At 34.7% G+C, this 115343-nt stretch carries 101 protein-coding genes, 3 tRNA genes, 1 other RNA gene and 2 pseudogenes (1 of these 107 running past the window's edge); 57 read left to right on the forward strand and 50 right to left on the reverse strand.

All coding sequences use genetic code 11. The annotated features are described in order from the left end of the window. Positions 1-403, reverse strand: a pseudogene (locus J3U14_RS01390) (IS4 family transposase); the annotation flags it as partial. A 72-nt stretch (positions 404-475) separates the two neighbouring features. Between J3U14_RS01390 and vgrG the strand changes: the two are divergent. The 6 genes from vgrG to J3U14_RS01420 all read left to right on the forward strand — a co-directional run bounded on the left by vgrG (position 476) and on the right by J3U14_RS01420 (position 7612). Then, positions 476-1888: a type VI secretion system Vgr family protein gene (vgrG, locus tag J3U14_RS01395; RefSeq protein WP_267351007.1), complete on the forward strand. Its 1413-nt coding sequence runs from the start codon at positions 476-478 to the stop codon at positions 1886-1888. A 7-nt stretch (positions 1889-1895) separates the two neighbouring features. After that, entirely contained in the window at positions 1896-2429 is a 534-nt protein-coding gene (locus J3U14_RS01400) for a DUF2345 domain-containing protein (RefSeq protein WP_267351006.1), read from the forward strand. Between the two features lie 215 nt (positions 2430-2644). Then, positions 2645-4054 carry a hypothetical protein gene (locus J3U14_RS01405; protein ID WP_267351004.1) on the forward strand — a complete coding sequence of 470 codons (1410 nt, stop codon included), beginning with the start codon at positions 2645-2647 and terminating at the stop codon, positions 4052-4054. A 3-nt stretch (positions 4055-4057) separates the two neighbouring features. Continuing rightward, complete coding sequence (locus J3U14_RS01410) at positions 4058-5314, forward strand: type VI immunity family protein (RefSeq protein WP_110443437.1); 1257 nt, start codon at positions 4058-4060, stop codon at positions 5312-5314. Positions 5315-5343: 29 nt separating this feature from the next. Beyond that, the gene (locus J3U14_RS01415) at positions 5344-6504 is read left to right on the forward strand and encodes a hypothetical protein (protein ID WP_110443438.1); all 1161 of its coding nucleotides are present in this window, start codon (positions 5344-5346) and stop codon (positions 6502-6504) included. 19 nt (positions 6505-6523) lie between these two features. Beyond that, entirely contained in the window at positions 6524-7612 is a 1089-nt protein-coding gene (locus J3U14_RS01420) for a hypothetical protein (protein WP_110443439.1), read from the forward strand. 58 nt (positions 7613-7670) lie between these two features. On the opposite strand, the gene J3U14_RS01425 is transcribed toward J3U14_RS01420, so the two are convergent. The 20 genes and pseudogenes from J3U14_RS01425 to J3U14_RS01520 form a co-directional block, all read right to left on the reverse strand. Then, positions 7671-8357 (reverse strand): hypothetical protein, encoded by a 687-nt coding sequence (locus J3U14_RS01425; protein WP_267351001.1) that lies wholly within the window; start codon positions 8355-8357, stop codon positions 7671-7673. A 112-nt stretch (positions 8358-8469) separates the two neighbouring features. Continuing rightward, positions 8470-9735: a Y-family DNA polymerase gene (locus J3U14_RS01430; protein ID WP_110443441.1), complete on the reverse strand. Its 1266-nt coding sequence runs from the start codon at positions 9733-9735 to the stop codon at positions 8470-8472. Next, positions 9732-10181 (reverse strand): LexA family protein, encoded by a 450-nt coding sequence (locus J3U14_RS01435; RefSeq protein WP_219997432.1) that lies wholly within the window; start codon positions 10179-10181, stop codon positions 9732-9734. The genes J3U14_RS01430 and J3U14_RS01435 overlap by 4 nt, the downstream gene beginning before the upstream one ends. Before the next feature lie 202 nt (positions 10182-10383). Beyond that, positions 10384-10560 carry a hypothetical protein gene (locus J3U14_RS01440; RefSeq protein ID WP_172397957.1) on the reverse strand — a complete coding sequence of 59 codons (177 nt, stop codon included), beginning with the start codon at positions 10558-10560 and terminating at the stop codon, positions 10384-10386. A 144-nt stretch (positions 10561-10704) separates the two neighbouring features. Beyond that, entirely contained in the window at positions 10705-11997 is a 1293-nt protein-coding gene (locus J3U14_RS01445) for a tyrosine-type recombinase/integrase (protein WP_267350993.1), read from the reverse strand. A gap of 256 nt (positions 11998-12253) precedes the next feature. Further along, positions 12254-12329, reverse strand: a tRNA-Gly gene (locus J3U14_RS01450). A gap of 19 nt (positions 12330-12348) precedes the next feature. Further along, a tRNA-Leu gene (locus J3U14_RS01455) sits at positions 12349-12436 on the reverse strand. 223 nt (positions 12437-12659) lie between these two features. After that, on the reverse strand, positions 12660-13214 hold the full coding sequence (gene pgsA, locus J3U14_RS01460; protein WP_267350991.1) for a CDP-diacylglycerol--glycerol-3-phosphate 3-phosphatidyltransferase: 555 nt from the start codon (positions 13212-13214) through the stop codon (positions 12660-12662). 106 nt (positions 13215-13320) lie between these two features. Then, the gene (uvrC, locus tag J3U14_RS01465; protein WP_267350989.1) at positions 13321-15156 is read right to left on the reverse strand and encodes an excinuclease ABC subunit UvrC; all 1836 of its coding nucleotides are present in this window, start codon (positions 15154-15156) and stop codon (positions 13321-13323) included. Position 15157: 1 nt separating this feature from the next. Next, positions 15158-15835: an arginine ABC transporter permease ArtM gene (gene artM, locus J3U14_RS01470; RefSeq protein ID WP_267350988.1), complete on the reverse strand. Its 678-nt coding sequence runs from the start codon at positions 15833-15835 to the stop codon at positions 15158-15160. A 9-nt stretch (positions 15836-15844) separates the two neighbouring features. Further along, positions 15845-16576 (reverse strand): arginine ABC transporter permease ArtQ, encoded by a 732-nt coding sequence (gene artQ / locus J3U14_RS01475; RefSeq protein ID WP_411589893.1) that lies wholly within the window; start codon positions 16574-16576, stop codon positions 15845-15847. A 131-nt stretch (positions 16577-16707) separates the two neighbouring features. Then, positions 16708-17442, reverse strand: coding sequence for a transporter substrate-binding domain-containing protein (locus J3U14_RS01480; RefSeq protein ID WP_267350984.1), 735 nt, complete (start codon positions 17440-17442; stop codon positions 16708-16710). Positions 17443-17465: 23 nt separating this feature from the next. Beyond that, positions 17466-18194 (reverse strand): arginine ABC transporter ATP-binding protein ArtP, encoded by a 729-nt coding sequence (gene artP / locus J3U14_RS01485; RefSeq protein WP_267350982.1) that lies wholly within the window; start codon positions 18192-18194, stop codon positions 17466-17468. Between the two features lie 172 nt (positions 18195-18366). Beyond that, positions 18367-19002 (reverse strand): annotated as a pseudogene (locus tag J3U14_RS01490) (SanA/YdcF family protein); the annotation flags it as partial. A gap of 1 nt (position 19003) precedes the next feature. After that, a complete protein-coding gene (locus tag J3U14_RS01495) occupies positions 19004-19693 on the reverse strand; it encodes a CidB/LrgB family autolysis modulator (protein ID WP_267350978.1) in 690 nt (229 codons plus the stop codon). After that, positions 19690-20145, reverse strand: a complete 456-nt coding sequence (locus J3U14_RS01500; RefSeq protein ID WP_267350977.1) for a CidA/LrgA family protein — start codon at positions 20143-20145, stop codon at positions 19690-19692. Before J3U14_RS01500 ends, J3U14_RS01495 begins: the two co-directional genes overlap by 4 nt. Positions 20146-20225: 80 nt before the next feature. After that, positions 20226-21659 (reverse strand): exodeoxyribonuclease I, encoded by a 1434-nt coding sequence (gene sbcB / locus J3U14_RS01505; RefSeq protein ID WP_267350976.1) that lies wholly within the window; start codon positions 21657-21659, stop codon positions 20226-20228. A 282-nt stretch (positions 21660-21941) separates the two neighbouring features. Then, positions 21942-22997 carry an alpha/beta fold hydrolase gene (locus J3U14_RS01510; protein ID WP_267350975.1) on the reverse strand — a complete coding sequence of 352 codons (1056 nt, stop codon included), beginning with the start codon at positions 22995-22997 and terminating at the stop codon, positions 21942-21944. 278 nt (positions 22998-23275) lie between these two features. Further along, complete coding sequence (gene ubiT, locus J3U14_RS01515; protein WP_267350973.1) at positions 23276-23788, reverse strand: ubiquinone anaerobic biosynthesis accessory factor UbiT; 513 nt, start codon at positions 23786-23788, stop codon at positions 23276-23278. Further along, positions 23789-25417 (reverse strand): Na+/H+ antiporter, encoded by a 1629-nt coding sequence (locus J3U14_RS01520; RefSeq protein WP_065557733.1) that lies wholly within the window; start codon positions 25415-25417, stop codon positions 23789-23791. A gap of 159 nt (positions 25418-25576) precedes the next feature. Here J3U14_RS01520 and recO point away from each other — a divergent pair, with 159 nt between their 5' ends. Next, positions 25577-26269, forward strand: coding sequence for a DNA repair protein RecO (recO, locus tag J3U14_RS01525; protein WP_267350971.1), 693 nt, complete (start codon positions 25577-25579; stop codon positions 26267-26269). Positions 26270-26292: 23 nt separating this feature from the next. Here the strand turns inward: recO and J3U14_RS01530 are convergent, their stop codons facing one another. After that, on the reverse strand, positions 26293-26748 hold the full coding sequence (locus J3U14_RS01530) for a YaiI/YqxD family protein (protein WP_267350969.1): 456 nt from the start codon (positions 26746-26748) through the stop codon (positions 26293-26295). Positions 26749-26992: 244 nt separating this feature from the next. Between J3U14_RS01530 and thrS the strand changes: the two genes are divergently transcribed. The 10 genes from thrS to J3U14_RS01580 all read left to right on the forward strand — a co-directional run bounded on the left by thrS (position 26993) and on the right by J3U14_RS01580 (position 37420). Further along, positions 26993-28918: a threonine--tRNA ligase gene (gene thrS / locus J3U14_RS01535; RefSeq protein ID WP_267350967.1), complete on the forward strand. Its 1926-nt coding sequence runs from the start codon at positions 26993-26995 to the stop codon at positions 28916-28918. A gap of 27 nt (positions 28919-28945) precedes the next feature. Further along, a complete protein-coding gene (gene infC / locus J3U14_RS01540) occupies positions 28946-29485 on the forward strand; it encodes a translation initiation factor IF-3 (protein WP_065557737.1) in 540 nt (179 codons plus the stop codon). Positions 29486-29570: 85 nt separating this feature from the next. Then, complete coding sequence (gene rpmI / locus J3U14_RS01545) at positions 29571-29768, forward strand: 50S ribosomal protein L35 (RefSeq protein ID WP_065557738.1); 198 nt, start codon at positions 29571-29573, stop codon at positions 29766-29768. A gap of 32 nt (positions 29769-29800) precedes the next feature. After that, positions 29801-30154 carry a 50S ribosomal protein L20 gene (gene rplT / locus J3U14_RS01550; RefSeq protein ID WP_024496189.1) on the forward strand — a complete coding sequence of 118 codons (354 nt, stop codon included), beginning with the start codon at positions 29801-29803 and terminating at the stop codon, positions 30152-30154. 216 nt (positions 30155-30370) lie between these two features. Further along, positions 30371-31354 carry a phenylalanine--tRNA ligase subunit alpha gene (gene pheS, locus J3U14_RS01555; RefSeq protein ID WP_267350965.1) on the forward strand — a complete coding sequence of 328 codons (984 nt, stop codon included), beginning with the start codon at positions 30371-30373 and terminating at the stop codon, positions 31352-31354. Between the two features lie 16 nt (positions 31355-31370). Further along, positions 31371-33758, forward strand: a complete 2388-nt coding sequence (gene pheT, locus J3U14_RS01560) for a phenylalanine--tRNA ligase subunit beta (protein WP_267350963.1) — start codon at positions 31371-31373, stop codon at positions 33756-33758. Positions 33759-33763: 5 nt separating this feature from the next. Beyond that, a complete protein-coding gene (locus J3U14_RS01565; RefSeq protein WP_065557741.1) occupies positions 33764-34057 on the forward strand; it encodes an integration host factor subunit alpha in 294 nt (97 codons plus the stop codon). A gap of 140 nt (positions 34058-34197) precedes the next feature. Continuing rightward, an RNA gene (ffs, locus tag J3U14_RS01570) (signal recognition particle sRNA small type) lies at positions 34198-34293 on the forward strand. A gap of 180 nt (positions 34294-34473) precedes the next feature. Beyond that, positions 34474-35343 (forward strand): protease HtpX, encoded by an 870-nt coding sequence (gene htpX, locus J3U14_RS01575; RefSeq protein WP_267350961.1) that lies wholly within the window; start codon positions 34474-34476, stop codon positions 35341-35343. Positions 35344-35482: 139 nt separating this feature from the next. Continuing rightward, on the forward strand, positions 35483-37420 hold the full coding sequence (locus J3U14_RS01580; protein ID WP_267351015.1) for a peptidase U32 family protein: 1938 nt from the start codon (positions 35483-35485) through the stop codon (positions 37418-37420). 290 nt (positions 37421-37710) lie between these two features. Here the strand turns inward: J3U14_RS01580 and J3U14_RS01585 are convergent, their stop codons facing one another. Further along, entirely contained in the window at positions 37711-38109 is a 399-nt protein-coding gene (locus J3U14_RS01585; RefSeq protein WP_267350959.1) for a phage/plasmid replication domain-containing protein, read from the reverse strand. A gap of 190 nt (positions 38110-38299) precedes the next feature. Here J3U14_RS01585 and J3U14_RS01590 point away from each other — a divergent pair, with 190 nt between their 5' ends. The 3 genes from J3U14_RS01590 to J3U14_RS01600 all read left to right on the forward strand — a co-directional run bounded on the left by J3U14_RS01590 (position 38300) and on the right by J3U14_RS01600 (position 40959). Continuing rightward, on the forward strand, positions 38300-38518 hold the full coding sequence (locus J3U14_RS01590) for a hypothetical protein (RefSeq protein WP_267350958.1): 219 nt from the start codon (positions 38300-38302) through the stop codon (positions 38516-38518). Between the two features lie 605 nt (positions 38519-39123). Then, positions 39124-39837, forward strand: coding sequence for a helix-turn-helix domain-containing protein (locus tag J3U14_RS01595; RefSeq protein WP_267350956.1), 714 nt, complete (start codon positions 39124-39126; stop codon positions 39835-39837). Positions 39838-39900: 63 nt separating this feature from the next. Further along, the gene (locus tag J3U14_RS01600; protein WP_267350954.1) at positions 39901-40959 is read left to right on the forward strand and encodes a YdgH/BhsA/McbA-like domain containing protein; all 1059 of its coding nucleotides are present in this window, start codon (positions 39901-39903) and stop codon (positions 40957-40959) included. 46 nt (positions 40960-41005) lie between these two features. Here J3U14_RS01600 and hrpA read toward each other — a convergent pair whose 3' ends face one another. Next, positions 41006-44887, reverse strand: a complete 3882-nt coding sequence (gene hrpA / locus J3U14_RS01605; RefSeq protein ID WP_416380141.1) for an ATP-dependent RNA helicase HrpA — start codon at positions 44885-44887, stop codon at positions 41006-41008. 73 nt (positions 44888-44960) lie between these two features. Between hrpA and J3U14_RS01610 the strand changes: the two genes are divergently transcribed. The 4 genes from J3U14_RS01610 to J3U14_RS01625 all read left to right on the forward strand — a co-directional run bounded on the left by J3U14_RS01610 (position 44961) and on the right by J3U14_RS01625 (position 50849). Beyond that, complete coding sequence (locus tag J3U14_RS01610) at positions 44961-45380, forward strand: META domain-containing protein (RefSeq protein ID WP_065557749.1); 420 nt, start codon at positions 44961-44963, stop codon at positions 45378-45380. 334 nt (positions 45381-45714) lie between these two features. After that, on the forward strand, positions 45715-47127 hold the full coding sequence (gene pykF, locus J3U14_RS01615; protein WP_267350949.1) for a pyruvate kinase PykF: 1413 nt from the start codon (positions 45715-45717) through the stop codon (positions 47125-47127). 125 nt (positions 47128-47252) lie between these two features. Then, positions 47253-49313 carry a polyphosphate kinase 1 gene (gene ppk1 / locus J3U14_RS01620; protein WP_267350947.1) on the forward strand — a complete coding sequence of 687 codons (2061 nt, stop codon included), beginning with the start codon at positions 47253-47255 and terminating at the stop codon, positions 49311-49313. 66 nt (positions 49314-49379) lie between these two features. Further along, on the forward strand, positions 49380-50849 hold the full coding sequence (locus J3U14_RS01625; protein WP_411598954.1) for an exopolyphosphatase: 1470 nt from the start codon (positions 49380-49382) through the stop codon (positions 50847-50849). An 80-nt stretch (positions 50850-50929) separates the two neighbouring features. Here the strand turns inward: J3U14_RS01625 and J3U14_RS01630 are convergent, their stop codons facing one another. The 3 genes from J3U14_RS01630 to J3U14_RS01640 all read right to left on the reverse strand — a co-directional run bounded on the left by J3U14_RS01630 (position 50930) and on the right by J3U14_RS01640 (position 56228). Further along, entirely contained in the window at positions 50930-52393 is a 1464-nt protein-coding gene (locus J3U14_RS01630) for a DASS family sodium-coupled anion symporter (protein WP_267350943.1), read from the reverse strand. A gap of 81 nt (positions 52394-52474) precedes the next feature. Beyond that, a complete protein-coding gene (locus J3U14_RS01635) occupies positions 52475-53440 on the reverse strand; it encodes an FAD:protein FMN transferase (RefSeq protein WP_267350941.1) in 966 nt (321 codons plus the stop codon). 16 nt (positions 53441-53456) lie between these two features. After that, complete coding sequence (locus J3U14_RS01640) at positions 53457-56228, reverse strand: flavocytochrome c (protein WP_267350939.1); 2772 nt, start codon at positions 56226-56228, stop codon at positions 53457-53459. A gap of 504 nt (positions 56229-56732) precedes the next feature. Between J3U14_RS01640 and J3U14_RS01645 the strand changes: the two genes are divergently transcribed. Further along, a complete protein-coding gene (locus tag J3U14_RS01645; RefSeq protein WP_267350938.1) occupies positions 56733-57785 on the forward strand; it encodes a hypothetical protein in 1053 nt (350 codons plus the stop codon). Positions 57786-57864: 79 nt separating this feature from the next. Here the strand turns inward: J3U14_RS01645 and J3U14_RS11680 are convergent, their stop codons facing one another. Then, complete coding sequence (locus J3U14_RS11680; RefSeq protein ID WP_416380140.1) at positions 57865-58218, reverse strand: YbaN family protein; 354 nt, start codon at positions 58216-58218, stop codon at positions 57865-57867. Positions 58219-58496: 278 nt separating this feature from the next. Here J3U14_RS11680 and J3U14_RS01650 point away from each other — a divergent pair, with 278 nt between their 5' ends. Both J3U14_RS01650 and J3U14_RS01655 read left to right on the forward strand, forming a co-directional pair. After that, positions 58497-60086, forward strand: coding sequence for an ATP-dependent nuclease (locus J3U14_RS01650; RefSeq protein WP_267350937.1), 1590 nt, complete (start codon positions 58497-58499; stop codon positions 60084-60086). A gap of 1 nt (position 60087) precedes the next feature. Continuing rightward, complete coding sequence (locus J3U14_RS01655; protein ID WP_267350936.1) at positions 60088-60951, forward strand: HNH endonuclease; 864 nt, start codon at positions 60088-60090, stop codon at positions 60949-60951. A gap of 64 nt (positions 60952-61015) precedes the next feature. Here J3U14_RS01655 and J3U14_RS01660 read toward each other — a convergent pair. Together J3U14_RS01660 and dnaQ are read right to left on the reverse strand one after the other, a co-directional pair. Beyond that, a tRNA-Asp gene (locus J3U14_RS01660) sits at positions 61016-61092 on the reverse strand. A gap of 112 nt (positions 61093-61204) precedes the next feature. Then, positions 61205-61945 carry a DNA polymerase III subunit epsilon gene (gene dnaQ, locus J3U14_RS01665; protein ID WP_267350934.1) on the reverse strand — a complete coding sequence of 247 codons (741 nt, stop codon included), beginning with the start codon at positions 61943-61945 and terminating at the stop codon, positions 61205-61207. Positions 61946-62126: 181 nt separating this feature from the next. Here dnaQ and rnhA point away from each other — a divergent pair, with 181 nt between their 5' ends. From rnhA to J3U14_RS01680, 3 genes are all read left to right on the forward strand, one after another. Then, a complete protein-coding gene (rnhA, locus tag J3U14_RS01670) occupies positions 62127-62600 on the forward strand; it encodes a ribonuclease HI (RefSeq protein ID WP_267350932.1) in 474 nt (157 codons plus the stop codon). An 80-nt stretch (positions 62601-62680) separates the two neighbouring features. Next, on the forward strand, positions 62681-63409 hold the full coding sequence (gloB, locus tag J3U14_RS01675; RefSeq protein ID WP_267350930.1) for a hydroxyacylglutathione hydrolase: 729 nt from the start codon (positions 62681-62683) through the stop codon (positions 63407-63409). 42 nt (positions 63410-63451) lie between these two features. Beyond that, positions 63452-64708 (forward strand): transglycosylase SLT domain-containing protein, encoded by a 1257-nt coding sequence (locus J3U14_RS01680; RefSeq protein WP_267350928.1) that lies wholly within the window; start codon positions 63452-63454, stop codon positions 64706-64708. Here the strand turns inward: J3U14_RS01680 and J3U14_RS01685 are convergent. From J3U14_RS01685 to rlmC, 4 genes are all read right to left on the reverse strand, one after another. Then, on the reverse strand, positions 64686-65468 hold the full coding sequence (locus tag J3U14_RS01685) for an endonuclease/exonuclease/phosphatase family protein (protein ID WP_267350926.1): 783 nt from the start codon (positions 65466-65468) through the stop codon (positions 64686-64688). The genes J3U14_RS01680 and J3U14_RS01685 overlap by 23 nt on opposite strands. Before the next feature lie 5 nt (positions 65469-65473). Then, positions 65474-67033: a glutamate--cysteine ligase gene (gene gshA, locus J3U14_RS01690; RefSeq protein ID WP_267350924.1), complete on the reverse strand. Its 1560-nt coding sequence runs from the start codon at positions 67031-67033 to the stop codon at positions 65474-65476. A gap of 265 nt (positions 67034-67298) precedes the next feature. Further along, positions 67299-67823: a HugZ family protein gene (locus J3U14_RS01695; protein ID WP_267350922.1), complete on the reverse strand. Its 525-nt coding sequence runs from the start codon at positions 67821-67823 to the stop codon at positions 67299-67301. A gap of 211 nt (positions 67824-68034) precedes the next feature. Beyond that, on the reverse strand, positions 68035-69183 hold the full coding sequence (gene rlmC / locus J3U14_RS01700) for a 23S rRNA (uracil(747)-C(5))-methyltransferase RlmC (protein ID WP_267350920.1): 1149 nt from the start codon (positions 69181-69183) through the stop codon (positions 68035-68037). A gap of 218 nt (positions 69184-69401) precedes the next feature. Here rlmC and map point away from each other — a divergent pair, with 218 nt between their 5' ends. Then, positions 69402-70190 carry a type I methionyl aminopeptidase gene (map, locus tag J3U14_RS01705; RefSeq protein ID WP_267350918.1) on the forward strand — a complete coding sequence of 263 codons (789 nt, stop codon included), beginning with the start codon at positions 69402-69404 and terminating at the stop codon, positions 70188-70190. Between the two features lie 58 nt (positions 70191-70248). Here the strand turns inward: map and J3U14_RS01710 are convergent, their stop codons facing one another. Continuing rightward, positions 70249-71118, reverse strand: coding sequence for a thioredoxin family protein (locus tag J3U14_RS01710; protein ID WP_267350917.1), 870 nt, complete (start codon positions 71116-71118; stop codon positions 70249-70251). A gap of 27 nt (positions 71119-71145) precedes the next feature. Then, positions 71146-71916 (reverse strand): SDR family oxidoreductase, encoded by a 771-nt coding sequence (locus tag J3U14_RS01715; RefSeq protein ID WP_324101151.1) that lies wholly within the window; start codon positions 71914-71916, stop codon positions 71146-71148. 99 nt (positions 71917-72015) lie between these two features. Between J3U14_RS01715 and J3U14_RS01720 the strand changes: the two genes are divergently transcribed. Next, complete coding sequence (locus J3U14_RS01720; protein ID WP_267350916.1) at positions 72016-72708, forward strand: 5'-methylthioadenosine/adenosylhomocysteine nucleosidase; 693 nt, start codon at positions 72016-72018, stop codon at positions 72706-72708. A gap of 79 nt (positions 72709-72787) precedes the next feature. On the opposite strand, the gene rnd is transcribed toward J3U14_RS01720, so the two are convergent. Both rnd and J3U14_RS01730 read right to left on the reverse strand, forming a co-directional pair. Next, positions 72788-73870, reverse strand: coding sequence for a ribonuclease D (gene rnd / locus J3U14_RS01725; RefSeq protein ID WP_267350915.1), 1083 nt, complete (start codon positions 73868-73870; stop codon positions 72788-72790). Positions 73871-73880: 10 nt separating this feature from the next. After that, on the reverse strand, positions 73881-75023 hold the full coding sequence (locus J3U14_RS01730; RefSeq protein WP_267350913.1) for a metallophosphoesterase: 1143 nt from the start codon (positions 75021-75023) through the stop codon (positions 73881-73883). An 80-nt stretch (positions 75024-75103) separates the two neighbouring features. On the opposite strand from J3U14_RS01730, the gene cmoA reads away from it, so the two are divergent. Both cmoA and cmoB read left to right on the forward strand, forming a co-directional pair. Beyond that, on the forward strand, positions 75104-75835 hold the full coding sequence (gene cmoA / locus J3U14_RS01735; protein ID WP_267350911.1) for a carboxy-S-adenosyl-L-methionine synthase CmoA: 732 nt from the start codon (positions 75104-75106) through the stop codon (positions 75833-75835). Positions 75836-75901: 66 nt separating this feature from the next. Further along, the gene (cmoB, locus tag J3U14_RS01740) at positions 75902-76870 is read left to right on the forward strand and encodes a tRNA 5-methoxyuridine(34)/uridine 5-oxyacetic acid(34) synthase CmoB (protein ID WP_267350909.1); all 969 of its coding nucleotides are present in this window, start codon (positions 75902-75904) and stop codon (positions 76868-76870) included. Positions 76871-77041: 171 nt separating this feature from the next. Here the strand turns inward: cmoB and J3U14_RS01745 are convergent, their stop codons facing one another. Next, entirely contained in the window at positions 77042-78025 is a 984-nt protein-coding gene (locus tag J3U14_RS01745) for an AEC family transporter (RefSeq protein WP_267350908.1), read from the reverse strand. Positions 78026-79024: 999 nt separating this feature from the next. Between J3U14_RS01745 and J3U14_RS01750 the strand changes: the two genes are divergently transcribed. The 3 genes from J3U14_RS01750 (at position 79025) to J3U14_RS01760 (ending at position 82274) form a co-directional block, all read left to right on the forward strand. Further along, a complete protein-coding gene (locus tag J3U14_RS01750) occupies positions 79025-79471 on the forward strand; it encodes a LexA family protein (RefSeq protein WP_267350906.1) in 447 nt (148 codons plus the stop codon). Then, on the forward strand, positions 79468-80733 hold the full coding sequence (locus tag J3U14_RS01755) for a Y-family DNA polymerase (RefSeq protein ID WP_267350904.1): 1266 nt from the start codon (positions 79468-79470) through the stop codon (positions 80731-80733). The genes J3U14_RS01750 and J3U14_RS01755 overlap by 4 nt, the downstream gene beginning before the upstream one ends. A 719-nt stretch (positions 80734-81452) precedes the next feature. After that, on the forward strand, positions 81453-82274 hold the full coding sequence (locus tag J3U14_RS01760) for a helix-turn-helix transcriptional regulator (RefSeq protein ID WP_267350902.1): 822 nt from the start codon (positions 81453-81455) through the stop codon (positions 82272-82274). Positions 82275-83025: 751 nt separating this feature from the next. Here the strand turns inward: J3U14_RS01760 and J3U14_RS01765 are convergent. The 3 genes from J3U14_RS01765 to J3U14_RS01775 are packed head-to-tail and all read right to left on the reverse strand — an operon-like array spanning position 83026 to position 88047. Next, positions 83026-84159, reverse strand: a complete 1134-nt coding sequence (locus tag J3U14_RS01765; protein ID WP_267350900.1) for an ABC transporter permease — start codon at positions 84157-84159, stop codon at positions 83026-83028. 2 nt (positions 84160-84161) lie between these two features. After that, positions 84162-86960 carry a ribosome-associated ATPase/putative transporter RbbA gene (gene rbbA, locus J3U14_RS01770; protein ID WP_267350898.1) on the reverse strand — a complete coding sequence of 933 codons (2799 nt, stop codon included), beginning with the start codon at positions 86958-86960 and terminating at the stop codon, positions 84162-84164. Positions 86961-86973: 13 nt separating this feature from the next. Continuing rightward, positions 86974-88047, reverse strand: a complete 1074-nt coding sequence (locus J3U14_RS01775; protein ID WP_267350896.1) for an HlyD family secretion protein — start codon at positions 88045-88047, stop codon at positions 86974-86976. 348 nt (positions 88048-88395) lie between these two features. On the opposite strand from J3U14_RS01775, the gene argE reads away from it, so the two are divergent. After that, entirely contained in the window at positions 88396-89553 is a 1158-nt protein-coding gene (gene argE / locus J3U14_RS01780) for an acetylornithine deacetylase (RefSeq protein WP_267350894.1), read from the forward strand. 37 nt (positions 89554-89590) lie between these two features. Here argE and rnz read toward each other — a convergent pair whose 3' ends face one another. Next, positions 89591-90508, reverse strand: a complete 918-nt coding sequence (gene rnz, locus J3U14_RS01785) for a ribonuclease Z (protein ID WP_267350893.1) — start codon at positions 90506-90508, stop codon at positions 89591-89593. Between the two features lie 5 nt (positions 90509-90513). Then, positions 90514-90741: a YccJ family protein gene (locus J3U14_RS01790; protein WP_220217224.1), complete on the reverse strand. Its 228-nt coding sequence runs from the start codon at positions 90739-90741 to the stop codon at positions 90514-90516. Positions 90742-90816: 75 nt separating this feature from the next. Here J3U14_RS01790 and yaaA point away from each other — a divergent pair, with 75 nt between their 5' ends. Both yaaA and J3U14_RS01800 read left to right on the forward strand, forming a co-directional pair. Continuing rightward, a complete protein-coding gene (yaaA, locus tag J3U14_RS01795; protein WP_267350891.1) occupies positions 90817-91590 on the forward strand; it encodes a peroxide stress protein YaaA in 774 nt (257 codons plus the stop codon). Positions 91591-91604: 14 nt separating this feature from the next. Further along, positions 91605-92564 carry an AEC family transporter gene (locus J3U14_RS01800; protein ID WP_267350889.1) on the forward strand — a complete coding sequence of 320 codons (960 nt, stop codon included), beginning with the start codon at positions 91605-91607 and terminating at the stop codon, positions 92562-92564. Between the two features lie 11 nt (positions 92565-92575). Here J3U14_RS01800 and J3U14_RS01805 read toward each other — a convergent pair whose 3' ends face one another. After that, positions 92576-93433, reverse strand: a complete 858-nt coding sequence (locus J3U14_RS01805) for a carboxylate/amino acid/amine transporter (protein ID WP_267350887.1) — start codon at positions 93431-93433, stop codon at positions 92576-92578. Between the two features lie 489 nt (positions 93434-93922). Between J3U14_RS01805 and J3U14_RS01810 the strand changes: the two genes are divergently transcribed. The 5 genes from J3U14_RS01810 (at position 93923) to J3U14_RS01830 (ending at position 97528) form a co-directional block, all read left to right on the forward strand. Further along, on the forward strand, positions 93923-94261 hold the full coding sequence (locus J3U14_RS01810; RefSeq protein ID WP_267350886.1) for a hypothetical protein: 339 nt from the start codon (positions 93923-93925) through the stop codon (positions 94259-94261). A gap of 329 nt (positions 94262-94590) precedes the next feature. Next, on the forward strand, positions 94591-95274 hold the full coding sequence (locus J3U14_RS01815; RefSeq protein ID WP_267350884.1) for a toxin-antitoxin system YwqK family antitoxin: 684 nt from the start codon (positions 94591-94593) through the stop codon (positions 95272-95274). Positions 95275-95479: 205 nt separating this feature from the next. Further along, positions 95480-95632: a hypothetical protein gene (locus tag J3U14_RS01820; RefSeq protein ID WP_267350882.1), complete on the forward strand. Its 153-nt coding sequence runs from the start codon at positions 95480-95482 to the stop codon at positions 95630-95632. 336 nt (positions 95633-95968) lie between these two features. Further along, on the forward strand, positions 95969-96199 hold the full coding sequence (locus tag J3U14_RS01825; protein WP_267350881.1) for a hypothetical protein: 231 nt from the start codon (positions 95969-95971) through the stop codon (positions 96197-96199). Between the two features lie 705 nt (positions 96200-96904). Beyond that, positions 96905-97528: a hypothetical protein gene (locus J3U14_RS01830; RefSeq protein WP_267350880.1), complete on the forward strand. Its 624-nt coding sequence runs from the start codon at positions 96905-96907 to the stop codon at positions 97526-97528. A 357-nt stretch (positions 97529-97885) separates the two neighbouring features. Here the strand turns inward: J3U14_RS01830 and J3U14_RS01835 are convergent, their stop codons facing one another. Then, complete coding sequence (locus tag J3U14_RS01835; RefSeq protein ID WP_267350879.1) at positions 97886-98740, reverse strand: hypothetical protein; 855 nt, start codon at positions 98738-98740, stop codon at positions 97886-97888. 41 nt (positions 98741-98781) lie between these two features. Beyond that, on the reverse strand, positions 98782-99474 hold the full coding sequence (locus J3U14_RS01840) for a hypothetical protein (RefSeq protein ID WP_267350878.1): 693 nt from the start codon (positions 99472-99474) through the stop codon (positions 98782-98784). Between the two features lie 331 nt (positions 99475-99805). Between J3U14_RS01840 and J3U14_RS01845 the strand changes: the two genes are divergently transcribed. The 5 genes from J3U14_RS01845 to J3U14_RS01865 all read left to right on the forward strand — a co-directional run bounded on the left by J3U14_RS01845 (position 99806) and on the right by J3U14_RS01865 (position 103767). Continuing rightward, complete coding sequence (locus tag J3U14_RS01845) at positions 99806-99970, forward strand: hypothetical protein (protein ID WP_267350877.1); 165 nt, start codon at positions 99806-99808, stop codon at positions 99968-99970. Between the two features lie 331 nt (positions 99971-100301). Next, positions 100302-100715, forward strand: a complete 414-nt coding sequence (locus J3U14_RS01850) for a hypothetical protein (protein ID WP_267369549.1) — start codon at positions 100302-100304, stop codon at positions 100713-100715. A gap of 52 nt (positions 100716-100767) precedes the next feature. Then, entirely contained in the window at positions 100768-101175 is a 408-nt protein-coding gene (locus tag J3U14_RS01855; protein WP_267350875.1) for a hypothetical protein, read from the forward strand. Between the two features lie 161 nt (positions 101176-101336). Then, positions 101337-102056, forward strand: a complete 720-nt coding sequence (locus tag J3U14_RS01860) for a hypothetical protein (protein ID WP_267350874.1) — start codon at positions 101337-101339, stop codon at positions 102054-102056. 118 nt (positions 102057-102174) lie between these two features. Further along, positions 102175-103767 carry an ABC-F family ATPase gene (locus J3U14_RS01865; protein WP_267350873.1) on the forward strand — a complete coding sequence of 531 codons (1593 nt, stop codon included), beginning with the start codon at positions 102175-102177 and terminating at the stop codon, positions 103765-103767. A gap of 85 nt (positions 103768-103852) precedes the next feature. Here the strand turns inward: J3U14_RS01865 and J3U14_RS01870 are convergent, their stop codons facing one another. Both J3U14_RS01870 and J3U14_RS01875 read right to left on the reverse strand, forming a co-directional pair. Continuing rightward, a complete protein-coding gene (locus J3U14_RS01870) occupies positions 103853-104191 on the reverse strand; it encodes a YggL family protein (RefSeq protein WP_267351012.1) in 339 nt (112 codons plus the stop codon). A gap of 14 nt (positions 104192-104205) precedes the next feature. After that, the gene (locus tag J3U14_RS01875) at positions 104206-105528 is read right to left on the reverse strand and encodes a DEAD/DEAH box helicase (protein ID WP_267350872.1); all 1323 of its coding nucleotides are present in this window, start codon (positions 105526-105528) and stop codon (positions 104206-104208) included. A gap of 296 nt (positions 105529-105824) precedes the next feature. On the opposite strand from J3U14_RS01875, the gene nikA reads away from it, so the two are divergent. The 7 genes from nikA (at position 105825) to J3U14_RS01910 (ending at position 113052) form a co-directional block, all read left to right on the forward strand. Further along, positions 105825-107390, forward strand: a complete 1566-nt coding sequence (gene nikA / locus J3U14_RS01880) for a nickel ABC transporter substrate-binding protein (RefSeq protein ID WP_267350871.1) — start codon at positions 105825-105827, stop codon at positions 107388-107390. A 24-nt stretch (positions 107391-107414) separates the two neighbouring features. Further along, positions 107415-108359, forward strand: a complete 945-nt coding sequence (gene opp1B / locus J3U14_RS01885) for a nickel/cobalt ABC transporter permease (protein ID WP_267350870.1) — start codon at positions 107415-107417, stop codon at positions 108357-108359. Beyond that, complete coding sequence (gene opp1C / locus J3U14_RS01890; RefSeq protein WP_267350869.1) at positions 108356-109189, forward strand: nickel/cobalt ABC transporter permease; 834 nt, start codon at positions 108356-108358, stop codon at positions 109187-109189. Before opp1B ends, opp1C begins: the two co-directional genes overlap by 4 nt. Further along, positions 109182-110048: an ABC transporter ATP-binding protein gene (locus J3U14_RS01895; RefSeq protein WP_267350868.1), complete on the forward strand. Its 867-nt coding sequence runs from the start codon at positions 109182-109184 to the stop codon at positions 110046-110048. The genes opp1C and J3U14_RS01895 overlap by 8 nt, the downstream gene beginning before the upstream one ends. Beyond that, positions 110049-110828, forward strand: coding sequence for an ABC transporter ATP-binding protein (locus tag J3U14_RS01900; protein ID WP_267350867.1), 780 nt, complete (start codon positions 110049-110051; stop codon positions 110826-110828). A gap of 3 nt (positions 110829-110831) precedes the next feature. Then, positions 110832-112157, forward strand: coding sequence for an MATE family efflux transporter (locus tag J3U14_RS01905; protein WP_220217251.1), 1326 nt, complete (start codon positions 110832-110834; stop codon positions 112155-112157). A gap of 151 nt (positions 112158-112308) precedes the next feature. Further along, complete coding sequence (locus J3U14_RS01910) at positions 112309-113052, forward strand: SDR family NAD(P)-dependent oxidoreductase (RefSeq protein ID WP_267350866.1); 744 nt, start codon at positions 112309-112311, stop codon at positions 113050-113052. A gap of 67 nt (positions 113053-113119) precedes the next feature. On the opposite strand, the gene J3U14_RS01915 is transcribed toward J3U14_RS01910, so the two are convergent. Continuing rightward, a protein-coding gene (locus J3U14_RS01915) for a TonB-dependent hemoglobin/transferrin/lactoferrin family receptor (protein ID WP_267350865.1) crosses the window boundary here: on the reverse strand, positions 113120-115343 show its 3' portion. 116 nt of this gene lie beyond the right edge of the window; the window shows 2224 of its 2340 coding nt (coding positions 117-2340); the start codon falls outside the window, past its right edge; its stop codon occupies positions 113120-113122.

Consider the following 115343-nt stretch of genomic DNA (forward strand, 5'->3'; position numbering starts at 1 on the left):
AACATTGCTCTGAAAGCGGGAACGCTTTCTCATAAAGAGTAACAGAACGACCGTGTAGTGCGACTGAAGCTCGCAATACCATAAGTCGTTTTTGCTCACGAATATCAGACCAGTCAACAAGTACAATGGGCATCGTATTGCCCGAACAGATAAAGCTAGCATGCCAACGGTATACAGCGAGTCGCTCTTTGTGGAGGTGACGATTACCTAACAATCGGTCGATTCGTTTGATGTTATGTTTTGTTCTCGCTTTGGTTGGCAGGTTACGGCCAAGTTCGGTAAGAGTGAGAGTTTTACAGTCAAGTAATGCGTGGCAAGCCAACGTTAAGCTGTTGAGTCGTTTTAAGTGTAATTCGGGGCAGAATTGGTAAAGAGAGTCGTGTAAAATATCGAGTTCGCACATCTTGTTGTCTGATTATTGATTTTTCGCGAAACCATTTGATCATATGACAAGATGTGTATCCACCTTAACTTAATGATTTTTACCAAAATCATTAGGGGATTCATCAGTGCGGGGCATATTGCTTTAAAACCTCCAAGTGGTATGGTTGATAGCAGACAACACAGTGTCTGGGATATACAGTTTAGCAGTACGACTCAGCCCAAAGAGGTCATTACCCAGGATTATAACTACCGCACTGCCGAAGCAGACCAGTATTCGCTTCTTAATGCATTACCCAAAGATATCACAATCCGAGGCACAGACTATCGTTACGGCGAACACTATAAAAGTAAAGGTGATGACCTAACCATCGAAAGCGGTCAGTGGTATGCGAAAATTCGTCACGAGGCACACCTCACTCAAAAACTGATTATTCAGGGGGAATGTAACGACTTTAACTTAATGCCGGGTCAGCGGATTATTATCGATGGTAGTGCCATTGATGGTATTCACGAGGGGATTATTATTCTCTCAACGCAGAGTCACGGTGACCGCAGTGAGTCTTATCGATGTCACTTTACCGCCATCCCGTATGATGTGCTCAAGCCGTATCGACCACAACCGTTACCGTGGCCGCAAGTGGCGGGAGCACTGCCTGCGAGAGTCACTAGTCCGGATAACGATACCTATGGGTATATTGATACGATGGGGCGTTACCGCGTTAAGTTTGACTTTGACCTAAAAACGTGGAAAAACGGTGAAGAAAGCTTATGGGTACGATTAGCTAAACCCTATTCAGGTGATACCTATGGTTTTCACTTCCCATTAATCGACGGTACGGGCGTTGCCATCGCGTTCACTGAAGGTAATCCAGATAGGCCGTACATTGCTCACGCGCTGCATGACTCAACTCATCCTGACCACGTTGCGACTGCTAATAAACACCGCAATGTCATTCGAACGCCTGCTAATAACAAACTGCGGATGGATGATAAGCGCGGTCAAGAGCACATTAAACTGGCCACCGAATACGGTAAAACCCAGCTTAACCTGGGTCACTTAGTTAACCAGAATAAAGAACAGCGTGGTGAAGGGTTTGAACTGGGCTCGGATGAGTGGGGGGCTATAGCAGCTAATAAAGGGCTATACTTAACTGCGCAAACAGAGCCATTAGCCCAAGGCAAACAGCTTGATATGCAAGGCGCTATCACGCAACTGGAAAATGCATTGTCGATTGCCAAAGCGTTACATAACGCTGCACAAACCGCGCAAGCGCATCCCTCTGACATTGATAATCAGCAACAACTGCAAGCTGCGTTAACGCAGCTCAAACAAGCCGGCATTTTAGCGTATGCGCCGGAAGGGGTTGCTTTAACCAGTGATAAAAACGTTCAGTTATCCTCAGCGAGTAGTATTACGACGACCTCACAGAGCCACACCGATATTAGTGCACTACAAAACATTACCTTAGCGGCGGAAGAGGCAATCAGTTTATTTTGCCCATAAAACAGGGATGAAACTGTTTGCTAATCAAGGTAAAGTAGAGATACAAGCCCAAAATGATGAACTGGATATGGCCGCTAAGCAAGATATTAAGGTTGATAGTGTGGATGGTTCGATAACTATCACCGCATCGAAAGACATTACTTTAATCTGCGGTGGTTCGTATATCAAAATCAGTGGAGACGGGATTGAACTTGGTACATCAGGTAATGTTTCGGTTAAAAGCGCTGCACTGCAAAAAATGGGGGTGGCGACATTAAATGCTCCTGTTATTAATTTACCGAATGTGAATGGCTGTAGTGAATTTTTTATTCTCACCAACCATGAAACAGGTGAACCATTAGCCTTTCATCCTTACGATATTGAAGTGAATGGACAAGTTATCACTGGCGTCACCGATGCCAAAGGGCATACGCAACGTATTTTCACCGATGAGCCGCAAACCATTACTGGAACACCGCAAGATAACAGTCCTAAAAATACCTTTTTAGCGCGTCATATTGCCAGTGGTAAACGTGTACAACTTGATTTTAACGAATCTTAGAAAATAGGGAATTAATGATGGGTAAAGGGTCTGGTAAACCAATTGCAACACCTTCTTCGATTGGTAGTAGGTCAGCTTCGACACGTTACGATTCATCTGGTACAGTATTACCTGTAGTGAATCCGCTAGATATTGTCTACTTATGCCATAAAATGGAAGCTGCAAAAAAATCTCCATATATGGCGAAAAATGGTACTCCACGATATCAGAGGTAAGTGACTAAATGGATTAGGCAAGAAGCCGAGTTGGCAGGTTATAAGTGGCCATATTGCGGCGAAGTTGGCTATAATATGACAAGAACTCCGCCAATACCATTAACTAGCAAAAATGAACCACATCGTCCTAGTAACTTCCCATTATCACAATTTCGCGTGGTTTTCCGTGAGTACCGTGAAATAAATACATATGGCGATCCTGAAGGTAGTTATCTCTTTGATTTCAGCGGGGCGGATACTATTGATCCGATGGTCAGTAAAACTGAGCTGGAGAATACCTTAGCATTAAAGCGTAGTGGTGATAATGATATCGTTGAAGACTACCGTACTATTAATCCTAAAGTGGCAAAAGATAGATTTCCGAATGGGAGAGGGATGATTCGTATTCCTGATATTATCAAGAAAAAAGATCATAGGTTATTAGGCGAAGAAGGCTACAGTCCTAATAATATTGATACGGTGATTGAGGTTAAATTTCCAGGTGATACATTATCTCGTTATCAGCAAGAAGATTACTTGATAATTGCAAGTAATAATAGAAATAAGTTTCGCTTAATGACCTTAGAGCAGTGTGAATATCGTCGTCGGGGTAAAAAAGAAGAAGAGGAAATGCTAACGAAGGCCAAAGCCGATCCTATTTTTCAGGTGGTTGGTGAAACAGCATTAACAAACCCTCAACAGGTATTGTCCATTGAACAACAGATACAAATGGAATACGATGCATTTTCTAAGCATGTGATTAAATGGATTAAACAGCAAGAGGTTGAATATAGTCGTCCACAAATATTTGCACAAGATAATACCAACAGAGAAGCGCTAGAGCAAGGTTGGAAGCGTTATGAGCAACACCACGAACAAGTTGTTAATGCGCCGTTAGCCGCAGTGGGGGTTGCTATTATTGGAGCCATGACGGCAGGTATGTCATTCATGGCGTCAAGTGCCGAATCGCTTGCTGCCGCGACAGTGACTCGGTCGGGAGCTAAGGTAATAGAGCTTTTTCCTATTATTAGAACCACTGTTATTGCTGGAGGGGTGGCCGCTAACGCTGAACGATTAGCTGCGAAGGAAAAATCGACTAATAGTTATATTTTAGAAAATAACAATCAACTGACCTACTATGCTGATTTTGATAAACAAGAACATCTGAAATACCAAGATGATCGTTTAATTGAAATTGATTATCGCTATCAAAAAAATATTGGGCAGATAAAACCTATAATGGATATTGAGGACGATTCAATGCAAGCAAGGCAAAATAGAGATAAATATCGCCTTGATGAGCGAGGGAGAAAAATACATTATTATCCCGCTAGGCAGCAGTTCTATTACTATTTCATACCAGGTGATGAACCGAGCGATGACGAGGGTTCTAATATCGGTGAATGCGTTGTACCTAAAATAACAGGATAAGCTATGACTGAAAAATTACAGCAGTTTTTAGATGAGTATTATAAAAACTATAATAAGTTTACCTATGGACACTATCTCGATCCAGATAATCAAGATGCCTTAAAAACGGGGTTGGTTGGTTGTTTTTATCTTAATCAAGCCTACCGTCCAAAAAAACGGCAAGCTATTGGACGAGTATTAGCAGTCTATGATAAATATTGGGGCGATAAATTATATTCTGGCTATTTCGATGGTGAACCAAATAATTTATGTCTTTATCATCAAACATCATTAGATGAAAAAATTGATCGTATTGCTCAGATGGGAGCAGATAATCTCTGTTTTTACTGGAGTAGTGTTGAAAATTTAGAGTTCGTACCTGAATATTTGATAATGGGATATTCGAGAGCTGAGTGGCATGAAGAATTACATAGAGGAGTTGGGTTTCTACAATTCTATTTACCTGTCAACGAGCTTGAACGTTTTGGTGTTGAAAAATTAGTGGAATTGGTTCAACAAATCAGTGATATTTTACAACCGATGCATGGCTTTTTTGGATTAGGCATTCAGCATAGCCATGAATACTATGATTACCAATATTTAGAATATGAATTAGCACATAAGTTTCTGGGGCTGGATATCTCCAATGTTGAGAGCGATTTGAATTTTCGAGAAGGTTTTAAATGTATTAACTGGTTGACAGTACTCAGTGATGAGTTGGTTAATAACAAACTGGGTGGTCTTAGCCAATTAAAACAGAACAATCATGATGAAGGAATCACCTTTTATCCTTATTCGGGTGGGGTTGTGGTACGTGCTGGTGAAGTACCTGAGCTGGGCGATGTAGCAACAAACCCTTATCCACAACATTATGTGAATGTGAATGCGTTATTAAAAGCAGCTCGTGCCCCTGAAATTGGTTCATTAGGCTTTGGTTCTATTAATGGTGAGATCCGTTTTAATAATCGTACCTCAAAAGAATGGCAAAGTCGTTTTGATGATGTTATGGCAACCGATATTCCTGTAGTAAATAAAGAAATATTAGATAGCATCAATCAAGTTGATTCAGCAGTGCGTATAAGTCTCAAAACCGGCGATTTATGCCGTCATAGTGGGCTGTATTCAACCACCATTAATGGCAGAATTGAATATCGTGAGTTAGTCAGTGGCTATAAAGTAGAGCCTTTTATTGATAGTGAAACTCAGCAAGAGTATACCGATGTGACATGGCAATTGCTGCGACGTGATGATGGTGGTGACGTATTTATAAAAAATGACTAAAGGTTACCACATAAAACAAGGAGACAGACGTGTGGCCTAAACCCGAAATACCACCTTTACCGAAGCCAAAACCACTTAAACTATGGAATTGGCTTTCGCTGATTGTCTTGATTTATGCTGGTGTGTTATTCATGACAGTCTTCATGTTGCCGGAGTCGCTCCAGACACAAACGACGATGATAGGTTTTTTCCTTATTCAACTAGTGATTACATTAGCAATCATTGGAATATGCTTTGGTATCAGGTTGATGGTGTATGGCTATGCTGAAGAAAAACAAAAACGCTGGGCACAACAAGAGAAAGCATTTCACCAGCACTGGCAAGATTGGTCGATGCAATCGCTGGTGGTACTCAAATCATTTCTGATGACACCGAGTCAGTTTAGTGTTGATGCACTAATTGATGAAGAGAGCGATATTGATAACTTAAGCCATAAGGCCATGCTGTTTGAAAATGTGGATGACACACTGTACTTACCATTCTTTGAAGAAATCGCCTTTAGTTTACACGATAGGGTGAGTTCGTTGCCTATAGATACAGCATTAACGGTGTTAATACAAGGACGAGAAATCAGAGATCCGTTACTGGAAGAAAACCTACTCAGTAGTTTTACCCTTGTCAACTTACCCTGGCAAGTGACCTTTAAATATCTAAAAGCAGAGCCAGAAACGCCAGTAATCATAGATAGACTCATTGATAAACAAGACAATACCTTGTACCTATTAGTGACAGACCAAGCTAACAATCAAGACAGCACTGCCTTTATCAGTGCATTATTACTGCGTCATCAAACACCAGAATCCATAGCCTCTGAAAGTCATATAAGACGTACTATGCAAACCACGCCCGAAAAACTTAATCTTGCCACATCCCAAATGCAAGAAATGCAACCCGCGTTTAGTGAGACTAAAGTCGTATGGCTAGGATATATGGCAGAATATTACGATACCGAACCCGAGATAACTCAATTGCTAGCGATGATGCTAGGGCCAAGCACTTTCCCAGACATATATCGCCTAGCCAGTTGTATTGGCTTATTAAATCATGATTTAAGTTATGAAGCCCAACTGGTGCTTGCTTCAAAACTAGCTAAAAAAACACAGCAAACACAGCTTGTAGTGGCAAGTGTTTTAAATAAACTTATTTTTACTGTCATATCGCCAACACTTAATGACGATATCAGTGAATGACTCGACTGAGCCACTCAAGATGACTTTTACTCTTCCCACTGATTGCGGCAGTGCTCTTAAAAATGCACCATCCGCCTTACAACAAAAAATCCTACGCTTACTGGCTAAGTGGCCAAGTACTAAAGGACAAAGTACTCCCAAGTATTCCAAAGCACTGCGTCGTGCAATTAAAAAATTGATTCATTTATGGGGCGGAAAATGGCTCAATCCTGAAGAGCTAACCCGAACAGCCAAACTTGATATACACTGTAGCAACGGACATACCTTTAAATTTCGAGTATTTCACTTGCATCGCGGACAATGGTGTCCAGACTGCTATTTTAATAATCTACGCCACTCATTGAAAGATATAGAGCACCTTGCTAAACAAAAAAATGGCAAATGCCTAACTACCGACTACAAAAATAGCCGTCAACGCCTAACATGGCAATGCCAATACGGACATACTTGGCAAATGAATATTGATGGCTACAAAAAAGGACGGTGGTGCCCAGTATGTACAGCAACACAGCAACAGCGAAAAGCACTGCGGCTACTACAGACTATTACCAAACAACAAGGTGGAGTATGCTTATCTAAAACTTATACGCGAGGTAAAGATAAATACACGTTTCGTTGTGCCAACGGACATGAATGGCAAACCACAGGAAACAGTATCAAAAACTCAAAAACCTGGTGTCCAATTTGCCGTTATGACAAACATCGCCGATCACTAGCGGACTTGCAGGCACTGGCTGCTGCGCGTGGTGGTTTATGTTTAGCAAAGCACTACACCACCATGAATGACAAAGTGATGTGGCAATGTGCTAAGGGACATCGATGGCAACGCGCAGCGAGTTTCATTCAACTTGGGCGCTGGTGTCCCTACTGTGCCCGTAAAACCTACACCATTGAGGATATGCAACAACTGGCAATAGCACGAGGAGGGCAATGCCTCTCAACAACTTACACAAATTTAGAAACCAAACTGAGCTGGCTGTGTCATTTAGGACATACGTGGCAAGCAAGGCCCAGTCATGTTAAAGCAGGTACTTGGTGTCCATCCTGCAACTATTTATCTCGGTGTACTAAAGAAGAATCCAAACAAAAATACCTTCCTACCCACTGACTCTACTTTCGTGTTAATTAATATTATTCCTACCCCTCAGCTGCTATGGATTAATCAATTAAGTTAACTCAAGGATATTGGGTTTTTCATATTGAAGATAACGTATTAAAATTTGATAACTATCACGACTAAAACGGGGGAGTGGTCCGGTAGGCGTATCATGCAAATGGCTGACAGAGCCCAAATAACGCCATTGATTGATAATATGAAATGCTTTACATTGATGTTGAGGGTCTTCCTCAACAATCGCAATTGCTGATTGCCAAGGCCAAGCTATTAGCGCGTAGCTCTCGAATGCTTTAACTAAACGTTGATTGTGACTTGCTAGTGTCTCATTGCCACAACATGCTCCACGGCAACGTTTTAACTGATAATTAAAACAGCAACCTCGATGAGTTGATTCCAATTCAAGCACTTTCGCACATAATACATTTTTTTCAGCTAATTTTAATAACCATTGCTTGGCTCGTACGGGTGATTGATACAAACCCACACTGATTTTATCGTCAGCAATGTCATCAACCCGGTGTAAAACGGGTATGAGTTCATCATTTAATACCCATGAATAGAGATTCTGATGTTTTCTCAAACGCCGATTATAAATTGGCTGTCTTAATTTAATCTCTGCTGATTCCAGTAGCAAAGCACCTAATTCCCCCGCTGTACAGGTAAAATCGATGTGCGCAGTTTGCTTTATTAAATCAGCGTGACGTTTAGTTTCATCGTGGTGATAAAAATGCGACAAAACCCGTTTGCGAATATTTTTACTTTTGCCTATATAAAGTAAAGTATTTTTTCATCATAAAAATAATAAACACCCGGTCGCTCGGGCAAGGTATAACAACACTCAAGAATCATTATTTCACCGCTAACAATTCATCCCACCGTGTGGTATAACGTGGACTCAGTAACTCACGTTTAATCTGCCAAGGGGCCTGTTTTTTAACACCACCTAATTGTACCGTATGTTTCCCCATCTTCTGATTGATCGCATCCAGTGTTTGCATCAATTTATCACTTTTTTGCTTTTGCTCTATATTGTTTATATCTTCAAATAAATCAAACTGTGAATCCGTATGCTTAGTGCGTAAGTCAAGCAGCATCACCCCAGCTTTCATAAACAAAAAACCTTTTCTATAAATGGCCTGTAATCCTTTTTGTGCGGCTTGAATAATCAGCCGTGAATTATCAGTCGGCGAGGGGAGAGGCACCACGATAGAGGGATGATATTGCACAACATCCTCACGAAAACGATTCGTTTTCAAAAAGACTAGTACGGCACTGGCAACCGAGTGTTGATGTCTGAGTTTTTCAGCACCTCGACTAGCATGAACGCGAATCGCCTCTTGAACATCAAATAACTCACCAGTTAACTGACCAAAACTACGCGAAGTCATGATATTTTGTTTTGGCGTTGATAAATCATCTAGCTCGATACACGAAGTGCCTTGTAGTTCTAACACCGTGCGCTCAAGCACCACGGAAAACTGCTGCCTAATTTGTTTGGTATTCGCTTGGCGTAAATCCCATGCAGTATGAATACCTAGCACTTGTAGTTTCTCCGCAATACGCCGTCCAACACCCCATACGTCACCCACCGGAAACTGCTTTAATGCTTCAATCAACAAAGCACAGTCATTTTCTAAATAACAGACACCTTGATAAGCAGCTTGTTTTTTAGCAATATGATTCGCCACTTTAGCTAAGGTTCGAGTTGAAGCAATACCAATACTGACGGGTATGCCCGTGTCACGTTTCACCACCGCTCGGATGTGCTGACAATGCGTTGTAACATCCGAAAACCCATCTAATGTAATAAAGGCCTCATCAATCGAATAAGGCTCTACATCTGCCGTGTAGTCTCGCACGGTATTAAATACACGTCGACTCATATCACCATACAGCTCGTAATTAGAGCTTAACAACGTCACTTGCTTACGAATAGCAGGTAGAATCTTAAAGGCTGGCATTCCCATTGGCACCAGTGGTTTTAACTCATTCGAACGGGCTATCACACAGCCATCATTATTGGATAAAATACCAATTGGTTTGCCTTCAAGCTTGAGATTAAATACCCGCTCACAAGACGCATAAAAATTATTACAATCCACTAACCCAATCACGAATGACCACGCCCACGTAATGAATGGATGGTATGAATCACTACACCCCAAATATGCAATTCTTTACCGGCTAAAGCAATGGACGGGTACTGCTCATTCCCTGACAATAGATAATATTGTCCTTGGATCAAGCCTAAACACTTACAAGTTAACTCACCATCAATGGCCGCAATGACCACATCATCAACCTGTGGTGTTAAAGAGCGATCAACGATCAGTAAATCACCACTAAAAATACCGTAATCCACCATTGAATCCCCCATTGCTTTAATATAATACGTCGCGCTAGGGTGTTTGACTAAGTGCTCAGTTAAATCAAGTTTAGCCTCTAAATAATCATCCGCAGGCGAGGGGAAACCTGCTCTAACAGGCGTATCCACCAGCGGTAAATGATTTATTGAAGAAGTATCAACACAGCCAAGCACAATACAACTGGATTTGTGCAAGAAAACGCTCCTAAAAACAAAAGTAAAGAATATCACCACTGTTATTTTAATTATCGTGGTAAAAAACGAATATGGATAAATATACAGTATAAACTGCGAATTTCAATCGATTTTAGTGTAAAAAAATAGAAATAGTACACAAAATAAGTTAAAGGAATCGAGCTTCGCTAACACATCAATGCACCACTTTATGTTAATAAAATCAATCATCCTTTGCTGTGGGTGGACTTAATATCATCGCCAATTCTCTTTGTTTTTCACTCAAAACATAAAGCAATAACTCACGTTGAATGGGATGTTGCGTATATAAGGCCGCGTGAGTAATGGCTATACACTCCTTAATAAGTAAAACTGAACGAATAACCTCAACATTAGGCATAATGAAAGCTCATGGTTTTCTTTTTGTTATAACAAACTATGACGTGATAGAGAAATCGTTTAAACAGATCAATAAAAATACGATTGATCTGTTTTATCGATCGAAATAAAAAAAAGGAGCTCTAAAAGCTCCACTGTGAATGAATTATTTATTATTTATTTTATCTAGTACTTCTTGTTCCCATTTATCAAGTAAATCAGCCCATTCTTGCATCATTTCACGGCGAGGCTCAATATATTGAGCATGATTATAAGTGGCTCTGACCTTGTTAGTGTCAGAATGGGATAACTGAGCTTCGATAAAATCTTTATCATATTTAAGATCATTTAATGCAGTTGAAATAGTGTGCCTGATTCCGTGAGTACATAATCGACGTTTAAATCCCATATTTTTTAATGCTTGATTGAGTGTATTCTCACTCATGGCCTCAAGAGGATTTGTTCGATTAGCGATTAAATATCGTTGTCCTCTCATGTGATAAGACAGGAGTTCCTTCACAATATCCAACGCTTGACATGATAAAGGCACAATATAATCAGGAACCCGATTATCCACCTTTTCAATAACTTGTTGTAACTGTTTGACATCCGATGCCGGAATACGCCACAGCGCATTTTTTAAATCAAATTGCCAGGCTTCAGAAAAACGAAGCTCACCTGTTCTGACTCCCGTTAGTAATAATAGTCGTAATCCCAAGATGGTTAAACGACTGCCTTGGTAGGTTGACAATTTAACAAGTAATTCAGGGAGTTCGCTAACGTCGATAAACGGGTAGCGATTGTTACGGCGATAAGGTAAGGATGCAATATCCAAATCGGCGGCTGGATTAATTTCTAATCCTTCAGTGACAACGGCATAACGAAAAATTTCATCAAGCCAACTTCTTATTTTTTCGGCGACAGATAATGCACCTCGTTTTTCTACCTTACGAATAATGCACAATAAATCGTTTCTTGTGACTTTATGTATGGATTTATCTTTTAAGACTGGAAAAATGTCATTGGTAAACGCACGACGAATTTGAATTTCGGTGCTGCCACGTCCGTTATTCTTTTTATCTTTAGATGGTTTTGCGTTTAATTTCTTCATTTTAAACTCAAGCCAATGCTGTGCAAATTGAGCAAAAGTGCATTTTGGCTCTTCATCAAGCACTTCATCTACGGGATCAATAGTAGGATTTTCTTTTAAGCGAGGATCGATGCCGCTTAACAATTTAAAGTTGGCTTGCTCACACAAATAGCGGGCTTGCTTAATATCCACAGTAGGATAGGTGCCAAACGACATTCGGGTCTGTTTACCATTCCAAGAAAAACGAAATAGCCAATATTTAGAACCATTGGGATGAATATTTAGAAATAACCCATTGCCGTCTTTGAGAGTGTATTCCTTTGCTTTAGATTTTGATGCATTAATTTTATAGTCAGTGAGTACAGCCATGATAAATTCCTTATGTTATTGATGAACGTAAGGATAGCTAGTCAATATTTAGACGAACTGTTCAAAAAATACATTATCACAATAACATAATTTTTGGACTAGTCAAAAAAACTCATTCCGTTTTTGGACTGTTTTTTGGACTAAATTCTCTTGGATGACTCTGGATTATTCTGTTCTATACTGGAAAGTAAAACCGTTAAACTACTTGCAAACTCTAGGTTTTGCGGACTTTAACGGACTATACTGGATGTTATATTGGAGCGGGAAACGAGGTTCGAACTCGCGACCTCAACCTTGGCAAGGTTGCGCTCTACCAACTGAGCTATTCCCGCATAAGAAAAGTGTAGTAAATGGTGCCCGGGGCGAGACTTGAACTCGCACGGCCAAAAAGGCCGAGGGATTTTAAATCCCTTGTGTCTACCGATTTCACCACCCGGGCACAAAACTTAGTTACCTGAAGGTAATTGCGTTTCGGATGCTGTGCATTTTACCTGTCTTATCTTTTCAGTCAATAGAAATTTTAGATAAATTGTTTGATTGATTAATGTTTAACTTTATTCTGAATGTAAATTGCACCATTGTATTAATAATCAGCAAAATAGGTCGTTTTAAAATGGCAAATTGCTTTAATCATTTATGTCTTAAAACGATCATTTGGAAACCTATTGATTATCGAAAAAATCATTTTGTGCAATCCATAAATATTGCACCATTGATATTAACGTTAAAACTGTTGCAATAAATAGTGCGACAAGGCCTGCATATATTACAATATCGCAAGGGCGCCAAAGGAGCCATGTTAGGGCTGTCATTTGGGCGATAGTTTTATACTTGCCTATAGATGAAACCGCAACATTACTCCGTTTTCCAACCTCAGCCATCCATTCTCGCAAAGCAGAGATGATGATTTCACGTGAAATGATAATTATAGCCGCAATGGAAATCCACCATGCTTGATAATATTGAGTGATCAGAATTAAGGCTATTGTGACAATAATTTTATCTGCAACTGGATCTAAAAACGCGCCAAACTTGGTTGTTTGTCCTAAACGTCTAGCTAAATAACCATCAAACACATCGGTTATTGCAGCAATAAGAAAAATTAATGCTGAAAAAAAACCAGACCATTCAGTTGGAAATAAATAAAAAGCCAGCACAAAAAAAGGAATTAAAATAACTCGAAATAACGTTAATATAGTAGGAAGATTAATTTTCATGTGACATAAGCTCTTTTTTGTTTAATTAATCAATAGATTAACAAAAATTAAAAAACGGGGTTTCTTAATGCTTATGTTGCCTGAAATATTATAATTTTTCAATGTGTTATTGTTGTAAATTTAAATAAATTTTTTCGGCTAGCGATTTAGAGATTCCTTGCACTTGTGCTATTTCATCAATACTGGCATTTTTTAATTCTCTTAAACCACCAAAGTGTTTAAGTAATGCTTGCCGTCTTTTTGAACCAATTCCTTCAATGTGTTCTAAAGCACTATCGGTGAGTTGTTTTACCCCTTTTTTTCGTTGCCCCACAATGGCATGATCGTGCGATGCATTACGAATTTGTTGGATAAGTAATAAAGCAGGCGAATGGTCATCAAGATAATGTCCGGTTCCATGCGCTTCAAAAAATAATGTTTCAAGCCCTTCTTTTCGCTCAGCACCTTTTGCCACCCCCACTAAAATAGGGTGATGTTTGTCCCAATTGACATTGAGCCCTTCAAATACTTGTAAAGCTTGGTTTAACTGTCCTTTACCACCGTCAATAAAAATAACATCAGGTATTTTTTCATCAGGCAGATCTTTTTTATTGTAACGTCTTGTTAATACTTGTTCCATTGCTGCATAGTCATCACCCGGTGTAATACCTGTAATATTGTAGCGGCGAAATTCCGATTTTACCGGACCTTTATCATCAAAGACAACGCAAGAGGCTATTGTGTTTTTCCCCATAAAATGGCTGATATCAAAACATTCCATACGATTGATTTTATCAATACCCAAAAAGGTTTTAAGTGCATCGTAACGTTGTTTATTTGACGAATTGGTTAATAATTTGTTCTTCACTTCAGTTTGCGCATTAACGGTTGCAATATTGAGTAACTTTAAATTATCGCCTTTGGGCTCATCAACCAATTTGACTTGATGCTCAGCAATAAGTGACAGTGTCTCTTCCATGGGTTGTTTATCCGACAATGAAAAATTGAGTAGGATCTTTTTCGGAATATTACGATTTTGGTTGCCTTGCAGATAAAATTGCCCTAAAAAGGTTTCTATTACTTCTTCCAATTCAGTATTTGATGGTACTTTAGGAAAATAAGAGCGATGCCCAAAGGTTTGTCCATTTCGAATAAATAAGACATAAATACAGGCTATACCAAACTCGTAGTGGAAGCCAATAACATCTAAATTATCATTATTGTTGTAAATGGCTTGTTTTTCGTTGATATGTTTAATGGCTTGTAACTGATCACGTAATGCTGCTGCTTTTTCAAAATTGAGTTCATTACTTGCTTTTAGCATATCTTCAGTGATTTTTTGTAAGATCTGATCGGATTGTCCTGATAAAAATAATCTCACATAATTAACTTGTTCGTTATAATCTTCATCACTCACTAATCCCGGCACACAAGGTCCTAAACAGCGTTTAATCTGATATTGCAGGCAGGGGCGAGTTCTGTTCCGATAGGTGGTGTTCAAGCACTGTCTAATCGGAAACGTTTTTTGTAATAGCGCTAAAATCTGTTTAACCGCATAACCACTAGGATAAGGACCAAAAAACTCATCTTTTTTGCGATTAATCGCCCCACGATAAAGTGATAATTGTGGATGTCTTTCTTTACTTAATTTAATAAAAGGATAGCTTTTATCATCTTTTAAAAGAACATTATAACGTGGTTGATGTTTTTTAATGTAAGTCTGTTCTAATAATAGGGCTTCGGTTTCAGTATTCGTAATCGTAAATTCAATACGATGGATATGGCTAACTAACATATCCGTTTTCAGTGTTTTTTTACTACTATTAAAATAGCTTTTTAGTCGGTTATTCAGATCTTTAGCTTTACCCACATAAATAATCGTCTCTTTATCATTAAACATCTGATAAATGCCCGGTTTATGTGGGACTGTTTTTAAAAAAGATGTTGAATCAAATTGGCTCATATTAGTTTTCAAATGTGAGGGCTTTTTTCTCTATTATCCTCATAATGGTGCTTAATAATCCATTTATCAAGAGGTAAACGAATCCTGCAACAATAAATATTGAAAAATCGTAATAATCACCATTAAGTTGATTGCTATACCCCATAATATCCATTACCGGAATCATCGAGGCTAAGGCGGTGCCTTTGACAACAAAAACGACTTCATTGGAATAGGTGGACAAGGCTCGTTTTAAAGCATAAGGCATGACAATTTTTAAGGTTTGTCGTTTATTCATACCAAGAGCCTCACAAGCTTGCCATTGTCCTTGTGGAACAGATTTTAAAGCACCATAAAAAATTTGTGTGGTATAAGCAGCACTATTTAGCGTTAAAGCTAAATAAGCACAAAACCAAGGCGAAGATATGAGATCATAAAATCGCGGAAATTGACTTAAAAAGTCAGCGAACTGTGAGGGGCCATAATAAATTAAAAATAACTGAACTAATAAGGGAGACCCCGTAAAGATAATAATATAGGTACGTATTACCTTTGTTAATACAAAATGATTAAGTGATAATAAGCATGAAAAAACGATAGCCAAAAGCCCCGCAGTTAAGATACCTAAAATTCCTAGACTTAACGTGTCAGGAAGACCTTGTAGGATGATTTTAAGATAATAAACAAAATTATCAGACATAATGTAACCTTACAAACTTTTGGCAGAAGAGGGTTGTTCAAAATAAGTTGCACGTTTTTCGATTCGTTCAATCACTTTTTGACTTAAGATTGAAATAATCAAATAGATTACCATTGCGATTGCATACCATAGAAATGGTTGATTAGTTCGTGCAATAATCGTTTTGGTTTGCATCATTAGATCATTGATTGCAATGGCTGAGACTAGTGCGGTATCTTTTAATAATATCAACCATTGATTACTTAATCCTGGTATAGCATGGCGCCACATTTGTGGCATGATAATACGAAAGAAAGTTCTAAATTTACTTAAACCAAGCACTTGAGCGGCCTGTTTTTGTCCGCTTGGTATTGCTTTAAATGCACCTCTGAGCGTTTGGGATGCATAAACTGCATAAAGTAGCGATAATGCAATGACACCACATAAAAACGGATCGGGCTGAGTATTGGCAATATGCATTTGGATATGAACTGAGGTAAATATCAATGACATATCAAATCCATCATCTAGTGCCATTAAAAGAAATGGTAAACCATTATAGATTGCAACGACAATTAATAATTCAGGTAGTGCTCGAATCGTAAGGCTAATTAAAGACATTAGCCATGCAACAGGTTTAAATGGAACGGATTCTAGGATTGTGAAAATAAAAGCAAAAACTATACCAACAATCATTGATACAAAAGCTAATGACAATGTGATGGATGTTGCTTTTGTTAAAGGCACGATAAAACCGTCCATTGAGGACATTATCCAGTTCATTGCATATGCTAAAAAGTCTGACATAAAAAAACCGTATTTAAATTAAAAAATAAATTCGCCGCATTTTAAGCGGCGAGATCACAATAATATCAAATTTGATAGTTTATTAGCTATTTGTTAAACCATTTTTTATAGATGGCGTCAAGTTCACCATTTGATTTTAATTTATCAAGTGCTTGATTAAACTGTTCTCTTAACTGATCATTGCCTTTACGTAAGGCAATACCTAAGCCTTCTCCAAAAAAATCATGATCGGTAATTTTGTCACCTAAAGCAACAATATCCGTTTCTTTGCTTAACCAATCACCCGCGACAAAAGAACTGGCTACAATCGCATCGATTCGTTTAGCTTTTAAATCTAAAAACGCATACTGATAGCTATCATAACTAACAGGTTTAACGTCAGGATATTTTTCATTTAAATATTTCAAATAGGTTGTCCCTTTTTGAATACCAATTCGTTTACCTTTTAGTTGTTCCAAATCTGTTAAAGTGTCTTTCAATGTAATAAATTGAATTGAGCTATCATCGTAATAAATCTTTGTAAAATCAACTTGTTTTTGACGTTCAGGCGTGATGTCTATCCCAGCAATTGCTGCATCAATTCGACGCGTTTTTAAACTAGGAATTAATCCATCAAAAGATTGATTAACAATTTTACAAGAAGCGTTAATCTCTTCACAAATTTTGTTGATCACATCAATATCAAATCCGACAATTTCGTTTTTGTCATTGGTGAATTCGAATGGTGCATAAGTGGCTTCTGTACCGATAGTTAAATTTTCAGATGCTTGAGACGTCAATGCAACGCTGGCAAGCAAAATAGCAAATAAAGTTTTTTTCATATCTCCACCCAATTTTATAATCATTAATGTGATAAATAAGCTTTAAATTCTTCGGTTTTAGGATGAGCAAAACATTCTAATTGTCCTCGCTCAATAATTTTACCGTGTTCCATATAAATCACTTGTGAAGCGACTTTACGAGCAAAATCGACTTCATGAGTTACAATAATCTGCGTTATTCCTGTTTGCGAAAGTTCGTTAATAATTTCAGCTACTTGCGATGTAATAGCCGGATCTAATGCTGCTGTAGGTTCATCAAACAACAAAATTTGTGGCTCCATCATCAATGCTCTGGCAATTGCTACTCGTTGCTGTTGACCACCCGAAAGGTGCAGAGGATAGCGATTTGCCATTTCGTCAATTTGCAAACGTTGTAATATCAACATTGCTTTATCAGTCGCTTCTTTTTTAGATAAATTTAGTACTTGGCAAGGTGCTTCAATCAAGTTTTCAAGCACCGTTAAATGGGGCCATAAATTATAGTTTTGGAAAACCATACCCACATTTTTACGTAATTGTCTGATAGTGGTATCACTGATTTTTTTGGAAAAATCAAAATGGGAATTAGCTATTGTCATTTCACCTGATGTTGGTATTTCAAGTAAATTAAATACTTTTAGTAAAGAGCTTTTTCCTGCTCCACTTTGACCTAATAATACAATGGTTTCACCTAGAGGATAACTAAGTGAAACATCTTTCAATGCATGATGAGTACCATAAAAACAGTTAATATGGCTTAATTCAATATTCATTATAAATGTTGGCTAAATTAAAAAAATTGACTAAATATTACTTTTTTTTGCATAAAAATGCAATCTAAAATATGAGACAAATAGTATTCTAAATGAATCTAGTATTTATCTTTATGATAAAATTTGAAAATTTAATGATATTCAAATTTAAAATTAATTATTTTTCAGATATGATAGGAATTACAGGACCCAAATATTTAGGTTCTTTATTCAAAATATAGAGATCGATGAAGGCACTAACACGAGCTAATGTTTCACGAATTCTGACTAATTTCATACTATCTGGTGCAGGAACAGCAAAACATTGTGCTTGAATGTTCTGGGCTAATGCAATAAATATTGCTCGTTCACAATGAAATTCTTGCGTAATAATTGTAAAACTTTTAGCGTCAAAAACTTTGTTGGCTCTGACAACTGAATCCAATGTTCTAAATCCGGCATAATCTAATACGATTGCATCGCTAGGGATTCCCGCTTTAATTAAATCTTTTTTCATCGTGACGGGTTCATTGTAGCTTTGAAAAGAATCTTCACCATCACCACTGAGTAATAGATAATCGACTTTATGCTGATTATAAAGGGATATTGCGCCATTAATTCGATTTTGATAAAAAACATTTTTACCACCACCTAGAACATATTTGGAGGTACCAAGTACTACACCTACGTTTTGATAGGGCAGTTTATTTACATCGTGGTATATATAAGGTGCGGTTTCATAGCTTATCCAATAATCCAAGCCAGCAATTACACATATGAGTAAGAAACAAAGACTAAATAAACTTTTAATTATTTTTTTTAATTTCATGTTAGAACCAGTTAAAAATAAAGACTAAAATTGGAAATAAAAATGGAGCTATTAAAGACGTCATTATACCACATAATACTAATGATAAAGAACTATATGCGCCTTCATTATAATCAACTTCTATACACCGAGCAGTACCAACTGCGTGCGAGACTGCACCTATTGATAATCCTCTAGCAGAAGCGGATTTTATTTTTGCTATATTTAATATTTGATGACCAAAAATTCCCCCTAATGTGCCAACCAATATAACACAAAGGGCTGCGATTGATGGAACACCGCCTTCGTTGTTGGCAATCGTCACAGCAATAGCCGTAGTGACTGACTTTGGTAAAACCGACGCAGCTATTTCGGTATTTCCACCTAACCAAAATACAATACTGACGCCAGTTATCATTGAAGCAATTGACGCGCTAAAGGTAATAATGATAATTGACTTCCAACGGGCTTTAATTTGTGGAATGAGTTCGTAGAGCGGAAAGGCTAAAGCGACAACAGAATAAGGTAATAATTTATTTATAATATCGACATTACTAACATATTCTGAATAACTGGTTTGACTTATTATCATAATTGGAATAAGCACTATCACCGAAATCACTAACGGATTAAATAATGGTGTTTTAATTTTGAAAGCAATTTTTCGAATAATCAGAAATACACAAACAGTTAAAGGTAACATCCAGATCATAGTGGTTTTTCCTCATTATTATCTGATAAATCGAAATTTTTGGCTGTTTTTTTATGAAGTTTTTCTGTCAACCAAGCTGTTAATAGTAATACCAACAGTGAACTACCAATACTTCCAAAAATGATGGGTAACCAATTATTTAATAACAATGTGTAATTATCCATTATCCCCATTGCAGCAGGAATAAATAGTAATGTCATATAACGCATAAATAAATTGCAGCTATTTTTTATCCAACGAGTAGGGATAATTTGAAAAGCTAATAAAAAGAATAGGGTTAAAAGACCGATAATACTACCAGGAATCATGATGGGTAAGAGCTGAGAGATGAAATTACCCACCCAAAGACTTAACGTTAAAATTAATAATCCGCGACCATAACTAAACAACGAATAGTATAAAGAATATAATCGATGTTTGATTGTGGCGTGTTTAGCTAAAAAATGTTTCATAGTCTAAAATTTAATAACTTGTTTGATTGTTGATAACAGACTGCTTTATTTGGCGTCTATAATACGCCCCTCAATTTTAATTATCCAACTAAATAATGGCAGTAATGATAAAGCTGTTTTATCAAAGCTAATTTTTCGGGTTGTTGAACATAAGTTTCAGCAAGTAATTCTAAAGTTAAAATGTAATCTTGAATCTTAGGCGTATTTAGTTTATCACGACAATAATCTTGCCAAATCATCTGTTCGTGATGAGTTAGGGTTTGAGGAAAGTTTCGAGCTTTGTATCGAAAAAAAAGTGTACTTAAGCGAGGGTCTTCAAATTTAAGAGATAAACTATCTAATAACTGTACTGGTGTTGTTTGTACTGTTTCACAATAAAGTCTATCCTGATTACTCAAAAATCCATTATATATTTGTGCATCTACATCCGTATTAGCCGGATAATCATGACTTAAGCTAAATAATTCTCGCATTTTATCTTGCAACAAAATTTGATTTTGTAATAGCTTTTGTTGTTTGTTTAAGCATTCTTCAATATTAATTGAAAATCGTTTAGCATTTTCAGGCAGTAAAGTTTTTATCGGTGCAAGGATAGGGCATTTGTTAATATGGACGAGTTTTAATGGAATGCGAGACTCATCAAGTTCAAGATCTTCCGTTTTAGTATAGAGTTTTTCGCGTATTATATTCACTGGTAAATCAATAATTGAATCAATATCGCCAGTGAGATCACAAACAATGACGGCATTATTTTGTTGTGGATGCCAAGCGATAGGGCATACTAATGACATATTTCCTCGATAACTACCCAGCATACCCGAAACATGTACCAAAGGGGTCATATTGATTATATCAATAAGTTCAGCAACTTTATTTTTATTGCGCAATGTAAAAAAATAGTTAAATAATTTAGGTTGTTTTTCTTTAATTAATTTTGCAATGGCGATAGTGGCATACACATCTGACATTGCGTCATGAGCATGTTCATGCGTAATATTATTTGCTTTGGTTAAATGTTCTAACCGAAAACTGGGATAACCCGAATCGTTAGTTGGCCAATGAATACCTTCAGGTCGTAAGGCATAACACGCTCTTACTACATCAAGTAGATCCCATCTTGAATTACCATTTTGCCAACAGTAGGCGTATGGGTCGTAAAAATTACGGTAAAGGATATTGCGGGTCACTTCATCATCGAAACGAATGTTATTATAGCCTAAAACGCAAGTATTGGGTTCACTAAATGCTTGATGAATTAATTTGGTAAATTGAGCTTCATTCACTCCTTTTTGATTTGCTTGTTGTGGAGTAATACCCGTAATGAGAACCGCTTCAGGATTAGGTAGATAGTCTGGTGCTAGCTTACAATATATAACTAAAGGCTCTTCAATAATATTAAGCTCAACATCAGTTCGAACACCCGCAAATTGAGCGGGTCTATCAAGAGCTGGATTAATACCAAATGTTTCATAATCGTGAAAGTAAAAAGTAGGTTGTTTGGCGTTATTTTTCATTTTATCGTTTTACTCTTGATGATTTTTGATTTGTCACTTACCTAAATTATACAATATTTTACTTAATTTAAATTATTTAAACGTATTTATTTTGCCATATAAGTAAGTAATTTTCTTGAAACAAATGGCTTTATTCGTTTAATATCCACGGATAAAAATTAGAAAGATTACAAGTTTAAAAAATTGTTATATTATTAGGTTAGTTAATTGTGAGTTTTTTAATAAGAAAGAAGTGAATACTTAAGCGTATTTATTCACTTCATGAGTAAATAATATCAACTATTAATTTAAATTATTCTCTTCTAGAAAAAGAATCAATAGGGCTTTCCATAAGTCCGCTATCATTGTTGTGCCATGTCCGGTAGTTTTTTCAGAAGCTGGAATCAAGTAGTACTTTGCATTGGGAATCTTCTGTATGGCTTTTTCCATTAAATCGGTCGAAGCTGGATTTCTTTCATCATCCTCAGAGTTGATAGCTAAAATTCGTGCTTTGATTTTATTTAAATCTTTGGTTGGATCATAATTTCTTGCCGCATCCCATTGATATAAAAAATCGTTAGTATCCATCGTAACACGTTCGTTTAATTTATCTTTTAATATTTTTTCTGTTTCTTCCGTATTATATGCTTGCTTTTGCCATGCAATGTCACCGCCATTAGTTGCGATATTGTAGTAATTATAGACTAATTGAAACTGTTCGGGTTGTTTGGTATAAAAACCTTTGTTCCAGTCGGGATCATCTTTGATAGCATTGATAACCATTTTACGCATAATCCAGTTACGGCTGGACATTGGCGCAGGGGTAGCAGCCATAGGAATAGCGGCTGTCATATAATCAGGATACATTGTTACCCATTTCCATGTATTCATACCTCCCATCGAGTTACCGATGATTAATTCTACATGCTCAATATTTAACTTATTTTTTAATAATTTATATTGAGCATTAACCATATCGGTATAATCATAATGAGGAAAATCGCCTTTTAAACCGTCAGAAGGTTTAGACGATTTACCCGTGCCTATTGCGTCGGGGAGGATAATAAAATATTTTTCGGCATCTAATGGCATTCCTTTATCAAACAATGCATGACCAAAGCTATTATTTAACATTGCGCTACCACTTCCAGTTGTACCATGCAATATTAAAACGGGTTTGTTGTTAGGATTGCCGAGAGTAGTGTAATGTATTTTTATACTTTCAGTTTTTCCGTTATTAAATTTGAAATGTTCAATCACATAATCCGACTCTTTTTTGTTATGAAAACCTAAACAATGACCAAAAAAAGGTATTGTTAATAAAACAAATATGAAGAATTTAGTCTTTCTTTTGAGCATAATTTATCTCCATTTTCTGTACGCACCATAAAGATAAGGAATATTCATTAAGCCACAATGAACCAGATAGGAAAATCAAGTTTTTGCCACATTGTGATTTTAATCACAATATGATGATAATATTTTTTTAAGTAACAGATAAATAGGCAATTTAAACAATCTTTTCTAGAGAATTCATACCTGTTTTATTAATAGTATAGGTAAGAAAAAGTAAGATAGGGGGGATGATATAATCAATAAAAAAGGGGGAAATATAATCCCCCATAGCTGTTATCAGTTTAAAATGTATTTTTCGGCGCAGATTCTATAATGTTGGCCATTTTTTCAAGGGTCAGCCTTAAAAGTTTAGGCATTGAATCAAGTTCAATGGAATCCATTAGATTTTTTACATACAGTCCTAATTCTGTATCACCTTCGACGATTAGTCGCCGTTGGAAGAATAGGGTGTCTGGATCTTGGCGCCGAGTTGCTATCATAATCAGATCGTTTGCATTACCAATAAAACTTACATCAGCAATTTCCTCTCGACTCACTACGAGTTTATTATCAATTAAGCTAACAAACCAAGTAAGTTGAAGATCGGTAACTTCAATTTTTAACCAACGATTTTCTAAAAAATCGAGATCACCATCTTCTAAAGAATGTTTAAATTGTAGTTGTAATAGTTGTTCAATTGCCTGTTTTTTCAAATTAAACGGAATACAACGTAAAGTTAGCCCCAAAACATGAGGGGCTTTGTCAACAAACTGTGAATGAATATGGCCTAAAAACTGATGTTTGTTTGCTATCATTTATGAATCTCCAGATATCATTTTTTCATAAATATCGAGGTCAGTATTTAAATGTTCAAATGTTTCTTCACTCACTTCATTACGAACTTTCATTTGTAGTAAAGCTGTGCGTTCTGCACCAATTGCCACAAGACGCATACGTCTTTCAAGATTTTCAGCTTCCATTGCTTTTTGTTCTAAATCTTTTAATCCTGTTCGACGTCTTAAAGAACCGATAACACGTGAACCAACTTCATGTATTATTTCTTGATCTAAGCCCGCTTCAGACGTTTCTTGAAGTAAATTGTTTTGCATTTTTTCAAGACTTACAATAGCTTCTTCCGCCATTTGCCCCTTAACTGTCAAAATTTCATTATCTTGTTGAGAGTTATCCAAGATAACACTACCTCGTAATAAAATAGGTAAGACGATGACCGCGGTAATTAATGAAATTAAAATAATGCCAGCTGCGATAAAAACAAGTTGATAACGACCACCAATTGTCATTGGAATAGATAAAACACCCGCTAGGGTAATAGCTCCGCGAACACCCGCAAAAGTGGAAATCCAAAGATCGCGTGTAGTATAAGAACGGAATGCAAGTGGACGTTTTGTTCCAAATGGTAAAGTAGGCATATGTTTCATAGCCCATAACCAAGCAAATCGTGTTCCCATTAATACGATAAATACAAACACGACAATAAAGCATAATTGCCATACTTCAATAGAGGAGTCTGTTTGATTTTCAGCAAAAGTATTATTTAAAATACTTGGTAATTGAATACCTAATAAAATAAAGACAAATCCATTGAATACAAATGTTAACATCGACCATGTACTATCTGATTGTAAACGAGCGGTCAAAGGGGCGTTGCGCATCATACCAGAATGGTTAACGGTCATACCAGCACTCACAGCGGCTAAAATCCCTGAACAGTGACATTCTTCAGCAAGGATATAGGCAGCAAAAGGAAGTAAGAATAGTAAAACAATTTGGATGGCGGGATCATTGTGGGTTAATTTATTAATTAAACGTAAAATACGTGCATATAACCAAGTAAATAAAACACCAACAGCTAAGCCACCAAGAGCGACAACAAAGAAAGAAAGACTAATTTGTAATAAATTAAATTCAAGCAAGCCCGTTGCAATTGCAATAGCAAATTTTAATGATACCAGACCAGATGCATCATTCATTAAAGCTTCGCCTTCAATAATCTCCATTTTTTCTTTTTCTATACGCCCTTTACCGACTATTCCACCTAGTGCAACCGCATCGGTAGGTGATAGTACTGCAGCTAACGCGAGTGCGGCAGCTAATTCAACTTTTGGTAACATCCAATTTAGAAGGTAACCTAATGCAATTATAGAAATAACGACAAGAACGAGTGCTAATCCAACAATTTCTCTGGCATTATGTACAAAGTCTTTGACTGATGTTTTTCGTCCATCTGCAAAAAGCAATGGAGGTATGAACAATACCAGAAATAGTTCAGGGTCAAATTTTACATAAATACCAAAAGCTGCTAAAACACAACCCAGTAGTATTTGCATAAGTGGTAACGGAATTTGGAATGGTAGTAATTTTATTACCACACCTGAAAGTGATACAATTAGCACTATAAGTAATATTGTTGAAAAAAGTTCCATGGTTTTCTATTAGTTATCCTATAATCATCTCATTAGTTAGCTATTGATTATATCGGAAATTTAGTTTAATTTCAGTTGAAAATTTAAAAAAATTATTCATTTTTTAATCAAGCACTCTTTTTAATCAAAATTATAGTTATATGATAAAAGGCATTTTAAATGGAAAATTGGCAAAGGGCATTTGTCTTACATACTCGTACTTATAGTGAAACAAGTCTATTAGTCGATTTATTTGTTGAAAATGCAGGGAAAATAACGGTGTTAGCCAAAGGGGCTAGACGTAAAAAATCTTCACTGAAGGGCATTTTACAACCTTTTACCCCCATTATTGTTCAATATTCTGGTATGGGTGAAATAAAAACTTTACGACAAGTTGAAGGTATAGCGCTAACGTTGCCGCTTTTTTCTGTATCGTTATATAGTGCTTTTTATTTGAATGAGTTATTGTATCGAGTTTTAGTCCCCGAAGTTGGCGTACCTACACTTTTTGAACACTATCTTAAAAGCTTGCAACAATTAGCGCAGTTAGTTCCGGCTGAAAATGTGTTACGTTCATTTGAATTAGCATTATTAGAAAGTTTAGGCTATCACATTGATTTTTTTCATTGTAGTGCAACGGGGGATGAAATTATCGAATCGATGTATTATCAATATCAGTCAGAAAAGGGCTTTATCAGTAGTTTACTTGAAAATAGTACCAGCTTTACGGGTAAAGAAGTATTGGCATTAGGTTATCGTCAATTTTGTGATGAGGATACATTAAAAGCGGCTAAACGGTTTACTCGAATGGCATTAAAACCTTATGTTGGTTCAAAACCATTCAAAAGTAGAGAGCTGTTTCTGAAAATTTAAGAATTATTCACTATAAAAAATGATTACCCTTCTTTTGATAATTCACGAACTAATTTATCAAGTTGATTGGCAAATTTTTCTCTATCCTTGTTTGAAAATGCAGAAGGGCCTTTAGATTGTATACCACTAGCCCGCATAGTTTCCATAAAGTCTCGCATCACAAGTCGCTCTTTTATGGTTTCTAATGTGAAAGGTTCACCTCGTGGTGTTAGCACAAAAGCCCCTTTATGAAGCACATCAGAGGCTAATGGAATATCAGACGTGATTACTAAATCATTTTTTTCAACTAATTCAATTATTTTATTATCAGCTTCATCAAAGCTATTTACTACCTGTAATCTTTTTATAAACGGAGACGTGGGAATAGTTAACCATTGGTTTGCAACTAAAGTTATAATTATTGATTTACGATTCGCTACCCGATATAGGATTTCTTTAATAGGGTTAGGGCAGGCATCAGCATCAATCCATATTTTCATCATTTTTCACAATCAAATTTTTCATTTATAGGCAGAAAATTATAAACTTTAATCACTCAACAAAGTAACTTATTTTTAGTTGAGTTAATCAATTTTATTGTTCTCATAATGAGTTGATAAAACAGTGACAAGATAAAGCATATGTTTATTTGAAAAATAGCACATAAATGGTATTATACACGGTCAATTTTTTATGTACGCATGTGCGCTTTCGTGTGGCGCACCACTGTTATAAGGATTTTATATGCCAATTATTACTCTTCCTGACGGAAGTCAACGTCAATTTGATAAGCCTGTTAGTGTTTTAGAAGTTGCTCAAAGTATCGGAGCAGGCCTTGCCAAAGCGTGTATTGCTGGGCGAGTTAATGGTGAACGTAAAGACGCTTGTGATTTGATCGAGCATGATTCAACTCTAGCGATTATCACATCAAAAGATGAAGATGGACTTGAAATAATTCGTCACTCATGCGCTCACTTGTTAGGTCATGCAATAAAACAGCTATGGCCAAATACGCAAATGGCAATTGGGCCAACAATTGATAATGGCTTCTATTATGACGTCGATCTAGATCACTCTTTAACTCAGGAAGATCTTGATGCATTAGAAAAACGTATGCATGAATTGGCCAAAAAAGATTATGAAGTAAAAAAAGAAGTGGTGAGCTGGGAACGAGCAAGAGAGGTTTTTTGGGAACGACGTGAACCTTATAAAATTGCAATCTTAGATGAAAATATTCCTAAAGATTCTACTCCAGCACTTTATCATCATGAAGAGTATATTGACATGTGCCGCGGTCCTCATGTTCCTAATATGCGTTTTTGCCACCATTTTAAATTACAAAAAGTTGCTGGCGCTTATTGGCGTGGTAACAGTGATAATAAAATGTTACAACGCATTTATGGCACAGCTTGGGCAGATAAAAAACAATTAGATAGTTATCTGCAATTTTTAGAAGAAGCGGCTAAACGGGATCATCGTAAAATCGGTAAGCAGCTTGATCTTTACCATATGCAAGAAGAAGCGCCAGGAATGGTGTTTTGGCATAATGACGGTTGGATTATTTTCCGTGAGCTTGAAGTATTTGTTCGTACCAAATTAAAAGAATACGATTATCAAGAAGTGAAAGGACCTTTTATGATGGATCGTGTTTTATGGGAAAAGACAGGGCATTGGGGTAACTATAAAGAATTAATGTTTGTTACCTCTTCTGAAAATCGAGAATACTGTATTAAACCAATGAACTGTCCGGGACATGTTCAAATTTTTAATCAAGGTTTAAAATCTTATCGTGATTTACCATTACGTATGGCTGAATTTGGTAGCTGTCATCGTAATGAACCTTCTGGATCTTTACATGGTTTAATGCGTGTTCGTGGTTTTACCCAAGATGATGCCCATATATTTTGTACAGAAAGTCAAATTCGTAGTGAAGTAAATAGCTGTATCAAAATGGTTTATGATACTTATAGTACTTTTGGCTTTACAGACATAACTGTAAAATTATCAACTCGTCCGGAAAAACGAATTGGTAAAGATGAAACATGGGATTTAGCAGAAAAAGACTTGGCTGAGTGTTTAACTGAAAATGGTATAGAGTTTGAATATTTACCGGGTGAAGGTGCTTTCTACGGACCAAAAATCGAATTTACTTTACACGATTGTTTAGGTCGAGCTTGGCAATGCGGAACAGTTCAACTTGACTTTATGTTACCAGAGCGTTTAGATGCAACTTACGTGGGTGAAGATAATGAGCGTCATGTTCCTGTCATGATTCACCGCGCAATTTTAGGATCAATGGAACGTTTCATGGGAATTTTGACAGAAAACTGTGCGGGATTCTTCCCTACTTGGTTAGCACCATTGCAAGTTGCAGTTATCAATATTACCGATAATCAAGCTGAATATGCTAAACAATTGACCGAGAAACTGCAAAAAGTTGGAATTAGAGCAAAAGCAGACTTGAGAAATGAGAAAATTGGGTTTAAAATCCGCGAGCATACTCTAAAACGTGTTCCTTATATGTTTGTCTGTGGTGACAAAGAGATGGAATCAGGTAAAATATCAGTTCGAACGCGTCAAGGTAAAGATCTTGGTAGCTTTGAAGTGAAACATGTTATAGAATTGTTGCTTAACGAAATTCATAGTCGTTCATTAGAACAGATGAATTAAAGATAAATTAATTTGGAGGAATGAGATATTAAAGTCAGTAAACGAATTCAGTCAACACGTGCGCATAAAATCAATGATGAAATTACTGCTCGCGAGGTGAGATTAACCGGCGTCGATAGTGAACAGCTCGGTATTGTTAGCTTGGATGAAGCTTTAAAACAAGCTGAAGAAGCTGCTTTAGATTTAGTTGAAATAAGCCCTAATGCAGAACCACCTGTTTGTCGAATTATGGATTATGGCAAGTTCCTCTATGAAAAAAGTAAAGCAACAAAAGAACAGAAGAAGAAGCAAAAGGTTGTTCAGGTTAAGGAAATTAAATTCCGACCTGGTACAGACGAAGGCGACTATCAGGTAAAACTCCGCAGCCTGATACGCTTTCTTGAAGATGGCGATAAAGCTAAAGTCACGCTACGTTTCCGTGGACGTGAAATGGCTCACCAGCAGTTAGGGACTGAAATGCTTGATCGCATTAAAGAAGACTTAGCTGATTTGGCAACGATTGAATCTTATCCAACTAAGATTGAAGGTCGTCAAATGATCATGGTGCTTGCGCCGAAGAAGAAATAATGGTTCATCAAGCTAATTCTTAATTTTATTGAGAATTACACCATTTTTTCATTGTCATTAACAATGCGAAGTAGGAATTAGTAAAATGCCTAAAATTAAAACAGTAAAAGGCGCAGCAAAGCGCTTTAAAAAAACAGCTTCTGGTGGCTTCAAGCATAAGCAAGCTAACAAGAGTCATATCCTAACTAAAAAATCAACCAAACGTAAACGTCATTTACGTGGTTTGACAACTGTGTCAAAAGGTGATTTAGGTTTAGTTGTAGCGTGTGTTCCATACGCTTAATTTATTGGTTAATTATTTAGAGGATATTATTTATGGCTCGTGTTAAACGTGGTGTTATTGCTCGTGCACGTCACAAGAAAATTTTAAAACAAGCAAAAGGGTATTACGGAGCTCGTTCACGTGTATATCGTGTTGCTTTCCAAGCTGTAATCAAAGCTGGACAATATGCTTATCGTGACCGTCGTCAACGTAAACGTCAATTCCGTCAATTATGGATTGTACGTATCAATGCCGCAGCTCGTCAATGTGGTCTTTCTTATAGCCGTTTCATCAATGGATTAAAGAAAGCATCAATTGAAATCGATCGTAAGATTCTTGCTGATATTGCTGTATTCGACAAAAATGCATTTGCTGCATTAGTCGAAAAAGCAAAAGCTGCACTATAATTGCTTTATAAGAGCCGAGTTATCTCGGCTTTTATCGTTATGGATAGCAATAGTTATTTTAACAAAGTGAATTAATGATGATATTAATTATTTTTCGTTTCTTTTTTAGCTTTAATGACGATATGCATTCGTGAGGCAAATGAAAAACGAAAGATAATTATAAAAGCCTCAGAAAGAGGCTTTTTTTATGTAATGAACAATAAGCAGGAGAATTTTATGTCTCAATTAGTTGAACTGGTAAGCAATGCCAAATCCGCTATTGAAAGTGCTGATGACATTAATATGATCGAACAGATCCGAGTGGAATATTTTGGTAAAAAAGGCTATTTTACGTTACAAATGGCTTCATTACGTGATGTTCCTGCGGAAGAGCGACCAGCTGTAGGTCAAAAAATTAATGATGCTAAACAAGAAGTTGTCGAATTATTAAATCAAAAGCGAAGTTTCTTAGAGCGTCAAGCTCTTGATGCGAAGCTTGCCAATGAAACAATTGATATCACTTTACCAGGTAAAACACTTGAACTCGGTGGCCTACATCCTGTCACCAAAACGATTCATCGTTTAGTTGAGTTTTTTGGCGAACTCGGGTTTGTTGTTGAAACAGGTCCAGAAATTGAAGATGATTATCATAATTTTGATGCATTAAATATCCCTGCTCATCATCCTGCTAGAGCAGATCATGATACTTTTTGGTTTGATGCTAAACGTTTATTACGTACTCAAACTTCTACCGTACAGATTCGTACCATGGAAAATCAAAAACCACCAATTCGAATTATTGCACCGGGCAGAACTTATCGTAATGATTACGATCAAACTCATACACCAATGTTCCACCAAATGGAAGGGCTATTAGTTGATAAAAATATTAGTTTTACTCATTTGAAAGGGCTATTACATGATTTTCTTCACTGCTTTTTTGAAGATGATATGGAAATTCGTTTTAGACCCGCTTATTTTCCGTTTACCGAACCTTCTGCCGAAGTTGATATTAAAGCTAAAAATGGTAAATGGTTAGAAGTATTAGGGTGCGGAATGGTACATCCTAATGTATTACGAAATGTAGGTATCGATCCAGACGTATATAGTGGTTTTGCCTTTGGTATGGGAATCGAAAGATTAACCATGTTACGTTACGGTGTCACTGATTTACGTTCTTTCTTTGAGAATGACTTACGTTTTTTAAAGCAATTTAATTAATTCTGGAGATCAAAACATGAAATTTAGTGAAAGTTGGCTACGTGAATGGATCAATCCAGAAATAAGTAGCGATACCTTAGCCGATCAATTAACCATGGCAGGCTTAGAAGTTGATGATGTTGAGGTAGTGGCAGGTAACTTTTCGGGAGTTGTTGTCGGGAAAGTTGTTGAATGTAAGCAACATCCAAATGCAGATAAGCTAAGAGTTACCAAAGTAGATATTGGAAAACCAGAATTACTCGATATTGTTTGTGGTGCACCAAATTGTCGTCAAGGATTAACTGTTGCTTGTGCAACTGTTGGTGCAATTTTACCCGGTGATTTTAAAATTAAAGCCGCAAAATTGCGAGGTGAACCATCAGAAGGGATGCTCTGCTCTTATTCAGAACTTGGTATAACGGACGAGCATAATGGCATAATTGAATTACCTGATGATGCTCCTTTAGGGCAAGATATTCGTGAATACCTGAATCTTAACGATGTTTCAATTGACATCAGTGTAACGCCAAATAGAGCTGATTGTTTTGGAATCATTGGTGTCGCTCGTGATATTTCAGCAGTGAACAATATTCCAATGAAATCACTTCAAGTTGAAAGCGTGCCTGCAACAATTTCAGATACATTATCAATCCAAATTGATGAGCCTAAAGCTGCGCCTCGTTATTTAGGGCGTGTTATCAAAAATATCAATGTAAACGCAATAACCCCACTTTGGATGAAAGAAAAATTACGTCGTGGTGGAATACGGTCTATTGATGCGGTTGTCGATATAACAAATTTTGTTTTGTTAGAGCTTGGTCATCCAATGCATGCATTTGATCTTGCCGAAATAGAAAAGGGCATTATTGTGAGATATGCTCGAAAAAGTGAAAAAGTTGTTTTACTTAATGGCAATGAAACTGAATTGAATGATCAAACTTTAGTTATTGCGGATCATGATAAAATACTTGCCTTAGCCGGTATTATGGGCGGAGAAAAATCTGGTGTGACTCAATCGACGAAAGATATTTTTCTTGAATCGGCCTTCTTTGCACCATTAGCTATTACCGGGAAAGCTCGTGAATATGGTCTGCATACTGAAGCGTCTCATCGGTATGAAAGAGGAGTTGATCCAGCTTTACAAAGCATTGCAATGGAAAGAGCAACACAACTTATCCTCGATATTTGTGGCGGTGAGGTCGGACCGATTGTTGACAAAACCAGTTCAACTGAATTGCCAAAATCAGCTAACATACAACTACGCCGTAATAAAATTGATAGCATAATTGGTTATACAATTGATACACAAAAAATAACTGATATTTTAGAAAGACTTGGATGTAAAGTTAATTATAAAAATGAAATTTGGTCAGTTGAAGCACCAAGTTGGCGTTTTGATATACAGATAGAAGAAGATCTCGTTGAGGAAGTGGCGCGTATTTATGGATATAACAATATTCCAAACGCCAACTTAAACATTGAGTCTGTCATGCAGCCAAAACCAGAAGGTCAAATTTCATTAGCTAGAATCAAAGATTTATTAGTTGATAAAGGTTATCAAGAAGCTGTAACTTACAGTTTTGTTGATCCAAAAGTACAACAAATTTTGCATCCTGATTTAAACCAAATTCACTTACCTAATCCTATTTCAAGTGAAATGTCAGTTATGCGTTTATCATTATGGACTGGATTATTAGGCGCAGTGTTATATAATCAAAACCGACAACAATCAAGAATTAGATTGTTTGAAACTGGCTTACGCTTTATTCCAGACGATAAAAGTGAATTTGGTGTTCGTCAGGAACAAATGTTATCGGGTGTAATTACGGGTAATTTATATGAAGAACATTGGACATTACCTAAAAAAGCTGTTGATTTTTATGATCTAAAAGGGGATATTGAGTCAATATTTTCGATTCTAGGATGTGCTCAAGACGTACGCTATGAAAAATCTAATTTGTCTGCTTTACATCCTGGACAAAGTGCCGCTATTTTTGTAAATGATGAAATTATTGGTTATTTAGGTGTTTTGCATCCAGAAATTGAAAAAAAATTATCTTTAAATGGTAAAACGCTTGTTTTTGAAATAAATTTAGCTAAAATTAATAACAAAAAGGTACCGTCGGCTCAGGACGTATCAAAATATCCGTCAAATAAACGAGATATTGCTATTGTCGTTTCAAATACAATTCCAGCAGCAGATATTATTTCTGAGTGTAAAAAGGCTGGTGGTGAGCAACTTATCAAAGTTAATCTGTTTGATGTTTATCAAGGCGATAACATTAAGGATGATGAAAAAAGCCTTGCTATCAGTTTGATTTTACAAGACAAATCACGTACACTTGAAGAAGAAGATATAACAAACATTGTAAGCAGGTGTGTTACTGCTTTACAAATTCGTTTCAAAGCCCTATTAAGAGAATAATAATTATGACATTAACTAAAGCTGATATTGCAGATCGTCTTGCCGATAAATTTAATATTGATCGTCAAGAAGCTAAAGTCCTTGTTGAACTTTTTTTTGAAGAGATACGAGTGGCTTTAGAAAAAGGGGAACCTGTTAAATTATCTGGGTTTGGTAATTTCACTATTCGTGATAAAAATTCACGACCGGGTCGAAATCCAAAAACGGGTGAAAGTGTAGATATCTCTGCTCGTCGGGTTGTTACCTTTAGACCAGGAATTAAATTTAGAGATCGCGTAGAAAAAAACCTAACGCTTTAAAAGTTAGGTAAGTATTCGTGTGATAATTAAACGACCTTTTTTTGATTGATTAAAGAAAGGTCGTTCAATTTTTTTTATTAAAAAAATGTTTGTATTAATTAATTGATTCAAGCATAATACGACCTCCTCAATGGAGGCTCTATGGGTCCTCTTGCAACATTTCTTTGCTCATCAGGTCAGGTCCGGAAGGAAGCAGCCAAAGTAAAAAATATGTGTGTGGGATGTGGCTGATAGGGTCTCCTCCAAACTATCTGCAATGCTTTAATCTTTTCAAAAACAAAACTAACTAACTGATCATTCTATATAACAACATATAGCCATCCTATCTAATAGAAAGAAGTATTTTTGTTGAATTAATATAATAGGCAATTTTCTAGGCTTTTTATTAAAAGCTAAAAACAATATGGAGTAGATTTATGATGCGAGTAGGGCTATTTATACTGACTAACTTAGCAGTAATGTTTGTCTTTGGTATTATCCTAAGTATATTGGGGGTAGATGCTCACAGTACTTTAGGATTATTGTTTTTTGCAGGTATATTTGGCTTTGGTGGTTCATATATATCTCTTTTATTCTCTAAAACAATAGCATTAAAATCGGTTAAAGGAAAACTGATTAAACGTGCGGCCAATGCTCAAGAACAATGGTTATTAAATATTGTTCATCATCAAGCTGAACAGCTTGGTTTAAAAATGCCAGATGTGGCTATTTATGAAGCTAATGATATGAATGCATTTGCTACAGGAGCAAGTAAAAATAGTTCATTGGTTGCCGTTAGCTCTGGTTTATTAAGTACGATGTCACAAGATGAAGCAGAAGCTGTCATTGCTCACGAAATGAGTCACATTGCTAATGGAGATATGGTTACAATGACTTTATTACAGGGTGTAATTAATACATTTGTTATTTTTATATCCAGACTATTAACTTCATTGGCAACTCAAGCCATGGATGAACGTAATCGAGGATCATCCCAAATGATTTATTATCTAATTGTTATGGTCTTTGAAACCATTTTTGGTATTTTGGCAAGTATTATTACTATGTGGTTTTCACGTCACCGTGAATTTCATGCTGATGCTGGTTCGGCAAAATTGGTAGGTGCAAATAAAATGATTGCTGCATTAGAAAAGCTAAAAACAAGTTACGAACCTAAAGAAGATTCATCAATAATGGCATTTTGTATAAATGGTGCGAAAAAAATTAAAATTTCAGAACTATTTATGTCTCATCCGCCATTAGACAAACGTATAGCGGCTTTAAAAGCACGAAATTATTTTAAATAGAGATCACAAAATAATATTTTATTAAATAAAAGTATTAACCCGTTATTATTGACAAGTCTAAGTGAATTCACTATAACGCTTGTCAATAAAATAGAACACTAAAAATTATAAGTATTTTTGAGAATAAACGATGTCACAAATGGATCAATATCAGAATAAAAACCGATTAGAATTACTAAGCCCTGCAAAAAATATTGAAATTGCAATGCAGGCAATTTTACATGGTGCAGATGCGGTATATATAGGCGGACCTAGTTTTGGCGCTCGTCATAATGCAGGAAATTCGGTTAGTGATATTGCAAAATTAGTTGAATTTGCACATCGTTATTACGCTAAAGTTTTTGTTACGTTAAATACGATTCTTCATGATAATGAATTAGAATCTGCAAGACAATTAATTTGGCAATTCTATCATGCTGGCGTTGATGCGTTAATCGTGCAAGATATGGGTATTTTAAATTTAGATATTCCACCCATCGATTTACATGCCAGTACTCAGATGGATATTCGAACACCAGAAAAGGCAAAGTTTTTATCCGATGTTGGTTTTTCGCAAATTGTCTTAGCACGTGAATTAAACTTAAATGAAATTACGACTATTTTTAAGCAAATAGATGCAAAAATAGAGTTTTTTATTCATGGTGCGTTATGTGTCGCTTTTTCCGGGCAATGCTATATTTCACATGCGCAAACTGGGCGTAGTGCTAATCGTGGAGATTGCTCACAGGCTTGCCGATTGCCTTTTACTTTAAAAGATGATCAAGGACGTGTTGTTGCTTACGAAAAGCATTTGTTATCGATGAAAGACAATTATCAATCAGATAATTTAGAATCGCTAATCCAAGCTGGTGTAAGATCGTTTAAGATAGAAGGGCGTTATAAAGATTTAACTTATGTAAAAAATATTACTGCACATTATCGACAAAAATTGGATAACATCCTTTCAAATTCATCGAATTTAACGGCTGCTTCTAGTGGCAAAACAGAATACTTTTTTACACCAGATCCCAAACGAACATTTAACCGTGGTAATACAGATTATTTTGTTACTGGTCGAAAACCTGACATTGGTGCTTTTGAGTCGCCAAAATTTATTGGATTACAAATTGGTGAAATAACTAATGTAACCGCTCAGTATATTGATATTAAATCTGAAAAAATGTTAACTAATGGTGATGGTCTAAATGTCCTCATTAAACGAGAAGTGTTTGGATTTCGAGCAGATAAAGTCGATAAATTAGGTGCTAATCAATATCGGGTTTATCCAAATGAAATTCCTAAATCGCTTAATACCATCAAATTGCCTTTTATTGTTAATCGTAATTTAGATCATTTATGGCAACAAAACTTACTCAAAGATTCAAGCGATCGTCGTATTGGTGTTTCGTTTGTGTTGTCTAATATCGATAATGGAATTCAGTTGATAGCCAAAAGTGAGGAGGGTATTTGTGTCGAATTAGATCTGATTGGTCAATTTGATTTGGCGAATCAAACTGATAAAGCGTTAAAAAATATTCAAGATAATCTATCTAAACTTGGGCAAACTATTTATTATTTGTCTGAGCTTATTATCGATTTATCGATAATTTATTTTATTCCCAGCAGTCAACTTAATCAATTCAGACGAGACATTATTGAAAAATTAACTTCAGCAAGGTTAGCAAGCTACCAAACCAATAAGCGTAAGCCTGAAACTAATCCAAAACCAATTTACCCCGATAATCAATTAACTTATTTAGCTAATGTGTATAATCATAAAGCCCGTGAGTTTTATAAACAACATGGTGTTCAATTAATAGAAAGCGCATATGAAGCTCATGAAATTAAAGATGATGTTCCTTTGATGATAACAAAACACTGTTTGCGATTTGCGTTCAATTTATGTCCAAAACAAGCTAAAGGTATTCAAGGTGTCAAAACAAAAGTCACACCAATGAAGTTAATACAAAATAATAATGAAGAGCTCATTTTGAAATTTAACTGTAAAGCGTGTGAAATGCAAGTTTGGGGTAAAATTAAAAATCATGTTTTAAAAATGCCATTGTCAGGAAGCGAAATTATTTTCATATCTAAATAAAAATGCTTTGGTTTTGGTTCATTCAAATTTCAATACATTTATTTCAAATAATTTTTGGTGTCAAATAAACATTCAACTTTAGAAATTTTGGCAAAAAATATTAAATGCTAAAGTATGAATGTTGATGTTAATTAGAAATAGGTTATAACGCAGTAAGGCAATAAACAGTATTATCATTAGATAAAATAACAGAATTTATGGATTCCTAAACAATAAATATTATTTAACATAATATACATTATCCGCACCACGATAAACGTACGTGAATTTTCATCATTCAGCTAACCAATTTATGACGCTAATTTAAATATCTGTGGCATTTTGTACCAATCAGGAATTGGACAATCAGATACCGTAACCTGTCGAATTTCTCGAACTGAAATCGGGCTGAATTTTGCCAGATTGCAACGCTGTGCAATGTCGATGCCGATTTTTCTCAAACGTGCTCTGTGTATTCGAACCTGTGATTTGTTAAAATCAAATGTTTGACCGTGTGCCCATTGAATCGCATACATTGCAGTAGTATTTGCTGAACGTGTGGTTTCTACTACGCCACACCTTATTAATTGTTCGCTAATAGTTTCAAAATCCATCGCATTAACCGCCAGTTTTTTATCTAAATTTAAAAATTCATCATGTAATTCATTTAATCGTTCATAGTTTGATAATCCCCAATAATGTGAAAACATATCTGTATAAATTTTGTTATGCGTTCTAGATAATAAATGTTACATTATTATTTAGGATTAGGATTAAATCGTGTTATGGTTTGGTAATTTTGACAGTGATTTTACGATAACCGTTTCAATTATTTTTAAGAAAAAGGATTCCGGGTAATTGCATTTATAGTTAGATATAGATAATGAGTTAAACAAAAATATGACAATTAATAATGATATGGTTTTAGCTGTTCCAATAGCTGTTTTATTGGTTATTTTGATATTATGTATGAGTTATGTTGATAGAACTTATCTAAATAACACGATTGAAAAACTTTTTAAAAAAAGAAAATTTAGAATTATTTTGGCTGTTATCATGATATTTATTGTACTTGTCTTTTTTGACGGTAAACATAAAGGCTTATTTTTTATGATTTAACGGATTGTATTTAGCCAGTTGGGTATTCTATAATAAATTAATAATTATTATTAATAAGTGAGCTTTAAAAAATTAACTTGAATTCGTAATTATAAATCATTGAACTAGATTTAATTTTCTACTTATAAATCTTATATAACGCCCTATTCTCTATGAACATTATAGCCATATGAATGAAAAAATATTTTAGATTTTTATTGTTTTTAATCAATTGGATAAGATTTGGATAATGTATATTATGTTAAATACAATCATTATTACGAACTTAAAATAATTTTCAGTTATATCTCCGTTTTGCTAAACCCTACTTTCAATTCAAAATTGATTAAAAGTTCTATAACTATCAGATCAAACCGTAATTTAACCTTTTAGAGTGATAGTCAATATCATAATATAAAATCGATTATCTTTAGTATATAATTGCTAACACCTATTAATACTTTTCATAATTATGCTTATTTTAATGCTTGCCTTCTGTTAATTTAAACTAAATGAACGTTTTGTTGATTAATAATTTAAACTATATGAATTGGCCAATTGTTGTTTTATCATAAAAATATGTTACTCTTGGCTAGAACTGAACTTGGATTAATGATTAATTTATTATGCAAACTACCAATAAGAATATACGATCAAAAAGTTATTCAGTTCCTTGCGAATTATGCAGTATAGGTTCTTTATGTCTACCAATGTTATTAAATAATACTTTAAATAATGTTTTGGAACGTAAAAAGACTTATGCTAAAGATGAACTCATAGTATCCAAGAGCACTGATTTTAATCGGTTTTTTATTATTCATTCTGGTGCTGTAAAAACCTATGTGACAACATCAGACAATAAAGAACAGATTAATGGCTTTTATCTACCTGGTGATATTGTTGGACTGGATTCTATATCAACTAAAATATATAATAACAACATTAAAGCGCTTACTAATACTTTAGCTTGTGAATTGCGTTATGAAGAACTAATGTCTTTAGTTGAATCAAATGCTTGTGTCAGAAGCATGATATTTAGGTTATTAAGTAATGACATTTATAACTATCAAAAATTAATTTTATGTTATTCTCAGAAAAAGGCTGATGAACGCCTAGCCTATTTTATATATTCTCTTTATAGAAGATATGAAAATCGTGGTCACACATCACTAAACATAAAGTTATCTATGAGCCGTAGTGATATAGCAAATTATTTAGGTTTAACGATTGAAACCGTAAGCCGAATTTTGTCGAAACTACAAGAACAAGATATTTTACACGTTAAAGGCAGATATATTTTCATTAAAAATTTAAATGCGCTAATAAGTTTAGGTAACTGATTTTTTTATGTTAAAATAACAAATATTTAATATACGATTTAAAAATTGTAAGGTTTATAGAATATGACGAGTTTAAAGAAAACACTTATTGCTGCTATGGTTACATTTGTTCCTATGTATTCTTATGCGGCTCAGCAGTTAACTGAAGAACAAGCAAGCAACTTGCAGTCTTTCAAACAAATTTCTGTTCGAGGTGCATTTTATACTGATAGCGATTATGTGTTGGCTATGTCTAAAGCAGCAGACAAAGAAGGTGCTGCGTCTTTCTATATTACAACGACAAATATCAGCCCTTCTAATGATACTTTGCGTATTGTTTATGCTAAATTGTACAAAGCTAATGCACCTAAAGCCGAAGAGAAAACTGACAACTTTCGCCAATTTGGTGGAGTCTACGAATACCCTAAATCTAAAGCTATTCGCCTAGAACCTTATGATATTGTTCGTATTCGTGGTTATTTCCCAAGTGAATATGATATTAATCAATCAATTGCAAAAGAAGCTTTAAACAAAGGTGCTTATGCTTACTATATTGATAATCGTTCAGAATTAGGAAGTAATTTGCAGGTTGTTGCCTATTTATTTAAGAAAGATGCACCAGAACGTAAACTTCAACCTGAAAATGCAATCCCTTATGATTCCGAAGCAGGACAATTAGCTTTAGCCCAAGGTGGCGAAGCCGCAATGCAGGTTGAAAGACCGGGGTATTATTCACCATCTGCATTTAATGAAAAGTTTTATGCTGATAAATTTAATAACAAAGTCAAAGTTATCGATACAGCTTCTTCTACTAATTCGACTGCAACGACTATTACAACAGCACAAACTAATACTTCTACTTCAGAAAAACCTGAAGTCATAAGCGAACCACAGCGTGTGAATCGTTACACTGTCACTCTTTCGGATGGTCGTAAAATTCAAGAATTAAATGATGGAACAGCAGCTAAAATGGTTCCTTTCAATACAATAAAATTCCGTGGCTATTATGTCACAGATCAGGAAATTTCATATCAAGCAGGTAAAAGAGCGATAGAAGCTGGTGCCAAGTATTATCATATTGCTAGAATTGCACAAGATACAAATGGCCCTAATATTACCGTGTTTGTTGACTTATATCGTTAATCTTTAATTTGGGCGCATTAGCGCCCTTCTCTATTAGGTTAATTTGTTATAATTCTGATTTTATCAACTCAATTTGTTGTTTAATTCTTTTAGCTGATATTGGATAAGGAGTGCCCATCTGCTGTGCAAATAAGTTAACTCTTAACTCTTCTATCATCCAGCGTATTTCAAGAACACGATTATCTAATTTCTGATTTTTTGGAAGGTTACTTAAAAAGTGATGATAATAATTCTGAATTTCTTCAATAATATTCATTGATTGTCTATCTTTTGCCGTATTAAGCATTAATTTTTCAATTCGCTTTTCAATTGCGGATAAATATCGATAGATATCATTCAATCTGTGGTAACCTGATTGTGCAACAAACCCCTTATAAACTAAATGATTAAGCTGATTTTTAATATCAGATAAGGCAAAAGCTAAAGATAAATCGACACGCCCTTTCAACCTTTTATTAATATTAAAATGAAGTGTTAAGATGGCTTCTACTTGTTTGGCTATATCAACCACAACTTGGTTAATATTCGCTTTTGTATATTCAAGTAATTGTTGATACTGCTCAGCAGTTTGAATAAGTTTATTATTCTTTCCAATCAAATAGTCAATGCCACAGGCTATACAATCATCAATAAGATCGAGTACAGTACCAAATGAGTTAAAATAGAGACCTAATTTAGATTTATTCGGTAACTTTTCATGTAAATATTTGATTGGTGAAGGAATATTTATCATGAGAAGACGTCTTAAACCAAGTTTAGTTAATCGCTGTTGCTCGATTTGATTATCGACTAACTTAATACTGACTGATTTATGATCATCTACAATGGCTGGATATGCTTTGACTGTGTAATTTTTTTGTTTTTCTTCATAAATAGCCGGTAGGGTACCAAATGTCCAATCGGTTAGGTTATTTAACTCAATTGGATTTGCTGATTTTTTAGTAGTCAATGAGGATAATGCTGATTGTATTTTAGCTTTTAATTGCTCTTTTAAAAGATTAAGATCTTTGCCATGAGCAATTTCATTACCTTGATTATCTATAATACTAAAGGTAATTCTTAAATAATTTGGAACTTGATCCCACTGCCAATCCTCATGAGTAATTTGAACCCCCGTCATTTTTCGAAATTCATGCTCTAATGTTTCAAGTAACGGATGTTTGATCGATGTTACTCTACTTAAGAATGCTTCAGCATAATTAGGTGCAGGAACCAAACTGCGCCGTAAAGACTTAGGTAATGATTTAATAAGGGATACTATCAATTCTTTTCTAAAACCGGGTACTTGCCAGTCAAATCCATCATTTTTGATTTGATTCAATATATCAATAGGAATTCTAACAGTGACACCGTCACGGTTATTACCTAAATCAAACTCATAATTAAGAGGCAGTTTGAATTGATCTTGATACCAATAATCAGGGAACTGAGTTAAATCAATCAATTGTGCTGATTGGTTAATTAACATCTGTTTTTCAAAATTGAGAAAATCAGGTGAATTTTTTTGCTTTTGCTTCCACCAATTGTCAAAATGTTTAACTGAAACAATTGATTTATCAATACGCTGATCATAGAAATCAAATAACTGATCATCATCGATTAAAATGTCTTGACGACGGGATTTGTGTTCAAGATCTTCGACTTCATTAATCAACTTTTGGTTTAGTTTATAAAATTTATGATTAGTAATCCAATCCCCTTCTACCAAAGCATGTCTTATAAAAAAGTGACGGGATAACACAGGATCTATCTGGCTGTAATTTACAATTCGATTTTGGACTATAGGCAATCCAAATAATGTCACTTTTTCATTTGCAATTGTAGTGCCCTGTTTTTTTGACCACCTAGGTTCACTATAGCTGTATTTCACTAAATGTTTAGCTATGGGTTCAATCCATTCTGCATCAATTTTAGCTACTGTTCTCCCCCATAGTCGGCTGGTTTCAACAAGCTCACTGGCAACGCACCATTTAGGTTGAGTTTTAAATAACACTGAATTTGGAAAAATGGCAAACTTGATATTTCGAGCACCAAGGTATTCGTTTCTTTCAATCTCTTTTAAACCAATATGTGAAAGTAGACCACTTAATAAAGCCACATGTAATGATCGATAATCTGCGGGTTGACTATTGATTGGAAAAGATAATTGTTTAATGGTCTGACGAATTTGAGTATAGACGTCTTGCCATTCACGAATGCGGAGATAATTCAAATACTCTTTCGGGCATAACTTTCTAAACTGATTACCCGATAACAGGGTTTGTTGCTCTTGAATATAATTCCATAAATTAATAAAAGAAATAAAATCTGAATCTTTATCTGCAAAACGTTTGTGCTTCTCATCTGAAGCCTGTTGTTTATCAAAAGGGCGTTCTCTTGGGTCTTGAATTGACAACGCTGCGGTTACTATCATAACTTCTTTAGTGCAACCTAATCGTCTTGCTTCAACTAACATTCTGGCTAATCTAGGATCAATCGGTAATTGTGCCAAAATTTTGCCTATTTGAGTTAAATGATATTGATGATGCTTAGTGAATATGGCACCAAGTTCTTCTAATAAACGAATTCCATCACGAATATATTTTGAATCGGGAGCCTCGACAAAAGGAAAAGCAGCTATATCACCCAAACCTAACGATGTCATTTGTAATATGACAGAAGCAAGATTTGTACGTAAGATTTCAGGGTCGGTAAATTCAGGGCGAGATAAAAAATCTTGTTCATCATAAAGACGAATACAAATACCATCTGAAGTACGTCCACATCGACCTTTTCGTTGATTAGCTGAAGCCTGCGATATGGGTTCAATCGGTAAACGTTGAACTTTAGTTCGATAACTGTAGCGACTTATTCTGGCCAGTCCAGGATCGATGACATATTTAATTCCGGGTACGGTTAATGAAGTTTCCGCTACATTGGTAGCAAGCACAATGCGTCGTTTAGAATGTGGTTGAAAAATACGGTTTTGCTCGGAAGCAGATAACCTAGCGTATAACGGTAATATATCGGTATGACGTAATTCAAGCTTGTTTAGTGTATCGGCTAAATCACGTATTTCTCGCTCACCAGTTAAAAATATTAAAATATCATCTGAACTCTCTTTTGATAACTCATCAATTGCATCAATGATAGGTTGAAAATCACTATTTTTGTTAATCTCTTTATCATCTTCGTTATCATATATTGGCGGACGATATCGTACCTCGACAGGATAGGTTCTTCCAGATACTTCTATAATAGGCGCATGATTAAAATGGTTAGAAAATCGCTCAACATCAATGGTTGCAGACGTTATGATCACTTTCAAATCAGGGCGTTTAGGTAACAATTGTTTCAGATATCCCAAAATAAAATCAATATTAAGACTACGTTCATGAGCTTCATCGATAATGATAGTATCGTATTGCAATAAAAGTTTATCTTTTTGAATTTCAGCCAGCAAAATGCCATCAGTCATTAATTTTATCAATGTGGTATCACTAACCTGATCAGAAAATCTGACTTTATAACCGACTAACTGCCCTATTTCGGTATTTAACTCTTCCGCTATGCGATTAGCGACAGAACGGGCTGCAAGCCGCCTTGGTTGGGTATGTCCAATATATCCTTTTACACCTAAACCTAATTCTAGACAGATTTTAGGAATTTGTGTTGTTTTACCGGAACCAGTTTCACCTGCAATAATTACCACTTGGTGCTGCTGAATCGCATGGTAAATTTCTGATTTTTTTTCAGCCACAGGTAAATTAGACGGATATTCAATCTGTGCAGGTAAAGACGTCAATCTTGCTTGATAATGTGAAACAGCTTGAGTTACCGCTAAATTGATTTTTGCTAGATCTTGATTATTCTTAGCAAGCTTCAATATTTTATGCTTGTCTAAGAAAGACATTGATTCTAGAAATTTAATTTGCTGTTGAGATAACATAAAGAGTAAAATATTTGTAAGTAATTTTAATTAAATCTATTATAACAAATTTAAACTATCATTAGGAGTTAAGATGAAAAAGACATTACTATTAACATCATTATTTGCAGGAGCTTTAGTAGTAACTGGATGTGGAGAATCAAATAAAATTAAAGCTGAAGATTTGTTACATCACCATTTTGTATTGGTAAAAGCGAATGGACAAGATGTTTCTTCAGATAAAGCTGCAGAACTTGAGTTTGGCGAAAATATGAATATTACTGGAAAAATGTGTAACCGATTTGTCGCAAAAGTTACCTTAGAAAATGAAACAATCAAAGGTGCAGGCGTTGGTATGACAAAGATGCTTTGTAATGATGAACAATTAGATAAGTTAGATGGCATTATTACCCAAATGATTACAGAAGGTGCAAAAGTCAGCTTGAACAAAGATCAATTGACATTGAAAAATGAAAGCAATGAACTCATTTATCAACTTAAAGATCTGATGTAATAGCAATGAATGTCGTTAAGAACATCTTGCCATTTGTATTCGTTAATTAGGATGATTCTTCTTTTGTTTTCGTCAAATATAATCTAGTTTTTTTGATAAAAAACTTTATTTAAAGTGTGGTTAAGACTATAATAAACACAGATTTTTAAGGATATATATTTTTTGATGAAAATATTTAATTTTTCAAAGATTGCAGTTAATACAAGTAACTTTTTGGGTTACTGCTAACTTATTACATACCAATGCATGGGCATTGGTTTTTTTTTGCGTGAACATAATTAAAAACAGTTTATTTAAAATTAAACTTCAACCTTAACAACTAGTAGATAATATTATGAAAAAGACAAAAATCGTTTGTACTATTGGACCAAAATCAGAATCAAAAGAAATGCTAGCTAAGTTATTAAATGCAGGCATGAACGTAATGCGTTTGAACTTTTCCCATGGTGATTATGAAGAACATGGAAATCGTATCAAAAACCTACGTGAAGTCATGCAAGAAACAGGTTTAAAAGCAGCAATTATGCTTGATACTAAAGGTCCTGAAATTCGTACAATTAAATTGGAAGGTGGGAATGACGTTTCACTAGTTGCAGGTCAAACATTCACATTCACAACTGACGAAACAGTCATTGGGAACGCTGAGCGCGTAGCTGTAACATATAAAGGTTTTGCTCAAGATCTTAAAGTGGGTAATCGCGTTCTTGTTGATGATGGCTTAATTGCGATGGAAGTCAAAGAAATAAAAGGCAACGAAGTCATCTGTACCGTATTGAATAATGGTGATTTAGGTGAAAACAAAGGTATTAATTTACCTGGTGTTTCAATAAAATTACCGGCACTTGCAGAAAAAGATAAAAATGACCTTATTTTTGGTTGTGAACAAGGTGTTGATTTTATCGCTGCGTCATTTATTCGTAAACGCTCAGATGTTGAAGATATTCGCGCACATTTGAAATCTCATGGCGGTGAAGAGATTAAAATTATCTCTAAAATTGAAAACCAAGAAGGATTAGATAATTTTGATGAAATTTTGGAAGCGTCTGACGGTATCATGGTTGCTCGTGGTGATTTAGGTGTGGAAATTGCGGTTGAAGAAGTTATTTTTGCTCAAAAAATGATGATTCAAAAATGTAATAAAGCTTCTAAACCTGTTATTACTGCAACTCAAATGCTTGACTCTATGATTAAAAACCCACGCCCTACTCGTGCTGAAGCGGGTGACGTGGCAAATGCCATTATTGACGGAACTGATGCAGTCATGCTTTCAGGCGAAAGTGCTAAAGGTAAATACCCATTAGAAACCGTTAATGTTATGGCGACTATCTGTAAACGTACAGACATTACCATTCCTGCTTCTTTAGAGCTTACTGCCAAAGAAGAAAAATTACGTATTACTGCGGCTGTTTGTTGTGGTGCGGTAGAAATAGCTGAACGTCTAAGTGCGCCTTTAATTGTTGTTGCAACTCGTAGTGGTAAATCTGCTCGTGAAGTCCGTCATTATTTCCCTAGAGCGCGTATTTTAGCATTATCATCAAGTCAAAAAACGGTTAATCAATTAGCCCTAACAAAAGGTGTTGAGCCAATTTTAATTGATGCTATTAATTCAACAGATGATTTTTACCGTTTAGGTAAAGAGTTAGCTGTAAAAATTTGTGGTTTACAACAAGGTGATACTATTGTCATGGTATCTGGTGCTTTAGTACCAAGTGGCACAACGAATACCACTTCAGTTCACCGTATTTAGGTAAAGTTGCTTTAAAGCAAAAATTGTTTAATATATTTAAATTAAAAGCTAGCGATATGCTAGCTTTTTTTTTAAGTTAAGTTATCCTGTATTAAATTTCATTATTGTATTTTAAGAGATAAAGAATGCTACAAGAAAAAGTGTATTTTCCCAAAGAACTTAGTTGGCTTGCTTTTAATCAACGTGTTTTACAAGAAGCAGCAGACAAAAGTAATCCACTTATTGAGCGTGTTCGATTTTTAGGCATTTATTCCAGCAATCTCGATGAATTTTATAAAGTACAATACGCCAATTTGAAAAAATATGTATTAATTGAACAGGAACAAGGACAGTCCGCTACTTCTAACGCAAAGTTATTATTAAGGCAAGTTAATCAGAAAGTCATACAACTTGAACTCCAGTTTGATCAACTGTATAACGAATTATTACTTGAAATGGCAAGAAATCAAATTTTCTTAATTAATGAGAGACAACTTTCATCTTATCAGGAAGATTGGATAAAAAACTATTATAAACAGAATTTAAGACAATACATTACCCCAATATTACTGGATAGTCACACAGAACTGATCCAATTTTTAAAAGATGATCATGCTTATTTGGCCGTTGAAATTATCTGTGATGAAAAGATAAGTTATGCCCTGCTTGAGTTACCAACCGACAACGCACCTCGATTTGTACTTTTGCCGTCAGAAGTATCAACCAAAAATAAATCAATTATCTTTTTGGATAACATCCTTCGTTATTGTTTATCTGATATCTTCAAAGTCTTTTTTGATGCCACAGAACTGAATGCATATTCAATCAATATCAATCGAGATGCAGAATATGAATTAAATACAGAATTAGACAGTTTGTTAGAATTAATGTCTCAAGGATTGAAGCAGCGATTGACGGCACAACCTGTTCGTTTTACTTATCAAAAAGATATGCCTAAAGCATTATTTGAATTATTAATCAGCAAATTAAGATTAACTGAACAAGATGCCATGCCAGGTGGACGTTACCCTAATTTTAAAGATCTGGCTAATTTTCCAGATCTTGGTGGAAAAAACCTTTTAAATAAACGATTACCGAGTTTGGCTTATAATCGCTTTAAAAAGTTTAGAAATGCGTTTGCGACGATTAAAGATCGTGATGTACTTCTTTATTACCCTTACTACTCGTTTGGGCATGTATTAGAAATTATGCGACAAGCTTCATTTGATCCTGCTGTAACCCATATCCGTATGAATATCTATCGGGTAGCAAAAGACTCCCGATTTATCCATGCAGCAATTAATGCTGCTAATAACGGTAAAAAAGTCACCGTAGTGGTTGAACTTCAGGCTCGATTTGATGAGGAAGCAAATATTAAATGGGCAAAAAGACTACTTAGTAGTGGAATCAAAGTTATCTATTCACAACCCAAACTCAAAATTCATGCCAAACTATTTTTAATTGATCGTCGTGAAGAAAACAAGATTGTTCGATATGCACATATTGGATCGGGGAATTTCAACGAAAAAACTGCTCGTGTGTATACAGATTTTTCATTATTAACCGCCGATCCAGCCATTACAGACGAAGTAATAAAAGTGTTTAATTTTATTGAAAATCCATTCAAGCCAGTTTCATTCAATCATTTGCTTGTTTCCCCTCAAAATACGCGTTTGCGTTTTCATGAATTTATTGAAAGAGAAATTCAAAATGCCAAAGCAGGAAAACCTTCAGGCATCTATTTAAAGCTTAATGCGATCACTGATAAAGAGATGATAGACCAGTTATACCGTGCATCATGCGAAGGTGTAAAAATTAGAATGATTGTTCGAGGAACCTGTGTTTTAGAACCTCAAATTCCCAATTTGAGTGAAAATATATATGTAACTAGTATCGTCGATCAATATTTAGAGCACGCACGGGTATATATATTTGAAAATGATGGTAAAAAAGATACTTTCATCTCCTCTGCTGACTGGATGCCACGTAATTTGGATAACCGCATAGAAGTAGGTGTGAAGATATTTGATCCTATCTTAAAATCAACTATTCATGATATTTTTAATATCCAATGTAATGATAATGTCAAAGCACGAATTATTGATAAAGAGAACATGAATAATTATGTTCAACGCGGTAATAAGAAAAAAATTCGAGCACAGCATGCTATTTATGATTATTTAAAACAATTAGAAGCCAAACAATAAGGATATCTAAACGTGAAGAAATCTAATGAATATGCGGTTATCGATCTCGGTTCTAACAGTTTTCATATGATTATTGCACGAATCATTAATGGTGCAACACAGATAATTTATAAAAATAAAAAGAATATACATTTGGCGACTGGATTAGATGAAAATAATCAATTAAGTGACTCGAGTATTAAACGGGGAATAGAGTGTCTTGAACTGTTTGCTGAACGTTTAAATGGATTTCCTCCGGAAAATGTGAGAATTGTTGCAACTTACACACTTCGTGTTGCATCAAACAGGCATAAGTTTTTGAAGGCTGCAGCTAAAATATTACCTTACCCTATAGAAATTATTTCAGGTCAAGAAGAAGCCCGTTTAGTCTATTTAGGTACTATGACCGCCGAACCCACTTCATCAATTGATACTAAATTTGTTATTGATATTGGCGGTGGATCAACTGAAATTGCGATTGGCAAAGGCAATGACCTTAAACCTATTATTGTCGCTAGTCGTCCAATGGGCTGCGTAACCTTTAATAAACGTTTTTTTCCACAACAAAAGATTGATGAAGAGTCATTTCAACGAGCAAAACTTGCAGCCGAGCAACAAATTGAAACCATGATTAGTACTATCAAAAAACAGAATATTACGGTTGCTTTTGGTACATCAGGAACCATTAAATCTATTCATCATATTCTATTAGATCTTGGTGTGAGTGACGGTATTATTACCCCGAAGAGATTAGATGATTTAGTTAGTTATGTATTAGACTTTGAAACATTTGATGATATTACCTACCCTTCACTATCCGATGAGCGTAAACAGGTTTTTGTGAGTGGACTGGCAATATTTTGTGGTGTATTTAATGCATTGGGATTAAGTTCGTTGCAGTATAGTTCTAATGCTTTACGTGAAGGGGTTTTGTATGAATTAATCGGTGGCCCTAATTATCGAGACATACGTCAAACAACCGCCGAATCTTTATCTAAACACTACAATATCGATCAGCGTCATGCTATGCAAGTTGTCAAAACAGCAAAATACTTTTTTTTACAATGGAAAGAGCAAGCACAAATCGATATTCCTATTTGTGTGGAATCCATTTTATATTGGGCAGCACTTTTACATGAGGTAGGATTAAAAATTAATTTTTCGTCTGTGCATAAACATTCAAGTTACATTTTGCAAAACAGCAATTTGCCGGGATTTAACGAAGAACAACAACTGTTGTTATCGACACTCGTTCGTTATCATCGAAAATCAATTAATATTGAAGCATTTCCTTATTTTAGCCTTTTTGAATTTAAACATATTATTTCATTATTACAAATACTCAGGCTCTCCATTCTGATCAATAATCAACGCTCTACAGAGATTAATTTGAATGCATTTCGATTAAAATTAGTTAAAGACAAATTGACCAAAATGACATTCGAAATTGACACTAATTTTGTGGAAAGTAATAAATTGATTTTATTAGATTTAGAGCAGGAACAAAAATATTGGCAGGCCATTAATGATTGGAGTTTATCGATTATGTTGTTATGAGATTATCATAATTAGAGGATAAAAAAACCGCCAATTTCTGACGGTTTTTTTGTTGAATAGTGTTTAAGATACGTTATTTCTTAACCTAATTCCAACATTTTCCACCACAAAAGACCAACGGTAAACACAATGGTTAAGTTAACAACGCTACAGATAAATCCTACTTTCCACCATGTTTTGACTGGAACAAAACCTTCAGCAAATAACAACGGATTTCGAGCATTGGCAAATTGGGTAATGGAACCAAAATAGTTGGTACAAATAACTAATGCAAATATCGCAATCATTGGTGGAACATGAAGTGCCACTGCTACAGATAAGAATACTGGAAATAGCGCCGCAATATGCGCATTGCCACTAGCAAAGAAATAGTGTAAATAAACATAGGCAACACACAAAATAATGATAACAAATACCCAGCTACTATCACCTAAATGCCCCTTTACTGCACTACCGATAGTATCGCCTAGCCATTTTGTAACACCTAGCTTATTGACTTGTCCTGCTATCATTAATAAAGCCGCAAACCAAATTAAGGTATCCCATGCCGCTTTTTCACCTTTCACATCATCCCAGCTTAGTACACCAGTTAAGATTAAAATCGTTAAACCAATAAAAGCAGTCGTTGTTGCATCAATACCTAAATAGTCTTTACCGAAAATCCAAAGACCTAATAATAAAATTACCGTCCCACCCATAATAATTTCTTTAGCGGTAATTGGTCCCATTTTTTTCAATTCTTCAACGGCTAATCTTGGCGCATCAGGTGTCTTTTTAAGCTCTGGATTGGTTAAGAAATAAATGACTAATGGAATCACAATAAAAGAAACCAAACAAGGTACGATAGCTGCAATAAACCACTGTCCCCATCCCAATGTCACGCCTAATGTTTCTGTGACTAATTTAGTGGCTAATAAATTACCGGTAAATGCAGTCAAAAACATTGCTGAGGTAATATCATTGATATGACTAATGGTTAACATTAAAAAAGTGCCAATTCGATTTCTTGATTCATCCTTCGGATTAGAATTAAAGTTAATCGATAACGCTTCAGCGATTGGATAAATCACACCACCAGCACGAGCTGTCGTACTTGGAATGGCAGGCGCCAATGCCACATCTGTTACAGATAAACCATAAGCTAAGCCTAAAGTGTTTTTACCTAAAATTTTTACTAAATAATAAGCAATACGTTTGCTTAAACCAGTTTTAATAAATCCTCGCGCAATCATAAAAGCAACAACGATCAACCAAATTAAGCTACTATTTAATTCACTTAATGATATCTTGATAGACTCAGTTGCATTAGCTGCACCAGATGGTCTTAAAATAGCAAAAACCGTAATGGCTAATAAGCCAATTGCGCCAATTGGCATAATTTCTGCAACAATACAGGCAATCGTTGCCACAAAAATAATGCTTGTTCGCCAACCTTCTGTACTTATTCCTTGTGGAGGCGAAACAAATAGCCATAATATTGCTGAAATAGCAGCAATAATTATGAGCGGTAACCATTTTACTGGTGTTTTTTTCACTGCGTTCATAATAATTTCCTTCTTTAATGTAAAAACGTAATTAATTCACTTAAAACAATAAAAGTTTAGCAATTTCATTGTCATTGGTTCTTAATGCAGATTTATTTCATAGTGTTTATCAATTAGATCAAAATTAAAATTTTTCGGATTGATCAGTGTCATCGTTTTATTTTTTAGTAAAAAAATGGCTGAAATATCTGGATGTTTTTTTAAATATTCACCACTGGCATTTACGCCTAATCCATAAAAAATCGTTGAATAAATATCGCCTTCAAGAGAAGTATTTGAAATAACGGTAACGCTTTCAATTTCATTATCAAGAGGATAGCCAGTTAAAGGATTGAAAATATGATGATAAAGCCGATTATTTTGCACAAAATAACGTTCATAAATGCCCGAAGTAACGACTGATTTATTTTTAACTTTTATTATACCTGCTAACTCATCAGATAAAGAAAAGGGTTTTCTTAACCCTATACACCAACAACCTGACTTTTCTATTGGGGAGGCTCCTAACGTTAGTACATTTCCACCTAAATTTATGATGCCATGGTGAATATGATGTTCAAGTAACAGATTTTGAATGACATCGGCGATATAACCTTTTGCGATAGCACCAAGATCTATCTCCATTCCTGCTTTTTTTAAAAAAACAGAATGGGTTGTATCATTTAATTCTATATCAAATGGATCGGTTAATAATAGTTGTTGTTTGATATGATGATCGGCAGGAATACTATCTCCTTTAAAGCCTATTTTCCAAAGTTTGACGACAGGGCCGATAGCCATATTAAAACAACTTGAGGGATTCACGCTCAGTTGCCAAGCCTGTTTAATAAGTGAAAATACAGGTAAGCTTACCTCAACAGGATGTTTGCCTGCTGCAAGATTGATTGACATAACCTCCGAAAGTGGGCGGTTAACAGTCAATTTATCTTCAAGCAATTTAATGGTAGCAAAAGCAAGTTTTGCGACGGTTTCATTTTGCTCTAATAGCGTCAATGTTACCGTCATCCCCATCAATGTTTGAGAATAGTCGTAGGTAGAACTTACCATTTTTAGCAAAGTTCAATTAACTATTAATGTAATCTGTGGCTTTTTTACCTGCTTGTATACCAAAAATAATGATATCAGCAACAGCATTACCACCAATGCGATTTGCTCCATGCACACCACCAACAACCTCACCAGCCGCAAAAACACCTTTAATCACATGTTTATCATTGTCTAATACTTGTGTTTCAGTGTTTATCGTTACACCTCCCATTGTATGGTGAACACCCGGTGCAATTTTAATTGCATAAAATGGTGCGGTGTTAATTGGATGACGCATTCCCGTCGTTCGACCAAAATCCTCATCTTGTTTGTTAATTACAAACTCATTATAACGTTCAATCGTTTTTGACAGATTATTAGCATCAATAGAAAGTTTGTTAGCTAATTCAGTAATTGAATCGGCTTGAACAACGAGATCATTAGAAACATACTCTTCAACGGCTTTGTTTTCGTCACGAACTTGTTGATCGAATAAAATATAGGAATAGTGTTCAGGTAATTTGATAATATCCGCTGAAACTTTATCTCGGGTATCTAATTCATTAACAAAACGTTTACCTTCTTGAGAAACAAGAATAGCGCCACCGCCACGTATAGATTCTGAGATCAAATATGAGGTAGTTTGTTCAACAGTTGGATGGATTTGAATTTCGCCCATATCAACAGTGCCAGCCCCAAGTTTTTCTAAGATCATGATACCAGAACCTGTCGCCCCTTTATGGTTGGTTGTCACAAAACCTTTTAAGTCAGGACGATATTTTTCAACCATTTCACGGTTAGCACTAAATCCGCCCGTTGCAATCACCACCGCTTTCGCTTTAATGATATAATTTGTGCCGTCTTCTTCAACGACTTTAACGCCAACAACTTTATGATTTTCGGTAACGATTTCAGTCACATTGGTATCTAACATGACTTCAATACCACGTTTATTAAGATTTTTTACCAATCCACTAATCAAAAATCCGCCAACAGCTGCACCACTTGCTGGTCGATGTGTACGGTCGATACTCATTCCACCTGTTGTCGTAATACCACTTAGTTCAATACCGTTTTCATCTAACCAATCAATCGCATCGGGGGCATTTTCAACAAAGTAACGAAGTAATTCCGGATTATTTTTATTTTTACCACCAGCCAAAGTTTCTTTATAGAATAGATCCTTACTGTCAACAATGCCTTTAAGTTTTTGGAATTTAGTTTCAGCTGCATTCATACCAGCAGACGCTTTATTGGTATTTCCGCCAATAACAGGCATTTTTTCAACGACAACAACGCTAGCCCCTAAATCATGAGCTCGTATTGCAGAAGCCAGCCCTGCTCCCCCGCTTCCCACAACAACAATATCGTAAGATTTATCATTTGGATCACCACCTTCAGCAATAATGGCTTCTTTATTCGATTGTGTCATGGCCTTAGTAACGGCTTTTTTGAATGCTTCACACTGTGATGTAGCCCCAGAAATTGCATCCACATGTGGACTGTTTGAATTAATAATTCGTTGTTTAATTTCTGCAAAATTATCTAAAACTTGGTTATCAAACTTATTGGCATTCACAAGTTGCATATCTTTAATGAAATCTTTGCCTAATTCGACATTAATAAGAAATTCATAAGATTCATCATTAACTTTTTCTTGATATTGACCAGGTTTGAATTTCTTATTATTTAGACTTGCATCACGAATTAATGCTTCAACTAATGAAAAACGCCATAAAGGTTCAGGGATATTCAATTCTTCACGTTTGTCACTACTGATAGTCAGCTCCAGTTGTTCACCTTTTTCAATACGGCTAATCCAGTCTGGATAAGCGATGCATGCTCGACCAACAGCGACCAAATCGTAACCATTATCAATCGCCGTTTCTACATCAATTTGATTAACCACATTACCTACACCTACTACCGGAATTTTAGCTAATGTCGCAGATCGCATTGCCACATATTTATTGATTAACGGGGTTGGATCTTGGGTATCTACAATTGAAGGTCTTAAAATCGCGCCCATTGAAAAATGGATATAATCCAGACCTTTGTCTGCTAACTTTTCAAGTAGATACATGGAGTCATCAAAACGAATACCCGGTACTTCCAGTTCTTCCGGAGAAAAACGATAACCAACAATAAATTCTGGCGTTGCAAACTGTTTAACCATTTTATGTGTGATATCTAAGATTGCTAAAGGGAATTGCAAGCGATTATCACGGCTTCCACCCCATTTATCGGTTCGTTGATTTGAATTTGGAGAATAAAATTGTTGGATTAAATAAGTGTTAGCACCGTGGATTTCAACACCATCGAAACCGGCTTCAATAGCACGACGTACCGCTTGACCAAATTTTTCGATCATGTCGTCGACTTCGTCTGCCGTTAATGCGATCGGTGTTGCTGCGCCTACTCTAGGGGCTGCGATAGCACTTGGTCCAACAGGAGATTGTCCACCAATGAGTTTTGGCTCAACCATTCGACCACCGTGATAAACTTGAATGACTGCTTTCGATCCCTTTTCTTTAATTGCTTTCGCAATTTTAGCTAATCCTTCAATTTTATCATCGTTATCTAAACCTATTGCACCAGGAAACGCTAATCCTTTATTATCGACAAACCCGCACTCAACGATGATTGTTCCAATTTCACCTGCTCGGTCTCGATAATACTCGATTAAATCATGCGTAACTGAACCGTCATAAAATCCGGAACAGGTCGTCATTGGCGCCATCATTATTCTATTTTTTAATTCAACGCCATTGGGTAAAGTGAAGGGTTTAAAAATATTTTCTTTTTTCATTATTATATACCTAATTATTTTATTCAGATTTATTAACTGTTGTTAATAATAGCATTACTTATAATCATTCTCCACTTCGAAACAGACTATTAATGTACTGATGTATTATTTTTTAGACAAAAATTTTTATATATTTTTTAAAGTATTATGTGCTATTTGTTTATCTAAACAAATAACATTGTAGCTTAAGTAAGCAAAGCAGTTTTCAAGATAGTCATATTACAACGATAAAATCTAAAAAAAAACACTGCAACTATTTCATTTAGTTACATATTTATCATTATAATTGGCTTGAAGTTTGAATAGATTAAGCTAGAATGCATGCAAGTTTGTCCAAGAGAACCTAAGAATGATTAGAGTGAAAAAAGAAAAATTATTATCCAAAATTAAGTATCACTCTTTTTTAATTCAATTTATTGATCCTCCTTTATGGAGGATTTTTTTTATCAAAAATTTACCCCTCTTTCCTCAGAATTTTTTTAAGTGCTCATCACAGGAGATATTATGAAATCTTTAACGCCGTTTTACGATCCCACTATCAGTTACGAAGATAATTATGCAAACGGTCCTTTTGGGCTTTTTACACAATTAAGTCACGTTGAAAATGTCGCAACCCAAACCAGTCAATTTCTCAATCTTGATGTTAATTTACCATTTGGAATGCCTGCCGGTCCCCTCCTAAATGCCAATTATATTAAAGCTGCGTTTGCGTATGGATTTGACTTATGCGTCTATAAAACTGTAAGAACAAGATTTCACAAATGTCATCCATTGCCGAATGTGCTATCTGTTCATCCTAACGGTAAATTATCCAGTAATCTTGATACTGTCTTAGCAGATACAAATTATACTCAACCGCTATCAATTACCAATTCGTTTGGTGTTCCTTCTCTTGCTCCCGATGTTTGGCAACCTGATATGGCTGATGCGGTAAAAGCCGCTGGTCAAGGTCAATATGTTATTGGTAGCTTTCAAGGAACACAAGGACATGGCGAAATTGAAAAAGATTATGCGTTAGCCGCTAAATTAGTAAGAGAAACTAATGCCCCAATTCTTGAAGCAAACTTGAGTTGCCCAAATGAAGGAGCGAGTAAATTACTCTGTTTTGATGTTGATAAAGTAGAACGCATTGTAAATGAAATTAAAAATGCAGTTCCCGATCGTCCACTTATATTGAAACTAGCCTATTTTCCGGATGATGAAAAAATTATTTCATTACTTACTAAAGTCGGATCGATAATTGATGGATTAAGTGCTATTAATACCTTATCAGCTAAACCTGTTAACGCAAATGGTCAGCCAGCTTTAGGAGAAAATAGAAAGGAAGGTGGAATTTGTGGCGATGCCATACGTTGGGCTGGATTAGATATGGTGAGTCGCCTTAATAAATATCGTCAACAAATGGATTTAAAATTTACCATTATAGGTGTTGGTGGAGTTAGCAACAGTGAACATTATCATCAATTCATTAAAAACGGTGCTGATGCTGTGATGAGTGCGACAGGAGCCATGTGGAATCCGTTACTTGCTATAGAGATTAAGAAAAGTCTGAACTAGATTATTAGCAATATTTATAATTGTTACAGGGTAACTTACCCTGTAATTACGTTTCTTTTCTCTTTAAATTTTCTTTTTTCTAAAATAATAAAAGCCAATAACAATATGCGCTAAAAAAACGATTACTAAAATAATGCGCACATGCAAGGAATGAATAAAAAATAAATGGGATTAACAATGCGATAAAAACCATAGCTAGCATTTTAAACAAACTTTTTTTAGATGCTTTTTTCTCAATAAGCATCTTTTGTATATAAGTTTGATAATAATGACTTTGAGTAAAACAGCGATAAAGACGATCTGAACTATTAAGCCACAAATATGCGGTTAACAAATAGAATGGTACTGTTGGCAAAAGTGGCACGAAAATGCCTACTGTTCCCAGCAAAAATGAAACACTACCTATAATAATAAATAACCATTTTTTTAACATAACTAAGTATACTTATAGATAATTATTAAAATTTTTGATTGCGAATAACAAAGCATGAATTCAATATTCCAAGAAACTTAATCATTACGCCTAAAGTTAGGATAAATTATTCATTGTGTGACAACTTAAGTATATAACAGAGTTTTAAAAGAAAAAAACGTTATGAAACACGATTTTTTCATATTGATTAAATTACATTTTTCTTTGCATTTATGTTAAATGTGTTATATAAAAACAATTACATATTTAGGTAATTTTAGTTTTGGATCAGTTTTAATATGGAAAAAAAGGAAAAGTTAACTATACTTCTTTGTTCTCCTGATTGTTCGACAAAATTTTTAACAGAAGGATCGGTTTTTATAAAACCAATAGATAGTTATTGGAATGATTTTGGATACCAATTAGCGACAGAAATAGGTATTCGATTAAATGATAATTCAATTGAATGGTTTGATTCAAAATTTGCTTTCAAAGATCAAGATAATACTTATAAGTATGTTTCTACAATTCTAAAAAAAGAGAAATTTGTAAATCTTTTTTCGATAGATTTAGCTTTTGCTCATTTATTCACAAATCAAAAATCTTATAGCGCCATCAGCCGATTAATTGGTTTTGAAAGAGCAATAAACATTCTGGAAGAAATAAATGATATTTGTTTATATGTGGATAAACCTTCTAGAATACCAAAGTGGGATGATTTTTATAAAACCGATGTGTATAGTAGAGCTATGCTTAGAACGAGTGAGGCGTATTTTGCTTATCGGCATGGATATTCTATTATACAAGGTAAAGTCATTGAAAATGCCGACTCTAAACAAACCTTCAACATTACGTTTAAAAATTTAGATTCTCTTCAACTCGAATTTAAATTTACCAATCAGAATAAATTACGGGGTCGCATTGCGACCATAATAGGGCAAAATGGATGTGGAAAAACAACGATACTGACAGAACTCGTTAAAGCGCTTGCTGATAGACAATCAAAACATATCTCAATTGTTCCACAACTTGACTTTAACCAAGTTATTTTGTTTGCTCATCATGCAACACTTAATTCAATTGACAAAGAACTTATCAATAATCCTAGTGTTTCTATTTCACAGCTAGATCCTAATATTCAGAACGACAGGGTTTTTAATGAAAAAACAGACAACCATTTATTGGTAGATGTGTTAAGAAACAATAGAATATCCGAATTATGTAATATCATTTCCCAAGAATTTTATGATTTAACAATAAAAGTTCCGCTTTTAGTGGATCATTCGGCTAACCTAGATCAACACCACGAAATCGCAATAAAAAACTTTGCCCGATACAATGGTGAACAACGTTGGCTTGATAGGATAGCGACGATTGACCGAGAAAAAAATCTCGTTATATATAAAAATGACGAAAAATATCATCCAAGTTTAGGACAATCAACATTTATCCGTTTCATTTTAAACGTTTTTGCCAATGTCGGACCGGCATCAGTACTGCTTATTGATGAACCAGAAACTTTTTTACATCCTAACCTTATTTCTCAATTTATGAGAATTCTTAATAATGTATTAGAGACCACAAAATCCATCGCTATAATCGCTACTCATTCTCCTTACATTGTCAGAGAAGTACAAAGTGCACAAGTTCATATTATTGAAAAGGACGAAGTAGATTTCAAAATTAAGCAGCCGCGAATGCAAACATTAGGCGCTAATGTGACCAGCATCTCAAATGAAATCTTTGGCGATGATCTGTTAATCCATCTATACAATGAATTAGTTGATAACATTAAAGATGATTTAACCTTCGATGAAATTCTCGATAAGTATATTGGAGAAATAAGTCCAGATGCCCTCTTACAGCTAAGGAATAATATGGAATATTAATATGAGAAAATTAAATTTTCCACAATATAATAGCGCAGAAATTATTGATAGCTGTCAATTAGATGAACTTTGTCAAAAAAATCGAAAAGGAAAACATATTCGGTTTATTTCATCTTATATCGATATTATTAAAAAATCTTACGAACATTATGATAAGCATAATGGTAACCCTTGGTTTATTAATTCATTGTCAGAAGAAATAATACCTTCATTATCGGCATTTAAACAACACATGAATCTTTTATATGATAACCCGCCACAAGCACTTAAATTCATTAAATCGCTGAGAGAAAGTATTCAAGGTGCATGCCCAATGTGTGGGAGACATGGCAATGGAACAATCGATCATTATTTACCTAAATCAATCTTTCCAGAATACTCTTTTTTTTCCAAGAACCTGATACCTGCTTGTGATAGATGCAATAAGGAACGATCATTAAAAATAAAAGGAGATATATTACATGAAAGGCCTATTCACCCTTATTTTGATAAATTTATTGAAAAAAGAATCATGTCATCTCACTTTAAACCAGACTGGCGAGCACCGTTAATTACTCCTATAGCCATAGATGTAAAAGATGAAGAAAAAATTATAGTTGAATGGCACATCAAGAATATTGTCATCCCTTCAGGAATCAAGAATCATTTCTCTTATTTATGGACAAAATTATGTGAATCACCAAAGATATATATAAAAAACGCAATTAATTTAGAAGACATCATAAAAAAATTATATGAAATCCAATTAATTTACGAGAATAATGGCGGAACACCCAATAATTGGGATGCCTGTTTTTATCATGGATTACAAAATAACGAAGAAGCACTCAATTATTTGATTAAAATTCAAAAAGGCGAATTATAAATAAATAACTATTGATTTTATATAGAGGATTGGAACAAAAACATTATGGAAAAACTGATTAAATTGGCGGAACGGACGGGGCTCGAACCCGCGACCCCCTGCGTGACAGGCAGGTATTCTAACCAACTGAACTACCGCTCCGCTTTTTAGACTACTTCAAGGCATCACTGCTGAAGTAGGCGTGATATTAAAGATTATTTTCGATGGCGTCAATAGATATTTTAAAATATGCAATCAATTGAATAGAAAACAATCATTTACTGGCGCGCCATAATGCTCCGCCACTTTTTTTATCAATTTTTGATAAAACAGTTTCATGTTCTGAAAGTTCATATTCTGATGCTTTTATGACTTTTAAAGGGGTCGATCCTCGCTCTATTCTTTGAAGGGTATTGCTGTTTTCACCATTAGCTAGACTATGTTCATCCATATTAAAGGATAATGTCGTTTGTCCCCCCGTCATAGCTAAATATACTTCAGCTAAAATCTCAGCATCCAGTAAAGCGCCATGAAGTGTACGATGAGAATTATCAATTTGGTAGCGTTCACAAAGCACATCTAAATTATTACGTTTGCCTGGGAACAGGCGTCTTGCCATTGCTAAAGTATCGGTAACAATACAGTGATCAGCAGTTTTATAATCTAAACCACAAAGACGAAACTCATAATCCATAAACCCAACATCAAACGATGCATTATGGATAATTAATTCAGCACCATCAATAAACTTAATAAAATCATGGGCAATATTTTTGAATATGGGTTTATCTTTAACAGCTTCATTGCTTATACCATGAACTTTAAACGCTTCTTCATCAATTAAGCGTTCTGGATTAATATAGACATGAAAATGATTGCCTGTTAAACGGCGATTGATGATTTCAACAGCACCAATTTCAATAATCTTATGTCCTTCATAATGATTATTTCCATCTTGATTCATACCTGTTGTTTCTGTATCGAGTACAATTTGGCGAGTAGAATGAGTTATCACGTTATTCTCTTTATATCAAACATTGGGAAAACTACGAATTAGTGATATAGTTTACCATTAAATACTATTAATGTTGATACCTACCCGCTATTGGAAGCAGAATCTTCAGATTTGCTTACCATTTTTAAATTGTGTTACATTTTGGGAATTATCAACCTAGTTTGCCGAAAAGTTTGCAAAAATGTTAAAACAAATCAGAATATACACAGATGGTTCTTGTCTTGGAAACCCTGGGCCTGGCGGATATGCTGCCATTTTAAGATATAAGCACAATGAAAAAATATTAGCAGAAGGATATTTTAATACAACTAATAATCGAATGGAGTTATTAGCTGCAATTGTCGCTTTAGAAAAATTAAAAGAGCCTTGTCAAATTGATCTCTATTCTGATAGCCAATATTTGAAAAATGGCATTTCAAAATGGATTTATACCTGGAAAAAAAATGGATGGAAAACCGCAAATAACAAATCTGTCAAAAATGTTGATTTATGGATGCGGCTTGATAAAGCGGTACAAACACATAAAATCGATTGGATTTGGGTTAAAGGCCATGCAGGGCATCCTGAAAATGAACAATGTGATATCATAGCCAAATCTAAAGCTGAGTCCCCTACTTTAGTGGATACTTTTTTTGAAGAATCAAATTCAGCGTAATAAGTTTTAAACCCTATTATTTCACATGAGACCAACCCATTATAGTTATCAAATGTCACTTAATAGCATGGATTTCATTTATGTATAAATTACACATAATCCCCGTTTTAAAAGACAATTATGTCTGGTTATTAGAAAATAATGCTAAACAAGTTATTATCATTGATCCAGGGGCAGCCGAACCTGTTTATAACTATCTACATCTACATAATTTAACACCCCTTGCAATTTTGCTTACTCATCACCATATAGATCACATTGGCGGTGTGCTAAAACTACAAAATGATTTTAATTCTATTGAGGTATATGGGCCCAAAGAGATTCCTTTACCTATTCAATATGTAGAAAATAGGGATAAATTAATTATTGCCGATTTTAAATTTGAGATAATTCCTGTACCAGGTCATACATTGGGTCATTTGGCTTACTATTGTCAGCCTTATCTTTTTTGTGGCGATACGCTGTTATCGGCTGGTTGTGGACGTGTATTTGAAGGTACTTATCAGCAAATGCTAAATTCACTTAACAAATTAGCCCAATTACCTGATGATACCCTTGTCTGTGCTGGTCATGAATATACTAAATCTAATCTCGATTTTGCACTCAATATGTTACCAAATGATATTAAAATTAGTGCCTATTATGATTTAATTTCCGATAAATCAATTACTTTACCATCTACTTTAAGAAATGAAAAACAAATTAATGTTTTTCTACGATGTAAAGAAAAAAACATACAAAATAAATTAAATTTTAACAATGAGTTAGATTTATTTGTTTTTTTTAGAAGCCAAAAGGATATTTTTTAGGTATAATATACGGTTTTAATAAATGTTTAATATTTTAAGGTAATGAAAAAGTTATTTATATTCACAGCATTATGTTCGTTTTTGGTTGCATGCCAAAACCATCAATCTCAATATAATAGTAGTGTCTATCCAACACATAACTCAGAATCAATCGTTACCAGTGGACTTTTAAAAAGTAGTGGAATTAATAATAAATTAATTACTCAAAATCCTTGGCATTATATGATAAGCCAACTGAATGTGAAAGTCCCTGAAAATAATCGTATTAAAGAAGAAAGAGCGCTTTTATTACGCAACCCTAAAGCTTTTGAAACTACAGCGCTTCGTTCTGAGCCTTATGTATATTACATAATGGATCAACTACGTCAAAATAATTTACCGGTAGAATTAGCTTTAATTCCACTGATTGAAAGTGCCTACGATCCGTTAGCAACATCGGCTGGTAAAGCTGCCGGTTTATGGCAGATTGTACCCATAACGGCCAGAGAATACGGTCTCAATAAAAGTCACTCATTTGATCCAAGACGTGATTTAATTGCATCAACAAATTCAGCGATAACGCTGTTAAAAGATCTGAATGGTCGTTTTAAAGGGGATTGGTTATTAACTCTTGCTGCTTATAATGCTGGCGAAGGTCGCATTAGAAAAGCAATTGCACAAAATAAAGCAAATGGTTTACCAACAAATTATTGGGCGCTGGATTTACCAACTGAAACCCGACACTATGTACCAAAGATTTTAGCCATTATTGATATTGTAAAAAATAGTGAACGTTACGGTATTAAATTACCCGATTGTAACTATGAAAACTCATTAGTTAGAATTGATATGTCTAAAAATATTTCATTAGCTAAAATTGCTCAATATACCGGGATACCAATTAACGACTTAAAAAGTTTTAATGCAGGCTATTTACAACAAACTGTAAGTGGACCATTTCATTTACTGGTTCCGTATTCTTATGCGGAAGATTTACATAAAAAGCTACAAGCACAAAATCTTGTTTCAGCCGAAATCACAGAACTTTTACAAGATGTGCCTCATAACACTATGCCTTTGGAAGTCAAAACAGTAGCAATCAAGTCCGAAGTGTCAAGTGGAATAAATAATAAGAATAAAACGCTTCATACTAAATCCAATAAACAGATCACTTATCAAGTTAAAGCAGGTGATGATTTAGTAACTATAGCTAAAAATTATCGTGTTAAAATTACAGATATTTTAACTTGGAATAATTTGACCGATCAGGATATCAAAGAAGGTGATGTATTAACCATTAATCTTGCAAATCCAATCTAAATTTGACCAATAAAGGATTATGATCAGATGCCGAAGTACTAATTATTTTTGCTGTATCTAATTGTAATCCTCGATAAAATACAAAATCTAATGGTCTTCCCATAAATGTTTTTCGAATATCAATTGAAAAATTCACCGGTTTGAGGTCGATTGTACTTACTAAATGATATAAAAGATTTAACCGCTGTTGACTCCAAGCATTGAAATCACCCGCTAAGATCACCGGTCCATTATGCTCCTTGATTCGATTTAATAGCATATGCATTTGTTGCCGATAACTTTTCACACCAATACTAAAGTTAACGGCATGAATGTTCGCAACCAGCAATTGTTGAGTTGAGTTATAAATAGGATATATCGTGATTAAAGCGGATTTTGGAACGCGAATAAGGGGTTCTTTTTCTCTAAATGAATAGATAGAGATAGGTAATGTATCTGTAATTGTCATCACACCAGCATAAATATTATTGAAGCAGTAAGCGGGCACATGGTCTGCTATCTTATTTTGTTGGGTAATAAAGTTCAATAATTGTGGTGTGGTTTGCGCTTCTTGTAATAATATCAATTTAGTTTCATCTGCATAATGTTCTAAAATTTGAATACAGTCGGCTCTTTTTTGTTTAAAAATATTCCAAACCATAATTGTAAAAGTAGTTTTATCAATTAATGGTTTATTTACTATCAATTGACTATTGGGCAAAATAATTTCTACTTCATTATTTGCCCGATATCGTAATGTATAATCTCGATGTTTAAACATATTAACTATTTATTTTGTTGAGCTAAATATTCATCAAACGATACTTTATCATTTTCTTCTAATCTTTTCTGTTTCTCAAGTGAAATATAGCGCTGTTGAACAAAATCATTATCGGTTAACACGGCTAAAGGTTCTGACAATAACTGTTTTTTATATTGACTTGCTAAAGCTAAACCAAATTTAGCTGTTCCCAAATCACTTATCGCCTGTAATGTTCTTGCTGATAAAGTTAATTCTGGATAATCAAACATAACATCAAGTCGCTCACAAACCTTACGGTAGTGCTGTTTTTCATCATGATGATCTAAAACATCAGCAACACGTAGTAAATCCTTAAATAATTGATGACCTACTTTGGCCATTGGTTCATGATAACTTCCACACCCCATTGTTATTTCAATCCCCGGTTTCCGACCTTCTAAAATAACTCGATTCCAGTTTAATTTTGCGCACTCTAGCTCTTGACTGCTCATTTCAGGTGCCGGTGCTAATGCACACCAAATTAAAAATAAATCGATAAATCGAATCTGTTCTTCTGTAATACCGATTGGTGAAAATGGATTAACATCTAAAGCTCTTACTTCGATATACTCAATTCCACCACGTAGCAATGCATCTGAAGGTGATTCCCCTGCCCTAGGAACACGTTTAGGACGAATCGGCGCATAAAACTCATTTTCAATTTGTAAGACTTTATCATTTAATTGACGATACTGACCATCAACTTTAATGCCTAAGCGACTAAATTCGGGAGATTGTGTTTTAGTTGCGCGTTTTAATCCCTCGACATAAGTATTCAAATGATTAAAAGTGATACCCAATTGCTTTTGAGCATTATTGGTATAACCAATATCGCTAAGCCTTAAAGATGTGGCATAAGGTAAATAACAGTTGCCGTTAGTTTGTTCAATGAATGCTTTCGCTTTTTCGGGATCTTGGATAAATGAAGAGCACATTGATGGTGATGCACCAAAAAGATACGGGATTACCCAACCAAAGCGATAATAGTTACGAATTAAAGTGAAATAGCCTTCTGAAATAACATCTTTACCCTCTTCAGTATTTTTTATCCCGTCTCTTGCTTGCCAAAATGCTGTCGGTAAAGAAAAATTATAATGGACACCTGAAATAGTTTGCATCATTGCACCATAACGGTTTTTTAATCCCTCACGATACAGTGTTTTTAAACGCCCTTCGTTTGAAGAACCATATTGCGCTAAAATAATATCGTCTTCTTTCGCAACAAAACACGGCATACTGAGTGGCCACATCATTTCATCACCAATATTAATACTGGCATAACGATGTAAATCTCGCAAAAACGTGAGCATATAATCAATGTTCGTATTGACCGGTGTTATAAATTCAAGCATCGACTCAGCAAAATCAGTTGTGATCCAAGGGTGAGTTAAGGCTGAACCAATTTTATTGGGAAAAGGCGTTTTAGATAAAGAACCATCGGGTAAAATTCGTAAGGTCTCTCGTTCCAGTCCACGTTGAATACCTTGTAAGATAGTATAATGTTTTTCTAACCAATTAAGTGCTTTAGAAACATCAGGTATCATAATCTTTATTTATCCTAAATTGAGTTTTATATATTCAATATTATCATAATTTACAAGCTTCTATTGGTAATTTTGGCTTTTCACTCATGCTTTATCAGATTAGAACTGATTTCAAAGATGAAAACACTCAATAATACTATTTATTATTGATAGTTAGGTCATGAATCGACATTTAATAATCTTGTCTATTTCATGGATAGGAATGGGTAATCATCCGCATTCCTTTTAATGTAAAACAATTAGATATCATCAATTTCACAAAGTGTTAACTCTGTTGTTGTGCTTTTTGATTGGCAATATAGCTTTCATCAACTTGTATTATACTATTAGTTTGATGATCGATTTGATAGGTTTTACCAAATCCAATAACCAGTCTGCCTTGCATTGGTGAAATTTTAAATAAGTTAAAGTCTTTCATTTCTGACAACATATAAACCATTTTACTGACTCGCAAAGCAAATTGCTCAATAATAGCATTAAACAATTCGGAATCTTTTTCAATCATGTTAGCAGTGGCTTGAAAACTTAAACGTTTACGAGCATAAATGTTCTTCGTTTTAGATTCATCTTCAATAATAAAAGCTGAGATATGGGCATTAGCTTTGATATTCTGACTATGTGGGGCTAAATCAGAAATAAGTATATAGTAATCCATACCATCAAAAAAATAAGGTGAATAACTTGTTTCGACATCGCCATTTGAATTAATGGTCGACAATATGACCGATAAAACGGACTCATGAAGGCTATTTATTGTATTTTGAACTATCTCAATGTTGGACTCAGCCATAAAAATCTCCTTTAACTTTTTAATTTATTTTTTATTAATTAGTTCGATAGATTAAAGTTTAATCGTTCTTTGATCAATCAGTTAATCAATTGAATATAGAGTCATAACTTTAATCATTGTTATTGGGTGCACTGTGTAGCCCTATTGTTTTATAGGCATTACTCAATTAGCATTATGTTGTTAACTATTTGTAAAGGCGATTAATCATACCCTATCCATCTTTTCTTTCCAATAAAACTAATACTTCCATATGCGCTGTATGAGGAAACATATCAAATAATTGAACTTTCTTAAGTTGGTAATCCGATAATAAGCGTATATCTTCAACTAATGATGATAAATTGCAGCTAGAATATAAAATATAATGAGGTTTAACTTGAGCTAAGAATTGCATTAATGTTTCACCTCCCCCTCTTCTGGGTGGATTGAGTAATACTAAGTCAGGTATATTCTGTTGTCCAATGCTATACCGGGTTGCATCTAATGATTTAAAGGTAAGATGAGTAAAACCCATTTCATGTGCTGAGCGGGAAGCACACTCTATTGCATCTTGGCTAATTTCTATTCCCGTCAATTCTATATTCTTGTTATTTGAAGAATTGACTAAATGTAAACCAAATCCGCCTACCCCACAAAACAGATCCCAAATGGAGCTTATTTTTAAATTATTTACCCAATCACTTGCTGTTTGATAAAGATTCTTAGCAATATTGGTATTGGTTTGAAAAAAGCTTTTAGCTTTAATATAAAGGGAAATGTGATTCAATGTAAAATTCAAATAACTATTTTGGGTAAGAACAATTTCTTCTTCACCTTCTAAAATAGCTGAATGATTAGGTTGAATATTTATTGAAACAACCTGTAAATTTTCAATTTTGTTTTGAAGCTGTTGAAGTGAATTTCTGATTTTCTCAACAAACTTGTGTGATCTCATCACAAATCGAATCATAAAACCATTTGTTTCTTCGGTGGTACTTTCTGTAATGATGACAAACTTCAATTCCCCTTTTCGCTTATTAATATTATAAGGAACTAAACCTTGTTTACGGATGTACGTTCGTACTATTTTAAGAATATTTTGCATACTGGTGGTATAAAGCGGACAATCGCAAAGATCAATAGCTTCATTACCATTTACCATACCCAATATCGGTTTTTCAACAGTGCCAAGTACGGCCATTTTTGCCTTATTACGAAAAGCTACTTCTGAGCTAGCAACGGGCGGCTTAACCTCTTTAGGGTTAAACTCCGTTATTTTTTCTGATAAATTACTCTGTTTTTCTTGAAGTTGGGTGGCGTAAGAATAATTGATCCAGTTACATGATAAACATTTTTTTTGCTGATAATAGCGACACTGCATTATAGTCATAACCTCGTTTTATAATAAGTTATTATATAATTAAATTGTTTCAAAGATTAGTTATTTTAAGCCAAACCACAAAAGACAGCCTGATATTGACTTTTTGAAAATAAAAATTAATTATTTATCAAAAAGATATTTAATTATTTCATTACCAAGGTTTGACGTCATAGCGCTATATGATAGGATATAGCCATTAACATTACAGGAACAATTTAATGTCTATTAAGTTAAAAACGCCAACAGAAATCGAAAAAATGCGTATCGCTGGCAAACTTGCTGCCGATGTATTAGAAATGATCGAACCCTATGTCAAGCCCGGTATAACGACAGGTGAACTGGATAAAATTTGCTATGAATATATTGTCAATGTTCAAAAAGCTATCCCTGCAAATATCGGCTATAGCGGTTATCAACATACAAGCTGTATTTCAATCAATGATGTTGTTTGTCATGGTATCCCAAGTTTTGATAAAAAAATAAAAGATGGTGACATACTTAACATTGATGTCACTGTTATCAAAGACGGTTATCACGGTGACACATCAAGAATGTATATTGCAGGAAAACCAACCGTTGCTGGCGAAAAGTTGTGTGAAGTGGCACAAAATAGCTTGTATGAAGCGATAAAAATTATTCAGCCAGGTATTCGATTAAGAGAAATCGGTAAAACAATTCAAAAATATGTAGAAAAATTTGGTTTTTCATCTGTTAGGGAGTATTGTGGCCATGGAATCGGTGAAGTTTATCATGATGAACCGCAAGTGCTACATTATGATGCTGATGACGGTGGAGTTATTTTAAAACCGGGTATGACATTCACTATAGAACCTATGGTAAACACAGGTGATTGGCGTACTCGAACAATGAAAGATGGTTGGACCGTAAAAACTAAAGATCATGGACTTTCTGCTCAATATGAACACACTATTTTAGTGACAGATAATGGTGTTGAAGTATTAACGCTACGCAGTAATGAAAACTTCCCTCGAGTAATCGAACACTAAAACTGATGATTCAACAATAAATTTATTGTTGAATCATGATTATCTTCTCTAATTCATCTTAATAAAGTAATGTATAAAGTTTACGACGATAAGAAGCCGCTAACGGATTACTTGTGCCTAACGCTGCTAAAAGGTCAAGTAAGGTTTTCTTAACTTGTCCATCACCTGCATTAAGATCTTGAGTAAGAGGCTTAAATAGTAATTCAAGTGCTTCTTCTTGCCGTCCTACTTGCATTAATTGCGATGATAATTGGATCATCAACTCTACATTATCCGGGTGTTTTTCTAATTCAGCTTGTAATAATTGCAATTCGGGAGAATTTGCAGCTTGTTCCAATAACTCAATTTCAGCTTGTAAACCATGATAGGTAGTATCCTGATCTTGCAATGGAACAGAAGCTAAAACATCTTTTGCTTCCGCTAGCTGCTTTAATGCTATCTGTGCTTTGGCTAACATGAATGCAATATCGGATCTTGGTTTACCTAAATGATCCTTTAAATTCTTCCATGCTTGTCTTAATAATGGCAAAGCTTCTTCGTATTTTTCTTCATTAAATAGATTTTGTGCTTCAATTAACTTAAGTTCATCTTCATTAGGCAACACTTTAGTAAGTAATTCACGAATTTTTTCTTCTGGTTGAGGCCCTTGAAAACCATCGAGAGGTTGGCCATTTTGGAATAAATAAACGGTCGGAATGGCACGTAACCCAAATTGAGCAGCCAACATCTGTTGCTCATCACAATTGACACTCGCTAAAATAAATTGACCATGATATTCATCAGCTAATTTAGTCAATGTTTGTGTCATTTCTTCATAATTTGGGCTTCTTGGTGACCAAAAGTAAAATAACACAAGCTGTTTAGTTGATTTTTCTAAAATTTCTTGAATATTTTGTTCATTAACATCAAAAATAAAAGGGTTTTGCATATTATGTCCTATGAATATTGAGATTCATTATTTATTGAGTAAAATTCTATCCATTAATCTATCCGGAAGCAAACGTTTGCCAATCGCCGCTAACTGGGTTACTTTTGTTACCCTGTAACGTATTTTAGGTTTGCGATGTTCAAGGGCATGATATAAACATGGCAAAACGGCCTCGGGCGGTAAGGTAAATCGTTTAGCTATTGGTGGATTTTCAATCCGATGTGTTTTTTCTGTTTGATTGACATTTTTTGAAAAAGCTGTTGTTAATGGACCGGGTTCAATCAAACACACTTTAATATTTGTATTGGCTAATTCAAGTCTTAATACATCCGACCAGGCTTCTAAAGCATACTTACTGGCTGAATAAGCACCTCGTCCCGGTGTTGCAATAATACCAACGATTGAACTGGTTTGTATGATTCGTCCTTCATTATGTTCAATCATGGCGGGTAAGAGCAGTTGAGTTAATTGATGAACACCAAAAAAATTAGTTGCAAATTGAGATTCTAACTGCTCACGACTGATTGTATTTAATCGACCATATACACCAAATCCAGCATTATTAAATAAACCATATAACTTGTTATTGGATAATGCTAATACTTCCTTAGCAGCTTGAGTGACAGATTCAGGATTATTGAGATCAAGAATCACTGCTTCAAATCCTTGCTCAATAAGTTTTTTTTGATCCTCGTCTTTACGGCAAGAAGTAATAACACGATATCCTCGTTGTTTGAGTGCAACAGCCGAAATCAGCCCTATTCCACTTGAACAGCCCGTTATAAATATTGTGCGCAATTCTCTTCTCCCAGATAGTTGTATGTTGTCAAGTTAGCCTATAGCAATTATGATATCACATCTTAATTTAAGTTACTTAACGTTAGTCATGAGGATCGTATGAGAATCGCTATCATTGCCGCAATGGAAGAAGAAGTTGCGATATTAAAAAGTAAAATTACCCATTATAGAGTGGAACGCCATCTAAATTGCGATTTTCATCTTGGAAAAATAGCTAATTGTGAAATTGTACTTCTTCAATCAGGCATTGGAAAAGTCGCAGCAGCATCAGGAACCACCCTATTATTAAACAATTATCAAGTTGATGCGGTTATCAATACTGGCTCAGCAGGTGGACTTTCAACGGCATTAAACATTGGCGATATCGTGGTATCGAAAAATGTATTTTATCATGATGTGGATTTAACTGCGTTTGGTTATCAACCAGGTCAAATGTCAGGATGCCCGATTGCATTTGAGGCAAGTGAAACTTACCAAACATTAGCCAAAGAGTGTATTAAAAAACAAGGGGTCAACGCTATTGAAGGATCGATCGGTAGTGGTGATGCATTTATCAATGGAAAAACCAATCTGGAACGAATTAAGCAAACATTTCCCAATGCTATCGCTGTTGAGATGGAAGCGGCTGCTATTGGTCATGTTTGTTGGTTATATCAGATACCTTTTGTGGTGGTTAGAGCAATTTCGGATAATGGTGATAGTGAATCAGCCGTTGATTTCCAATCTTTCTTAAAATTGGCTGCAACACAATCTTCATTGATTGTCGAATCAATGCTAACTGAACTTGCTTAATTGTTGTCAAATTTAGACATTGATAATTGAAAAACATGTCATATTAAATGAGCAGATCATATCTGCTCATTAGCAACATTTATTGACAATAGGGTTCAAATAAAGGTTTTCGCCAGCCTGATAAAATTTCTGGATCCTGCCCTATTTTATCAATCTTCCACTTCACGTATTGGTTTATTAATCGTCTGGATAGTAACAAATCTGCATTAAGCCCTGTTTGTGAGGCAATCTGGACAGCTGCATTTTTTAGTTGATCTGTAATCATCTTATAATCAGGATAACTATTAATACGACGTATTGCAGGAATGTCTGGAATAGGTTCCGATAAAATATTCAGAATCTGTTGGCCATATAACCGAATCTCTTTTCCATGCAATCCTAATTTATCGAGTTCTGACAAGGATGAGGGTGAATAACGAGCTATTTTCCACAACACCTCTTCTTTGACCACAAAGTTTACAGCAATATCTTGCTGCTTAGCTAATTGATAGCGCCAACTCGCTAATTTATATAACTGCCCTAAACTCTTACCTTTCAATTGCCAGCTATTTTTAATACTCAGGTAAGCATCATCTGGATTGATCATCTCACATTTGCGACCAATAACCATTTGACACTCTTGATAAGCGGCAACTAAATAATGGTTGCTGATTAATTGTGATTTGAGTTTTTGCAATAACGGAAACAGGTATATCACATCATTAATCGCATATTGACACTGTTTGTCTGTCAATGGCCGTTTCAACCAATCTGTACGGGTTTCACTTTTATCAAGATCAATATTGAGATATTTTTTAACTAAACTGGCATAGCCACTACTTAATGGATTGTCTAAAAAAGATGCAAGGACTTGACTATCAATGATTGGCGTTGGGACACAATCAAAATGATGCATAAATACTTCAATATCTTCACTGCAAGAATGAAAATATTTTTCAATGGCATCATTTCGAAAAATGTCGATTAAACATTGCCAATCGGTGATAGCAATAGGATCGATCAAGGCAGCAAATTCACCATTAAATACCTGAAGTAAGCCTAAATGAGGATAAAAAGTTCGAGTTCGAACAAATTCAGTATCCAATGCAATAGCTGCACTATTTTTGATTTTTGAACAATAATCAGCGAGTTGTTCATTATTTATAATAAATTGATAAGTCAATATTAATTACCTATTCTAAAGAATGATTTGATTGTTCTTTGTTATTATCAAACGTCACATCAATGACAACAATTTCTGAACGTGTCATTAAGCGTAAAGGTATACTTCCAAAGCCATAACCGCTACTTACAATACTGGTAAACTGTTTTTCTGTATCATGATATATCCCATCAGCATTTTTATAAATAACAGATAACAAAAGATTGATTGGAAAAAGTTGCCCACCATGCGTGTGTCCTGAAATCATTAAATCAACTCCGGCGTTAGCTATTTCATCAAGATTTTTGGGTTGATGATCTAATAAAATGATGGGTGTAGACGTATCGGCAAACATCATTAAATCAGCAAGTTCCGCTCGTTTTAAATCATACTTACTCGATGAAAAATCTTCTCGACCAATTAACGTGATATTCAAATCACTAAGGTACACAATATCATCTCGTAAAACGCGCATATTGGCAGCTTTAAACGCATCAACAATATCCTCGCCATGAGGATGTTCTTTATTAATGGCTAGATATTCATGATTACCAAAAATAATATAGGTACCATATTTCGATTTCAATTGTGAAAATTGTTTATTAAAGTCAGTTTCTGTAAATGATTTTAATTGTTTATCTAGCGTATCACCCGTGATAACGATAAGATCGGCATTAAGTTTGTTAACTTCGTCCACCATTTGCTTGATAAATTTACGCTGGGTTAACCCATTAAGATGAATATCACTTAATTGAACAATACGTAAATGATCAACATTAGCCTGTTTATTAATCGTAACTTGATAATTTACTATTTTAGAATTAGTCGCCATTTGATGACCAAATATAAACAGTACAATTACGCAACCGACATAAACATAACTCACCCAAAAATCGGGTTTAAATCTTTTTCTACTTATTAAGTGAATAAAGTCAAAAAGCAATGTCGCATAAACAAAACAGATAGTTAAACTGAACAATATGCCAAAAAAGGCCGGAAAATCATTCAATACTTTTGACAGGATAAATGTGGTAGCTATGGTTGCTAATGCTAACCAATAAGCCAATTTCAAATAACCATTTAAATGAAAATCTAGCCAAAATAACCACCGTTTACCTAAGTAAATAATGACTAAAATACTCATCAAACTTATAAAAAGAATAACAAAATTCATAATGCTTCAAACAAATTAACTTAAAAAAGTGGTATCATAACAGAATTATTTTTTATTCGTTATCTATAACTTCAACTTTTATGAATTCAAAAATAGATCAATTATTTTCAACCCCTATCGATAAATTAGGTGACTGGACTTTTGATGAAAAAGTTGCTGAGGTGTTTCCAGATATGGTTCAACGCTCGGTGCCGGGTTATTCGAATATTATTTCTATGATTGGTATGTTGGCTGAACGATTTGTCCAACCGAATTCAATGATTTATGACTTAGGTTGTTCATTAGGTGCAGCAACGCTCTCTATTCGTCGTAATATTAAACATGAAAATTGCCATATTGTGGCTATTGATAATTCGTTACCGATGGTTGAACGTTGTAAACGCCATATCGACGCCTTTAAGGCCAATACGCCCGTTGATGTAATCTGTGACGACATCTGTAATATCCAGATGCAAAATGCATCCATGGTTGTTCTCAATTTTACATTACAATTTTTAACACCCGAATCCCGACAACAAGTCTTGAATAAGATTTATCAAGCATTAAACCCCAATGGTATATTGGTATTATCTGAAAAATTTAGTTTTACTGATTCAACTATTGATGACTTACTGTTCAATATGCATCATGATTTTAAACGTGCGAATGGCTACAGTGAGTTAGAAATTAGTCAAAAGCGTAATATGTTAGAAAATGTCATGCTGACTGATACTGTCGAAATCCATAATGAACGCCTAACCAAAGCAGGTTTTACACATATTAACACTTGGTTCCAATGTTTCAATTTTGGTTCTATCATTGCTATAAAATAGCCGTTATTTAGGATAGTTATCAATCCATATATCAGTCAAAAATCAAATTTATAAGGACACAAAAGAATGATCGATTTTGGTGATTTTTACCAGATTATCGCAAAAAATAGGCTCAGTAGCTGGCTTGAAGTCTTACCGGCACAATTAGCCAATTGGCAAAAACAAAATTTAGATAGCCGTTTTACACAATGGCTAAATAGTATTAAACACTTACCTGTTATAACGCCCTATCATATAGATTTATTGCATGGTGTCAGCGTAAAAACGCAAACTCCTCTTTCAACTGGGGAACAGCAACGTATCACTCAGCTATTAAAAAACATGATGCCTTGGCGCAAAGGACCATTTCATTTTTATGGTATAGATATCGATACTGAATGGCGTTCTGATTGGAAATGGAAACGTCTTATTCATCATATTGACAATTTAGAAGGTAAACTTGTTTTAGATGTTGGTTGTAATAGTGGGTATCACTTATGGCGAATGATTGGCGCTGGGGCTAAACTTGCAGTAGGCATCGATCCTATGGCTCTTTATTTATGTCAATTTGAAGCCGTCAGAAAATTATTAGGCGATGATAAACGAGCACATTTATTACCACTTGGTATTGAAGAGCTACCAAAGCTTAATGCTTTTGATACGGTATTTTCGATGGGTGTTTTATACCATCGCCGTTCACCTCTTGATCATCTTTACCAATTAAAAGATCAGCTTGTTGATGGTGGGCAATTAATATTAGAAACACTCGTTATTGAAGGTGATTTACATCAAGCGCTTATGCCAGGTGAACGTTATGCACAAATGCGCAATGTTTACTTTATTCCATCAGTACCTACCATGATAAATTGGCTGCAAAAATGCGGTTTTAAAGATGTCAGAATGGTGGATATTTCACAAACTAGTTTAGAAGAACAACGTAAAACCGATTGGATGACGTCTGATTCACTTGCTGATTTTCTTGATCCAAATGATCTAAGTAAAACCATTGAGGGTTATCCTGCCCCAATGCGAGCGGTATTTATTGCACAAAAATAGCTTTTTACATTAGCGATAAATTTATTTAAATTGTAATAAACAATTCTATCAACATACTGTTTTATCTTATGTTAAAGCAAACACCGCCAAGATAAAAACACAACAAGTAATAAACAAAAAAACGGGCTTAATGCCCGTTTTTTATACCCATTTTTCGCTTAAACAAATTGTTTATTGCACACCCGGTACCGTAAAATGCATAATTAAAAGCAACGTTGGTAAAATAAATATGGATAAAATTGTTGAAGCAAAAAAGATACTTGATGCTTGTTCTTGCTCAACATTCCAATTATAAGCCAAAATAACGGCTGTTGATGCTGTTGGCATAGCTAACAAGAATACTAACTCTTCCGCCTCCATACCCGTAATACCAAAAAGGTTTACCGCAATTAAAGCTACTACTGGTGTAAAGAAGCTTTTTAAAATCACATTGATAATCAACGGCTTTGAAAAATTCAATTTAACACCATAGATACCTACCCCAACGGCAATTAACGAAATAAAGTTACAAGCATTCGACATGATATCAAAGGTATTAAAGACAAAATGTGGTAACCATTTTGTTCCATCTGTAACACTGACAATTAAGCCCAAAATGACCGCTAAAAACATTGGTTTCATTAACGAGTTTTTCACTGCGCTAAATACCATGTTGCCCGTTACTTTTCCGCCAGATATTTTCGTATCACACAATTCCAATAAGAAAATCGTCATTGGTATCAATGATAACGCCACCACAAAATTCGCTACAGCGACTGAAATGGTTGACGATGCACCTAACATCAATGTTAAAAATGGTACGCCCATTCCCCCCATATTCGGGAAACAACATAACATCGCGTTCATCGCTGTTGATTTTAAATCTTTATGTAAAATGTATTTATTGGTTAAAAAACAAATTATCCATAAAAATGACATTGTACAGAAAAATGCAATCATCCAAATACCGTTGAATATTTCAGACGGCTTAGCATGTGATGTATGCACAAAAAGTAATGCCGGAAATACAAAGTTTGACACTAAACCGGATAATAGCTTCTTGGAGTCTTTGGTAAAAATATTCTGATGAACACATAACCAACCAAGAAAAATTAATAAAAACACCGGAAGACAAGAACTAACAACTTGCCCTACTGCAGACCAAATTAGATTCATTTTTTTTAAAACTCCTAAAATAATATTACTTAAAATACATATTCGGTAATTGGTCGGTAACTTTGGATTAGAATTTATATTTATAGACCGAGCTAAAATAAGTAGGTAATAAAACTGAACATGACCCAGTTATAATAAAACTAGCGCCAAAACCTTTTTTCAGTTTTTTAAAAACTTGATATAACTAAATGTTGTTTTACGCACTTTGTGATTTTGAAAAATATTTTTAATACGACAACCCTTGCTATATTTAAATGTCAAATAACATAACTTGGAAAATATTATATCTGATTCTTTTCGCCCTTGTGTCGAGCTGGCAATACTGACTGTCTAAAAAAACAAAAAATCGCAACAAATATTATTGATATATATCAATATTGGTATTTTATTCTTATAAAAAACAAAAGATGAGAAAATAAAAAAAACGAGCGTTAAATTAGAGTAAAAATCAAAATTAAGCTAAAACAAACTAAATAGCGCTTTTTATCATCGATAACCAATCAAAATTGCATCAGGCGTACTTAGGTTAACAAATTGACTTTTTGTATTATTTCGATAAGTCACACTTAAAGTTTACCTTTAGTCACTTATATAAGGGCTGTGAACAAAAATACAAGGTATAGTGAATTATGTTGTAAATTAATTAATAAATAATCAATATAATGTAAACTATTTAAGTGGTTTTGTAAAATACCATAATGTAATTTAAATCAATTATTATGATAGCTTGCGATTTTGTTCTCCATTTTTTGCAACAATACAAATTCAATCCTGCCATTATTTCAACTATTCTTGATTCAGATCGTCAAACTTACTGGTTCGTTAAAATATACATATCATCCATTACACATGGTCATTTTTTGTCACATTGCTATTTTTTTACAGTGTTTTTCATTGAATCAAGAATTTTATACTGTATATTTATACATTATTCGTTTTTTATCACGAATACTACTACATAGTATAAATTTTACCTGTATATTTTTAGGAGAAACGTTCTTGAGTAAATCCTGTATTGTGCTAGGAACCGTTGATAGCACTATCAAAAATTACTTACCTTTGGTTGATACCCCTGTCAGGGCTGGCTTTCCATCGCCTGCTGATGATTATTTAGAAGCCAAACTGGACTTAACCGATCACTTAGTTAAACACCCAAGTGCTACTTATTATATTAAAGCACAAGGTGAATCAATGATTAACTATGGTATTTTTAGTGGTGATCTTTTAGTAGTAGATCGTTCATTAGCACCCCAAATAGAAGATATTGTCGTTGCAGCTGTTGACGGTGAACTAACATGTAAGTGCCTGGGACTTATTGATGGACAACATTATCTATTATCAGGCAATGAACTTTATCCCCCTATTTCATTAGCGGGTAAAGAAGTCCATATATGGGGCGTTGTTATACACACTATTCATTCTTTACGAAAACGTGGTCATGCATGATTGGGCTGATTGATTGTAATAACTTTTATGCTTCGTGTGAGCGTGTTTTTAACCCTAAATTAGAAGGAAAACCAATTGGCATTTTATCCAATAATGATGGATGTGTCATCGCACGCTCCAATGAACTTAAACCTTTAGTACCAATGGGTATGCCTGCCTACCAAATTGAGGCTAACATTCGAAAACAAATTACATTATTAAGTTCTAACTATGAACTTTATGGCGATATGAGCCAACGTGTTTTTGATACTGTCAGCCATTATACTGCCGATATTGAACCCTACTCTATTGACGAAGCTTTTATTAAACTGGCGGGATTTAGCGATGTTACAACCCATTGTCAACATTTAAGGGCAATAGTAAAACGTGATACTGGGATTCCGGTAAGTATTGGCATTGCATCAACCCACACGTTAGCAAAGTTGGCAAACCACATTGCAAAAAAGCAGCCTATTTATCAAGGGGTCTATTGCCTTCCTAACGATTCAGCCTTACTTGATCAGATTTTAAAATCATTTCCTGTTGATGAAATTTGGGGCGTTGGCAGACGCATAGCCAAAAGATTGCAAACATTAGGCATTCATACTGCGTGGGATCTGCGTCAGGCAGATTTAAAACAAATTAGACAACAATTTTCCGTCGTGCTTGAACGTACCATATTAGAGTTGCAAGGTATTAACGCTATTGAATTAGATGACATTGCAACACCTAAAAAAAACATTATGACATCACGTAGTTTTGGGCAGTTAACAGGTGAATTATTTGATTTGCAAGAGGCCATTCGTATTCATGCCAGTCGAGGAGCTGAAAAACTAAGACAACAAAAATCGATTGCTAATGCTGTACTTGTTTTTTTGAAAACAAATCGGTTTCGTCAAGACTTAATTCAATACAATCCCTCGATTGTCGTACCGCTACTATCACCTACTGATGATTCAAGAGTAATTATTCATGCAGCACAACAGGGGCTAGCAGCAATTTATAAAAAAGGATTTTTATTTATGAAGTCAGGTGTTATGTTACTCGATTTAAAAGCTAAAGATAGCTTTTGCCAATCTGACTTATTTGCTTTAAATAGTCTGCCAGTCTTACAGCAAAAAAATGATAACTTAATGAAAACAATCGATACCATTAATCAAAAAATGGGTAAAAATACCATTCAATTAGGCGGAAGTAGAAAAACCGCACCTTGGCAGATCAAACGAGAACGGCTTAGCCAACGTTACACAACACGTTGGGATGAATTACCATTAGTGAAATGATAATTAGCAACAAAAATAACCAATCATTATAACGAAGAATAATGTTGTAAATTTTTGCATTTTCAACAGAAAAATCTAAATTACGTTTTTTTATCATAATAAACGTTAAGATAAATAACGATTGGGCATATAAAAATAGTCATAACATGCAAATTTGATTTTTTACTCATAAAATTTATTTTACAAAAAGTTAACGTTTTGATTAAAATATGTTAACTTTATCGAGTTGTTAGCGTGTATTAAATGCATACTAACAGTTCAAAAATAAGTCAAAAAAGAAGAATATACAGTGCTAAAGTATGTCTTCAAAATGCTTATCCAGAAATAACAAAGCTCGAAAAAACAGTTTTAAACGAATAAATAGCTTTATTTTGAGTAATTAAAATACGTTAAATAAATATACATTTTCACATAGATTATGTTCGATAGGTTATGGCATTGCTTATAAAAAGTTGTGAATTAATTTTTTAGTAACAAAGCTTTATAAGTAAATTTCCATTAAAGGCCACAACTTTTTGGACATTGGCTTACATTTTTCCATAACCAACTGGAGTACTAAATGTGTAAAAAATTTTTGTGACCTTATTTATTGTTTGCTTATACGTTAATAGATTCAGTGTATGAAGCATAAATTTTATAACAGAACGATATACTGAACAACGTCAACATGTTTTTCATCATCACGATAAAAAATACACGAAAGTAATGGGGCAATTAGGATGAATAATACCGCAGTAGAAATTGAAAAACTTAAACAGTTAAGTGAAGCAAATAGTAACAGCAATTATATCTCAATTTACACCTCTAAAAAGCAACAAAATTTATCAAATATACCGATTTTAAAGCCTTTACTGATAATTATATTAAGTGGTTGCAAAGTGATTGGTAATGAAAAAAAACTAGCCTGCAATACAGGAGATTTTATTTTTTTCACCGATGTTCAATCAATGAACATGAGAAATATACCCGCAAATACGAATTATTTTGCATTACTTATTAATTTTGAATTTTCTGATTTTAATGATACATCAATCAACATCAATACAAAGAAAACCAATGAATATACCGCAGGGAAAGCAAATTCTGCCTTTTATAAATGTGTTTCACAAATGATAGAATGCTTAGAATGGGCATCTGATGACATCATTACAAATCGTAGAAAAGAAATTATTAAACTGTTAGTCCATTCCGGTTATGAAAATTTGGCATGTTTACCCAATCGAAAAGAAACCACGCAAAAAGTAATTGAAATATTTAATAAAAAAGACAATAAAAAAATAACCATTGATGAAATTTGCAAAGAAATCTGCATGAGTAAAGCAACGTTGTATCGAAAATTGAAACTTGAAGGGGAAAATATACAAAAAATTAAGGAAAAACTCGTGATGGGACAAGCGCTTCATTTATTACAAACCTCTAATTTTTCAACAGAATATATCGCTGAAATGATAGGATATTCTTCGTCCACTCGGTTTTCACAAAGATTTAAAGCTAATTTTGGATTAACGCCAAGAGAATTAAAAAACACCAAACGAAACTAATAAACATTTCATCATTTATTCCATTAAATGGAAACCACGTTAAGAATGAATATTACTTTCGCTGGTAAACATGCTAGTTCTAGTAATTGAATAAATGGTGGAACTTTAAAGATTTTAATATCTATCTTGATAGATAGACATACAGGAATTAAGGTTGAATCAGCCTTAATTCAAAACAAAAATAAGACAGCCTTTACTTATTTCGTGACGTTTACTGAAAATTTGTGAAAACTATTAGCGACAACAAGACCACTAAAATTAAATTAACGAAATAGCGCTGAATTTCATCATATGAAAACCATTAAATTTTCATACAACAGTCTTAAATGACAAACACAAGCATTAATTTATTTACTACTCAAGAAAATAACATTGCCACAACTGTTAATCTTAACCCATTATGTTTATTAGGATTTAACACTTGTAGCTGGCTAAATTTGCGGTAAATTTTAACAATAACTGATATAAAAGAAATGACATTTACATTCATTTTAGTGACAAAATCATTCATATTTATAAAATTATGAAAATATTTGGCGTAACAACCCAATATTAATGACAAACATTAAGTTAGCTCAATAAACGAAGATTGCAATTTTATTCACTGATCGGTTTAAGTAAATATGATTGATTCAAGATGATAATGACCATTATAGAAGATGAAGGCAATTAAATTGAAAAATAATAAACCATAACCAACTCATTAAAAATCAATCGATTGGTTATGGTTTATCAGCATATAGCAAGTGACTTACGATCCCATATTAACAATTGAGCTACGGAAACGTCTTAATGCTATAAAGAAAAAGACCGATCCAATTCCAATTAACCATACATAGGATGTCCACACAACACTCAACCCTGCACCACGATATAGTATGGCTTGCCCTAATTCGACAAAATGCGTTGTTGGGGCAATCATCATAATATTTTGTACTACTTCAGGCATACTTTCCCTTGGTGTACTACCACCGGACAACATTTGCAACGGTAATAAAATTAAAATTAACAACATGGCAAATTGTGCCGTTGATTTGGCTATGGTTGCCATAAAGATCCCGAGTGACGTTGTCACAAATAAATGTAAAGCGGCTCCAATCAAAAATAACGTAATTGAGCCATTAATTGGAACATTAAGCCAGCTTTTTACCACCAATAGTAATGCCACCCAAGTTGAGATTAACACCACTAATCCCATTGACCATACCTTAGATATCATTATTTGAAACGGTGTGACAGGCATGGAAAGCAGATGATCAATAGTGCCATGTTCACGTTCTCGCATTAATGCAGCTCCGGTTAAAATAATGGATAACGTCGTCACAATATTAATGATTTCCATTACCGAGCCAAACCAAGAGCGAGTTAAATTCGGATTAAATGAGGTATGAACTTGAATATTGACAGGTAAATCCGTTGCTTTGCTATAACGATTAACATACTCTGTCACTTCACCCGTGATGATTTGTGTGATATAACCATTCCCTACAAAAGCTTGCCCCATTCGAGTCGCATCGATATTTAATTGAATTTCAGGACTTTGATTGTTCAACACATCACGCTGAAAATTAGGCGGAATATTTAAAGCAAAGGTATAACTATCGGTATCCATGCCTCGATCCACCTCATCCATTGAATATAATTTTACAGGTTGATTAAACATCGGTGGATAAAAAGCCGCAACAATTTGTCTTGATAACGGTGAATCATCTTCATCAACCACCGCTATTGAGGCATGATGAAGCGAGTCAGATGTTGCTGTAGCGGCAATATAAATATCAAACGTAAAACAGTAACCTATTAACAGAAGCATGATAGGATCGCGTAATAGTCCCCATAATTCCTTAATACCTAATCGATAAATATTAATTAAGCTTTGCTTCATAACTACCCTTCCTGTTTTTTAAGAAGAAAAATACTGGCGCACAGCACAACAGGAATAGTGACTAATAATGCGAATAAAGAATTGTGTAAATCATTAAAACCCAGTGCTTTATTAAATACACCTCGTGCAATGATTAGCATATGTGTTGTCGGATAAACTTCACCGATATAACGCCCACTCCCCTCCAATGAAGCCACAGGATTGAGTAAACCCGAAAACTGAATAGCAGGTAACATAGTGCCGACACAGGTTAAAAATATCACTGCAATTTGACTACGTGTAATTGTTGACGCCAACAGCCCAAGTCCCGTTGAAATAATACAATAAGCTAAAGCAGCCAGACACAAGGTAAATAAACTGCCTTTGATTGGCACGCCAAAAATAGTAATCGCCATAAACAGCAACAGCAAAAAACTAAACATAGAAATAATAATATAAGGTACTTGTTTACCTAATAAAAATTCAGCACGCGTTACAGGGGTAACATATAAATTAATAATCGATCCCATCTCTTTTTCACGGACAACCGATAAAGCAGCCAGCATGGAGGGAATCATTAATAATAAAATAGGAATAACCGCCGGTACCATTGACGGTAAGCTTTTTACATCAGGATTATATCGATACCGCGTCTCAATATTCGCCAAACTGGTTGAATCTTTTCCCGACATTTCTTTCACTTTTTGACTTAGCCAAGCAAGGTGCATACCTTGTACATAGCCTTTAATGGTTTCTGCTCGTAGTGGCATGGCACCATCTATCCAAACACCAATATCAACGGAATCACCACGTTGAATATCTCGTCCAAAATTAGGTGGAATTTCAATCGCTAACGCAATATCATTACTTCGTAAACGGGCATCCATATCGGCATAATCCGTTATAGGTGGCCTTTCAACAAAGTAACGTTTGGAACCAGACAAATTAAGCGTATAGTTTTGACTGATTTCACTTTGGTCACGATCTAGCACGGCAAAACGTAAATTTTCGACATCTAGCGTAATCCCATAACCCATAACGAGCATCAAGATAGCTGACCCCATTAATGCCAACATCGCTCGTAAAGGATCTCGAGACAGTTCAAGTGTTTCACGCCATAAACAACCAATCATCCGAGTTAAACTAAATCCTTGAAGATGATTCGCTGGTGGGATGACTGTTTGGGATTTGTCAGCGGTAACTGAAGCTTCGGTCGATTTTTGTTGTGCATCGCTATCGTCAGCACCTGCATCAACTAGATAGCGGATGAAGGCATCTTCTAAAGTCGACGCGTTTTTCGATGCAATAATATTATCGGGAGTATCACTTGCCAACACTTTCCCCGCATGCATTAAAGAAATTCTGTCACATCTTGCGGCTTCATTCATAAAATGGGTAGTAATAAAAACCGTTACTTTATCTTTACGGGATAATTCGATGATCAAACGCCAAAAGTCATCTCGAGCAATCGGATCAACGCCCGATGTCGGTTCATCTAAAATTAATATTTCTGGGTTGTGCACAACGGCGACCGATAAAGATAAACGCTGTTTAACCCCTAAAGGTAAGCTATCAGGTAGATTTTGAGCATCTTGCTCTAATCCAAACCGTTTAAGAAGTTCAGAAACACGTTCAGGTATTTTACTTTCTTCAATGCCAAATAAACGTGCATGTAGCACTAAGTTTTGCTCAACAGTCAATTCACTGTACAAAGAAAAAGCTTGAGACATATAACCTAAATGCCGTCTGGTATTAATATCATTGGCATCAACAGGTTTACCAAATAACCACGCTTCACCAGACGAAATAGGTAATAAGCCAGTTAACATCTTCATGGTTGTTGATTTACCACAACCGTTTGACCCTAAAAAGCCAAAAATCTCGCCTTGTTTAATCGAAAAATTAACATGATCGACTGCAATAAAATCACCAAATTGCTTAGTTAGCCCTTTCGCTTCTATCGCTGTTTGTAGATTGTTATTTACATCCAAAGGTGGAATTTCAACGGCTTGATAGCCTTGTTTGGCACTTTCTGGCATCAACTGAATAAAGGCATCGTCTAAATTATCTTTTCCTGTTTGGCTTAATAATGATTTAGGTGTGCCGGTTTCTAAAATCTTACCGCCATACATTGCAACAAGCCAATCAAAGTTTTGTGCTTCATCCATATAAGCTGTTGCCACAATAACACTCATTTGTGGTCTTTGCTGCCGAATTTTATTAATTAATTGCCAAAATTGTGCTCGGGAAAGGGGATCGACCCCCGTGGTGGGTTCATCAAGAATCAGTAAATCAGGATCATGAATCAAAGCAGAACATAAACTGACTTTTTGTTTCATACCGCCAGATAGTCGCCCTGCTGGTCTTGATAAAAAGGGATACAGCCCAGTACTTTTTGTTAATTCGTCAATGCGACGTCGACGCTCTGCGGCATCATTACCAAATAAACGAGCAAAAAATTGAAGATTTTCCTCGACAGATAATGTCGGATAAAGATTTTTACCTAATCCTTGTGGCATGTAAGCAATACGAGTACACACCGCTTTACGATGTGACTTATCTCGCATATCGCCATCTAAAACATAAACTAAACCGTCTTGAATAACATGTGCACCCGCAATCAAAGACAGCAAACTTGATTTACCAACCCCATCTGGCCCAATTAATCCCACCATGCACCTTGGTGGAATAGTTAAACTAATGTTATCCAGCGCACAATTTTTTTTATAATGCAGTGAAACATCGCTAATTTTAACCACTGCATCATCAATAGATTTAGCTTCTGTTAATAAAGCTAAATCCTTATTGTCTGATTCTGACATATGCTATCTCCAATTATTTAGTTGGACATTTGGCTACATCAGATAAATCAGCTGGCCAAGAAGTATTCGGGTTTAATCTCACCCATGCTACACCTGGTAAACCCGTTTTTACTTGATTGATAAAACATTTTAATAATTCAGGATCGAGTTGTGCTTTCACTCTAAACATCAATTTTTGGCGTTCATCTTTCGTTTCAACCGTTTTAGGGGTGAACTGTGCAACACTCGAAACAAACGAAATTTTAGCTGAAATGGCTTTGTCAGGTAACGCATCTAAAATCAATCTAACTTCGTCACCAATGGCTACTTTGCCCGCTACAGTTTCGGGTAAAAAGAAGGTTAAATAAACGTCATACAAATTAACTAGATTTAGCACTTTACCACCAGAAGGCATTACTTCACCTAATTGAGCAATACGATATTGGATACGACCATCGACAGGTGCAACGAGTGTACTGTCATCAATATCGGCTTGGATTTGTCTGATATTGGCATCAGCAACATTAATGGCTGATTTAGCACTTTCCACGCCAGCTTGTGCAACTTCTATTGCGGCATCCGCTGCTGTCACTTGTGATTGAGCGGAATCTAATGCTGCTTTAGCGCTATTGAATTTAGCGGTATCATCATCAAATTGTTGAATGGATAAAGCCCCTTTTTGATAAAGGGTGGTTGTTCGTTGAAGATGTTTTGAAGCGATATCTAAGTCACTTTCACGCTGAGTAACACCGGCTAAAGCCGCAATTTTATCACTCATTTTTAAAGAAACTTGTGCTTTAGCACTTGCCTCATTACTGATAGCTTGAAGGTATTGGGCTTGAGCTTCGTTCAATTTGGCTTGCAACGTATCCGTTTGCATTACAACGAGTGGTTGCCCTGCCTTAACAAAATCCCCTTCATTCACATTAATTTTTTCAATTCGACCTGCTAATTTTGCAGAAATATTGATTTCGGTTGCCTCAATACGCCCATTTCCACTAGTAAAATCCGCACCATATCCATCCGTTTTTAGTTGCTGCCATGCAATAAAAATAATAGCAAGTATAACGACGGTGATAATAATCCATTTTTTGCTTATTTGTTTCATAACTCATGCCTTGTTCAAGATAATTAATTTATAATCAAGCTTAACGAAATATTGAATCGTTATATGCTATTTAGTAATGATCAAATAATAACAAATGTTTTTTACAAATAAAATCAGCATACAAAATAAACGCAAGAAATGTTAAAAAATTGAAAATCAGTGAATCTTTATCAATTGATCACACCAAATTAATGTTTGCTGGTCATAATGAGTCACTACTAAATTAGTCATGCAGATTAAAAACGGCGTGAAACATAAGCGTTAGTCATAGGCAAATCTTACAGTAAGTGATATGCTTATCATCTTATTAATGGATTTAATTTAATTAGCAATTTAAGGTGATTTTGTATGGCACTGCCCTCTTTTTTAACGCTTTATAGTGAACTGATATCAACCCCAACAATCAGCAATGTAACCAATGAAAAACTCGATTTTTCAAACAAACCTTTAATAGACAAATTAGCAAACTGGTTTGAAGAGTTAGGTTTCAAAATTGAAATACAGCCCGTACCGAATACTCGCGGTAAATTTAATTTATTAGCGACTTATTCAAATAATGAAAACCAGACACAAGGTGGATTACTGCTTAGCGGCCATACTGACACAGTGCCTTTTGATGAAGGACAATGGACTAAAGATCCTTTCAAATTAACGGAAGAAAACAACAAGTTATATGGATTAGGCACAGCAGACATGAAAGGTTTTTTTGCTTTTATACTTGATGCCTTACGTGATATTGATCTAACCAAACTAACTAAACCTATTTATGTTCTTGCTACCGCTGATGAAGAAACCACCATGGCTGGAGCATCATTTTTTGCTAAAAATACTCACTTACAACCCGATTGTACAATCATTGGTGAACCAACATCATTAATACCGATACGTGCGCACAAAGGCTTTATTTCCAACTCAATCAAAGTCATTGGTAAGTCTGGTCATTCAAGTGATCCAGACAAAGGAATAAATGCGATTGAAGTCATGCATTTAGCTATCGCACAATTGTTAAAACTTAAACAACAGTTTAAAGAACGATATCATAATGACGGTTTTACTGTTCCCTATCCGACGCTTAATCTTGGGGTCATTCACGGGGGCGATGCAGCAAACCGTATTTGTGGTTGTTGCGAACTAATTATTGATATTCGTGTATTGCCAAACAACGATGTTAATTCGCTTTATCATGATCTCTGTCAGGCTTTACAACCGGTCATGGACAAATACCCTAACCGTATTTCGGTGGAATATGAAGTATCCCCAATTCCGGGTTATGAATGTAAAAAAGATCATCCTGCTTTACAGCAAGTTGAAAAATTAGTTGGTCAAACTGCGCAAACCGTAAACTACAGTACTGAAGCGCCCTATTTAAACCAAATTTCACCAACCATTGTATTAGGTCCTGGTTCTATTGAACAAGCACATCAACCTGATGAGTTTATCTCAATGGATTTTTTAAAACCGACTAAAATAGCTATCGAAAATTTGATTAAAGATTTTTGTTTATAAAAAATATCCTTCTCGCCGAAACAGTCGGCGAAAAGGATTAGATATTAAACGTTGAAAAATCACTCGCAATTTCCGTATTAGCAAATATGCTTCTTGCTTCATTAAGTAATTTATCATTATCTTTAAGACTATATCTTGGGCTGATATGGGTCATGATAAGTTGCTTGGCATTGGCATATTTAGCAATCGTTGCTGCATGAACAGTGGTAGAATGCCCTCGTTCTAAGGCTTTTTCTTCCAAAGCATGCTCTTGAGTCGCCTCATGCACCATTAAATCAACATCTTTGGCTAGCGCAATCGAGGCTTGACATGGCTCCGTGTCACCAAAAATTGCCAATTTTCGACCTTGCCTTACCGATCCTAAATAATCATTACCATGAATAACACGGCCGTCTTCTAAGGTAACAGTTTTACCGGCTTTCAAAAGTGCATAGTGTGCGCCAATTTCGATATTATCTTGTTTTAATTTATCGATATCTAAACTAGCTGGTAAATCCTTTTCAATAATACGATAGCCAAAGCAAGGAACGCGATGCTGCAACAATGTTGCTTCGACTTTGAACTTTTCATCTTCGAAAACCGTACAGTCTTCTTCAAGCTCAATGATATTAAGTGGATAACTTAACCAAGAGTGACTAATTGCGATAACCGTTTCAATAAATTGCTTCACTCCTTTAGGTGCAATTAAGGTTAAAGCGGATTGATTTTGCATTAAAGAACGCGTGGTTAATACCCCTGGTAGCCCAAACAGATGATCACCATGTAAATGTGTTAAAAAAATCATTTCAAGTTTTGCAAGACTAAATTTAACTTTTTGCATTTGCATTTGAGTGGCTTCACCACAATCAAACAACCACAATTTGCCACGTTCTTGCAAAAGATCGAGCATAATACTACTCACATTACGCTCAGCTGTTGGGCAACCAGCACTGGTGCCTAAAAAAGTCAATTTCATAAAACTTAGATATTTTTACGCTCGATTGTTTGTTCACCCCAAAACAATCTATCTGCTTTTGTTTTAGAAAAGGCAAGTGGCAATACTTCATCACTACCTTCTGACCAAATTTGTTCAGCAAGCTTTTCATCATTATGCGCTAACTCAAAAATGGCTTCTGCAATTTCTAGAGATGTTTCACGAATTTTTGCCCAAGAACGAAGGTCATGTATTTCTTTTTTGGTTTGATTCATTTTTATACCCCTTTTTTGCAAGATTAGGTGTAAAATACCCTCAATTTACATAAATTACAATAGGTGTATCACTTTATGCTAACGATAATTTCTCCTGCCAAGACCCTCGATTTTCAAAGTCCGCTTATCACGAAAACACACACACTACCTAAATTTATTAAAGATTCTGAGATACTTATTAAAGAGTGTAAAAAATTATCCGCCGACGATTTAGCTAAATTGATGTCAATTAGTCCAAAATTGGCTGAAGTAAATTATGAACGATTTCAACATTGGCATAAAGAATTTAATCTTGAAAATGCCAGACAAGCAATTCTTGCTTTTAAAGGTGATGTGTATGAAGGGCTTCATGTCGACGATTTTTCAGAAGAAGATTTAAAATTTGCTCAATCTCATTTACGGATCTTATCCGGACTTTATGGTCTACTCAACCCCCTTGACCTTATTCAACCCTATCGTTTAGAAATGGGGATACGCCTAAAAAACGGTCATAACAATAATTTATATCAATTTTGGGGAGATAAATTAACCGACCAGTTAAATAATGAGTTTCATAAAACTGCAAATCCAACGTTAATCAATTTAGCCTCGAATGAGTATTTTAAAGCCATTAAACCAAAACAATTAAAAGCGACGATTATCCAACCTATTTTTTTAGATGAAAGTAAAGGTGAATTCAAGGTAATTAGTTTTTATGCCAAAAAAGCACGAGGATTAATGAGTCGTTACATTATCAAAAATAACCTCAATCAACCTGATGATATAAAAAGCTTTAACCTTGAAGGCTATCAATTTGATCCAAAACAATCGACGCAGTTAGAATGGTATTTTATTCGTAAACATCAATAAATAGTAATTATCATATGGCTTTTTTTTCGACGTTAGGACAACAATTTGTCGCAACATTACCGCTATTTATTCTTATTTTATTAGGCTATATAGCGGTTAAATTAGGTCGCTGGCAAAAAACGGTGACCGACAGTTTAACCAAATTCACCTTTTATATCGCTTTTCCGATTATGCTCTTTCAAATTATGAGCCATTTTTCCGAGCATTCTGAAATCGATATGAAACTATTATTCGTTTTCTTCGGTAGCTCATTTATTGTTTTTGCTTTAGGTTGCTTAATCGCCTATAAATGTTTTCACCTAAATGGTTCTGAAAGTACGATGTTTGCTATGGGGGGAATCTATACCAACACAGTATTTGTTGGTATCCCAATCATAAAAATGCTACTGGGTGACAGTGCAATTCCAATTGTTGCGATTATTGTCATCTTTAATGCACTTATTTTATGGACGCTAGCAACCGTATCGATCGAATTTGTACAAATGGGAAAACTTTCCAGCAAAGGATTTATTAAAGCATTCAAAAATGTCACCAAAAACCCTATAATTATAGGGATTTTTGCTGGTATTGCGGTTAATTATACGGGTATCACATTACCTAAATTCATTCAACAATCTACAAAAATGGTCAGTGACATGACAGCACCTTTATCACTTATTGTATTAGGCATGGGGCTGGCCGAATATCAAATCCGGAACAAATTACACATTACCGCAACAATCTGTATGATAAAACTGGCAATACTACCTATTGTTACATTTGTGACAGGAAAACTGTTAGGATTACCCGTATTGGAATTACAAGTTATTGTATTATTAAGCTCAGTATCGATTGCGATTAACTGTTATATGATGGCAAGACAATTTGAGGTATTACAAGGCCCTATTGCATCAAGTTTACTCATATCAACAGCATTATCATCCATAACAACACCGTTGATATTATCCATCATGTTACAATTTGGCTTAACATAATGTTATTTAATTTATTTTGGGGAGTGGCGTTTTATTTTGTGATGAAGTATTAAAGCAAACACAATCACCGCACTTCCAATTGAAAATCGAATCCAGTCAATGGATTGATGCCAAACTACGACATTAACCAAGATGCCTGTTGGAATAACTACGTTATTCATAATCGCTAATGTTCCTGAGTCCACTTTAGTCGCGCCATAGTTCCATAAAAAATAACACAAACCAGAGGCAATCACACCAAGCCAAATAATGATACCCCACTGTAAGTTGGTTGTAGGTAATTTTGAATAATCACCAAACAATAACCAGCCAAGACTAGCAACAAGCACAGCCCCTAAATAGACCCATGCAAAAGCTTGATGTTGGGGCAATGGATAAAGTTCCATAATTCGTTTATACCCAACCTGCCCTAAAGCAAACACAACATTTGCGCCCTGAATTAATAAAAATCCAATAATAAAATCACGACTAATATGATCATAGCGAATAATAGCTGCACCAATAACGGCAATAATAGCCGTTAACAGATAACTATATCGAAGACGATGACCTTGCAATATGTCATAAATAATCGTGACATAAATAGGCGTTGATATGGTAAAAAGAAGGACTTCAGGTACTGAAATATACTGAAAGGAATTATAATAAAAAAAGTACATAATCCCCAATTGACAGGCTCCAACGCCCATTAACAGAATCATCTGTTTAAAGCGGATACCACGAAATCGAAAAAAAGGAATAAAAGTAATAAAAGCTAACAAAACACGCATCACAACAGCAAACCAAGAGTCAACTTGTCCACTGAGATAAACAGCAATAAGACTGAATGAAAATGACCAAACAATCGTGACAAAAATAAGATAAAACATAAATCACAAATAACCAATTAAATTTAAATTGCACGCATCGTACCAATTCATCATTAACTTGTAAACGATTTATTACAATAATTGGTGACAAATAACGTTTATGATCTAAATTATTCAATCATTCTACACGACAACATTACTTAATAACCTGTATACAAATAATTAGTACCTTTCATCGAAAACTGCCGTAGCAAAATCCATTCCACAAGTAAAAAGTCTAATGGAAAATAAAATTTTGAATTTTACACCCAATAATCGTAGATATATTGAACTTAATTCATATATTAAAGGAACATAAACATGACTAAATTCAAATCATTCTGTAATGACTCAAGATGTTTCTAAATTGTTGTACAAAAATTTTTCAATATAAAGAATAGTGATTAAACAAAGAAAGGTTTGTTACCCTATTCCGCTATAAAGATACAGTCCGGTGACAGTTGAAGGCAAAATTCAATCTATCCAAGAAGATTATAAATGGATGACACTATGAAATTATTAAAGATTGTAATCATAATATTACTAGTAATTAAATGTTTTACCAAAATTCTTATTTGTCAGGATGATCCTACCGTTTTTATGGTGTTGAAGAAGCCGAATGGTTATTATACTTATCCTCTCCGTTATACTTATCTTGAAGCAAATTACCATAAAGGGTTACCGATTGGAATTTGGAAATTTTATAAATTAGATTACCAAGAGAAGCCAGATGGATCTGCTGATCTATCTTCTGCTAAAAAAGGCAAACTTTTGTACACAGAAACCTATAAAGACGGTGAGCTTATCGAACGCAAATTTGTGGATAAAGAAATTGATGAATTGAATTAAATATTGTGTAGTAAACAAACAATTATTATGCTTATCACCCTCATAAATATTAACGGTGGTAAGTTAACAATAAATAAAAAAATAAACATAACAACTTAATATTTTTAGTTGTTATACTGTTGTCAATATAGGAAAGAAACACCCTGATGCTAGAAATAATGTAGGAGTTCTTTGGGGAAAAAATCAAACGAAATATAAAGTTTTAATCAAGCTTGATTATATTACACACCCTAAAGATGCAAAAAGTATTTACGACAATATGGACTTAGTAACATAGCAACTTGCTCAAGGGTTGGAAATCAACATTAATAAACATTTTTAAGAATAAAATGAAAAAATTACTAATAGTGTCTATTTTTTTTGTTGGCATTTTGGCATGTGTTCAACGCATTGAAGAAAAAAAGATTTCAGAAGCCACTCCTTCAAATTCAGTACGAATTAAAGAATCCAATACTCCGGAGGGTTTTCTACGGTATGAATATTATATCAATGGCAATAAAGCAGCGGATTATATAAAAACTTACTATACTAAAGGCGGTCAATTAGAATCTGTGTATTATATGTCATCATATAAACCAGACGGCATTTCTGCTCAAGGATTTTACCCAAATGGAAAACTAAAATTCATCCGCTATGTAAGAGATGAAGTTAAAAAAGGAGATGTATTATATGTTATTTATTATCCTAATGGACAAATAAATCTTATAGAAACAATAGTTACTGACTCTTTAGAATTACCCAAACTCACTACTATGTACTTTGAAAATGGCGTTAAGCAAGGTGAAGGGTTTATGGATATGTATAATGCTACCACAATACCTGTAGGATTATGGAAAACATACGATGAAAAAGGCGATTTAATCGAAACCACCTATTATCATCCCGATGAATTCGGCAAAGACTATAAAATCGTAACTCAATATAAGAATGGAAAAGTTGTTTCAAAGAAAATTTACAATTTTGATGATTTATATGAGACTGAGTTAAAAGAGCTTTTAACCATACCGAAATAATAAATAATTGAAAAATAGAAAATTTTGATTGAAATAAAAATGCGACTATTTACCAAATTACTTTTGAATATGGATTCAGATCTAACTATGCGACAAGTTTGGCAGAGTTTGCTGGTGTAAGCTCAGGTGTTCAAAATCATTATGATCATGAACATTAAGGATTTAATATAGATTTTATACATACTACTATTCAATTAGGAAAATAATGAAAACGATAGCTATACTTTTACTCATTAGCTTTTTGACTTCTTGTGGTTATGCGGATAAAGAGGAAAAAACAAACATAAACTATAGCAAAGTCATTGCGTTAGACCATGATCCTGTTTTAATTCAATTAGGCAATAAAAAATTAACATAAAAAGGATTAAACCAAGAAGATTTTTCACTGGTACAAAAAGGGAAGACGCTTTTTATCATTAAAAAGCTGTATCTGGGTATAGATGATCTGCAAATTGAATTTATAGATAATAAGGATCAAGATTTTCTATTAACTGGTGCAATAGAATATGGGGTTTCTCAAGACTTAATTGATGGTATACGAACTGTTGAATTTTTACCATTTTCTTTTAAAGAAGATATACAGTCGCATAACAATAAAGGGAAATTTATTTTATTAACTGCGATTAAAACCACACCACAGCCAGAAGCCATTTGCCAAGAAAAATATTTTGATGAGATCCGAAAAGAGTCTTATTTGGTTCAAAAACAGTTCTATCAAAATGAAATAATTGATAACCCAGAAAAATATAAGGATTGTTGCCCTGAATATATTGAATATGCAACACAATTTTTATCTAAAAAAGAGCGTGATTTTCACTCATTACAAAGCCTGTTTGTTGAATTTACCTATAAAAAAATAACGTTAAACATAGGTAATGGCTATCATATCGTCTTTTATAATATCAATAATTTTGTTCCTGATTAAAAATGAGTGATTATGCGGATTGTATTAATTTAACTAAATAACAAAATAGAGATAAAATACAAACCGCATATAATAATCATTTATCTATTTCTAATTTTCGAGAAATCTCTAATATCTATGTACGCAAAAAAGGCAAACTTTTGTACACAGAAACCTATAAAGACGGTGAGCTTGTCGAACGCAAATTTGTGGATAAAGAAATCGATGAATTGAAGTAACGATAGTGTATGAAACAACCGGTAATTTTACTTATCACCTTATTAGTAAGAACGGTGGTAAGCAAACCAATATAAATGAGTAAATAAAAAAAATAATCATTCAAAACTAATCTTTATTGATTGATAAATTTGATATTAAAAGATGTAAAAAGAAAAATAAACTTTCTTGCTCAACTCTATATAGAAAAACCCAATTTAGAAGTACCTTCGAAGATCAAACAAAAGTCCTACAAATTATAAAGATGAAATAGATTTCTCCAAGGATTTATTTCATTTGTTTAACTCAGCAGGATAAGTATTCTACAATTTATATAAAACAAACATTAAAGGTGATGGATAAAGGTTTAACAGATTCAGATGTTGAATCTGTTACCAAACAAATTAATGGTGGACTTAATAATATTGAATAAAGAAAAAAATACCAAATGGATCGAAGAATTTATAAAATATGATAAACAATGTTTTAATCGATAAGATAGATAACGTGATGAAAAATAAAATAAGTTACTTTTTTATTATAGTATTGCTATGTAGTTGTAGTAATAAACAATTAAATCAAGAAAATGTGGAAGTTAGTTTCTTTAATGAAAAAAAGAATATACATGAAACGGCTAAAGCAATGTCACCCATTATAGAAAATAATTTCGAAAGTACTTATATTTTGGATACTTTTGATATTTTTTCTCATAAAATAATTTTGCAATCCGACGTTTTTTTAAATTTCCAGAATAGCTATGAAAGAGTTTTTGAAATCTCTTTAATAAATAAATTGGATTATGTCATTGTCGAAATACAAAACACAATAGGCGTAAGCGCTTATCAATTATTTATTCGAGAACGAAATAACAAATTAGAAATCTTCAAACAAACGGGTTGGGATCGTATCCTTTTTACATTTGAAATAGCAAAAGATGATTATGATTCTGCAAATGCAAGCTTGATCTGCTTAAGTCAAAAAATAAAACCAATAAATGGCATCATAAAAATCCCTGATGATTTAGATTTGGCCAATGAAAATACAAAAGACTGCTTTGCTTGCCCACAACAATATACTACTGAAGAGTGTTTACAAAAAAAACAATCGGGTGAAAAATTTGTCTGGAAAGAATAAGAGGAAAGAGATATCACATATTTCTAATCCATGTAATGAATTAAATGAGAAACACATCATCAAAACAACCACGTGAATGTTGACTTGATAATGTTGTTCTTATTCATTGCTATGCTTTTAAGTCTGAAAATATTTTACTTAAAAGCTAAACTAGCAAAAAAATAATAGTCACGTTTTCTTTTTGGCATAGTCTAATACTTTTTGAAAAACGCCTTTCATATTTTGAACTTGAAGGAAGATTTCTTTTGAAAGTTCTGTTCCGTTTAGTTTTGCGTTGGAATATTTTGCAGCATTATCAATATAACTTTTCGCTGTTTTATCCGTTACTCCTCCCTAACAACATAAATTTTCTGCTTACTATTTCTTTACTGGGTAATAATCTAGTCCTTTTATATTATTATTTTTTAAAAGTTGATATAGCTTTTGCGATACAAAGACTTCTTTATAATTGGCATGACCGGAACCAAAATTTTCTTGAGATACAAAAAAATCAAAATTTCCAGGATGATTTTCAAAAGACGGAAAAAATCCTTTATTGTTTAAATGAAACCTAGTCATTTCCCACTCTGGGATATGTGTTTTCTCATCTATATTATTATCATTTATATTTAATTTAGATGAGGATATTCCTTGTGGTAACAATTGAACTACTGTAACTAGAGGTTTTTGATTACCATACCCAATTACACTTTTGCTTTGTATATTTAGTGGTTTAAATATATTTTCATAAATTGAAGGTGTAGTAAAAAATGTATCTTCAAGCCAATATATTGTTCCTATACCTTTTTTATTCCATTTAGGTTCGCTTAATAATGAGATACTTCCAATTTGCTTTCCTCTAATAATTCCAAAATTTTCACTTCTTTTTGTTATTTCAAATACGTTCTTTAAATAAGGAAAAACATTAAAAGGAAATTTTTCCAATTCATCATTTCCATCTAAGTCTTCTGGTTGAGGATATCCCAATATTTTACTAGACTCAATTGATAAATAATCGGCATTAATTCTTTCGTTTTCTGAAAATTCTGTTTTGACAACAGAAACATAGTATTTATAGTTGCTTCCGAATATGGATTGAAGTTGCTCGTTCATTTCGTCATTTTCATAGAATGTAAAAGCATCACATCCCACATCGACATAAATATTTATATTTTTTAATTGAGAAACTTCTTTTAAGGAAAAATTTTTAAAAAATCGATATTTTATTTTCATATTGATTAAATCCATGTATCAATTTTTTTAAACTTTTTCTATTATCCTTTCATAGGATAATAATTTAAACCTTTAATATTGTTAATTTTTAATATGTTATAAAGTTTTTTTGAAATTATTGTATTTCTTTGAGTTAATCCTCCTGTACCAAAATACTCATGCGTATAAAAAAAATCAAATTCACCGGGTGAAGAATCAAAAGATGGATAATAAGAATCATTTCTTAATACATATTTATCAATATCCCAATTTACAATATGTATTTTTTCTTTGATTTGAGTTTTATTAATAATTAAATGAGATTTACTAATCCCTTGTTGAACTATTTGTACAACATTTTCTAATTTTGTTTGAGTTTTATAATTGATAACTGGCAAAGATTTAATATTTAACGGTCTAAATATTTTTTCAAAAACTTCGGGTTTTACAAAAAAAGCATCTTCAATGTTATTATTTCCTCTCCAATTAGGTTCATTTTCTAAAGAATAATAGCCGATTTGATTTCCTCTTAATATTCCAAATTGTTTGTCAGTATTAATTATTTCAAAGACACCTTTGTAATAAGGGTATATATCAAATGGATATTCGTATTCATCTACAATAGATTCATCATCTGGTTTTGCATATCCCAACATTTTATTTGCATATATATTTAAATACGGGGCTAATGATATATCTTTTTCTGAAAAATAACCTTTCTTTTGAGCAACATTATCCCAATCCTTATTCAACATATTTTTTATTGGTTCAAAATTTTGATTATTTTCCTCGATTTCAAATGAATCCCACCCTTCTCCTACATTAATTCATAATATTTCTAATTTACTTTGTTCTTCTTTATTAAAATTTTTAACAATTCTATATTTTATCTTCATAGTTCTAAACTTTTTAATTTTCTGGTTAATTTTTATATAATTCTCTTGCGAAATTTCCAACTTCTTTAAATGATGGCTTAATAATACCATAAGGAAATTTCTTCCTCCATGCACTAGTGAATGTTTGGTGTTCTTCTTTTGTTGATAGAATAGAAAGCATTTATCTATTTTTTAGGAGGTTTAAAGATATTTGCAAATCTTTTTTCAAAAAGAAAGTAATATTGACGCTTTAAAAATAGCGCTTGATTATTATCATTGGGAATTAAAACACTATCAATTTGAAAAAAGACCAGTTTGGCAGGAGTATCAAGCCATTGCCGATAAAATAGCCCCTAAAACAGTGAAAGTTGTTTAGATAGAAAACTTTCCAGATATATTACCAAGGGATGAAAAAAATATGTTCATATTTTATCTAACTCAATTAGATAATAAATGGTATTTAACAATTCTAGATTTTTATACTATGGATTGCAGTGCGTAAAATGCGGGATAATAAAAAAATATATTCACAAAAATTGTTATTATTCAGCGTAATTGATAGTTAAATATCCACATTAAATGAAAAATAAACAATTCAATATTACCTGAAATAAGGTATACTCTTGCCATAAGATGTGATAAATGCAACGGAAAGATTGATGAAATATTTATTATATATAACATTACTTATTTTTAGCCTTTCGTGTGTGGCTACAACTATAAAACCAGTCCCTATTGCGAATAAACTAAAAATTACCGATCAAATAGAATTAATCTTCTTGACTTATAATGAAGAATTCAATCTTTATTCAGATCCAAGATTAATTAAAAATGGGGTTACATCTAAAATCAAAGGATATGATGATGATGACCAATATACCGGTATTGACTCAATAAATATTAAAATATCTGAAAATAAACATTATGTTAAAATGGATGCGATTATCAAAGGTTATGTTGAAATATCAGACAATGAGCGATGGCTACACGAAAACTATCAATGTGTCATTATCGATATCAAAAAATCAAAAGTTGTCTGGTCTGGGGTGCAAAAGTGTGACGGAGAGTGGAAAAATAATCAATGGATAAGTCATGAACAAGTCGAATTTAATGGCAAATAAAGTTTAAGTTCGAAAGAAGATAAACAGCTAAAAAACATGGAAAATTTAAAAGATGAGTAATTTCAAAAAAAATTTATATTTACTAGTCGCAATAGTATTCATTTCATGTTCATGTAATTCAAGTTTGGCTGACGAAAATAAACGCGATTTTAGTCAAACTTTATCCAATGACAAAGCCTTATGTCAAAAACCGATAAAAGAATACTTTCCAAATGGAACATTAAAATTATCAGGTTGCCAAGGGATTTATAATGGAACAGGAATCCAAGTTGGATTATGGAACAAATATAATGAAAAAGGCGAATTGATCGAAACGGCGTATTACCACCCCGACGAGTTTGGAAAAGACTATAAAATTATTACGCAATATGAAAAAAATAAAATCATCTCGAAAAAAATATACAACTTTGATGATTTGTACGAAGTTGAGTTAAAAGAACTTTCAACTATACCTAAATAATAATTCAATGCTTGGATATTAGTCCAATCAATAGATTAATCTTAATATAAAAGCATGATAAAAAATAACAATGTAGATTGGAAATAATGAATAAAATTTTAATACTAATAACAAGCCTATTAATAACCTTCTCGTGCCAAGCACAAGATGAGATAACCAATATGACTAAGTCATGTCATGATTTAAAATTTCGAAATCTCATTTATTACCAAATGTGTTTAGATTGGCATTTAAGTGCAAACGATATTCTAGAGATTACGCAAAATAAGCACGAAGAATATTTACCCGATGATGTTAATTTTGAACATTATTATGGTTTTACCCCTGATGGTATCTATATTAAAGCTGAATTAACCAAAAATAATAAACTTTATGATATCCTGTTAGGTTCGCAATCATGGTTTTTACTTACCGATAAGCACACTGAACAATCACAACTATATTCTTACCGAGATCCTAAACATTCCCGATACTTTCTAGGGGACTTTGTCACCGAAGCATTAGTCGAACAACATCCTGAGTTAGAAGAACGATACAAACAACATTATCAATCAGCAATTAATACTATTTTGCAATATCAACCAACGACCTTAAAAGATTTTAATGGTCATTATAGTTCGACTTATTTAACACTTACTATTCATGATACTAAGATTAAACTTAATACGCTTGATTACGATTTACCGTTATACCTAAAAAACGACGTCAGTCTTTGCGCCTATCAAGGATTAGCAAAAGAACAAACCCAAGGCAATTTTATCTTTAACCTGTTTATTAAGGATAAAAGATATTATTTTCAATCATCTAACTTTATGGATAATAAGATCATTGAAGTTCATAATTATCCTACAGCCCTTATAGACTCACTTCAATACTATTAGGATCCTCAAAAGGTTTAAACTATGGCATAATGTGCGTTAAATCACATTTTTTAACTTTAACTTATAAGGTATTAAAAGCATCAAGTTAAAGCGTTAATCATTTAGAGAGTATAGATCAGTGTTAAGTACAAATAACATCACCATGCAATTTGGTAGTAAACCGCTATTTGAAAATATTTCGGTTAAATTTGGGAACGGCAACCGTTATGGGCTTATTGGCGCCAATGGTAGCGGTAAGTCAACATTTATGAAGATCATTGGTGGCGATTTGGTGCCAACTTCGGGTAATGTGGCGTTAGATCCTCATGAAAGATTAGGTAAATTACGTCAAGATCAGTTCGCTTTTGAATCCTTTACCGTGTTAGATACGGTGATTATGGGGCATACGGAGTTGTGGGAAATCAAGCAAGAACGTGATCGCATCTATTCTTTACCGGAAATGAGTGAAGAAGATGGTTTTAAAGTGGCTGATTTAGAAACCCAATACGCCGAAATGGATGGTTATAGTGCCGAGTCTCGTGCTGGCGAACTATTGCTAGGGGTCGGCATTCCCATTGAACAGCATTATGGTCTAATGAGTGAAATTGCCCCTGGTTGGAAGCTACGAGTGTTATTAGCCCAAGCGCTCTTTTCGAATCCCGATATTTTATTACTGGACGAGCCAACCAATAACTTAGATATTGATACCATCCGTTGGTTAGAAGATACACTTAATGAGCGTGAAAGTACCATGATTATTATTTCGCATGATCGCCATTTTTTAAATATGGTTTGTACCCATATGGCAGATCTTGATTATGGTGAATTGCGTATTTATCCGGGTAATTACGATGATTATATGACGGCATCAACACAAGCCCGAGAGCGTTTATTAGCGGATAACGCTAAGAAGAAAGCGCAAATCAGTGAACTGCAATCTTTTGTCAGTCGTTTTAGTGCCAATGCGTCGAAGTCTAAACAAGCGACATCTCGAGCCAGACAGATTGAGAAAATTAAACTAGAGGAAGTGAAAGCATCTAGCCGTCAAAATCCATTTATACGCTTTGAGCAAGATAAAAAATTGTTCCGTAATGCCTTGGTCGTTGAGAATTTAACCAAAGGCTTTGATAATGGCCCTTTATTTAAAAATCTTAATTTAATGGTTGAAGTCGGCGAGAAGGTCGCCATTTTAGGTACCAATGGGATTGGTAAAACCACTTTAATTAAAACCTCAATGGGAGAACTAACCCCTGAACAAGGCGAGATTAAATGGTCAGAAAATGCCAATATCGGTTATTATGCTCAAGATCATGAATACGAATTTGATGAAGAATTAACCGTGTTCGACTGGATGAGCCAATGGAAGCAACCTACTGATGATGAACAAGCTGTACGAAGTGTTTTAGGTCGCTTATTATTTTCGCAAGATGATATTAAGAAGAAGGTTAAAGTGCTGTCGGGTGGTGAAAAAGGACGGATGTTATTTGGTAAATTGATGATGCAAAAACCGAATATCATTGTCATGGACGAACCGACAAACCATTTAGATATGGAATCGATCGAGTCGCTCAATATGGCGCTTGAACTTTATCAAGGTACCCTATTCTTTGTTTCGCATGACCGTGAGTTTGTCAGTTCGTTAGCGACTCGTATTGTCGAAATTACACCTGAAAAAGTGATTGATTATACCGGTAATTATGAAGATTATTTACATAGTCAAGGAATCGAATAATTAGTTAAATGAATTGCAAACAAATAGCCACAATTGTGGCTATTGAATAATTAAGCTAACTTAATCAAATATGGTTTAAAATCGATTAGAAATCTAATTCATCCCACCAAATATCAATTAACGGGCTGACTTTAATATTTTTTAAACCATGACTTTCAAGCCATTTTGTCACAATGTCACGATGCGCTTCGGTACAATTGCCGAGTTTTTGAGTACAGACAATGCCTTTCCAATTTAGATACCCACTGCCTTCATATGCTAGGCCATTTGGTTGGATAGCTTCGAGAATGAATTGATCAACAATGTTATCTAAGGTTTCTTCACTTGTTCCTTCGTCAAAAGACCAACTGACAGTAAAACCTAATTCTTTAAACTCTTCAATATGTAATTTTTTGCGTAAACGTCGACTGCGATTTACCATGATAATATCCTTCTATTTTAATGAGTATGACTCTGTTTGTTATTTGTGTTAGCGTATTTTTTTGTTCGGTTAACACCACCACGCTTATTGGGTTGATTAGACCGATTTTGCGTGTTGTAATCGTTTTTCGATAGCCGTTTTTTAGGTGAAGATTTTGTTTTCGGCTCAGCTTTAATGGTTGGGTCAACGGCAAAACCATCGGTATGGATTTCGGGTATTGGTTTTTTGATTAACTTTTCAATGGCTTTTAATTGTGGCAGTTCGTCAATACAGACTAACGAAATCGCCTGCCCTTGATTTTGCGCTCGCCCTGTTCGACCAATTCGATGCACGTAATCTTCAGCAACCTGCGGTAAGTCATAATTAACCACATAAGGCAATAGTTCAATATCCAATCCTCTGGCTGCAATGTCGGTGGCGACTAGTGCCCGAATTTGTCCGGTTTTAAAATCGGCTAAGGCTTTGGTGCGGGCGCCTTGGCTTTTGTTACCATGAATAGCTGAAGCTTTAATTCCGTCTTTAGTGAGTTGCTCAGCTAAATGGTTAGCGCCGTACTTAGTGCGAGTAAAAATTAGTACTTGTTGCCACTGATTTTTACCAATTAAGTACGATAGTAATTCCCGTTTACGACGTTTATCTACTCGATGAACATATTGGGTAATTTGTGTTGATGTACTGTTGGTTCTGGCGACAGCAACCGTTTCAGGGGAATGTAAAATCGTTTCCGCTAGTGTTTTTATCTCATCTGAAAACGTTGCTGAAAACATTAAATTTTGACGTTTTTTAGGTAATTTTGCAATCACTCGCCGTATATCATGAATAAAACCCATATCTAACATGCGATCGGCTTCGTCTAAAATCAGCACTTTAACCGTTGCAAGATCAACAGCATTTTGGTGGACTAAATCGAGTAACCGTCCGGGTGTAGCGATCAGAATATCCACACCACCACGCAACTTCATCATTTGAGGATTAATGCTTACGCCACCAAAAACAACTAATGAACGAATTGCTAAATGACGGCTGTAATCACGAATGTTTTCACCAATTTGCGCAGCAAGTTCACGAGTTGGCGCTAAAATTAACGCATAAAGGGGGCGTTTCTTCTTTTTTGTTTCGGGGCGATTTGCCGTTTTGGCTTGTTGTTCAATCAGCTTTTGCAAAATTGGCAAACCAAAACCTGCGGTTTTACCAGTGCCCGTTTGTGCACTTGCCATAAGATCTTTTCCCGATAAGATTACCGGAATGGCTTGCTGTTGAATGGGGGTAGGCTGAGTGTAGTGTTGTTCTTGTAGTGCTTTTAAAATCTTGGCATCTAAACCAAGAGAGTCAAATGACATGAAATGTTTCCTAAATAAACAAAAATTAAATTTTCGTTAGTTATTATAAAGCAATTCTATTACTTTTGTTTGATTATTTATTATCCCTGTTAATCAGATTGCGATGAAATCGTTCTGTTAAGATTTGTTTTAACAAAATTTCGTAAGTTTTTTGCTAAAAAATAGACTAGATGATATTTATTATCATTTGCATCTGTGCTACTATTCTTGCGCTAAAAATCGTTGTATTTACAACATTTTTGACACTATTTCCATCAATGATTTTTTTTTAAAAACTTTTGCATAACGGATTGCCCATGATAGTACATTTCAACCGCACAAAAAAATGGTTAATGGTTTTCGCATTAGCCTCAGCTAGCCTTAATTGTTTCGCTAAAGATGATATCACTTTTGCTAACTTTCGCGATATTCGTGATCTTAACCCTCACCTCTATTCTGGTGAGATGTGGGCTCAAAATATGCTGTATGAGTCATTAGTCCATTATAACGAAGATGGCTCTTTTTCACCTTGGCTTGCGGAAAGCTGGACAATCAGTAATGAAGGAAAAACCTATACGTTCAAACTTCGACAAGATGTGACATTTAGCGACGGTACTAAATTCGATGCGCATAGCGCTAAATTAAATTGGGATGCCGTACTTTCAAATAAAGATCGTCATACTTGGCTTGAAATGGTGCGTTTAATTACCGATATTAAAGCGCTTGATGATTATACCCTACAAGTCAATCTGTCTGAACCTTACTATCCATTTTTGATTGAGATTGCCGTCACCCGCCCTATGCGTTTTATATCGCCTAATGCCATGAAAAATGGTGAAACCAAAAATGGCGTTAATTCTTATATTGGTACGGGGCCTTATGTGTTAAGTGAACATAAGAAAGATCAGTATGCTATTTTTACAGCCAATCCCACTTATTGGGGAAATAAACCACAACTCAAAACCGTTACAATGAAGGTGATTGCGGATAATCAAAGCCGTTTGATGGCACTTGAAAAAGGTGAAATCGATCTGATTTATGGCAAAAATATGGTAGATGCCGATTCTTTCGAGCGTCTTTCGAAAATGGATAAGTTTCAGACATTGATGTCTAAACCTGTTTCAAGCCGTATCGTGTTGATGAACACGACCCGCCCTGCATTAAGTGATGTTAATGTGCGTCAGGCAATTGAGCATATTATTAATAAAAATGATATTTCAGAAGGAATTTTTAATCACAGTGAAGCACCGGCTGATACCCTAATGGCGACCAATATCCCTTATGCCAATATTGGATTAAAACCTTATCAATACGATACTAAATTAGCACAACAACTTTTGGATAAAGCAGGTTGGACAAAAGCCAACGGTCAACAATACCGCCAAAAAGACGGCAAACCGTTCGAAATCACCCTGTATTATGATAGTAATACTGCTTCACAAAAAACCATCGCCCAATATATGCAAGATGAATTTGAACAAGTTGGATTAAAACTGAATATTCATGGTGAAGAAGAACAAGGCTATCGTGACCGCCAAAAAGCGGGTAATTTTGATATGGTATTCGATATTTCTTGGGGTACGCCTTATGATCCGCAATCCTTTTTATCCGGTATGAAATTACCAGTATATGGGGATTATATGGCTCAACAAGGCTTAAAAGAAAAGCCTCAAATTGATGCCAGCATTAGCAAAGCATTGATTTCAACAGACGAGCAAGAACGCCAAGCCCTATATCGTTATGTGCTTGAGACATTGCATAAACAAGCGGTCTATATTCCTTTAACTTATGAACGCAATCGAGCTATTGCTATTAAATCTCTTAAAGGCATTGAGTTTGCTCCATCACAATTTGATATTCCTTTTGAGAAAATGTACTATTAATTGCGTTATAGTTAGTTAGTCATAATGTTACATTATATTTTTAAACGTTTATTGATGATGATACCGATTTTGATCGGTATCTCGTTCATTGCTTTTTTGCTGATCAACCTTGCCCCTTCTGATCCTGCTGAAGTTGCTTTACGCTTAAATGAGATTATGCCAACGCCTGTAGCCATCGAAAGTATGCGCCAAGAGCTGGGGTTAAATGAGCCCTTTTGGTCTCGATATTTTAGTTGGTTATATCATGCTTTTCATCTGGATTTTGGACGTTCATTCGTTCATCGGGATCGATTAGTTTGGGATGAAATGATTCGTTGTTTAACCCCAACTTTACTTTTGGCAGTGTCATCATTTGTTCTTACTTTATTCGTTAGCTTAGTGCTAGGCGTGTTATGTGCTATTTTTGCTAACTCAGTCTTCGATCATATTGTTCGAATCATCATTTTTATTGGTACCGCCATGCCTAGTTATTGGCTTGGTTTGCTGTGTATTTGGTTTTTTGCTAATTATTTAGATCTGTTACCAACCAATGGTTATGGCACATGGCAAAATCTTATTTTACCGACAATAACTTTATCTTTTGTTTATATTGCTACTTATATTCGCTTTATTCGTAATAATATGCTGGAAAATATGCAGAATTACTTTGTATTTTATGCACGTAGTCGAGGATTAAAGGAACGGGCGATAATTTTAAAACATGTCTTAGTTAATTCATTACATACCACCATTACCGCACTGGGTATGACAATTCCACAATTGATTGCCGGTTCGTTTGTTGTGGAATATATTTTTTCATGGCCGGGACTTGGGCGCTTATGTATAGCTGCTATCATGAATCGGGACTATCCTGTTATTCAAGCTTATATTTTAGTTATGGCTATTTTATTTGTCGTGTGTAATTTTATTGTTGATGTGGTGCATCAATGGCTGGATCCTCGATTACAAAATAGTGGGGATTTAGCATGAGTGTTGTAAAGCAATTATTGAAAAATAAAATGGCATTATGCTGTTTGATAATCATTTCCATCATCATTCTTTTGGGTATTTTTGCGCCCTATATTGCCCCATTTGATCCAAATAAAGTTCGTATTGTCCGCAAATATGCCAGTATCTCAGCTGAACATTGGCTAGGCTGTGATCATTTAGGTCGGGATATCTTTTCTCGTTTACTTTATGGAATCCGTTCGACCCTCTTTTTATCCTTATTAACCATGACAATTACCATTATCGTCGGTTCAATCATCGGGCTAATTTCAGGTTACAAACGAGGCAAACTTGATGAAGTTATTATGCGCCTTTGCGATATTATGCTCTCCTTCCCTAGTCAAGTCATGATTTTAGCGATTGTCGGAGTGCTGGGTGTGGGGATTGAAAACGTGATTATTGCTAATATCGTGGTGAAATGGGCATGGTACAGCCGAATGATCCGCAGTTCAGTGATTAAATACAGTCGAAAAAATTATATTTTATTTTCACGTGCCATTGGTGCACCACACAGCTTTATTATTCGCCGTCATTTGTTACCTAATATTATGTCGGAATTGGTGGTGTTAGCCACGCTCGATACAGGCTGGGTCATTTTGAATATTTCGGCGCTCTCTTTTATTGGATTGGGCGTGCAAGCACCGACTGCCGAATGGGGATTAATGCTTAGTGAAGCCAAGAATGTAATGATTCAACATCCAATGCAAATGGTCTATCCGGGGATAGCTATTTTAGTCGTCGTGGCGGCTTTTAATCTATTAGGTGACTGTTTGCGAGATATTTTAGATCCGAAGGAAAAAACACATGTGTAACCCCCTGTTAGAGGTTAAAAATCTCACGGTTAACCTTGATAATGGTCAAACGTTATTGGATAACATTTCGTTTAATGTTGAACATCACCAATGTGTAGGCATTGTCGGCGAAAGTGGTAGTGGTAAAAGTTTAACCAGTAAAGCGATCATGGGGTTATTAGAACCCTATTTTAAAGTCGAAGGTCAAATTCTTTTTAATCCTAGACAACCCCAGTTGAATCGACAAGTGAAAGGCAATCTTTTAACACAGTCTGCTGACACACTGCGTCAGATTCGGGGTAACACTATCGCGATCATTTTACAGCATCCAATGAGTGCTTTCGATCCGCTTTATCGTATCGGCAAACAAGTCATCGAAACATTACAAGCACACCTTCCCTTAAGCAAAAAAGATGCCGTTGCCAAAACACTAACTATGATTAAAGAAATCGGTTTAACTGATCCCAAACAGATTTATAATAAGTATCCTCATCAATTGAGTGGTGGAATGTTACAAAGAATCATGATCGGTATTGCATTAATGCTAAAACCCGAATTGATCATTGCTGATGAGCCGACAACCGCTTTAGATTCGATTAGTCAGTTCCATATTTTGAAAATGTTTAAACAAATCAAGCAGCAATCAACTACCGCCATGATCTTTATTTCACACGATTTAGGCGTGATACATCATATTGCCGATCATATTGTTGTCATGCAACAAGGTAAAATTGTTGAACAAGGCTGTCGAGATCAAATCTTTTATCATGCTGAAAATGATTACACCCGTTATCTAATCAGCGCGCGCAAACAGTTGTTAGCTAAATTTGATTCGGTGGTTTATCCTAAAATGTTTATTCCGACGTTGGAGAGTGCTTAAATGTCTGCATTATTGAAAGTTGAACAGGTAAGCAAATCCTTTTTACAACCTCATCAAGGTCTGTTTAGTCGCAAGAAGAACAAGGTCATTAATGATGTTTCTTTCTCGTTAAAACAGGGCGAATGTCTGGGTATTATTGGTGAAAGTGGCAGTGGCAAAAGCACACTTGGAAAGCTTATTTTAGGTTTAGAAAAACCCGATACGGGTAAGATCCTATTTAACGGGCAAGATATTGCGAAACGAGCATGGAAATGCTCATCACAGCGACGTAATATTAGCGCTGTATTTCAAGATTATAATGCCTCGGTGAATCCTTATTTTACGGCTGCTAATATTATTGCTGAACCCCTTGATATTTACGAAAAGTTATCATCGACAGCACGAAAAAAACGAATAGATCAATTATTGGAACAAGTTGGATTAGATCATTCATTCTGTCAGCGGTTTGCTCATGAAATGAGTGGCGGTCAATTGCAACGAATTTGCATAGCCAGAGCGATTGCCTGTCATCCGCAATTTATTTTGTTTGATGAAGCAGTCAGTTCATTAGATATTTCTGTTCAAACGCAGATTTTATCGTTATTGGCTGATTTACAAAAACAGTTAAATTTAACAAGTATTTTTATTACTCATGATTTAACCACGATTACGTATTTGTGTAATCGAGTGATGTTTTTTTATCAAGGAAGAATTGTAGAACAGGTTGACGATATTGCCCAATTGAGTAATGTCCGTCATGATTATTCCAAACAACTTCTTGACTCTATATTAGGTTTTTAATCTATGACAACACAATCCGCCGTTAATAAACGTTATCGTTTTAACGATTATTTAGCATTGGTTATCCCTTTTATTATTTCAACTATCACAACCCCATTATTGGGCGTGGTTGATACTGCGTTGGTCGGTCATCTACCCAATCCTGCTTTTATTGCAGGCATTGCCGTTGGTGCGGTGATCTTTAATACCATTTATTGGTTATTTGGTTTTTTACGTGTGAGTACCACCGGATTTGCGGCACAAGCATTAGATGATCCCCTATTACTGCGTTCTTCGTTAATTCGCCCCCTGTTTATTGCGATTGTTTTAGGCATTTTATTTATTGTTTTTCAGCAATTTATTTTTGGTGCTTCAATGCAAATCATCAAACCTAATGAAGAAGTTAGGCATTATGCAGATATCTATTTTTCGATCCTAATTTGGGGAGCCCCGTTTGTACTGATTAACTATGTGCTGGTTGGTTGGTTAATGGGGATGTCCAAAATAAAAGCTGTGCTGTTTTTGCAAGTGTTGATTAATTTACTCAATATTATTATGGCGGTCATTTTTGTTTGGGGCTTTCATTGGGATATTCAAGGCGTGGCATTTGCAACACTCAGTGCGCAAGTGATTTGTACGTTGTTAGGGATCGGGTTTATTGGTCGCTATTTACCCCAATCACAACAAAAAACGGATTTGAAATCGATTCTATCGTGGCAGTCATTAAAAGGGGTAATTTTAGTTAATACTAATTTAATGATTCGAACTATTTGCCTGCTAGTTGTAACGAATCATTTTATTTCAATTGGTTCAAGTTTTAGTACTGAAGTATTGGCGGCTAATGCGGTACTGTTTCAAATCCATTACTTAATGGCGTATTTATTTGATGGTTTTGCTAATGCGTCAAGTGTCTTTAGTGGTAAAGCTAAAGGCACGCAAAATATGGCGTTATACCAACAAACCTTGCGTTGGTCACTGCAAGCGTGTGTGATTTGTCCGGTAATATTAATTGCAATCTGGTTTGCTTTTGACACCACGATAATCCGATTATTAACCAATCAAAATGACATCATTAATCTTTGTCTACAATACCATTATTGGTTAGTTATTTTTCCGGTTGTGGTTGCTGGCGGATTGATCTATTACGGGGTGTTTTCGGGCATCAGTTATACATCTTCTATTCGTGATTCTATGATCCTTGCCCTTTTACTTTGGTTAATCGCTCAATCTATTTTTGTACCAATATGGGGCAATAACGGTTTGTGGTTTTCCTATATTTTATTTAGTTTAGGACGCACACTCTTTTTAGTGATTTGGATTAATCGATCGAAACAATATCTTATGCGTTGATTTAACTAAACCAGCAGTAAATAGATTTCATTCTGTTTACTGTTCGATCTAGAATTTTGTAAATTGTTTTACTTTTTGCAATCAAATTTCTATTTCAATTCAACTCTTATATAATCATCTGTAATGTGAGTCAAAACAGGAATTAAATTCGATGAATAAAGGAAATAAAACCGTTATTGTGACTGGTGCTTCAAGTGGAATTGGTTTTGCGATAGCGAAAGCCTATCTTGAGAGAGGTTTCAATGTCGTTGCCAATGGTCGAGATAAAGCTCGTTTAGAACAAGCAGCGATTAAATTAGGCGAACCTGATAATTTATTACTTGTAGCTGGGGACATTGCAAAGCCGCAAACAGCAGAATTGCTTTTTTCACACGCTACTGCAAGATTTGGTAAAGTCGATATTTTAGTGAATAATGCAGGCATATTTATATCTAAACCCGCCGTTGAGTATACACAAGATGATCTAAACACCCTAATTGATACCAACCTTAAAGGGTTTTTCTACCCTGCTCAGACAGCTGCTAAACATATGATAGCCAATCAGTCAGGACATATCATTAATATTACTGCTGCCATTGCTATGCAACCTAATTTGACTGTACCAGCTTTATTACCGATTATGATCAAAGGCGGTATTAATAGTGCCATTAAAGGTTTAGCATTAGAATTAGCATCAAGCCATGTTATGGTTAACGGTATTGCACCTGGCATTATTGAGACCCCAATGCATCCTACCGATCCCCAAGTTCAAGCAGTGTTAAAATCTATGGCTCCTGTCAATCGGATTGGGCAGGTTCAAGATATTATCAATGCCGTCATGTATTTAACGGATTCTAATTTTGTTACCGGTACAATTATGGTCGTTGACGGTGGCTCAACGGCAGGCAAATGGTAGATAGATTCAGCACTGATGACTTATTCAAACTGCCAGTAAACTGGCAGTATTCACATTTAAATGAAGTTTAGAATCGGTATGAAACACTTGCTTTAAAGTTTCGGGCGAGTCCATAGGTGTTTTCGCCTAAATAAAGTCGATAATCTTTATTAAATAGATTATCAATGGTTAACTTAATTTCGGCTTTAGGCAGAAAAGTCGGTTGCCAACTTGCAAAAAGATTGTGTATTGAATACCCCGACGATCGCCCTAATCCATAAGCGCCCAGATCATTTAATCCGTCATGATTTCTATCTTCTAATCCTGTGCGATCTTGTTTTCGTACAAATTGAGCATTCCACCCTGCTCTCACATTCCAGTCCGGAATTTTAAACCCCGTTGTTAATGTTGCGGTGCGTGGTGCAATCGTTGCGACATAGGTCTTATGATGCATCCATGGTGCTTGTGGTGCTGTATCTCGTTCGCCTTTTTGAATTGAGTAAGTGGCACTTGCAAACCAATATTTACTGTCATAAAACGTTTCAAGTTCAAAACCTTTGACAATCATTTTACCCGGAATATTACGATAATTGGACTGCCCAAGCGGACACGCTTTGCCTGGACCGCATATTGATCCATTGAATCCTCGAGTAACAAAAATCTCATCGGTGACACGCTGTCTAAATAACGTGCTACGAACTTGTAACTTATCATTTTCGAGTATTAAATTATTAAAATCGAGAATATTCCCAATTCGAATTGATAAATTCCGCTCTTTTTTCAAATGACGGCTGGTTGCCGAAATTTTACCGCTTCCTCCATTTTTAGGAGTGAACTGGACTTCATAGTTTTCATCAATTGTTGGTGCTTGCCATGCATAACTGATATCCCCAAAAAATCCGACATTTTGGGTGGTTTGCCAATAGGATCCAAAGCGTGGTGTCCAACCTGAATAGGTCACGGGTGAATAGTCATGACCATAACGAGGATCGGGATCGTTATACGCTGAAGCATAATTCTTTTTACCGTGATTTCGGACATAATCGTATCGAAGGCTGGGTGATAAGACAAAATCACTAATCGAAAGTTCATCTTGAATATAAAAACTATAAGTTTGCTGTTTACCAGAAGGCATGTAAGCCGGTTGGAAATAACCATTGTGATAATTTGGCTTTTTAGCATAATTTTTGTAATACATTAACGTATCACGATCATGTAGATGTGCTTGTAATCCAATTTTTAATGCATTATCGACAGCGCCGGTGTTAAAAATACTGACATTTTCAAGTGCGATAGTTTTATCGGTATAGCTAACCCAACTTTCGTTACCCATTGTCCCTAATGAAGCCACCGGATTGTATTTATTAGGACGAGTATCATGTTGTTTGGTTTTGGAATAAGTGGTGTGTAACGTCAAATTAATTAACGGATTATAAGTTGGCTGATAATTCCATTTAAATTGGGCGGATTCATCTTGTTGATCACGTTTTACCAATTTTCTTAACCATGCTGCTTTATATCCATATTTTTTAATTTGTGCAGCGGTTGGAGGTGTCATTTTTTCGACATATTTGGCAGCCCAAGGTTGCCATGAATCTCGTTTTGAACGTATACCTGATAGAGTAAAAGTGTGTTCTTCATTAGGTCTAAAATTGAGTTTTGCCATGTAGGAATCCATGTCATCTTCCGAAAACTCAAATCTTGAGCCATCGGGGCGTTTAAAATTACCGCTGTCTCGGTTCGTGTAATAAATAAGACCATCAAACATGTCATCTTGTGTTCTACCATAAACTGCACCAGTCACCATATTCTGATGATTGTTTGAATGAAAACTGTATTTGATTAATGCGCCAAGGTATTGATTGGGGTCAAGCAGATCAATCGCATCTTTAGTCTCCATTTTTATCACGCCACCAAAGCCGCCATTTCCAAACTTCACATCGTGTGGACCTTTGTTAACTTCAACTTGTTTAAGAAGTTCTGGTTCAACAAAAATCGATCCTTGTTGATATTTTTGGAATCCTTTTTGTGCACCATCTACAATAATTTTGACATCTTCAACTTTACCAAAACCCCATATATTTAAGGTCTGCCCCCCTGGCCTAACTGAACCAGCAGCACTTACACCGGGTAAAGTATTGAGCAATTCGGCAACATTATCGGATTGGTTTTGTTCTATTAGCCCTGATGAAAGTGTTGATCGTCCCGCAATAACACTATTTATTTTTTTTAATTCATCTTGCGTTGATGAGCCGGCAATGACAGTAATCACATCGTCTATATCGTCACGATTAACCATATTGTTCTTCGTT

The sequence above is a fragment of the Gilliamella sp. B3801 genome, from assembly GCF_026536645.1.
Taxonomy (GTDB): Bacteria; Pseudomonadota; Gammaproteobacteria; order Enterobacterales; family Orbaceae; genus Gilliamella; species Gilliamella apicola_I.

Coding starts and splice junctions, on each gene's coding strand:
- J3U14_RS01745 (WP_267350908.1), bottom strand. CDS start 78,025: ATGAATCTAATTTGGTCTGCAGTAGGGCAAGTTGTTAGTTCTTGTCTT.
- yaaA (WP_267350891.1), top strand. CDS start 90,817: ATGCTAACGATAATTTCTCCTGCCAAGACCCTCGATTTTCAAAGTCCG.
- J3U14_RS01720 (WP_267350916.1), top strand. CDS start 72,016: ATGAGAATCGCTATCATTGCCGCAATGGAAGAAGAAGTTGCGATATTA.
- rbbA (WP_267350898.1), bottom strand. CDS start 86,960: ATGTCAGAATCAGACAATAAGGATTTAGCTTTATTAACAGAAGCTAAA.
- J3U14_RS01580 (WP_267351015.1), top strand. CDS start 35,483: ATGGATCAATATCAGAATAAAAACCGATTAGAATTACTAAGCCCTGCA.
- J3U14_RS01630 (WP_267350943.1), bottom strand. CDS start 52,393: ATGAACGCAGTGAAAAAAACACCAGTAAAATGGTTACCGCTCATAATT.
- artP (WP_267350982.1), bottom strand. CDS start 18,194: ATGAATATTGAATTAAGCCATATTAACTGTTTTTATGGTACTCATCAT.
- J3U14_RS01645 (WP_267350938.1), top strand. CDS start 56,733: ATGAAATCTTTAACGCCGTTTTACGATCCCACTATCAGTTACGAAGAT.
- J3U14_RS01600 (WP_267350954.1), top strand. CDS start 39,901: ATGACGAGTTTAAAGAAAACACTTATTGCTGCTATGGTTACATTTGTT.
- rnz (WP_267350893.1), bottom strand. CDS start 90,508: ATGAAATTGACTTTTTTAGGCACCAGTGCTGGTTGCCCAACAGCTGAG.
- J3U14_RS01500 (WP_267350977.1), bottom strand. CDS start 20,145: ATGAAACATTTTTTAGCTAAACACGCCACAATCAAACATCGATTATAT.
- J3U14_RS01510 (WP_267350975.1), bottom strand. CDS start 22,997: ATGCTCAAAAGAAAGACTAAATTCTTCATATTTGTTTTATTAACAATA.
- J3U14_RS01400 (WP_267351006.1), top strand. CDS start 1,896: ATGAAACTGTTTGCTAATCAAGGTAAAGTAGAGATACAAGCCCAAAAT.
- pykF (WP_267350949.1), top strand. CDS start 45,715: ATGAAAAAGACAAAAATCGTTTGTACTATTGGACCAAAATCAGAATCA.
- J3U14_RS01905 (WP_220217251.1), top strand. CDS start 110,832: ATGACAACACAATCCGCCGTTAATAAACGTTATCGTTTTAACGATTAT.
- J3U14_RS01650 (WP_267350937.1), top strand. CDS start 58,497: ATGGAAAAAAAGGAAAAGTTAACTATACTTCTTTGTTCTCCTGATTGT.
- J3U14_RS01840 (WP_267350878.1), bottom strand. CDS start 99,474: ATGTTGAATAAGGATTGGGATAATGTTGCTCAAAAGAAAGGTTATTTT.
- pheT (WP_267350963.1), top strand. CDS start 31,371: ATGAAATTTAGTGAAAGTTGGCTACGTGAATGGATCAATCCAGAAATA.
- J3U14_RS01710 (WP_267350917.1), bottom strand. CDS start 71,118: ATGCAAAACCCTTTTATTTTTGATGTTAATGAACAAAATATTCAAGAA.
- rlmC (WP_267350920.1), bottom strand. CDS start 69,183: ATGCAGTGTCGCTATTATCAGCAAAAAAAATGTTTATCATGTAACTGG.
- J3U14_RS01585 (WP_267350959.1), bottom strand. CDS start 38,109: ATGTTTTCACATTATTGGGGATTATCAAACTATGAACGATTAAATGAA.
- pheS (WP_267350965.1), top strand. CDS start 30,371: ATGTCTCAATTAGTTGAACTGGTAAGCAATGCCAAATCCGCTATTGAA.
- J3U14_RS01440 (WP_172397957.1), bottom strand. CDS start 10,560: ATGCCTAATGTTGAGGTTATTCGTTCAGTTTTACTTATTAAGGAGTGT.
- nikA (WP_267350871.1), top strand. CDS start 105,825: ATGATAGTACATTTCAACCGCACAAAAAAATGGTTAATGGTTTTCGCA.
- J3U14_RS01655 (WP_267350936.1), top strand. CDS start 60,088: ATGAGAAAATTAAATTTTCCACAATATAATAGCGCAGAAATTATTGAT.
- J3U14_RS11680 (WP_416380140.1), bottom strand. CDS start 58,218: ATGTTAAAAAAATGGTTATTTATTATTATAGGTAGTGTTTCATTTTTG.
- J3U14_RS01775 (WP_267350896.1), bottom strand. CDS start 88,047: ATGAAACAAATAAGCAAAAAATGGATTATTATCACCGTCGTTATACTT.
- argE (WP_267350894.1), top strand. CDS start 88,396: ATGGCACTGCCCTCTTTTTTAACGCTTTATAGTGAACTGATATCAACC.
- J3U14_RS01410 (WP_110443437.1), top strand. CDS start 4,058: ATGACTGAAAAATTACAGCAGTTTTTAGATGAGTATTATAAAAACTAT.
- J3U14_RS01895 (WP_267350868.1), top strand. CDS start 109,182: ATGTGTAACCCCCTGTTAGAGGTTAAAAATCTCACGGTTAACCTTGAT.
- artM (WP_267350988.1), bottom strand. CDS start 15,835: ATGTCTGATAATTTTGTTTATTATCTTAAAATCATCCTACAAGGTCTT.
- J3U14_RS01480 (WP_267350984.1), bottom strand. CDS start 17,442: ATGAAAAAAACTTTATTTGCTATTTTGCTTGCCAGCGTTGCATTGACG.
- J3U14_RS01790 (WP_220217224.1), bottom strand. CDS start 90,741: ATGAATCAAACCAAAAAAGAAATACATGACCTTCGTTCTTGGGCAAAA.
- J3U14_RS01860 (WP_267350874.1), top strand. CDS start 101,337: ATGACTAAGTCATGTCATGATTTAAAATTTCGAAATCTCATTTATTAC.
- map (WP_267350918.1), top strand. CDS start 69,402: ATGTCTATTAAGTTAAAAACGCCAACAGAAATCGAAAAAATGCGTATC.
- uvrC (WP_267350989.1), bottom strand. CDS start 15,156: ATGAGCCAATTTGATTCAACATCTTTTTTAAAAACAGTCCCACATAAA.
- J3U14_RS01800 (WP_267350889.1), top strand. CDS start 91,605: ATGGCTTTTTTTTCGACGTTAGGACAACAATTTGTCGCAACATTACCG.
- J3U14_RS01830 (WP_267350880.1), top strand. CDS start 96,905: ATGAAAAATAAAATAAGTTACTTTTTTATTATAGTATTGCTATGTAGT.
- ppk1 (WP_267350947.1), top strand. CDS start 47,253: ATGCTACAAGAAAAAGTGTATTTTCCCAAAGAACTTAGTTGGCTTGCT.
- opp1C (WP_267350869.1), top strand. CDS start 108,356: ATGAGTGTTGTAAAGCAATTATTGAAAAATAAAATGGCATTATGCTGT.
- J3U14_RS01730 (WP_267350913.1), bottom strand. CDS start 75,023: ATGAATTTTGTTATTCTTTTTATAAGTTTGATGAGTATTTTAGTCATT.
- J3U14_RS01680 (WP_267350928.1), top strand. CDS start 63,452: ATGAAAAAGTTATTTATATTCACAGCATTATGTTCGTTTTTGGTTGCA.
- artQ (WP_411589893.1), bottom strand. CDS start 16,576: ATGGACGGTTTTATCGTGCCTTTAACAAAAGCAACATCCATCACATTG.
- J3U14_RS01755 (WP_267350904.1), top strand. CDS start 79,468: ATGATTGGGCTGATTGATTGTAATAACTTTTATGCTTCGTGTGAGCGT.
- recO (WP_267350971.1), top strand. CDS start 25,577: ATGGAAAATTGGCAAAGGGCATTTGTCTTACATACTCGTACTTATAGT.
- vgrG (WP_267351007.1), top strand. CDS start 476: ATGATTTTTACCAAAATCATTAGGGGATTCATCAGTGCGGGGCATATT.
- J3U14_RS01625 (WP_411598954.1), top strand. CDS start 49,380: ATGATTATTGCACGAATCATTAATGGTGCAACACAGATAATTTATAAA.
- J3U14_RS01695 (WP_267350922.1), bottom strand. CDS start 67,823: ATGGCTGAGTCCAACATTGAGATAGTTCAAAATACAATAAATAGCCTT.
- sbcB (WP_267350976.1), bottom strand. CDS start 21,659: ATGAAAAATAACGCCAAACAACCTACTTTTTACTTTCACGATTATGAA.
- rpmI (WP_065557738.1), top strand. CDS start 29,571: ATGCCTAAAATTAAAACAGTAAAAGGCGCAGCAAAGCGCTTTAAAAAA.
- J3U14_RS01640 (WP_267350939.1), bottom strand. CDS start 56,228: ATGAAAAAAGAAAATATTTTTAAACCCTTCACTTTACCCAATGGCGTT.
- J3U14_RS01805 (WP_267350887.1), bottom strand. CDS start 93,433: ATGTTTTATCTTATTTTTGTCACGATTGTTTGGTCATTTTCATTCAGT.
- J3U14_RS01835 (WP_267350879.1), bottom strand. CDS start 98,740: ATGAAAATAAAATATCGATTTTTTAAAAATTTTTCCTTAAAAGAAGTT.
- J3U14_RS01590 (WP_267350958.1), top strand. CDS start 38,300: ATGACAATTAATAATGATATGGTTTTAGCTGTTCCAATAGCTGTTTTA.
- gshA (WP_267350924.1), bottom strand. CDS start 67,033: ATGATACCTGATGTTTCTAAAGCACTTAATTGGTTAGAAAAACATTAT.
- J3U14_RS01520 (WP_065557733.1), bottom strand. CDS start 25,417: ATGGAACTTTTTTCAACAATATTACTTATAGTGCTAATTGTATCACTT.
- J3U14_RS01820 (WP_267350882.1), top strand. CDS start 95,480: ATGAAAACGATAGCTATACTTTTACTCATTAGCTTTTTGACTTCTTGT.
- J3U14_RS01900 (WP_267350867.1), top strand. CDS start 110,049: ATGTCTGCATTATTGAAAGTTGAACAGGTAAGCAAATCCTTTTTACAA.
- J3U14_RS01910 (WP_267350866.1), top strand. CDS start 112,309: ATGAATAAAGGAAATAAAACCGTTATTGTGACTGGTGCTTCAAGTGGA.
- J3U14_RS01565 (WP_065557741.1), top strand. CDS start 33,764: ATGACATTAACTAAAGCTGATATTGCAGATCGTCTTGCCGATAAATTT.
- J3U14_RS01855 (WP_267350875.1), top strand. CDS start 100,768: ATGAGTAATTTCAAAAAAAATTTATATTTACTAGTCGCAATAGTATTC.
- J3U14_RS01595 (WP_267350956.1), top strand. CDS start 39,124: ATGCAAACTACCAATAAGAATATACGATCAAAAAGTTATTCAGTTCCT.
- hrpA (WP_416380141.1), bottom strand. CDS start 44,887: ATGTTATCTCAACAGCAAATTAAATTTCTAGAATCAATGTCTTTCTTA.
- J3U14_RS01610 (WP_065557749.1), top strand. CDS start 44,961: ATGAAAAAGACATTACTATTAACATCATTATTTGCAGGAGCTTTAGTA.
- J3U14_RS01685 (WP_267350926.1), bottom strand. CDS start 65,468: ATGTTTAAACATCGAGATTATACATTACGATATCGGGCAAATAATGAA.
- J3U14_RS01635 (WP_267350941.1), bottom strand. CDS start 53,440: ATGGTAAGTTCTACCTACGACTATTCTCAAACATTGATGGGGATGACG.
- cmoB (WP_267350909.1), top strand. CDS start 75,902: ATGATCGATTTTGGTGATTTTTACCAGATTATCGCAAAAAATAGGCTC.
- opp1B (WP_267350870.1), top strand. CDS start 107,415: ATGTTACATTATATTTTTAAACGTTTATTGATGATGATACCGATTTTG.
- J3U14_RS01875 (WP_267350872.1), bottom strand. CDS start 105,528: ATGTCATTTGACTCTCTTGGTTTAGATGCCAAGATTTTAAAAGCACTA.
- rnhA (WP_267350932.1), top strand. CDS start 62,127: ATGTTAAAACAAATCAGAATATACACAGATGGTTCTTGTCTTGGAAAC.
- J3U14_RS01420 (WP_110443439.1), top strand. CDS start 6,524: ATGACTTTTACTCTTCCCACTGATTGCGGCAGTGCTCTTAAAAATGCA.
- pgsA (WP_267350991.1), bottom strand. CDS start 13,214: ATGAAAATTAATCTTCCTACTATATTAACGTTATTTCGAGTTATTTTA.
- J3U14_RS01530 (WP_267350969.1), bottom strand. CDS start 26,748: ATGAAAATATGGATTGATGCTGATGCCTGCCCTAACCCTATTAAAGAA.
- J3U14_RS01810 (WP_267350886.1), top strand. CDS start 93,923: ATGAAATTATTAAAGATTGTAATCATAATATTACTAGTAATTAAATGT.
- ubiT (WP_267350973.1), bottom strand. CDS start 23,788: ATGATAGCAAACAAACATCAGTTTTTAGGCCATATTCATTCACAGTTT.
- J3U14_RS01445 (WP_267350993.1), bottom strand. CDS start 11,997: ATGGCTGTACTCACTGACTATAAAATTAATGCATCAAAATCTAAAGCA.
- cmoA (WP_267350911.1), top strand. CDS start 75,104: ATGAATTCAAAAATAGATCAATTATTTTCAACCCCTATCGATAAATTA.
- J3U14_RS01765 (WP_267350900.1), bottom strand. CDS start 84,159: ATGAAGCAAAGCTTAATTAATATTTATCGATTAGGTATTAAGGAATTA.
- htpX (WP_267350961.1), top strand. CDS start 34,474: ATGATGCGAGTAGGGCTATTTATACTGACTAACTTAGCAGTAATGTTT.
- J3U14_RS01495 (WP_267350978.1), bottom strand. CDS start 19,693: ATGATCTGGATGTTACCTTTAACTGTTTGTGTATTTCTGATTATTCGA.
- gloB (WP_267350930.1), top strand. CDS start 62,681: ATGTATAAATTACACATAATCCCCGTTTTAAAAGACAATTATGTCTGG.
- thrS (WP_267350967.1), top strand. CDS start 26,993: ATGCCAATTATTACTCTTCCTGACGGAAGTCAACGTCAATTTGATAAG.
- rplT (WP_024496189.1), top strand. CDS start 29,801: ATGGCTCGTGTTAAACGTGGTGTTATTGCTCGTGCACGTCACAAGAAA.
- J3U14_RS01760 (WP_267350902.1), top strand. CDS start 81,453: ATGAATAATACCGCAGTAGAAATTGAAAAACTTAAACAGTTAAGTGAA.
- J3U14_RS01815 (WP_267350884.1), top strand. CDS start 94,591: ATGAAAAAATTACTAATAGTGTCTATTTTTTTTGTTGGCATTTTGGCA.